This window comes from Leptolyngbya sp. AN02str (assembly GCF_050565595.1).
Taxonomy (GTDB): domain Bacteria; phylum Cyanobacteriota; class Cyanobacteriia; order Elainellales; family Elainellaceae; genus Kaiparowitsia.
This window is the reverse complement of sequence record NZ_JBNXVR010000021.1, coordinates 1-105,778: the sequence shown is the minus strand read 5'-3', so window position 1 is coordinate 105,778 and position 105,778 is coordinate 1. Positions and strand designations below refer to the sequence as shown.

The following is a 105,778-nucleotide window of genomic DNA, read 5'->3' as shown; positions in this document are numbered from 1 at the left end:
CGGTACATCGGCAAGCTCGTGCAAGGTTTTTGAGAGGTTTTACACTTTTTCTTTGCACTTTAGCAGACTTGATCTCGCTTGAAAACTAGGCACTGTAAACCTTTGCTGCTTTTTTCAGCAAACCCTACCTATCTCAATCCGGCGCATTTAAAGCTCTTTGGCTACGAGCACCTTGAAGAGCTGATTGGTAAGAGTTGGACATCACTCTACTTCCCCGAAGAGGTTAGACGATTTGAGCAGGAAGTTTTTCCACACCTGCACACGCATGGATTTTGGCAGGGGGAAGCACAAGCCGTGCGTAAGGATGGTAGTACTTTCGTTGAGGGGTTGTCACTCACACGAACTGAGAAGGGCGAAATTATTTGTGTGTGCCGCAATATTACTGAGCAAAAACATGCGGAAGTTCAACTTCAGCAAATTAATGAGCGCTTAACGTTGACCAATACGGAGCTATATCGAGCAACTCGCCTGAGAGATGAGTTTCTAGCAAATATGAGTCATGAGTTGCGTACTCCTTTGAATGTTATTTTGGGGATGTCTGAGAGCCTACAAGAAAAGGTATATGGAGCAATTAATCAACAGCAAGAAGAAGCAATTAACATGATTGCTCAGAGTGGTAGTCATCTGCTGGAATTAATCAATGACATCCTGGATTTATCGAAAGCTGAAGCCAGCAAACTTGAACTACAGCTTGTTCCTACGCCAATTTCTGAACTGTGCCATTCGAGTCTAGGCTTTGTCACCCATCAGGCACATCAGAAAAATTTGAAACTGGTTGCTCAGATTCCTCCAGGCTTACCCGATATTTTGGTAGACGAACGACGCATCCGCCAGGTATTAATCAACCTGCTAATGAATGCAGTAAAGTTTACGCCCAACAATGGAACGATTCAACTGATTGTGCAACAGAAATATCAAGCTGACCGGCCTTTTCTATGTTTTTCGGTGATTGATACTGGCATTGGGATTGCACCCGATAATCTCAATCGCTTATTCAAACCGTTCTCCCAAATCGACAGTAGCCTCAATCGTCGTTATGCGGGGACTGGTTTGGGTTTAGCACTAGTGCGACGGTTAGTTGAGTTACATCATGGCAAAGTGGATGTTACGAGTACATTAGGGCAGGGAAGCTGTTTCACAATTTATTTACCTTATCAGGGTGATTCCACGGTAGATGTAGCGAAATTGCAATCTGGGGGGCAAGCAACCGCGATCACCCAGTCTATCTTACCTGCAACTAACGCTGTTACAGAGCTGATCACAGATACCAATCCGACCTTGATTGCTCAATTACCGATGGCACCCCTAATTTTGCTGGCTGAAGATAATGAAGCGAATATTGCGACCATCATAAGCTATCTTAATGCTCGCGGTTACCAAACTGTTCTAGCTCGCACTGGCAAGGAAGCCATTGAGATAGCTCAGATGCGATCGCCAGATCTCATTCTGATGGACATTCAAATGCCTGAAATGAATGGGCTGGAGTCAATACAGCAAATTCGTGCGAGTCAGCAGTCAAGTCATATTCCAATCATTGCGTTGACAGCGCTGGCAATGGCGAGCGATCGCGACAAATGCCTGGCAGCAGGAGCAGATGATTACTGCACTAAACCGATTAGACTCAAGCAACTTGTTGCAACAATTCGGAGTTTATTAAGTCGAGAAACCACCTAATAAGCTTGTCAACTAGATAAATAAATATGTTCCCTCTACTCTAACCCACCACAACTTGATGCACTACTGAAAATTCCGACCTGTAACAAGTTTTGATTACTCTGTTGCGTTCTGTCAGTTAACCCGAGATGTGAGCGTTAGAATTATTCTAACTTAATAAAACTTTATAAATACAGACGGGGTTTCTCTCCCCAAATGGGTTTTCTACTATTAGGGAAGTATTTCAACCTCTCATTATGTCAGTGACCTGATCACAATGGAGCAATAGCAATGCGTATAGAGCAGCGTTTTTTATCCTATTGGGTAGCGATCGCTTCAAGCATCATGGCACTGCTCTTGAGTCTTTGGTTAGAACCCATCATTACTCGGACGATTGGCGCGTTCTTTTACATCTCCATTGCGATTACCACCTGGTATGGGGGTAGAAAACCTGGAATGCTTGCCGTTCTGCTTTCTGGCCTCGCTCTCGACTATTATTTTTTCCCATCCCTGCATCAATTTCAAATTGCATATCTTGACGACCTGCCACGACTGTTACTTGTGGCCGTCGTGGGATTCATCATCAACTTATTAACATCTAACTTACAGGAAAGTACACAAGCTGCAACAGAACGGAATCTTCTGCTACAGCAAGAGCAAGCAACCCGGGCCAATGCCGAGCATCTTTTACAAAAATTGGATGCAGAACGTCATCGCTTAGAACAAGTGTTGCAACAAATGCCCGTTGGGGTTGCGATCGCAGAGTCACCCTCTGGCAAACTTTTGTTTCACAATGATGAAGCGATCCGCTTGCTCGGGCATCCCCTACTGAAAACCGAGACGTATCAAAGTTACAGCGAATATGGCGCGGTGCATTCTGATGGACAACTGTATCAGCCAGAAGACTATCCAATGTCGCGATCGCTCCTATCAGGGCAAGTAGTGAAAGCAGAGGAGATGCTTTACCGCAAGGGCGATGGCACAACAACGCTATTTTCTGTCAGCGCAACTCCGATTAGAGATCAAGCAGGGCACATTATTTCAACAGTTGCCACCTTTGAAGATATTCACGATCGCAAACAACTAGAACTTTCTTTGCAGACCTCTGAAGCAAAACTCAGTGAAATTTTGAACAATGCGGGTGCTTCGATTGTTAGCATGCGAATTTTTTCAGATTGCTCTTGGGAATACGACTATTACTCGGCTGGATGTGAGGCAATCTTTGGGTATACAGCAACCGAAATGGTGCAGGATATCTGGTGGTCAAGAATCTTGCCAGAGGATCAAGAAACCGTCATCCTGCCTGGACTAAACGAGATTGTGGCGGGACGATCTACCCGAATGGTATATCGCTTCCAGCACAAAGACGGCTCTTTGCGCTGGATCTCAACCGATTTGTCCACCCATTGGGATCCTCAGCATAACTGCTGGCAAGCTATTGCAGTTGATACAGATATTAGCGATCGCAAACAAGCAGAACTGGCATTACGGGCAAATGAAGAGAACTTACGGCTGCTGCTGCACCATGCTCCGGTCGGGATTGCCATGTTTGACCGGGAGATGCGTTATATCACGATGAGCCAGCGGTGGTTGGATGACTACCATCCTGGTGCAGTGGAGTCGTATATTGGGCGATCACACTACGAAGTCTTGCCAGCTATTCCCGACCACTACAAAGAGATTCATCAACGATGTTTAGCGGGGGCAGTAGAAAGAGGTGAAGGGTATTTTACCGGAACAGATGGGATAGACCAATGGACTCGATGGGAAGTGCGTCCCTGGTATCAATTATCAGGAGAGATTGGTGGCATTGTCATATTTTCTGAATACATCAATGATCGCAAACAAGCAGAACTGGCATTGCAAGAATTACATCAATCACTGGAACGAAGGGTCGCCGAGCAAACAACTGCACTGCGCACCAGTGAGATTCGTACGCGTGCCATGATTGCAGCAATTCCAGATTTGCTCTTTTGGGTGAAACGAGATGGTACTTATCTGGATGTGATGAATAGTCGCAATTTTAACCTGCTGAACTCAGCAAGTCTGATTCCTGGAACCAGCGTTTATGATTCTTTGCCCTATGACTTGGCTCAACAGCGAATTGAGGCAATCCAACGAGCGTTAGCCACAGGTGAAGTGCAGGTTTATGAACAACGTCTGGAGATTGAAGGGGAACCGCAAGATGAAGAGGTGCGAATTGCGGTCTGTGGCGAAGATGAAGTGTTATTGATGGTGCGTGACATTACGGCTCGTAAACGGGCGGAAGAGAATTTGCAAGAAAGCCAGCGCTTTATTCAACAAATTGCCGATGCATCACCTAACCTCCTCTACCTGTATGATGTGCAGCAACAGCGCAACATTTACTCCAACCGAGATACCGGCAGTGTGCTCGGATATACGCCAGAACAACTCCGGCACATGGGTGAAACATTTTTGCAACAGGTCATGCATCCCGATGATCTGGCGCATCTTCCCGCCCACTGGGAACGCCTTAGCCTCTCTCAGGCTAGCGATGTGACCGAGCATGAGTATCGGATGAAACAGGCAAATGGCGAATGGCGCTGGTTCTACAGCCGGGATGTGGTTTTTCACCGAGATAGAGAGGGGCGAGTTCAACAAATTCTTGGGACAGCGCAAGACATCACCAACCTTAAACAGGCCCAACATCTTCTCGCGGAACGCAACCAGCAACTGGCGATCTCAAACCAGGAATTAGCCCGTGCAACTCGGCTAAAAGATGAGTTTTTGGCGAATATGAGCCACGAACTGCGAACTCCCTTAAATGCGATCCTGGGTATGACTGAGGGACTACAAGATGAAGTTTTTGGCACCATCAACGACAGACAACAGCAATCGTTACAAACCATCGAACAGGCTGGCGTACATTTACTAGAACTGATCAACGACGTTCTCGATCTTGCTAAAGTCGAATCTGGACAAATCGAACTAAACTATACATCGACAGACATTAACGTTCTATGTCAAACCAGTCTTGCCTTAATTGAACATCAAGCTCTCAAGAAAGAACTTCAGGTTGAATTGAACGTGACCACGCCGATATCTTCCCTGTCTGTGGATAAGCGACGCATCCGACAAGTTTTGGTCAATTTACTGAACAATGCTGTGAAATTTACTCCTAATCAGGGTCATATCACTTTAGAGGTAAGTGTATTGATCGCTCATGCAGGAGAAGTAGAAAAACCATGGGTACGATTTGCAGTCCTGGATACTGGGATTGGCATTGCCTCTGAAAATATTCCGAAATTGTTTCAACCTTTTATCCAGATTGATGGTTCCCTCAATCGACAATATGAGGGAACGGGTTTGGGTTTAGCTCTGGTAAAACGTATCGTCGAACTGCATGGTGGAAAAGTAGGAGTCAGCAGTGAGGTTGGGATCGGCAGTTGCTTCACCGTTGATCTGCCTTATGAGGGTTCCCCAATCTCTACGCCTGACCGCCAACTTTCGGGCAACGCCAACCTACAAGAAAATCCAACCGACTTAACTCAATCTCCCCTAATTTTATTGGTGGAAGATAACGAAGCTAATATGATGGCGATAGTCGGATACCTGGAAATGAAAGGTAATCGTTTGGTGAGTGCAAGCAATGGACAGGCAGCGATCGCATTAGTGCAATCTGCACATCCAGATCTAATTTTGATGGACATTCAAATGCCAGGAATGGACGGACTAGAAGCGATCCGTCAAATTCGTAGCCTTCCCCATGTCAGCAAAATCCCGATCATTGCTCTGACAGCCTTAGCCATGGAAGGTGATCGCGAGCGTTGTCTCGCAGCAGGAGCGAATGCATACCTGAGTAAGCCCGTCAAACTCAAACAACTGGCAAACCAGATTCACCAACTCTTGCAACCAGCTTCCATCTAAAAGAAAAGCGAATCTGCTACACAGCCGAAGTTAGCATGTCAATCATAAAAATTGCACCATTGGGCTGATTATTCTCTACCATAATCTCACCACCATGTGCCTCGATCGCGAGCTTACAAAATGCTAATCCTAATCCCGTTTGATTCACACCTTGAATGAAAGTGCCAATCTCGTACCGTTCAAAAATGGTTTGACGCATTTCTTCCGTAACGCCAGTTCCTTGATCAGTCACTTTAATCCTGATTTTTTCAGTCGTCAGAGATTCTGTTGATAAGTACACTTGACTGTTTGTTGGGGAGAATTTAATCGCATTGGATAACAGATTATCGATAATTCGTCGAAACAACGCTTGATCAACCGCAACCATGCAATCCAGGTTAGCTAACTGGCTACAGAGCTGTACATTTTTTTGATTCGCGATCGCATCAAAAGCTTCCAAGGCAGATAAACAGAGTGCATTTAAATCAACAGAAACAATATCTAAGATCAGCTTTCCCGCTTCTAACTTTGCCATGAGTAGCAACGTATCAATCATGGCCTGCAATTCCTTCCCAGCCAATGCAATTTGTTTGACTTTGACCGCTTGCCTTTCAGGCGGAAAATTGGGACGTTGCAATAGGTCAGCAGCAAGAGTAATGCTAGCCAGAGGATTTCGTAGGTCATGAACAACCATATTCACCATATCTTCTCGCATCCTCAATACGGCTTGCAAATTGTCATAATGACGTTTGATCCGCAACATAGAGCTCAAACGAGCACGCAGTTCTAACCGATTGACAGGCTTGCTGATAAAGTCATCAGCTCCCGCGGCTAGACAACGTGCCAAGTCTTCAGATGCCGTTAGTGCTGTCACAATAATGATGGGAATGTGTCGCCATTGGGTTGAGGCTTTAAACTTCTGACAAAACTCAATCCCATTCATCACAGGCATCATGACATCCAGAAGAATCACATCTGGTTGAAAAGACTTGAGTAAGTCAAACGCCTGCTGCCCGTTTGAGACATAACTCAGCTGATAGTCTGCTTGATCGAGATAAGCTTCGATCACATCAAAGTTATCTGGTTCATCATCAATGATAAGGATTGTAGCCTGACTATCCATGTAGATCTGGGTTGAAAAAATACGGTAACTATTGCACTGGCGCAATTAACGAGGCTATCTTCAGAGTTCCCAATAGGATCAAATATATAAATTTTTCTTGAAGAAATAAAAAAGAAAGTTTAAAGACATATGTTTCTACAAAAGGAAATTCACTGGTTCTACCTGGGTTTGAGTCTAAGAGGGAAGAGGGCACCACCTGCCGGGGTAACCAGAACTACAAGCGTCGCGATTGTAGTCGTCAGTTTGTGGGGAATCCTCAATGGAAACCGAAACACAAGGACACCTCTGCGTTGGTTGACCGACTGTTGCTCGAACGCATTTCCCGAGCAGGCATTGCCCGAGTGCTCCACTTATCCGAGAGTTGGTTGCAACAGTACGTGAATGCTTGCTATGCCGAGGTACCTCACCAAGCAGAGGTAGGTGATTGCCAAACTAACGTCTCGACGAGTGGTGCAGATGGATGAGTTATGGCCATTTGTGGATGGAAAAAGGCAATAAACAGTGGGTCTGGCTAGCGATTGATAAAATAAGCTGTGAAATTATCGGGTGTCATGTTGGTGATCGTTCTGCTCAATCAGCGCAAGCGTTGTGGGAGTACTTCCGCACCACTACCGACAATATGCACGTATCTACACTGATCATTGGGAAGCCCATTCAGGTGTACTGCCGAGTAAACGGTACTTTGCAGTGGATCAAGATTCGAGTTTAACGAGTCATATTGAGCGATTGAACAACAGGTTGCGTCAGCGTATCTCCCGGTTCGCTCGACGCAGTTTGTCATTTTCAAAGAAACTCGAAAATCACATTGGTGCGATTTGGAATTTCATCCACCACTACAACCAGAAGATTCAGGAGAAGTTGCAACGAGAGCACATGGCTGCCTTTTCTCCACCCTTTACCCATGACACGACCTTTTGTTAGTTACTCATCAGCTTAAATCAGGCTCTGCTTCCCTCCTAGCTTTCCTTTCACCCTCTCCCGTTTTGTTAGTCACGCAATTAGCGGACATGATTCAACAATGGTTGGACGATTCCTAGGAATGATATTAAGCAGTTCATTTCCCTGTAATCATGCTTAAACACTTTTGCTGACTCTACGGAGATGACTAGTTCGAGAAGACGCTGAGCCTAAGGCTGGCAAAAAACCGTATTCCTTGCCTGGATAAAACGGAGTCTATCGCGAATGATAGAGAAGGCATTTGCTTGACCATATTCATGAAATCTAGAGCCATTCAGCAACAGCAAGTTCATATATCAGCTTATCTTCGATGTTTGATGCTGTCTCAAATTCATGTTCTTCTACTCTGTGCTTATGCCAGTCTAGGTTGGGTCTTATGCGCTTATGCTGTGCCGCAAATCATTTGGGTAGGAACAGTCTTTGTCACCTTACATTTGAGTTGGGTTGGTATTGATGCCATCCTTCTAGCATTGATTTGGGTCAATTTTATTTTGACAGTTGGCGCCATCGATCAAGTCTGGATGTGGAAAATGCCAATCGTCTCTTACTTTGTTGTACCTTTAGTACTTCTACTGGTCTGGTTTCTTGCAATTGGTATCGTACTACTGGTCGCGATCACGCACCAATATTTGAAACGAAAGCTAGTTTCTTCCTCTCAAAGAACTGTGTTTTTATTAGGATCTAGCTTCGCTGGTTTAGTTTGCGGGGTGTCTTTCTACCAACTGTTCACTTTACCTCGAATCCAATGAATCGATCTTCTGATCCCCTCGCAGACTTGATTTCTCAGCCCTTTTCTCACCCCTATCTTGCACGAATTGACCCAACCCTTCTAAAAACATTAAACGAGCAGCAACTTGCTATTCTTGATGAAGTGTTGGAAACATTGACTCCAAAACGTGCTCCTAAGCTAGTTGACCTGAGACTAACTGTAGATGTGATCATCTCGCGTTTCTACATCGTTCTGCTAGTTGGCAAAGATCAACGTAAAACCATGCGATCATATCTAGGCACTAATTTCACGCGTACACTTAATATTTTCATTGCAGCACTACTGCTCATAGGGCTCAATTTAAGTATTAGTGCCTTTTTCATCTTGACAGCCTATCTAATTAAATCTGCTTTAGGCATTGATTTATTTGCATTTCACCTTAAGGATATTGTTGCCAAATTCTAGAGCTTCATGCGGCAACGCATATCAATCAGAGCAGCTTTCATGAATTTAGTTTGAGTGGCAATCAAATTGTAAATAGCTTTAATTCTGGTTTATTTTTTAATTCAAAAACCCACCTATAGTAATCCCAGACTAAGCACATCTCAACTATTATTGACAGCTAGGGTTAGCGTTATCGCTTGGGTAAGGTAACACTGCGGCTAATACCTTCAGCATGAAGTTGCCATTATGGCCGCTCGCTTCGACTTCTGCCTCAAACTTTGTTTTCCAGGGACACGATTGAGGGCATTGACAGCAAAGTGGCTTAACAAAGACTAGTTGTGAGGAGCGTGGAGCGAACGCACACGGCAGGCATCTTCACCGAAAGTTACATCTAAAGTTCAATGCAGTCCATTTTCAATCTCCAACTGCTGACGAATATTAGTAGCAATTTGATGCAGCAGGATGGTTCGCTCATTGTGGGCTACTCAACTGAAATTAGCTGTAAGTCCTTCATACGAAAAACCAGGGGTTGAATGATTTTTGGAGCGCTTAGTGCTCTAAAAATCATTCAACTGCGTAGGTTCTGTGCTGTTAAAAAGGCATAGACTCTTCGGTCGGCGGATTTTGGATGTAACTTAGCTGTTCTTGTAAAAGCTGCACCATGTCCATATTGCCAGATCGCTCATAGATAGCGATCGCCCGCTGGTAATCCGCAACCACTGCATCCGTATCCGTTTGGCTCCAGTACATATCCGCCCGATCCAGGTAGGCTGTTGGCTGGTCAGGATCTGCTTCAATGGCTTCTGTATAGGCCGCGATCGCACCAGCACTATCTCCACTGCGCATGGCTTCTTGCCCTTTGGCATAGGCCAGGTCATAGGGAGTCGAGGGGCGCACAGTAATTGTATAGTTGCCGCCCTGCCCCGCAAACGAGCGGGCCGAAGCAGTGTAGGTGCCATTTGCAGGCAAAGAAATCACAATAGTGGAATTGAGGCTGCGACCATAGTCATCATTCGAAGCGACTTCTTGCCCATCGGGACCCAGCAATACCAGCAAGGTGTCAAACTCTTCACTTTGCATGGCAATGGTGACCTGTTGTCCAGCCGTGCCCTCAAAGGTGTAGTCATCGGTCATGGGCTGTAGCGTACCAGATTCTTCAAACAAAATCTGGGCGCGGGCACTGGGGGCGATCGCCAGCAGCGGAACACCCGTCAAAGTCACGATCGCTGCAACAAGCGTACCCAACCGACGCATTGGACGATTTTGGATGATCATAGAAAAACCTTTTAGAACTTAATAAATTTTGGACGTTGATTCGGTTTGGTAGAAGGAATGAGCAGTATTCTTGGCCTGAGAGAATGCCTCGATAGACAACCGAGACATATTCTGTGCTCGGCTGTACCGGCTTTACTCCACAGACTCAGCACTCTAGAAAAATCACCCTAGCATGCACCGTCTTGGCTCTGAAGAAACCACCTGATTCTTTTCCACAACTCGTTTGCAGGAAGTCCTGTAAGCACAGCTTTTCGCATCAGCTTGCCGGGATAGGTGATTGAATCCATATCGATATAGCATCCATTCTGGCTCGCCCACACTCAGGACTACACCCTATTGTTCAGCAGGGGCCATGCCGAAACCTAAGCAATTTCCATGGTCAAGGATCTATCGGTCGCTTCATTAGCTTCACTGCAAGTTTCATACTTTCCTGAAACTCTCAGAAATTAGTTTTTTGGCAGAATTTTGGCTAGGCGTGCTTCCCAAACGGCATCCAACGGTACCCAAATGTTTGCGCCGCCCCAGCCTGTATCTCAATCTGGAACGGCGCATTGAACTTAAATTGTGCCAAATGGGGCGATCGCGCACTTCCTTATTTAACTGGCCCCTTTGCTCTGAGCACTAGACGCGGGCGATCGTCACACGCTCCGACTGATCTTGGTACTTGCCGCGGCGGGTTTCATAGCTAATCTCGCAGGGCTCTCCTTCCAAAAAGAGCAGCTGCACCACACCTTCATTGGCATAGATGCGACAGTCGGTACTAGATGAGTTGGAAAACTCTAGCGTTAAGTGACCACGCCATCCCGCCTCACCAGGCGTAATATTGGCGATGATGCCACAGCGAGCATATGTGCTTTTACCCATGCACACCACCGTAATATTTTCGGGAATTTCTAGCCGCTCTAGCGCCACACCCAAGCCATAACTATTAGCCGGAATGATGAAGTACTTTCCGGTGTCATCTTCGCGCAGCTTGGCCGACTCCAAATTTTCGGGATTAAAGTTTTTGGGATCGACGACGCTGCCAGGAATATGGCGAAAGATACGAAACTCGACGGGGGAAAGGCGGATATCGTAACCGAAGCTGCTGAGCCCATAGGAAATCACAGGGGAGCCATGAACTTGGCGAACTTGCGCTGGCTCGAAAGGTGCAATCATGCCCTGAGCCGCCATGCGAGAGATCCAGGCATCGTTTTTGATCATGTGCAGACCTACGGCTTACGCGAGGTTATAGAAGGTACAGGAGGAAGGATACCCGCCACGGCAACACAGTTCACCGTGAGGTCATGACGGGTAGAGAGGTTGGCATACACAACATATAGCGCACTATGTACCCCAAAATTCGTAATTTGAATACAGATAGCGCAATTTCTTATTTTTTTAATCTTGTGATGCTCGTAATTACTGAGGCTAGCTAGACCGAGTAGCGATCGCCCTCATATCCGCTGCCTTCTCCATTCAGTGCCGTGCGATCGCTGTAGCTCGATGCCTGTAGCTTGAACATTTTTGCATAGAGTCCGCCCTCTGCCATCAGTTGCTCATGGCTACCCACTTCGACGATCGTGCCATGTTCCAACACCACAATGCGATCGGCCATGCGAACCGTAGAAAATCGGTGGCTCACCAAAAACGTCATTTTGCCCTGAGTCAACTGACGAAACCGTTGGAATAAATCGAACTCGGCGATCGCATCCAATGCCGCCGTCGGTTCATCCAAAATCAGGATTTGCGCCGGAGTCATAAACGCTCGCGCCAGCCCAATCTTCTGCCACTGCCCACCAGACAGTTCCGCACTATCCGAAAAGGTTTTGCCCAAAATTGTTTGATAGCCATGCTCCAGCGCATCAATCACCGGATTGGCTCCAGCATCTAGCGCTGCCTGCTGAATGCGAGACAAATTTCCCCGCTGCCGCAAGTCACCAAAGCCAATATTGTCCTGCACGCTCAGGTTATAGCGAGAAAAGTCCTGAAACACCACGCCAATGTTACGTCGCAAATCGCTCAGGTCAAACTCGTACAGCGGCACACCATCTACTGTAATTTCGCCAAACTCCACATCGTAGAACCGGGTGAGCAGCTTCAGCAGCGTTGTTTTGCCTGCACCGTTCGTGCCCACCAGGGCAATACTCTCGCCCGGTTGCACCTTCAGGTTCAGGTGGTGCAGCGTTGGCTCGGTTGCACCTGGGTAGGAAAACGACACGTTGCGCAGTTCTAGCCCACGGCGCATGGGTTGAGGAAAGGTCAATGGCTGGGGTGGGTTCACCACCTGCGGCTTCAGGTTCAAAAACTCAAAGTATTGCGACACGAACAGATTGAACTCGTAAATCAGTGCGATGTCGAACAAAATGCCCTGAATCAAGCCCTGCGACTGCTGAAATGCCCCGGTGTACATGGTGAGGTCGCCCACCGTTACCGCGCCCTGAATGGTGCGCACAATCACCCAGCCATACGCCCCATAAAAGCCCAGGGTAGAAAACAGCCCTACCGCAAACCGCAGCCACGCCTGCTGTGCCGCCATGCCCGCCAGTTCTTGGTTGAACTGGGTGCGAATGCTATGCCATTGATCCAGCAGGTGCTCACCCAAATTGAACAGGCGCACCTCCTTGACAAATTCTTGGGTAGTCATCACTTGCTGAAGATATTCCGCCAGCCGTCCACTCTGGGTTTGGCGGCGCATGAGGCGAAAGCGCACCCCCGAAAAGCGAATACCCACCCATAACGCAGGTAGCGCCGTAAACATCAGCAGCAGCACAATCAACGGATTGAAGCTAAGCAACAAGCCCAACAAGCCAACAAAGGTAACGGTTTGCCGTGTGAGGGAGGTAAGCGTTCCCAGCACCCGCACCGGGTAGGCGCTGCCGCTCTGCTGCGCCCGGTTGAGCGTGTCGTAAAATTCCGGCAGTTCGTAGTGGGCTAAATCCAGGTTGATGGCTTGCTGCAATAGCACTTGGTTGGCATAGAGGGTAAAGCGATCGCTCAACACCTGCGACACGTAATTATTGGCCTGATTGAAGCCTGTGAGCGCCAGAGCCAGCACCAGCGCCGACCCAACGAGCACAACCAACGGTTGCCAATCAGGAACCGTTTGGCCTGCGCTCAGGTTGCTGACCACCACATCGACAATCAGCTTGTTGATGTAGAGTTGCGCCACGGGAATGAGCGCCAGCACCAGCGTGATCACGGTGGACAGCACCAACCATTGGGGTGCGCCTTTCCAAACTAATTGCAATAGCCGTGGCGTATTGGACACCACTTCCCAAAAGCGTGTTCGCGGTTTCGCAGAACTCATGCAGGCTCAAATCTCATGCAGGACAAAGAATGCAGACCATCGGGTCTTTTGTTTTAACGATGAGGAGTGGCTTTTGATACATGGCGCTGGTTGAGCACTCAATGCGCTAAGGGCTACTTGTATGGGTTGAACCAACTGGGTTGAACCAGCTTGGCGATCGCTCTAGATCGTGACGACTTTGGATCTTTGCTGAACGCATATAGCGGATCGCCCACCTCACCATCGGGATCTCTATTCTGCGCAAGAAATCTCAAAGTTGGGGGCGATCGCTGCTGGCAAACGCTACTGCGAATAGCCCAACACGCTCAAAATATCGGCAAAGGTTTCGTTTAAAGCGGCGATCGTTTCGGGTTGGAGCTTACGCCGATGGTCACCGGGAGCAATCTGCCGTCGATGCCGATAAATGTCTTCTTTAGCGACCACAAATTCATCTTTGTGATTGGCATAGAGCTGTTGGTAAAGAGGAGAGTTTGCGATCGCCGATTGGGGCTTAAACCTTTCCGAAAATGGCAGGCGATTGAGCAATTTTTGCATCATCGATTTTTCAGAAGAACCTCCCAAAAATGCAGCGAGAAATTGCTCCAACCAAAGGTGATAGTTCAACACCATATCCTCGTATTTAACCAGAGTCACATTTTTTCGACCCAACAAGTTTGCGATGACATAGTGATAGTTGTCTTTGTAATGGTTGGCTCGACGCAGCGAGAATCGATCGACTCCTTCTTGCTCCCATTGTTTACGCTGTTCATCTCCAGGATTGAAAATATTCGGATCGATTTTGTGGCTAAAGGTATGAGAGAAAAACAGCGACACTAGTACATCTCGTGGATCGCGCAAATGCAAAATGACTGAGAACCGATCCAAATCTTCTGGAATGGATGGACTGCCTTCTCCTGAACGAATTGGCCCAAAACAACAAGGCTGATTGAGCTGAAGTTTTTGTCGAATAAACTCATTCCAAGATGTGCCAACAATGTGTTGATAAATGCTGACATCCTTATCGTTAATTGAGTGGTAGTGAAGATGGCGTGCCTGTGCAATTTCTGATGTGAGTTGATGCACAAACATAGAAGCAGCTTTGTGCGTTGTATAAATCAAAACGGGCTTAAACTCGGCAGCAAGCATACAGGCTTCTGGCACCTTAAATTGGTTAACTGATGTGAGTTCAGGGTTGGGGAATGTTGAGAATGTTGGTTTAGGAATTCGGCGCGATCGCTCTTCTCATGCGTTCCCAAAAGGACTAATTTTCAACGGGGTGCTGACCGTAGTGGGGAATCGCTTCCGCCCAGGTGGGATAGTGTTGATGCTGCCACTCTGCATAGGCAAGCTGCAACATATCCATTGCGGTGCTACCCAAATTGCGCTCGGCCTTGGTCAGGCAAACGGGCTGGTGCCAGTCCACAAGCGTTGCCTGCCACTGAATCGGATGCATTACCGTATCGTCTAGTTGGGGCTGCAATCGGCCATCTTGCATGGCGTAAATGCCAACATGAAGTTGCTCACGCTGGGCAGGCATTTCTACCGCAAGGTGGGGGGCATTGCCGTTGGGGAAGTGCTGCTGATAGGTGCGATGGGCGATCGCCGCTAGAGTCGACACCGCATACAAGGGAATGTCCAACTGTTGGGCCAGCGTGCGCGCTGCCACCACCCCAATCCGCGTTCCAGTAAAGCCACCCGGCCCCTTTGCCACCGCCATAAAGGCCAGATCACTCCAGGCTTGCGGCTGTAGGAACTCGGCCATATAGAGTTGCAGATGGGTAGATAGTTCTTGCCCTAGCTCCCAGGTTTGGCAACGCGATACCTGATCAAAGTTGCTGAGCGCCAAACCCAAATCTGGGCTGCTGGTATGAATGGCCAATGCGTATTGGTTGGGCAGCATCCCCAATGTCTCCTCGTTTATGAACCTAGTTAGTGAAGCTGGCCTGCGCCCAAGTACAGTTCGCCCACCTTGGGATCGTTCAATAGGTCGGGACCACGTCCCTCAAAGCGATCGCGCCCTGCATCCAGCACATAGCCGCGATCGCTCATGGCCAGCGCTCGCCGTGCATTTTGCTCCACCAGCATGATTGACATTCCCATCACATTAATCTGCCGAATGCGCTCAAACACTTCCGATACCAGAATGGGCGACAGCGCCGCCGACGGCTCATCCAAAATCAGGAGCTTGGGTTCTAGCATGAGCGCCCGACCCATAGCCAACTGTTGGCGCTCACCACCCGATAGGGTTCCGGCTTTTTGCTTGCGGCGATCGGCCAGGACGGGAAATGCTTCAAAAATGCGCTGCTTCAACGGCTGCAAGGGCACATTGCGGGTAAACGCCCCCATCTCCAAATTTTCTTCGACGGTAAGGGTGGGAAAAACATTGGCAATTTGCGGCACGTAGCAGAGGCCATGCTGCACAATTTGGTCGGGGCGCAGTCCGGCAATTTCGGTATCCTGAAAGCGAATGCTGCCCTGGTTGGGCGGCAGTAAGCCAAAAATCGTTTTTGCCAGGGTCGATTTGCCCGCACCGTTGGGGCCAATCACCGTCACCAACTCACCCGGATACAGCCGGAAGTTGATGCCCTGAAGGATGTTGAGGTCTTTGATGTAGCCAGCATACACATCTTCAACAATCAGCAGCGGAGATGGCTCGGTCATAGAGAATGCGGTGAATAGGGCAAACAACCCTCAATAGTAGCGCCTAGGCCGCCGTAGCCGCAGTGCGTAGCAATCAGAATGGGGAATGGCAAGTAAACACCAGTTCAAGACGTGAGAGCAATCTACACACGAAACGCGCGGTTGCTCAACCAGGATTGGCACAGAGGAACGCTCACAGGGTATTCTGTGAAGTGTTGTAAAACGGTCAATAAGGGCTTGGGGAACGGTCGTGCTGGATCTTAAATTGATTCGCGAAAATCCAGAGCAGGTGCAGGCTCGGCTAAATTTGCGGGGCGGCGGTTATGATTTGAAACCCGTGCTGGATTTGGATCAGCAGCAGCGCCAAATGGAACAGCAGCGATCGCAACTGCAAGCGCGCAGCAACGAGATTGGCAAGTTGGTGGGTCAGCAGATGAAGTCGGGCGCGAAGCCAGATGATGCCGCCATTGTGGCGCTCAAGGATGAAGGCAATCAGATCAAAGCCCAGTTGAGCGAGTTGGAGCCCCAGGAAAAAGAGCTGAAGGCGCAGATTGAGTCATTTTTGCTGACGGTGCCCAACCTACCCAGCGACACCACCCCCGAAGGCAAAAGCGAAGACGACAACGTCGAGGTGCGGCGCTGGGGCGACGAATACATTCCCACCTATCCCGACATTTTGCCCCACTACGAAATTGGCGAAAAGCTGGGAATTTTGAACTTTGAGCGATCGGCCAAAATTGCGCAAAGCCGCTTTGTCACCCTATTGGGAGCAGGTGCAGCGCTGGAGCGGGCGCTGATCCAGTTCATGCTCGATCGCCACACCCAAGCAGGCTATACCGAAGTGTTGCCGCCGTTCCTCATCAACACGGCTTCGCTTACAGCTTCGGGCCAGTTGCCCAAGTTTGCCGACGAGAGCTTTAAGTGCGATCGCGACGATCTATGGCTGACTCCCACCGCAGAGGTGCCGATCACCAGCCTGTACCGCGACGAAATTTTGACGGCAGAAGAATTACCGATTTACCACTGTGCCTTTACCCCCTGCTTCCGGCGTGAGGCGGGCAGCTATGGCCGCGACACCCGAGGACTGATCCGCCTGCACCAGTTCAACAAGGTGGAAATGTTCAAGTTTGTGCCGCCCGAAACCTCGATGGATGAACTAGAGAGCTTGACTCAACAGGCCGAATCCATCCTACAAGCGCTAAAGCTGCCCTACCGCGTGATTGCGCTATGCACCGGCGACCTGGGCTTTGCCTCGGTCAAAACCTACGACCTGGAGGTGTGGCTGCCCACTCAAGGCAAGTATCGCGAAATTTCGAGTTGCTCCAACTGCACCGACTTCCAGGCAAGACGGGCCAACATCCGCTTTAAGGAAGCTGGCAAAAAGGGCACGCAATACCTGCACACCCTCAACGGATCGGGTCTAGCGATCGGGCGCACGATGGCCGCGATTTTGGAGAATTATCAACAGCCCGACGGGACGGTTCGCATTCCCGAAGTGCTGCAACCCTACCTGGGCCGCGATACGCTCTAACCCAGATCAGCCCAAAGAGTACGGTGAGTTCTACCTTGAGCGTTTCTCAACATCTGGAGCAACGGTCTAGAATAAGGAATCAGTACGCTTCTTCATAAAGGTTTACTATGTCGGTATTGGCGGCGATCGCAGTTTTGGCCTTGTTGATTGTGGTTCATGAGCTGGGGCACTTTATGGCGGCGCGCCTCCAGGGCATTCATGTCAATCGCTTTTCCATTGGCTTTGGCCCAATTTTGTGGAAGTATCAGGGACCTGAAACTGAGTATGCCATTCGCGCCATTCCGCTGGGCGGGTTTGTTGGCTTTCCCGATGATGATCCCGACAGCACCATTCCACCCACCGACCCCAATTTGCTCAAGAATCGTCCCGTACTCGATCGCGCAATCGTGATCAGCGCTGGGGTGATTGCCAATCTGGTATTTGCCTACTTTATCTTTGTCGGCCAGTTCACGACCGTAGGCATTCCCCAAGGCTTTAACTTCGAGCCCGGTGTGGTGATTCCCCAAGTTGTGACAACTGACTCTCCTGCAGCCCAAGCCGGAATTAAGGCGGGCGACATTGTGCTAGGAGTCAACGGGCAAACGCTGGGCAGCGGCGAAGCAGCCGAGAAGGAGTTAATGCAGGCGATCGCCAACAGTCCTGATCAGCCCATTCAGCTCACCATCCAGCGGGAGAACAACACACTCACCATCCCTGTAACCCCTCGGGTCGATGATAACGGTGTGGCTCGCGTTGGCGTCGTGCTAAACCCCAACGGCACCGTGGACTTCCGGCGACCCAATAGCCCCGTCGAAGTCTTCACCATGGCGGCGCGTCAGTTCCAAGATATGTTTATGCGCACAGCCCAAGGCTTCTACACCCTCGTCACCAACTTTGGAGCCGTCGCTGACCAAGTAGCTGGCCCCGTCAAGATTGTGGAACAGGGTGCCAACCTAGCCGCAAACGATTGGGTCAACCTCTTTCCCTTCACCGCCATCATCAGCATCAACCTGGCAATCATCAACATTTTGCCCCTGCCTGCCCTGGATGGCGGACAGTTGGCCTTCCTGCTGGCCGAGGCCGTCCGTGGAAAGCCCCTCCCCTCCCGCCTTCAAGAAAACGTGATGCAAACAGGCTTGGTGCTGCTGTTGGGTCTCGGTATCTTCCTCATCGTTCGCGATACCACCCAGCTCAACGTCTTCCAAAACCTGTTCCAATAAACTCCAAATCTGTAGTATCCAAACCTGAAAGCCGAGCGGCAGCGTCGCTCGGTTTTCCTTCAGCAGCGGTTTTGGCAAAAAGCAGTTTCGGCAAAAAGTTGCAGGCTCCTCCGCTAACTCGTCCTGCGATCGCCCCTCTTTTCCCAAGCCCCTCTTTTCCCAAGCCCCTAAATCCTAGCCCCTATCTCCTCCCCCATTCCCGACTCCCCCACTATGCCTCCTCGTAAGCGGGTTACCAAAAAGCAGCGCGCGCTTGAAATACTGGCGCGGTTAAAGCAGGAATATCCCGACGCCACGTGCTCGTTGGATTATGAAACACCAGTTCAGCTCTTAATTGCCACCATTCTGTCGGCTCAATGCACCGATGAACGGGTGAATCTGGTGACGCCAGAGCTGTTTCGTCGATTTCCCGATGCACCCGCCATGGCCAGCGCCGATTTAGAGGAAATTGAAGCGCTAGTAAAGTCCACGGGCTTCTACCGCAACAAGGCCAAGAATATTCAGGCAGCCTGCCGCAAAATTGTGACAGAGTTTGGCGGTGAGGTGCCACCGCGTATGGACGACTTGCTGACCCTACCTGGAGTAGCCCGTAAAACCGGAAACGTGGTGCTGGCTCATGCCTTTGGCATTAACGCTGGAGTGACGGTGGATACCCACGTGAAACGGCTGAGTGGCCGTTTGGGTTTGACCAAAGAGACCGAACCCGTCAAGATTGAGCGGGACTTGATGAAGTTGTTGCCTCAACCCGATTGGGAAAACTGGTCGATTCGGTTGATTTACCACGGACGGGCGGTGTGCAATGCGCGCAAACCCTTGTGCGATCGCTGCATGCTAGCCGACCTCTGCCCCTCCGCAACCGTCAAACCCAGTATCGAGCCCTTGGACGCTCCTGCAAATACGGTACCGTTAGCAGAAGCAGACCCAACTCGTTAGTGCCGATGAAGATTGTTCAGGCTCAGATTGACCATTTAAGAGCCGTTGCCAGTTTATTCGACCAATATCGGGTGTTTTATGGCGCGGCTTCAAATCTGAATGCGGCTCATGCTTTTCTCCAAGCGCGGTTGCAGCACGGTGATTCCGTCATATTGGTTGCGCAGGATGGCGATCGCCTCGTTGGGTTTACGCAGCTTTACCCCAGCTTTTCCTCCGTTGCCATGCAGCGCATTTGGATCTTGAATGACCTGTTTGTGGAGCCCAGTTCTCGCAATCAGGGCATCGCCAAGCAGCTCCTCCAGGCCGCAGAAGCCTATGCCAAAGACACCCATGCCATTCGCATCGTGCTAGCAACTCAAATCTCAAATGTTTTGGCCCAGTCGCTGTACGAATCGTTGGGTTACCGAAAAGACGAGGCGTTTTATCATTACGTGCTGCCACTCGGATAACCCGTACCTAACCCAACCTCTGGAGTGAGCGACTAGGGCGCAATGGGCGTTTCCCTAGCCGTGGTGGGAATGCGCACAATAAACTCCGTTCCCTTGCCCAGATCCGAGTGGCATTCCAGGGTGCCACCGTGCTTTTGCACCACAATTTGGTAGGTAATCGACATACCCAAGCCCGTCCCCTTGCCCACAGGCTTGGTGGTAAAGAAAGGATCAAACAGGCGATCGCGCGTTTCGGGAGACATGCCAGGGCCATTGTCTTGAATGCGAACTTCGGCAATGCCTTGGGGAGGTATCCCATCGGCTTCATGGTGAATGGCAGTTGCCGACTCATCGGGGAAAAAGGCCGTGCTAATGATGATGATGCGGGGCAACGTGTGAGACTCCACCGCATCCAGCGCGTTCGACAAAATATTCATAAACACTTGGTTGAGCTGCCCAGCGTAGCAATCCACCGGAGGCAGTTCGCCGTATTGCTTCACAATATCGACACTAGCCCCATCGGGAGAAGCCTTAATCCGGTTTTGCAAAATCAGCAGCGTACTGTCGATGCCATCGTGAATATTGACGGGCTTCTTTTCCGCCTCATCCAAACGCGAAAAGTTGCGGAGCGACAGCACAATTTGCCGAATGCGATCCGCCCCAATCTTCATGGACGACATGAGCTTCGGCAGGTCATCGCTAATGAACTCAATGTCGATATCTTGCAGCGCCTCCTCAAGAGGGGGTAAAGGCTTGGGATAGTGCTGCTGGTAGAGCTTTAGCAGGTACAGCAGATCTTTGGTGTAGTTGTTAGCGTGAACCAAGTTGCCATTGATGAAGTTGACAGGATTATTGATTTCGTGGGCGATCCCGGCCACCATTTGCCCCAGGCTCGACATTTTTTCGGTTTGGATCAGCTGAGTTTGAGTTTCTCGTAGATGCTTGAGCGCTTCGCTCAGTTGGGTGGCTTGGGCCTCAGCGGCTACGGCAGCGGCTCGGGTTTTGGCATACAGCTCGGCCTGGTCAATGGCGATCGCCACCTGATCCACCACCGCCCGCAGCAAATCCATTTCGCTCTCAGTCCAGATCCGCTCGGCACTATGGCTGCACACAATCGCCCCCAAACGGCCCGATCGCGTCTCTAGCGGCATCATCAACTGGGCGATCGCACCACGCTGATTCAACGCATCGGGCACATCGGCCTCAGCTTCAGCGATCGCGCCATCGTGAATATTCTCCACACGCAACATGCGCAAATCGAGGATATAGCGGGCTAACACCGAAGCAACACTGGCCGGATACTCACCCAACAAGCTATCCAGCCCTTCGTTATAGGCTTCATGCGTCACCACCAGATTGCTTTCCACATCGTTCGTCCAGCACCAGAGAAAATGGCAGCGATCGATTTGCAGCAGGGAGCGAATCTCGGTCACGGTCGTTTCCAAAATGGCATCCAGGTTCAGCGAATCGCGGATCTGGCTCGCCAATCGAAACAGCAGCGCTTCACGGCGGCTCATCAGTTCCTCGCGGGCCCAGGTGCGATCAATTGCCACCGCAATGCTGTTGGCCAACCAGCCAATGGTGTTGCGGATGGACTGAGGCAACGACTGCCGCCCAAAAATGGCCAGCACGCCAATCAGCCGATCCTCCACAATGAGCGGATAGCCCACAAACGATCGCAGATTTTCTTGATCCACCCACTCCTTCGCTCCGATGCACACATCGTTCGACACATCGACGCTGTGATAGGGCTTTCGAGTTTGAGCAATAAACCCAATGATGGAAATGCCAACCGGAATCAAATTATGAAACTCCTTGGGCGAACTGTGATTTCCGGCGCTGGCTTTCAGTTCGAGCAGGTGGCTTTCAGGATTTAGGGTCCAAATGCGAGCAAAGGGCAATTCCAAATAGCGCACCAACTGGGCAGTACATTGGCTCAAAATGTCGTTGATGGTGCCCCCAGCCGACAAAATCGCGCCCACCTCGGCTCCCAACTCGGCGAGGTGCGATCGCGTCTTGAGCTCTTGTTCTGCAAACTTGCGTTCGGTAATGTCGCTGCGAATCGCCACATACTGTTCTGGCCTACCTTGAGCATCCAGCACAGGCACAATCGTCGTATCAACCCAGTACAAAATGTTATTTTTGGCCCGATTACAAATTTCGCCTCGCCACACATGCCCCGAGGCGATCGTTTGCCACAAGTCCTGAAAAAACTCTTTGGGGTGATAGCCGGAGTTGATGATGCGATGGTCTTGGCCAATCAACTCATCGCGGGTATACCAGGAAATTTCGCAAAATTTATCGTTGGCGTAGGTAATGCGTCCCTCACGATCGGTAATGGCAATAATGGAATGCTGGTTCAGCGCAAAAACCAGCGCATTGGCAATACTCCCCTGTTCGTGGGGCTCTATAGGCTGGTGCCGAATTTGCCTCGAGGCTTCGGGTTGCTCTTCTCCCTGGTTGGTGCCGACTGCATAGATTGTTTGTCGTCCTGGCATTTGAGAAATTTGCCATGCCACCCGATGGTAGGCCCCCTTGCGGCTGCGATATCGATTTTCTACCGTGACGCGATCGCTTCCCGCAATGACCCGTTGCACCTTGGCCAACGTTTTGTCACGATCATCGGGATGCACACAATCGATAAAAGGCTTGGCCATCAGCTCGGCAGCCGTATAGCCCAAAATCTTGCGCCAACCAGGGTTTAGCCGCTTAAAGTAGCCGTCGTAGCCCAAAATGCAGCGCAGCTCGGAGGAGAGGTTAAAAAATAACTTCTTGTCAGCTTCTAGATGATGATGCTTGGAAATGGCCTCGGTGAGCGCACTGGTGCGACGCTGCAATTCCAGGTGAGTAATGATTTGGCGGCTTAGAGCCTGCAACCCCGACAGTTGCTTCGACGTGAGCAAGCGCGGCAACCAGTCCATCACAGCCAGCACCCCCAAGGGCACCCCACCCGGACTCACAATTCGCACCCCAGCATAAAAGCGAATGCGAGGCTCGGTTGCAACCACAGGGTCATCGGCAAATCGCACGTCAGCTCGCGTATCGGGCACCACCAAGCCTTCCGGTTGACTCATGGTGTGGTCAAACAAGGCCAGATCATCCAGCATGTCGGGCTCACCATTCCAGCCCGTGAGCGACTTGAGCCAAAAGCGATGGGCATGACCTGATGTTCCGTGCCCATCGCCCCGATAAAAAACAATGAGAGCAACAGGAACCTGGCAAATTTGTGCTGCCATTCCCGCTAGATCGTCAAACGCCGCCTCTGGCTCTGTATCCAAAATGTGATACTGCCGAAGCACGTCAAACCGTACAGCGTCATCGTCGGGAAAGGTTGCAGACATCGAAACACAAGGGTTTAGTAGAGGCAGTTGAGTCCATCCTCAGAATGCCCAAGGCATGAGGTTAGATCGCAGAGGGAGCAAAGGGAGTACCAGGAAGAGGCAATATCTGGTCTAATCGTTGTTGTTTAGGCGAGAAAAGTACGATAATACAGCCCTTTCAGCGAGTTTTGAAACTCGCACTAGGGGTTTCAGTCAGGACTGAGGCAGTTGACTGATGTTTGGGGCACTGAGCGACCCAAATATCAGTCAATCTCCTGGTTTTTCGGATGACATGCGTCAGTCCTATCTGTATTAAGGCTGGGAACAGGTGAATCGGATTACCCCAGGATTGACCGATGAGTGGCTTGATGCGTGCAGCAAATCACTCAAAATCAATAGCTCAGGAGCAACGGAGTAATGGCCTTAGAGTAACGCGATTTTGAAACTAGCCTTTAGCCATTTGGCGTGGGGCGTAAATTTCTTGCAACATGCCGTGCTCGAGGTCGTCACCCACAACGAGCGATCGCAGCAGGTCAAACTGCCAGCGCACCAAGGGAATTTCGGGATCGGTCACGATGTGATGCAACTTATGAGCCTGATCGATGACCGAGGCAGAGGCTTCCAGGTCTTCGAGAAACCATTCTCCGAGTGGATGTTCCCACGTTTGCAAAAATTGACGAAGAAATTCGCGATCGCCCGCAGGGATGAGCTGTGCAGGTGTCACAGTCCAGTACAGGATGGCATTGGGCGGTTGGGCAGGCTGCTGGAGGGCACTCTCTCGAAAAGTTTCCCACTGATTGGCAACCAGCGGTGCCACCAGATCAAAGGTGTAGCGTTTTTTGGGTTCGAGCGAAACCATGCCAACGGTTGCTCGATTTTGGCGAACGGCCTCTTCGTACAATGCGGAAAAGAAGGGCTGCACCACTTCTCGCGAGACAACCGCACACAGGCGATCGCCCGCCTCAGAATAGTCTTGGGCACCCGTTTGCTCATGCCGATGAAAAAGCAGTTGCGATCGCACCAGAGCTTTTTGGCTACGCTCATCCAGGCAAAACCAGACGGAGCTGCCAAGGTGAGTTTTGAGAATTTGCTGGAGGGCGTCGGGTTCTGGAGGAGGCTCTACCGGGGTCGATACGACGGGTACCGGCGTGATTGGCGGCAGCGGCTCCACATTCAGAGCAGCGAGTTCTGCTGGTGGCGCTGGCATGATCTCTGGTGAACTAGTCTCGTCTGAGCGAGTCTCTGCTGAACTAGTTGCGGCTGAACTAGTTGCGGCTGAACTGGTTTCTGCTGCACTAGGTTCTACTGAGCTGGTCTCTATCGCTTTGTTGACCAACAGATCTGATGGTGGTGAAACCGATACCTCTGCCACGGGCTCGGGCTGGGCTGGAGAATCGTCTGAGCGATCGGCAGGGGGAACCCCAACAGCGGGATCTTCGATAGCAGCAGAAGGGGCGATCGCCAAGTTTTCAGATGGGGATGACACCGCAACCGGAAAAGGCTGGCCCAGCGGCACAGTCTGGGCGATCGCATCTTCTGCCAGCTCACCAGGCGGCTCATGGGGTTGCTGATGGGAAGACTGAGCGGCGGCCTCTACAGGCGCAGACTGCGACACCTGGGCTGTCTGCTGCATGAGGGCTTCGAGCTGTTGGGTCAGTGCCTGGATCTCAGCGTTTTTTTCAGCGATGATTCGATCTTTTTTTTTGAGGAGATCGTCTTTTTCGGCCACCTGTAGGGCATTCAGGGCCGCCTGCATGAGGTCGGCATAGAAGGGATGGGACAACTCTACAAGCTGTACATCGGAAGACTGCCGCAGCAACCGACCCACCCGCTGCTTCGGCTGAATCACGAGTACGCCGCCTTCGGCATTGCGAATGTGCAGTTCGCGCACGCCATCGAGCATCAGAATGGTGCAGTGGTAGCGGCGTTTGCTAAAGGTAAAGGGAACCCCCTCGGGCGGAAATGGAGACGAACGTTCGGCAGACTCTGGCGGCATCAAGCGATCGCCATCCTCCACATCTTCGCGCAATGCCGCCACCACAGGTTCTTCGCCATGGGGCAAGCGCACGCCCACCAGTTCCAACTCAACAGAGCGCACTCCGTTCCACTCGTTAAGCCGCAGCTTGTAGGCAATATCCACCCGGCTCGGCAGAGGACAGTACTCTCCCCAGCGCCAGGCGATCGCCTTCATACTGTCGGAACCATCCTGAGCCTGAGCCACGGTGAGCTTGAGATGGGCACGATTTTGGCCAATGGTTTGCTGCTCCACCACACGGACATTTGGCGTCCAAAAAACGGGATCGCCGTTTTCAATGCCGCAGGGATGCAGACGATCGATTTGGGCGTACAACTCCAGATTCAAATCCTCTAGGTTGGCCTGGGCATCAATCGTTACCAATGGTTTGAGATGCTGCGGTTGCAGGTGCATGTTGGCAAAAATACGCAGGCGCGATCGCATCTCATCCAGGTATTCCGCTTGCAGAGAAAAACCGCCCGCCGCCCGGTGCCCGCCAAACTTTTCCAAAATATCGGCACAGCACTGCAGCCCATCAAACACGTTGAACTCGGGAATGCCCCGCGCCGACCCCCGCACGTGGGTTTGCGCCTCGTCCTCGTAGGTGCCAATGAACACGGGCACGCCGTAGCGCTCCACCAATCGCGATGCCACAATACCGATCACGCCATGGTGCCAGTTGGGTTGCACCACCACCAACACGCGATCGCTCGGCAAATCAAACTGCATCGCTTCGCAATAGGCGATCGCCTCCTGCTCAATCAGCTCGCACATGCGCTGCCGCAGTTGGTTCACCTCTTCGCACTGCATCGCCCGCTCTAGCGCAATGCCGGGATCATCCGTCGTCAGCATGTCAATCACAAGTTGCGGGTTGCCAATGCGCCCAACGGCGTTGATGCGCGGACCCAAACGAAAGCCGATCGCCTCTGGCTTGAGCGTGTTTTGCTCATTGCTCAGCCCCGCCACCTGAATTAATGCCTGCACGCCCGCCAACTTGGACTTGGGCAGCAGCGCCAAACCCCGCCGCACCCAGCGGCGATTCACTCCGGTGAGGGGAGCCAGGTCGGCAATGGTGCCCAGCGTGAACAGCTCCAGCAGCGAGTTGGTTAGCTCGGCATTTTTGTTGAAGCACTGGGCCAGGTACACCGCCAAAATGTAGGCCACACCCACCCCCGCCACCCCGCGAAAGGGGGAATCTTCCCGAATCAGCTTGGGGTTGAGGATGGCGTTGGCCGGAGGCAGCATCGGCGGAATGTCGTGGTGGTCGGTGACGATGACGACCATGCCCAGCTCCCGCGCATAGGCAATGGGTTCGTAGGCGGCGATACCGTTATCCACCGTCAGAATCAGCCGCACTCCCTCGTTGTAGAACTCTTCTACAATGCGGCGGTTAATGCCATAGCCCTCTTGCATACGGCTGGGAATGGCGTAGTCCACCTGGGCATCCAAGGCTCGTAGTGCCCGCAGCAGTAGAGCGGTACTGGTCATGCCATCGGCGTCGTAGTCACCGCAAATGGCAATGCCCCACCCTTGCTCAATCGCCTCCTGCAACTGCTCCAGGGCGATCGCCAAATCAGGAAATTCTTCCAGGGCAGACGGCAGCTCTTGTAATTCTGGGTCTAAAAAAATTGCGGCTTGTTGGGGCGTTTCAATTCCACGATTGAGCAGCACTTGCGCCAACAGGGGATGCAGGCCCACCCGGTCAGCCAAGCGAAAGGCGCGATCGCCCAATGCCGAGGCAATCTGCCAGCGCTGACGCGGCAACCGCTGCGTATTAAATTGCGGAGAAACAGAGGAATCCACCACGAATTCAGCGACTCACGTGCTGTGCAGAACCGTAGATAAATCATAGATGACGGCTTCCATTTTGGACGACGTTTTCGCTGGAGATCGCAGCGTCGTGCGTTGCCACTACCGGGATAAAATACAGGCTGCACGTGCAAGGCTTACCGAACGAGGGCAGGATGGATTATCGCGAGGCTGGGGTGGATGTAGAAGCGGGACGGGCATTTGTGCAGCGGATTCGCGATTCCGTAGAGAGCACGCGCCGTCCGGGAGTGTTGGGCGGCATTGGCGGTTTTGGTGGCCTGTTCCAAATTCCCAGTGGTTACCAGGAGCCGGTGTTGGTATCGGGCACAGATGGCGTGGGCACCAAGCTGAAGCTAGCCCATCAATGCGATCGCCACGACACGGTAGGCATTGACTTGGTGGCCATGTGCGTGAACGATGTGCTCACCTGTGGTGCAGAGCCCTTATTTTTCCTGGATTATTTGGCGACGGGCAAGCTGAATCAGGAGCAACTGGCGCAGGTGGTGGAAGGCATCGCCGAGGGTTGCCGACAGGCGGGCTGTGCGCTGCTGGGTGGCGAAACCGCAGAAATGCCGGGATTCTACCAGCCTGGTGAGTATGACCTGGCGGGCTTTTGCGTCGGTATTGCCGAAAAGAGCCAAATCTTGGACGGATCGCAGGTGCAGGTGGGAGATGTGGCGATCGCCCTGCCCAGCAGCGGCATCCACAGCAACGGTTACAGCCTTGTGCGCAAAATCGTAGAGATCAGCGGCACCGCATTAGACTCAACCCTGCCGGAGTTTGCTGGAAAATCCCTGGGAGAAGTGCTACTCACGCCCACCCAAATTTATGTGAAGGCAATTGTGGCGGCACTCAAGGCCAACTTGCCCATTCACGGTATGGCCCACATTACAGGCGGCGGTCTTCCCGAAAACCTGCCCCGATGCCTCGCCCCTGATCAATCCATTCGCGTGGATGCCAACACCTGGGCCACACCACCCGTCTTTGAGTGGTTAGCCAAAACCGGCAACGTGGAACGGGCCGAAATGTTCAACACCTTCAATATGGGGGTTGGCTTTGTAGTGTTGGTGCCACCAGATCAGGTCAATCCAATCTCCACGTTTTTCCAGCAACAAGAACTGGAAGCCTGGACGATTGGGGAAGTTGTCACGGGCGATCGCAGCTTAATCCTGGATCTGTAATAGGCTACATGCTTTCGCAAACGAACAAAAAGGCTAGGTCGGGCAAGCTCAAACACGCAAACCCCAGACCTAGCCTTTACATAGGACAGCCTGAACCGTTAGAAAACCTGAGTTATGGATAAGCTTTTCTGAGGTTCGCGCGATACGCGAACCTCAGAAAAGACCTTAACCGAAACTGACGTTTAGAAAACTCTACGCGGTTGCTTTTTTCTGACGACGCTTCAAACGACGCGCAAGCACGGCACCCGCCATGAGCGTGCCAGCAACCGTTGTGGGTTCTGGCACACTCTGAACTTCTCCCTTCAGCACGATGCCATCGTTGCCGCACTCCGCAAACAAGCTGGCCAAAAAGGTACCCGTCTTGGGCAACAGTGACTTATCAATAGCAATACCAAAGGTATGCGCGCCTTGAGTACCAAACTGCCCAAAGTTAAGACCATGTTGAGCAGAAAGATCACTACTCGACAACAGCGATACTCCACCCAGTAAAGAACCCTTGGCGATCGTTGTTTGGGCAGCACCTTTTTGATTGAAATAGGTTGTATCGGCTGCGAGGTGGCCATAGGAGGCTGAGCCCTTTAAGTCACTCACAGACTTCGTGTGAGCTTCTACAGATTTATGTCCATCATTTTTGCTCGTGACGCTGGTTGTTGTTACATTGCCGTAAACTCCCACGTCACTGCGAGTTTTGGTGACGGTCCGAGTTTTTGTTTCCATCTTCTTGGTCTTTTTGTTGTAGACCTCGTAGGTTTCAGTTTCGGTGTACTGAACTTTTCGCGTATCGTTTTGATCGTCGAACCGAACCCCGTACAGCGAACCATTTGCAGCACTCAAACTGTTCTGGTTGACAAAGTTGAGGAGCAAATCTCCATAGCTAATCTTGCCATTTTCAACTGACTTGTGATGGGTTTCGCCGCCGAGCGCCAAGTTAGAGTTAATCGCAAAAATTAACCGATTGCTCGTTTCCTTATATGCCATTCCATAAAACTCGTAGGCGCTGCTTGAACCCACAACCCCCTGGTGCTGGTTTCGTGAATTCAAAATGGTGCCAGTTCCATCGTTAAACGAGTCGATCGAATACGTCCAACCGCCGATCTTAGCGGCTTGGGCCTCTCCTGCACCGACCACTAAACAGCCCAAACCCATCAACGCGCTAGCCAATACCTTGAGTCCGCGCTTCTGCATGTACTTGAATCTCCTGAATGACTTTATTAACGCGCAGTGCAGCTATTACGAAGATGCCACTGCACTGCTATATGGAAATTCCCTGACAAAGTAATTTTGGCACTGCATCGATGAAGTCAATAGAGGCGACTCGATTGATAACGTCAAAGAATCCGTAAAAAAAAAGACCCAAACCGCAGGGTAAAACTCCGTATTTTTTTGAGGAGTACGGAGTGGGTTTTATCTATCTTTAAGTGAATACAAGCCTGATGCTGCAAGCAGCTTGGACGTTCTCAAACAAACTTGGCTCTCGTCTTAGTAGATGCCACAACTAAAACTACGTAGCCTGGTCAGTAATTGCACGAACCTAGCTAGAAACTCGCTCAAGCTTCAGCAGTGTCAGGTCTATAGTTTGTAGACTTTCTTCTTAGGAGAAATTGCAGCAGAAGCGGCGGATCGCTTCACTAGAAGAAGCATGTGAAGGTTAAGTAATCCTACGCGATCGCCCTCTAATTCTTGACCGAACTTGGCGGCATTCAACATAACATGGAGCGAAAATCCAGAACCTGAAACGTTTATTTACAGCTACATTGAAAATCCCCATACAGGACAACACAGCGGATATTTAACACGTTCCACAATGGAAAATTTCAACGGACTGCACACAGAAATCTATCAAGAGTTTTTGCAAACGTTGCAGCGGTGAAATCCATCCGAACCGATGCTTTGTGCATTGGAACTGCGATCGCTGCAAACAACCACAAGCTGAACAAAAACTGGAGCCGACTTATCTGCAGGCTCCAGTTGGGGGGTCAAAATATTGAACTATCCTAAAACCGAGAGACAGACCATGGAGACTGCTCTGCTGTAGTGACTAGCTTGCACCAGCTTGGGCTGTCCCGTCAAAAGACGCACTGTCAAACTCGTGTAGGATTTACGCACGTCATCCGAAAAACCAGGGGATTGAATCATAGTTGGAACGCTTGTTGCTCCAACCATCATTCAATTGCATAAGTCCTGTCGTGGTTGGCTGAGCAAACTTGAATGGGTGAAAGCAGGGTAATGGACGGTAATGAACGGCTAAGGTCAGCGATCGCAACAGCAGCTCACCCAACGGGAATCTACCGAACTTAACAAAGCCTATGCGCCAAATTGCTGAGACCTAGCAAGCTTCAGGCAGATGCACCCTTGCATACGACACCGCAACTGAAAACAATTCATTCCATCTTAGAAAGCTCGCACAACAGAATGGAATCGTAATTTTTCGTTTGTGGTAAATATTTATCGCGATCGCATGTAAAGCTCTATACATGTTTTGTTTGGGCGATCAAACTATTTTTCGCGCCTCATATCTAATAAAAATTTGTAACGCTGTTGTCAGCAATTTTTCATTGAAATTGTTAGCTCCTTCCGATCAGCGGGAACACTGCAAATAACGATCAAATTCTAGTGTCAATCAGCCAAAGCTACTAAATTTTTAACGTATCCAACTTCAATCTGCTTTTTTCGCCAATCTAGGCATGGGCAATCAATAAGCTTCGATTTACAAACAACTGGCATCCAGCTTTAACTCCCCAGTACAGGCAAGTCTTCGAGCCTGTTGTTCTCTCGTGCTCAAGCGGTCCCTGCATTCGTTACACCATGCTCATCGCTTACGGTTTACGACTCAACACCCATCATCGATTAGCCAGATAGCATTCATGAATTCATCACCATCCCAATCTAGGGGGCTTCCTCTTCGGTCTGTTCTCACCATTCCGTTTATTGTGCAAGTTGCGGTTGCGGTTGGGTTAACTGGGTGGCTCTCCATTCGCAATGGGCAACGGGCTGTGAATGATGTCGCAAGACAGCTCCGTACCGAAATTACCAACCGAATTGACAGCGAAGTTCGCCACAATTTGCAGACGGCAGATACTGCCAACCGACTGGCGATCGCCGCCCTGTTGCGTGAAGGGGCAGAGCTACAAAACGTGCGATCGCCCGAGACCATTCACTGGGATTTTTTGAAGAATATTGACGAGGTAAGCGGCTTTGGTTTTGCCAACACCATCGGCGACTTTTCCGCCGTGCAGCGACGCAACAAAGGCGACCAATCCATCTACTTCATCGAATATGCCAACGCCTCGACGGAGCAAAAATGGCTCAGCAACGAAGTCAACTTGCAAAAACAAATTGTGAACTCGGCGCTGGGCGACAATCCCGTTGATGGCCGAACTCGTCCCTGGTACACTGCGGCGGTTGAAGCACAGGGAGCCGCCTGGAGTCCGATATACACCTCGGTTAGCCGCTCGGCAGACAAAACCCTGGCCATGAACGTAGCGCGTCCCATTTACGATGGCGATCGCACCCTACAAGCGGTATCGGGGGTGATCTTTAACCTGCGGCAAATTAGCCAATATTTGGATGGGCTGGAGCTGAGCGAAACTGGGCAAATGTTCATTATGGAGCGATCGGGTGCGCTGGTGGGCACCTCGGATGGAGCCGATCCCTTTACCGTTTTGGAAGACAAGGTTGAACGGTTGCAGGCCACCGATAGCGACCATCCCCTCATTCGCGCCGCAGCCTCGCATCTCCAACAGCGCTTTGGCGAGTTAGAGGGCATTACGACAGCTCAGCAGCTTGAGTTTCAACTCGATGGCAAGCGCCAGTTTTTGCAGGTCACGCCGCTCTCGTTTGGTAATGGCATTAACTGGCTGATTGTGGTCGCTGTGCCGGAATCTGACTTTATGGAGCAGATTCATGCCAATACGCGCAATACGGTGCTGCTGTGTCTGACGGCATTGGCGATCGCCAGTTTGGTCAGTGTCCTGTTGGCCCGATGGATTAGCCGTCCCATTATGGACCTGAGTCAGGCATCACGGGCGATCGCCCAGGGACAGCTCGACCAAACCGTGGAAGCCCAAGGCATTCGCGAACTTAAGGTATTGAGCCAAGCCTTCAACCAAATGGCGCATCAGCTCAAAAATGCGTTTCAAGATCTCGAAACCCGTGTTGAGCAGCGCACCACAGAACTGAAGGATGCTAAAGAAGCCGCCGACACCGCCAACAAAGCCAAGAGCGAATTTTTAGCCAATATGAGCCACGAGCTGCGCACGCCGCTCAATGGCATTTTGGGCTATGCCCAAATTTTGCTGCGTGACAAAACGCTCAATCCCCGCCAAAAGGATGGCCTCGATATCATTCACCAGTGTGGCTCCCACTTACTCACCCTGATCAACGATATTTTGGATCTTTCCAAAATTGAAGCTCGCCGATTGGAATTATTCCCTCAAGATTTTTACCTGGATTCGCTGCTGCAAGGCATCGTCGATCTGTGCCGCGTCAAGGCCGAGCAAAAGGATATCAGCTTCAATTATCAAGTGCTCAACAAGCTTCCCGTTGCAGTTCATGCCGATGAAAAGCGCCTGCGCCAAGTGCTGATCAATTTGCTGGGCAACGCCATCAAATTTACCGATCAGGGCAGCGTTACCTTTAGCGTTGGCGTATTGCTAGATAGTCGCGGCAAATCTCCGATAATGCCTGCTGATTTTGCCCAGAAACCCTCATCCAAAGGGCACCCAACCTCTGACACCGACAGCACCAACCACGCCGCGATTTCGCGGGTGCGCTTTCAGGTGCAGGATACTGGCGTTGGGATGAACGCCACGCAAATTGCCAGCATTTTCACCCCCTTTGAGCAGGTAGGCGACAAACAGCGCATGGTGGAAGGCACCGGGCTAGGACTGGCCATCAGCCAAAATATTGCCAATATGATGGGCAGCCACATTCACGTAGAAAGTGTGCCCGGTCAAGGCAGCACGTTTTGGATTGATGTGGACTTGCCTTGTGCTGTGGGCTGGTTAGAACCGAATACCCATACGTCTACTCACAGCATTGTGGGCTATGAGGGCGATCGCCGCTCGGTATTGGTGGTGGATGATCGATGGGAAAACCGCTCGGTGTTGGTGAACCTGCTGCAACCGTTGGGCTTTGACCTGATTGAGGCCAGCAACGGAGAGGAGGGCGTTGATCGGGCGATCGCCCACCAGCCCGACCTCATCGTTACCGACTTGGCGATGCCACTCATGGATGGTTACACCATGGTGCGTCAACTCAGATCCATTCCCCAATTTCAAACCACACCCATCATTGCCTCCTCGGCTAGCGTCTTCAAATTTGATCGGCAGCAAAGCCAGGAGGCAGGCTGTACAGACTTTTTGCCCAAGCCTGTGCAGTCCGAGGAATTGTTTGAACAATTGGAGCAGCATTTGCAACTCATCTGGGTTCACGAAGATGGTGCACCCAAAGCAGCCCCCACCCCACCCAAAGCCAACACAACACAGGAGGACTGGGTTGTACCCCCACCCAAAGAGCTCGCTGCGCTATACACCGCTGTACAAATGGGCGACATTCGACTGGTCGAGCAAGAAAGCCAACGCTTACAGCAGCTTCATGCCGACTACCACCCCTTTGCCAACAAAATCATGCAGCTTGCCCAAGACATGAATGAGCAGGCGATCGTTAAGTTGATTAGACCCTATGTCGAGGCCGAGTCATGAACCCAACTACGCCGCGTACCATTTTGGTTGTGGACGACAATGCCACCAACGTGCGCGTTTTGTACGATGTGCTGAGCGCGGCAGGCTTTCGGGTACTGGTAGCCCAATCGGGCGAAAGCGCCCTCAACAAGCTAAAGGTGATCCTGCCGAATCTCATTCTGCTGGATGTGATGATGCCGGGTATCGACGGATTCGAGACCTGTCGCCGCATCAAGGCCGAACCCAGCACCCAGAATATTCCCGTCATGTTTATGACGGCGTTATCCGATACTGCCGATAAGGTGAAGGGCTTTTCGCTGGGGGCGATCGACTACGTGACCAAGCCGCTGCAACAGGATGAAGTGCTGGCGCGGGTGAATGTGCACATTCGCCTACAAAGCCTGCAGCAAGAGTTGCAGCAGCTCAACCAAACCCTAGAACAGCAGGTTGCCCAACGAACAGCAGAGCTGTCAACGACGCTAGCCCAACTCAAAGAATCGCAGTTGCACTTGGTCCAAAGCGAAAAAATGTCGACCCTGGGGCAAATGGTGGCGGGAGTTGCCCACGAAATTAATAACCCGGTGGTATTCATTTCGGGCAATTTGCAGCCTGCGATCTACTATGTGCAGGACTTATTTGGGCTGATCGAGCTATACCAAAACAGGCTACCCAACCCAGATGAGGAGCTAGCTAACCGAATTGAGACGATTGACCTGGACTATATTCGCGAAGATTTGCCCAAGCTCCTTGCATCTATGAAAGAGGGAGTCAATCGCATTTGCAATATTAGTACCAGCTTACGAGCGTTTTCCCGTACCGACACCGCAACCCAAATTCCCTTCAATATTCACGAAGGGCTAGATAGTACGCTGATGATTTTGGGGCATCGCCTCAAGTCTACGCCCAAGCAGCCAGGTGTGCAGGTGATTAAGGACTATGGCGATTTACCCCTGGTGGAATGCTATCCAGGACAGCTCAACCAAGTCTTTATGAATATTTTGAGTAATGCATTGGATGCGTTGGAAGAACACTATCAACATCAGGTGAACGAACACAGCCAACTCTATCCCGGAACAATTCGGATATGGACGGAGACACTCGATGAAGAATGGGTGCGTGTTCATATTGCAGATAATGGACCGGGTATTGCAAAAGAGGTGCGATCGCACTTGTTTGATCCCTTCTTCACCACCAAACCCGTGGGCAAAGGCACCGGACTCGGCCTCTCCATTAGCTACCAAATCGTCACCGAAAAACACCACGGCAAACTCTACTGCTACTCCGAACCGGGTCAAGGCACTGAATTTGTGGTGGAAATTCCGGTGCGATCGCCAATGGTCTTACCTTCAAAATCTGAAGGTTTAACCGTAAAAGATTAGCCTAAATGTAATTGGTTAGATAGGTGAGATTGCATGAAAAATCGTATGCAGATTCTTGCCCCAAGCTATGCGTTTTCCTTCAGTATTTATTGCTCTCAAATGCTTAGTGTATGAATTTTGTTGAATCAAGTGTGCGTTATGCTTACATATTTCATTCCAGTGCACTTTACCTTCCATAGTCTGTATTGCAAGATTTAAATTTGGTGAGCCAGCCAAATATTGTTGATCATCCCATGCAATTAAATAGCTTATAGGTTCTGCCAACACAGCATAGCTGTTAATCATGCTATGTGAGCAATGTGTTGAGTAATTCTCAAACCGTCTTGCTCTTGTTAGCCCTGCCGCCCCAGCAGCATATTCTCCTGAGGCATTACGATAAGACTTAATAGTCACATCATTATTTCGAGAGAAATAGTTGTAACAGCGTATATCTGAAGGGATAACTTCTTGGTTGAGAATCACATCATGGTCAAAAGCAGCACCAAGGAAGTAGATTCCCCGTATATGTTTAAGAGATTTATCTTGCTGTTCAAGTGCATATCGTATGACTGATGCACCCAAGCTAAATCCAATGAGGTAATAGTTAGTTTGACGTGTCTCCAATTGAGCGATTTCTTCAAGAAGAAGCCTTCCTGCTTCTTTTGCTGCTGCTTGAGACTCTAGGAAATCATGAATTACTGTCTGGAGAACTATGGGACGTGCGTTCCACTGGAACGCGTCCACATCAAATCTTAGTTGCTTCCGTTTAATAAAATCACTCAATTGAGAACTGAACGGAGCCGCTGGCTTATATCCGCCAAAACCATGCACATAAATAATTCTCGAAATCTTTTCCACGACATGCCCCCAAAACTTATAAACAGAACTTGAGTGGTCGGACGAGCCTTAACTCAGGTTTCCCTCATTGAACAAGACACTAAAATCTCTCAATGCCTCAATTAGACCATCCCAACAAAATCAGTACAAAAGAACTAAAAACAGAAAAAATATTTATATTGGAGGAAGAGCATTAGCCATTCCAAACAAGTTTGAGAGGAGGCGATCGCCCCACATCCATATCTAGGGTTCATGACATACAAAATGTGCTGAAAATCCTAGTGATAGTGCTAATCTTAAGCTCAGCCCTGATGGTGGTTTGAGTTATGTCTTTCGTTGGCTTGCATATTCATAGCGATTACAGCCTGCTCGACGGAGCCAGTCAGCTAGACCAACTGGTGGATCGGGCCATTGAGCTAGGCATGCCCGCGATCGCCCTCACCGACCACGGCGTCATGTACGGTGCGATCGAGCTGCTGAAGGTGTGCAAAAAGCGTGGCGACGCTGTCAAGCCCATCATTGGCAACGAAATGTACGTGATCAACGGCGACATCACCAAGCAAGAGCGTCGCCCCAAGTATCACCAGGTGGTGCTGGCCAAGAACAATCAGGGCTACCGCAACCTCGTCAAACTCACCACCATCTCGCACCTTCAGGGTGTGCAGGGCAAGGGCATCTTTTCCCGGCCCTGTATCAATAAAGATTTGCTGGAGCAGTACCACGAGGGGCTCATCGTCACCAGTGCGTGCTTAGGCGGCGAGGTGCCCCAGGCCATTATGCAGGGGCGGCCCGATGTGGCACGTAAGGTGGCGCAATGGTACAAGGATCTGTTTGGTGACGACTACTACCTGGAACTACAAGACCACGGCTCGCCCGAAGACCGCATTGTGAATGTGGAGATCGTGCGGATTGCCCGCGAGCTAGATATCCGCCTGCTCTGCACCAACGACTCTCACTACATTTCCTGCAACGATGTGGAGGCTCACGACGCGCTGCTGTGCATTCAAACCGGGAAGCTCATCAGCGAGGACAAGCGCCTGCGCTACAGCGGCACCGAGTATCTCAAGTCTGTGGACGAGATGCGCCGCCTGTTTCGCGATCACCTGACAGAGGATGTGGTGGAAGAGGCGATCGCCACCACCCTGGAAGTGGCTGAAAAAATTGAGCCCTACACCGTTTTGGGCGAGCCGCGTATTCCCAACTATCCTGTACCCGAAGGCTACACCGCCTCAGACTACCTGGAGCACACCACCCGCGAGGGGTTGGTCAAACGGCTGGGTGTGCCAACCTATGACGAGATTGATGCCACCTACCGCGATCGCCTCGACTATGAGCTGCAAATGATGCACCGCATGGGCTTCGACGGCTACTTTTTGGTGGTGTGGGACTACATCAAGTTTGCGCGCGATCGCGGCATTCCCGTTGGCCCCGGACGAGGATCGGCAGCGGGCTCGTTGGTGGCCTATGCCCTCGGCATCACCAATATCGATCCCGTACATCACGGCTTGCTGTTTGAGCGATTCCTCAACCCTGAACGCAAGTCCATGCCCGATATTGACACGGACTTTTGCATTGAGCGCCGGGGCGAAGTGATCGAATACGTAACCGAAAAGTACGGCACCGATCGCGTCGCCCAAATCATCACCTACAACCGCATGACCTCCAAAGCCGTGCTGAAGGACGTGGCCCGCGTGTTGGATATTCCCTACAACGAATCCGACAAGATGGCCAAAATGATCCCCGTGGTGCGGGGCAAGCCGACCAAGCTCAAGGTCATGATTTCGGAGGAGTCGCCCGCGCCAGAATTTCGAGACAAGTATGAGAGCGATGCACCTATCCCCAATACTGATCCGCCAGTGACCTATCGCCGCTGGATCGACATGGCCATGCGGATCGAAGGCACCAACAAATCCACGGGCGTACATGCGGCGGGTGTGGTGATCTCGGCAGAACCCTTGGACGAAGTGGTGCCCCTGGAACGGAGCAAAGAAGGCGGCACGACAACGCAGTACCCCATGGAAGACATTGAACTGCTGGGCCTGCTGAAGATGGACTTTTTGGGTCTGAAGAACCTGACCATGATCCAAAAAACGGTGGATCTGGTGGAAAAGACCCACGGCATCAAAATCGACCTGGATACGCTGCCGCTGGATGATCCTGCTGCATATCAGCTTTTGGCGCGCGGCGAGTTGGAAGGTATCTTTCAGTTGGAATCGTCGGGAATGCGGCAGATTGTACGCGATCTGAAGCCCTCTGGACTGGAAGATATTTCCTCGGTGCTGGCCCTGTACCGACCGGGACCCCTGGATGCCGGGCTGATCCCAAAATTCATCAACCGGAAGCACGGGCGCGAAGAAATCAAGTACGAGCATGAATTGCTCACCTCCATCCTCAACGAAACCTACGGCATCATGGTCTACCAGGAACAGATCATGAAAATTGCGCAGGATATGGGCGGTTACTCGCTGGGACAGGCCGACCTATTGCGCCGCGCCATGGGTAAAAAGAAGAAAGAGGAGATGGAGAAGCACCAGAGCATCTTCACCGAAGGCGCAGAAAAGAACGGCGTGCAGAAGAAAATTGCCGCTGATCTGTTCGACCAAATGGTGAAGTTTGCGGAGTATTGCCTGAGCTACGACACCAAAATCCTCACGGTGGAATATGGCGCGATCGCCATTGGCTCATTAATCGAACGCCAACTCGCTTGCACTGTATTCAGCGTGGATGCGAATGGGTTTGTGTATACCCAGGCGATCGCCCAGTGGCACCCGCGCGGCCTGCAAGAAGTCTTTGAGTACACGCTAGACGACGGCTCCACTCTCCGCGCCACCAAAGATCACAAATTCATGACCGAAGATGGCGACATGCTCCCCATCGACGAAATTTTTGAGAAGAACCTGGAATTGAAGCGGGTTAAGGTTCCTGCGATGGCAATGAGGTAAGTTACAGCAAGTCAAGGATGATGAGGTCGAGGCAAGTCGGGGACTGTGCACATGGATACGGCAGATGGAATGACATGCCTCGACGAGTTCATAGAGATGGGCTTAACCGCGATTGCGCTCCAGCAAAATCATCATCATCAGGCTGAGGAGGATTTGGGTTTCTTCGCGATCGCTCAGCTGATCCATTTGCTTAATGGTAAAAATGCGTGAGAGAAATGCGGGCATCTTTTCCAAACGCATCAACACATCTTTTTGCTCAGGACGTGTTACCAAATACACCGGATTAAATACATATCCCGTGAACATGCCAACAATGGGAATCTCAGCAAACAGCGAATCAAATACCTTGACCCAGGGATTTTCTTCCTGAATGGTAAACACGACATTATCGCCATCAAAGATGTCATAGCGCGATCGCCACATTGAGCGCCAACCCCGTCGTTTTACGGCACCCAGCGGCATGTCATACGCATCCATAAAATTGTATTTAGCCGAAAAATCAATAATGCGATCTGCCTTGATGGTGTAGCGCAACTGCTGCCGCTGCTCATCGCCAAAAATGTTGATCACTTCCTTGAGTTTGAACAGTTTTTGGCGCACGTAAAACAGCACATTCCCATTCACATCTTTCAACGACAGTTGAGGCGCAAACGACCACAGCTTGAACGTCAGTTCGAGAGGATATTGCATAGACATTCCTAAAGGATAAAAACGAAACAACGGGCGAGAGATCGCTTGCGACAGGCCAGATCTTTGCCTTCATCACTAAAAATCCCAATCTCTGGACGTGAAGTCCAAAGCGTGACAAATCTCAACACATTTGGGGGATATACGGGCGATCGCATGGGGCTACATCCTCCTCCTATGCTCTGTAGCCAGCAAGGTGACGAGACCCCAAATTTTGGTCACTCCAACGCTACATATGCAATATAATTTCAAGACAGTTTCTAGATTTAGCGTTTAGTTCCTCTGAATGAACTTGCTAGACTACTGATACAGCCCTCGCCACCGAATCATGAACCATGGTCAAAATTATTAGCCGTCGGTCTCTTGGGGTTCAGCCCGTTTACGACATTGGTGTAGCGCGAGATCACAACTTTGTGTTGGAGAGTGGCCTAGTCGCTTCAAACTGCTTTAACAAGTCGCACTCCACGGCTTATGGGTATGTGACCTTTCAAACGGCATACCTCAAGGCCAACTATCCCGTGGAATACATGGCGGCGCTGCTAACCGCCAACAGTGGCGATCAGGAAAAGGTGCAAAAGTACCTGAGCACCTGCCTCACCATGGGCATTGAGGTAGAGCCACCGGATATTAACCGCTCGGAGGTGGACTTTACCCCGCTGCAAAAAAGCATTTTGTTTGGGCTGTCGGCGGTGCGAAATGTGGGCACGGGAGCGATCGAAAATATTTTGCAAGCGCGATCGCAGGATGGGCCATTCAAGTCGCTGGGCGATTTGTGCAGTCGAGTCGATCCACGCACCGTAAACCGAAGAGCACTAGAAGCGTTGATCCAATGCGGGGCCATGGATTGCTTGGAGCCAAATCGACGGCAGTTGATGGCGGATCTGGATTTGGTGCTGGACTGGGCGCAATCGCGAGCCAAGGATCGAGCGATTGGTCAGGGTAGCTTGTTTGATATGTTTGCCGAGGCGGGCGGCGGTGACTTGGGCGGGTTTGAAGAAGCACCCAAAGCACCAGCAGTAGACGACTTTCCCAAGCAAGAAAAGCTCAAGCTAGAAAAGGAGCTATTGGGCTTTTATGTGTCGGATCATCCCTTAAAATCGGTGCGGGAGGCAGCGAAAGTCCTGGCCCCCATTAGTTTGAGCGATTTGGGCGATCAACATGAGAATGTGACGCTGAGTGCGGTGGTGATGCTGGCAAACGTCAAACCTGTGATGACCAAAAAGGGCGATCGCATGGCCATTCTTACTATTGAAGACTTGACCGGGCAAACCGAAGCCGTGGTCTTTCCCAGAACCTTTGAGCGCATTGGCCACCTGATCAGTCCTGATGCACGGCTGATGGTGTGGGGCAAGGTCGATAAGCGCGACGATCGCACCCAGCTGATTGTGGAAGATGCGGAACCCATCGACGAGGTGCAGCTTGTGATGGTGGAACTGGAACCCCAAATTGCCAGCGACATTACCTATCAGCATCAACTACGAACCGTGTTGCTAAAGCACCGAGGAGAAGAAGATAAGTGTAAAGTGCCAGTCGTTGCCATCATTAGCAATCAGCAACGGCGAGAAATGGTGCGATTAGGCGCTCAGTTTCGCGTTCAGGATTACCAATCGGTGGTAACCGCGTTAAACGATGCTGGATTTCGTGCGCGATCGACTGCTCTCACGGCAACCTCGTAATGTGACGAGGCACCTGCCACGAATATCGCGATCGCCCTCAACACAGCGATCGCCCTCAAGCAAAAGCCCCAATCCAAACTTTTGGATTGGGGCTTTGTTTAGGTATGCCTAACGTTGACGTTGCAGCTTGCGTGCCTCAGTGAAATTGGCTGAGGGCGATCGCACTAGCTAACCGCAAATGCCGTCAGCACCAAGCCTGCAACCAGCAGCGTAGCAACAGCAGCCTGAAACGCGTATTGGCGAGCTTGCTCTGGCGAGGGAAACACCGAGTAATACATTGCGGGCTCAACAGCATAGTTATTCGACAACCCTTCTTGGTCAACGGTTGCCCCACCCGCAGAAAAAGGACGGAGGAAGTTGTCACCTTCTCGACGCATCCGAGAACGAACTTCGGTCGGAGTCAATTCGCTGCCATTGCTCAAACCAGACTTGAAGGAGTTGCCCCGAGCAGCCCCTAGTTCACGAGCGATAGATACGAAATCAAGATTGGAGTCAGCGGCGTATGTCATGGCGACCTCTGTGAACTTCTGTAAATATAATGTAACACTTTGTTAATAAAATTTGCAAATAAATTTCACCTATGGTAGTGATTATTTTCTCTACACTCCGCAATAAGCTGACTGCGCAACAGTTCCAGCCCCTTGGAAGATTCGCATCCCCCAAAAAAGATGGTTCGTCAACCCGTCAGCACCAAAACGAGCGACCCATCCGCCCTTCCTGCATCACCAATTTAGTCATCCAGAAGTCATAGGACTTACGCACTTCTGTCCGAAAACCCAGGGGGTTGAATGATGTTTGGGGAGCGCTTAACGCCCCAAACATCATTCAATTGCGTCAGTCCTGAGCAACTTGCGGATGAAACAAACGAATAAGGAAATCTGTTCAGGTCGTATCCAATTGACCTTCGTTTTGACCAAGGGCTTTTCTGATGGTGAGTGCCATCCTCGGAAAAGGCCCATCTGAATACGTGTCGCGTACAAACCGGATGCTTCGACTTACTTCGCACCCATATTGCATTGACATACTGCATTGAAAAGATGACCAGTCTTCTGCTACGTCGGCTTCGTTCGGCTAGGCGTTCTTTCACTGGCCTGCAATTTCATCCCAGATGGGCCAATCAATCGTAAAACCTTCTGCATGAATCATTGCGCAGCTTTGCTGCGCAATGATTCATGCAGAAGGTCTCTATCAACGAAACCGAGGTAACAAACCGCTACAACGATGAAACAGGCACCTGTTGAAAGGGAATAGCGATGCGGAACTCGGCACCTTCTCCCGGCGTTGAAAAACACTCCAGCTTGCCGCCGTGCTTTTCAGTCACAATTTGAAAGCTGATCGACATTCCCATCCCGGTTCCTTTCCCCATCGGTTTGGTCGTAAAGAATGGGTCAAAGATATTCTGCTGAATCTCGAATGGAATGCCACTGCCATTGTCAGCGATCGCCACTTCTATCCACTTATTTGGAAGAACTGATGTGCGAATGGTAATGCAGCTAGGATTGGCCTCAATCTCCTCATAGGAGCGCTGAGCATCTCGCTCCTCCAGCGCATCAATCGAGTTCACCAAAATATTCATAAACACCTGATTGAGCTGTCCGGCATAGCATTCCACCAGCGGCAGCGAACCATAGTCCCGCACAATTTCGATGGCGGGTCGGTCGGGTTGGGCCTTGAGGCGGTGCTGTAAAATCAGCAGCGTACTGTCGATACCTTCATGAATATCGACCGCTTTGAATTCCGACTCATCCATGCGCGAAAAGTTGCGCAATGACAGCACAATCTGCCGAATGCGATCGGTGCCTAGCTGCATGGATGCCAGCATTTTGGGAATATCAGTCTGCAAAAACTCTAGATCAATCTCGTCTGCAGCAGCCTGCATTGCTGGAGTGGGCTGTGAATACTGTTGTTGATACAAATGCACAAACTCCAACAAATCCCCAACAGATTCGCGTACGTGGTTGAGGTTGCCGTGAATAAAGTTGACCGGGTTATTAATCTCGTGGGCAACGCCCGCGACTAATTGCCCCAAACTCGACATTTTTTCACTTTGCACAACTTGAGCCTGGGTGCGCTTCAATTCTGCTAGCGCATTTTTGAGATCACTGGTTCGCTCTTCAACCCGGTCTTCCAACACATCTTTACTGTGTTCCAGCTCGGTAACCAACCGATTGAGCTGCTCCACCATATGGTTAAAAGAGGTCGATAACGTATTGAATTCGCGGATGGTGCCAGGTTCCACTACTTGGCTAAGATCGCCAGCGGCCATCGCTTTACTCGCCTGATTAAGACGCAAAATAGGCCCCATAATCCAACGAGAGGTAAACACACCCAGCCCAGAGGCGATCGCCAGTGCAGCCACACAGAGAGCGATCGTGACACGGGTGTTTTCATGAATTTGCGCCATAAACGCCGATTCCGGCACACTCACCACCACCAGCCAGTCCAAACCATAGGCATCGCGCCAGGGTGTCACATTTACAAAGTGCGGTTCTTTCTGGGCTTCAAGCTCAAAGTCCGCCTCATCAGTAATGGCTTGCAAACCCTTGCTTTGAATATGCTTGGCAATGGTTTGAATAAGCACATTGGGGCTATCAACGGCCTGTAATTGCTGAACTTGCTGATCGACAAGTTTAAAGGGCTGCTCGGTACCAGAACTCGCGATCAACGTGCCCTCGCGATTCATAATAAACACTTCCCCAGCCTGGCTGACATTCAAATCTCGCAGAAATTCACTCAGCTTTAGCAGATGAATATCAACAGCGATCATGCCTAAGAGCTGATTCTGCGCATCATAGATAGGGCGGCTGGCCGAAGCCGAAATATAGGGGCCAGTCGGGAAGTTTCCCGTAATAATCTTTGCCCAAATTGGCATCCCCGCCGCAACAGGTTCGGTATACCAGGGTTCATTAAACATGTCATAAAACCACTTCGCTTCAACCTGGGTTCGATTGCCCTCAGCATCGGTGGCGTAGGTGGTTATATTATTGGTCAGGTTGGCAGTCCAGTCATCAATGGTAATTGTTTCGCCATCATACCGAGCCACCCCAACCCCCTCCCCGGTCGTTAGGCCCATGCCAATATAGGTCAGGTCATGAGACTGCATTTGATCCCAAAAGAACTTCTCTACAGTTGCGCGATCGCGCACATCCAGCAGCCCTCTTCGCACAGCAGCTGCATTGATTTGGTTCAATTTCTGAGGAATCGCAAGATAAGACTGAAGATGCTCATTCACCACCTCGCTGGTACGGTCAATGAGATGTCCTGCCAACTCATTGACCGCCCTTTGCCCATTTCTAAAAGACAAGAAACCCACAAGCGCAACGGCTCCAAAAACCTGAAGCACAAAGGGAAAAACAAGAACCATTTGCAGCGGAACGGTTCTGTTTTTTGGGGGTACCTGGGTTTTCATGTCTAGAAAATTCTCTTTAGATCGGATAATCGACATTTCGGATAATCGATATTGAAAACAGAGTTCCCTCCATGCTCATGCAGCTAACAGTTAAAGGACTCCACGACTCAACACCTACAACTGAAAACACATTCTGTACAAATAACGTACTGAGCATAGGACATCGAACCGATGCGCAACAAGACAAGTCATGCTAATCATGCCAGACATGCAACTTATGCCAGACATGAATGACTGGCGATCGGGATCTGTGAACGAAATACCCAATCTTGAGAAAACGAAAGGTGAACGGTCGAGAAAAGGGCTATGCCAACACCAGCACCAACAGTCGTCATTTTTACTGAGGTTGATTACTACCGACCAAAGGCAATTGGAATTGGAATATCTAAAAAGAGAAAGATAAGCAAGCAGCCATCATTAAGCATAAACCCCAAAACTGTGTGCCGCATGTACAGAGGGCGGCACACAGTTTTAGGGTCTGGGTTTAATGGTATCGAGGTACTTAAAACTTGAGCATCCATTGAAGTATCAAATCATCTTCCGATCATTCACTTCAATCCCAGGATGCAACATTGCACAACCATTACATTCAGCAAAAAATCTTATTGTTCAAAGAAGAGTAAAATCATTCATAAATTATCCATAGTGGCATTTTAAGAATAGTTTTGGGTCATGTAGGCGAAGTCCACACCACCCAAATCATCCCCTTGGAAGCCGATAGAACTGTGGAGGTTTGCTGGATGGATTTACTGCAAATATTGGGTGTTTTTCTAGCGAGCGCATTGGGCGCAGGAACGTTTCTAAAGTTTTCAGCAGAGAAAGTTATTGAAACAGGGTTGCAAAAAGCGCTCCACAAAGAAACCCTGCTGACTGAAGCCGACCTAGAATACAGAAGACGACAGATTGAAGAATTTTATGGCCCAATTTATGCCTCTTTGAAGCTCACTTCCAAAATTTATCCAATTTGGCTCTATTCAAACTTAACGGAGGTCAATCAGGATGTGATTCATTTGTTTAAGCAACAGAATGATGAGATCACAACTATTCTTAAAACCAAAGCTCACTTAATTGATGGAGCAGAATATCCACCCGAATTCATCAAATTTATGACCTCAACGACGATTTGGGGAATGTATTGCACACGACCGGATCAGCCATACCTTCCTAACCATGTGAAAGCATTACCAGAAACGGAATGGCCAGTTGACTTTGAAAATCACATCTACCAAAAAACAGAAGAACTCAAAAAAACATTAGATGATTTGCTAATCAAATACCGAGCCAAGTAACACATGTTTTAGCCATACAGCGATTTGAACAGGGCGCAAGCTTGGATGAACACACTTTTGCTCTAGCCATCAACCGTTCACCTCCTGCACAATGACTTTCTCCAAAAGTTCTCCAAAAGCTTGCCTGGAAGTTCTCCAAAAGCTTGTCTGGAAGCCGTCATCGTTGTACACAGATGCTATACAGCAACGATGCTCAAACGAAGATGAAACTCTCCGTCAAACTAACGCTGGTTGAATCCTTGACAATGCCAATACGATCCTTGACACCCGAGGTATTGGTGAAATAGATCTCTGTATCGATCGCACTAGTCCCAATTCCGTCCACAACCTTAAATTGCAGCGTGTAAAGCCCTCCACCGGCGGTCGTCGAACTTGCAACCTGGATCTTATCAACTCCGGCAACCCAGTCTTGAATAATGGCGTGGCCATTACCAGATTCGAAGTAAAACACCCCAGCCGCACTTCCCAACACAAACGTATCGGAAGCCGTGCCACCTGTTAAGTAATCCACTTGCGCTGTAGCGTTGTAGGCAGTATTGGACGTTGTGAAGCCATTCAGCACATCATTGCCGCTACCACCGTTGAGCGTGTCATTTCCCAAACCACCCACCAGCAAATCAGCCCCAGCTTCACCCAACAGCACATCATTGTTGGCTTCGCCTAACAGCGTGTCATTGCCTGACCCTCCATACACGGTGTCGTTTCCGGCATATCCTAAGGCTGAGTCATTTCCCGATCCACCGTAGATGACATCATTACCGTTCCAGCCATCGAGCACGTCATTACCGCTTTCACCTCGCAGCGTATCGTTTCCACCACCACCATTCAGGTAATCCTGGCCAAAGTAACCCCATAGCTGATCATTTCCGGCTCCACCATAGAGGTCATCATTGCCATTCCAGCCATCCAATGTATCGTTGCCACTCAGCCCATACAGAATGTCATCACCATTCATTCCGTTAACAGAGTCGTTGCCATTGGCACCCTTCATGATGTTGGTTAATGCGTTTCCGGTTAGATTTGCTCCTACTTGCTTATTCCCATGCACTTCAATGCGTTCTACATGGTTTGGCAGCGTGTACGTAATATCTCCGTAGGTGATCACGGTATCGTTTCCCTGTCCGGCTAGTTCAAATGCCACATCATTCGGATTACCCACCACAAACGTGTCATTTCCCAATCCGCCGATCATGGTGTCTGCGCCAAAGCCACCGTTCAGGTAGTCATTCCCCTCTCCACCATCCAAATAATCATTGGCATTGTCCGTATCGGTATCGATCAGCAGTGGAACTGCAATTGGCTGTTGAGAAACCAATTGAGGGATAGGGATAGTTCCAGGGGTGTTGTCTGGCCCTTGCTGATCGTTGCCGACCCCGCCATACAGCCTATCGGAACCTGTATTACCAGTTAGGGTGTCGGCTCCCTCTCCACCAACCAGGGTGTCAATTCCAGCACCGCCATACATGTTGTCGTTGCCATTTCCACCAAACAACTTATCGTTACCGCTTCCGCCTGTTATGATGTCATTCCCTCCGCCTGCGTTGGCCGTAATGTTGGTTGCAAAAATGCTCCAATTCCGTATATCTGCAGCATTGGTACATTGCGGATGTAGCGCAGGAACCGGAGTCACGTCTCCGTCTTGATAAAAGATGTCAATGTTTTGTGGAGCCGCTAAGGGTTGCAAAAGGATGTCGTCCGGCAAGGTGAAGATAATTGACTTAGACATGGTTTGTTCCTCTAAATTCCAAATAGGTTCCCGTCGTTGAATGAGAGCAAATGGTCAATACAGCCGCTCGTTGAGGTTGCTGTTCTAAACCAAGCCGAAATGAACGCGCGATCGCCCTTCCAATCGGGTTGAACTGGACAATGGTGCATGGCATGAAAGTGCGGGTGAATTAGGAACAGGAATGATGGGCTTGCTGTTGAGCAAGGGCGGGCGTTGGCAGTTCTGCCAGTAGTACCGTTTCTCCAGCGCGGTTTGTATACCAACCCTGAGCCTCTACCAGAGGCCCATTTGCCGAACCAGACAGAACCGTTGGCTGAGCAAGGCTAGTGTGTGTGCCGGTGGGCTGGGCTTGCAAAATTGGTGCATTGCCCGATGCCAAGCTGCTCCAACGGGTGAGTATGCTGGCGCTGCGCACATCGCTCGGCGCTGCGGGCAAGCCTCCTCGCCCGGTCATGACAAATTCGCTGGCGGTTGGTTGGGATGGGGCGATCGCCCCTCGGTTGCCGCATCCCTGAGCAATTTGCTGAGTGGCATCCGTCACATCGGCAGGCAAATTCACCAGCGCACTTGAATCAAACTCCAAACCGTTGATCGTAATCAGCCCGTTTGTCCCCAAATCTGAGCTAGCCGTAATGTCGCTGCTGTGGGGCAACGCCTGCGAACTGGGCTGAATCCCAAAAATCCCCAACGCCTGAATTGCAATATCGCCGCCATTTCCCACATAGGCATTGGCGGTAATGTCGCTGTCTTCGGATGGCACAGCGACGATAAATGCCGCATCAATGGTGATGCTGCCCCCATTGCCGCCCGTTTGCTCCAAACCTGCCGTTGTTGTAATGTCGCTGTTATGCCGCAGCAACAGGTTTCCCGTTAGATGCAGCACAATATTGCCCCCATCGCCCGCAACCGTACTGGCAAAAAGCCGCCCCCGATTTTGCATCACCAAATTGTGCGCATGAATGGTGAGCTGTCCCTGGGCTCCCGCATCTCCACTGGGATTCACACTACCAATGAAAATGATGCTGTTGTTTTGCACGGTCACTTCATGGGCGTTGATCGAAATGCCGCCGGCACTCCCGCTTCCCTCGGTGCCCGCAACGATCGCCCCTCCGTCGTTGAGTAGTAACGTGTTGGCCACGATATCGATGCTGCCCGCATCGCCAAATGCCCCATATTGAATATTGGCAAATAGCCCACTGCGGTAGGCATTGGGTTCTGCAGTGGATAACGCACTGTCGATTTCAATCGTATTGGCTTGCAGGACGATGCTGCCAGCATGGCCTCGGGCTTGAGTTAGAGTGTTAATTTGGGCACCATTGAGCAAACGAATCTGCCCAGCTTGCATGGTGATGAGCCCACCGCTGCCTGTTGCCGCCGCCTGAGCTTGGGTAAATACGCCTGTGAGGCTACCGTTCCCATTGGCGGAGGTGCCATCCAGCACAATCGAATCGGCGGTGATGGCGATCGCGCCTCCATCTCCACTCGAATCAGTATTGGCAAAAATTTGAGCGCCGTTCTGCACCTGTACTGTGCTGGCATCAATTTGAATATCGCCACTGTTGCCCTCCCCTGTCGTTGTGGTGTTAATTTTTGCCCCACTGTTGAGGTTGAGCGCATTGGCCTGAATGTGGATGCCCGCTCCATTGCTATCGCCACGGGTCGCTGCCAGCAGTTGCGAGCCGTCTGCCAGGTCGATCTGGCTGCCATACAGGTGAATGAAGCCACCATTGCTGCCGCTCGTTGTGGCGATCGCCCCATTCGAGAACTGCATCGACTGCGGTGCCGAATTCGCTCCATACTCAAACGACCAGCCACCAGCCTGAGGTTGCATGGTTACGGTAGAGTTCGCCGCAACCGACCCCAAATAAATGTGTCCGGCTGGGGCCGTCATCGTGCCGCCGTTCATGGTGAGCCCATTGCCAATGAGCGCCAGGGTACTGCCCGGTTGTACACTCAGCCCACCGTGAATGATATCGCCCGTTTCTGGATCAAAGTCGAGGTTAGCCTGCGAGGAATGGGCGATCGCCCCAGCCTGCTGCCCAAACTGCAACCCCATCGGCACACTCACCGTCAGCAACGACGACGACTGTGTTCCATTGGCCCGAAACTGAACCTGATCTGCAAACTCTATTTGGCTAGCAGTTGTCGCCAAAAAAGCCCCACCCACATTCAGCGTTGCATTCGGTCCAAAAACAATTCCATTGGGATTCATCAAAATCAAATCTGCATTGCTGACGGTACCGTTCGGTTGCACCGTTTCCAAGACACCGTAAATATTGGAAAGCGAACCACCAGTCACCCGAGCAATAATGCGCTGCACCTCTGGAGACATCACTTGAAACGAGGCCGTCATACCATTTGGGATCGAAAATTCGGAAAAGCTATGAAATAGATTTTCTCCAGCTTGCGTACCCGCTTGAATGAGGATGGACTGATCGCTCGTGACCACGCTGGAAGGAACAGGTAGCGTCGTATCAGGAACAATCTGCGCGATCGCACATGAATGAAGAAACAATCCACTCCATACACTCATTCCACACAATCTAGCCATGATGTGAAACCACAACAAACGGCTCACGGTCTTGAACTCCTAAACCCGAGCGTGTTCATGAATCATTCACGTATATATATTCAGATCATGGCACTGCCAATTAAATTTGGCATTCCACAAACGGGTACAGTTATTCAAGTCAGGCTCATCGATAGCGATATGAACTACATACACAACACCATCATCACTATCATTCAGACGATGCGGTGTTACACGTTAGAGCTGGTACATCCCACAACCCATTCCAACGATACGAGTCCGAAATATTGAACCTGCCTAAACCCTCAAGACTCCTGCACGCATGGCGTTTTGGGAAGGATGCATCGTTGCACAACGGAGCTGCGCAATAACTTGTGCGAACAATTCATGCAACCGATTTGTGCAGGAGGTCTATTCGCTCCGATGGGAAGTTTGGTGACATCTTCATTCCGATTGCAGAGCCGATGATCGATTGGACAGCCGCATCATCGCTGCATCTACCGCAAGCTGCTGATCTCGTCCGGTAATCCATCGATGATAGGTGCGTGTGTGAATGGCAACCGAGTGGCCCATCATTTTGGCGGCAACGGTGTCGGGAATCCCCAAGTGAATGGTACGCACCGCCCAAGCATGGCGCAAATCGTAGGGCGAAATGGGGAGATTGTAGCGACGAAACTGGGTAGACACCAACTGCCCAATGCGCTGAAGGGTTGTTTCAGTCAGGTCAGTGTTGAGCGGGGGCAAGTTCACGTCGCGAAGTTGAAAGCGCTCTACCCAGTCGGGATAGAAGGGCCACACTTGATGACTGCCCGTTTTGGTAGTTTCCAGAACTTCAATCACGCCCTTGGGGTCGCCAGTTTTGAGGGCGGTATAGTCGCAAAAGAATACTTCGTGGTTACGCAAACCGTAAGTGGCCATGACTCCATACACAAATCGCCAAGCCGGATTGGGGATGCGATCGCAGAAGTTGAGAATCTCGTCATCGGTGGGCAAGTCTCGTTTCTGCGTTTTGGCAGTGCCATAGTCGCCCCAGTAAGTTTTGAGGTCGATGGGTAAATCGAGGTGCAAAAATTGGGCAAATGCGCTCATGGCGGTGCAGCACACCTGGCGACTGCGGGTGTGGGCCGCAGTGTCTTGAACCGTTAGGTAAATGGCTTCGGGCAAGCTGAGGTTTGGGCGATCGCCCGCAATGTGCAGCAGCTTGTTCAGGTAAGGAGCGTAGGCTTTGTCCCAAGTCGTTCGTACCGAACCGGGGTTGCTGCCCCGTTTGGGATGGGCCAGCATGTGCTCCTGAAAGGCCTGTACTTTTTGCGGCAAATCCATTTGAATCAGCCGACCACCGCCGGAGATATCTAGGTAGTCACGCCAATCAAAGGTTTTTTGAATGAGCTTAGCCGCAATCACCTTCACCTCTTGTTCTGCTTGCTTCAGCCCAGCCGCCGTAGCGGGCAGATCGAGCCGTAGCCGCTGCTGATGCGGGCGCAACCGATGGCTACCAGGCCGAGGGGGTAACGTTCCCCGCAAGTTCAACTTGGAGCCCCGCCGCTCAATTTGCAAGCCCATGCGCGCGGCCTTCAGTCGCTGGTTGACTTGCTCAAGCTTGGGATCGAGGGCAGACACATCGGACATGGACATATCACTTACAACATTTGGAGCTTGCCAAGCGATCGCTGAGGTCCAATGCTGATCTCAGCCGCCCAGAACCAAGCTGGTGCTGGAGCATTGTAGGCGCAATGCAACGAGATTGGGGAGCACGTGGGGCTGGGGTATGGCGATCGCCCAAACCATCGCTGCAATGCGATCGCTAAGTCAGGGGTCATAGCTCTATACCGCCTTGGAAAAAAATCTGCCTATCGAAAGATCGCTGAACCCACCCATTATCTTTATAGTACTTACGTTCGAAGCATTAGAGCGCTGGGTTGGCTAGAGCGATCGCAAAGGCAAGATTTTGAGACAGAAAACTTGTGTGGTCATGTCGCTGATCTGCAAGAATAGTTGTTAAAATCAGTAACAAATATTAAGAGATATGGGGAAGCGGTAGCCACTATGGGTCGAGTTGGCGTTTTATTGCTGAATTTGGGTGGACCGGACAAGTTAGAAGATGTCCGTCCGTTTCTCTACAACTTGTTTTCCGATCCAGAGATCATTCGCTTGCCAATTACGTGGCTGCAAAAGCCGTTGGCTTGGTTCATCGCCTCAACCCGAGCTAGTAAATCTCAAGAAAATTACAAGCAGATTGGCGGTGGTTCTCCGCTGCGTCGCATTACCGAAGAGCAAGCCCAAGCCCTACAAGAGAGCCTGCAACAGCGCGGACAGGATGTGCAGATATACATTGGTATGCGCTACTGGTCGCCCTTTACCGAGGAGGCGATCGCTCGCATTAAGCGCGACGGCATTGAAAAGTTGGTAATCTTGCCGCTGTATCCCCAGTTTTCCATTAGCACCAGTGGCTCTAGCTTCCGCTTGCTGCAAAATCTGTGGGAAGAAGATCCTGACCTACAACGCATTGACTACACCCTCATTCCATCCTGGTACGATCGCCCTGGTTATCTCAAAGCCATGGCCGACCTGATTGCTCAACAGTTGGATCAGTTAGCCGAGCCTGACAAGGCACACATCTTTTTCAGTGCTCACGGGGTGCCGGTGAGCTATGTGGAAGAGGCAGGCGATCCCTACCAGCAGGAAATTGAAGCTTGCACCAAGCTCATCATGCAAACTCTTAATCGCCCCAATGAGTACACTCTGGCCTACCAAAGCCGAGTTGGCCCGGTGGAATGGTTGCAGCCCTATACCGAAGATGCGATCGCCGAATTGGCAGAGCGTGGAATTGAAGAATTGGTCGTCGTACCTATCAGCTTTGTTTCAGAACATATCGAAACGTTGCAAGAGATTGATATTGAGTATCGAGAAGTCGCAGAGGAAGCCGGGATTCATCACTTCCAGCGGGTTCCTGCCCTCAATACTCATCCCATCTTTATTGGGGAGCTGGCCGATATGGTTGTGGATGCTCTGAATTCCCCCAATGTCACCCTCGACCAAATCGCTCGTCCTGAGAAGAAGGTAAAGATCTACCCACCAGAGCGTTGGGAATGGGGTCTATCTCCGGCAGCCGAGGTTTGGAATGGTCGCTTGGCAATGCTGGGCTTTATTGCCCTGTTGGTGGAGCTGATTAGCGGTCAGGGGCCGCTGCACTTTGTGGGTCTGCTATAGGCTAGCCCCTAGTTCAACTGCTGATCAGTTGAGCAGGAATCATTGAACATAAATCATTGAACATGGATTACGATGGGCGATCGCTCCCAAGCTTGGCGTTTTAGCTAGGCACAGTGAGCGATCGCCCATTGTCGCGACTGGTGAGCTTGAGCAAAAAGGGAACCGCCCGCTTGCCCCAGGCTTGGGCCTTGGGGTAGGCCGATGCGTCATCCCCAAAGCAAATTTGCAGCATGTCCGTGTTGATGATGCCAGGGTTGAGGGCGATCGCCGCCATTCCGGCAGGTAATTCTTGCGCCATCGCCTGAGACAAGCCTTCGATGGCCCATTTGGAGGCACAGTAGGAGGCCACTTCCGGCGACGTTGATCGGCCCCAGCCAGAGCTAAAGTTCACGATAATTCCCCGCTGCTGGGCCACCATCGCCGGAACCAAGTGCCGAATCACGTTCACTACGCCCTTGATGTTGATATCAATGAGTCGATCGAATTCATCCACTGGGATTTCCCACAGTGGAGCCAGCTCGTTGATGATGGCGGCGTTATTCACCACCAGGTCGGGCGCACCGTAACGCTGCACCAGGCGATCGCACCAGTCCTTAACTTCGGCATCTTTGGCCACATCCACCACTGCAAAGTCGTGCGGTGCCGCGTACTGCTGCTGAAGCTCGGCAATGGCTTGGGGCGATCGCGCACAGCCCAACACGGTGTGTCCTGCCGCAATCATGCCCTCCGTCATCACCCGTCCCAAACCACGGCTCACTCCCGTAATCACAATCGTTTTCGTCATCACCCTCAATCCTAAAACATTTGAAGTTGCACACCCAGCTCCTTGGGATGGGCAATTTGCATTCATACTAAGCGCTGCGGCTAGCTGGGCTTTCCCAGTTGAGAACTAGGCTTGGTGCTGGGCTTGCCATGCTTTCCACAGGTCAGGGCGGCGCTGTTGGGTACGTTCCATTTGCTGCTGTCGTCGCCATTGAGCGATCGCCTCATGGTTGCCAGATCGCAACACATCGGGCACCGCCATATCGCGAAATTGGGCAGGCCGCGTGTAGTGGGGATAGTCCAGCAGCCCGTCCTCAAAGCTGTCATATTTAATCGAATCCTCTTTGGCTACCGTTCCGGGCAAGAGGCGAATGACCCCATTCAGCAACGCCAGCGCCGGGATCTCGCCACAGGTCAGCACAAAGTCTCCCAGAGATACCTCCCGCGTCACCAAGTGCAGCACCCGCTCATCGACCCCTTCGTAATGGCCACAAATCAGCACGAGCTGGTCGTAGTTTTGCGATAGCTCTTGAAACAGCGGCTGATTCATCGGCTGGCCCTGAGGCGTCATCAGCAGCACCTCGCGCCGGGGTAACACAGGCAAAGACTCTACCGCCGCAAAAATGGGCTCTGGCTTCATCACCATGCCAACGCCACCTCCGTAGGGCTCGTCATCCACCTTGCGGTGCTTATCGGTGGTAAAGTCACGCGGATTGGTTAAATGCACCTGAGCGATCGCATTTGCCAGCGCCTTGCCCAATAAGCCAGACTGCAACGGCGACTCAAAAAAATCGGGAAACAGGGTCACGATATCAAACCGCAGACCAAAGCCATCGCGAACCGGATTCATGTTCAAGGAATGGTAACTCAAAAGAGAATGGGTGATGATTCAATCTGTAATTGTGCTTAAATAATTAAGCCTAGACGTTTAAGATTCTTTTATCAGATTTTCTGATTTGCCTTGGCTACGCCATTGGTTCTGAAACCTACGGGGCAAGCTGGTTGGGTAGACTTGCTAGATCGCCACTGTACTAGATTTAGGTTCATACAACCGACTTTTTTATGAACGAGCGTAGCTATAGCATGACAGAGTTGCTAAAGCAGTTCTTGATCCGCCCGTTCAAACCAGACACGATGTTGCAAACAGAACCCACATCCCTGCGTCAAAGGATGCCTCAGACTACCAACACCTCCGTTTTAGTGATTGGCGGAGCAGAAGACAAAGTTCATGGTCGCTTAATTCTCAGTACGTTTTTCTCGCGATCGGGTGGCAGCGACGCCCGCATTGCAATTGTCCCTGCGGCCTCTCGCGAGCCGGCTGTCATTGGCAATCGGTATCAAGAGATCTTCGAGAGCATGGGCGCCAAGACCATCGAGATCGTCAACATTCAAGATCGAGAGCATGGCTACGATTCAGGCTGGCTCTCGTTTATTGAAGACTGCACAGGCGTCTTCTTGACTGGCGGCGATCAGCTCCGGTTGTGCGGGCTGTTGGCCGATACCCCCATTATGGAAAAAATTCGGCTGCGGGCACAGCTGGGCGAAATTACCCTGGCGGGCACCAGCGCAGGCGCAGCGGTGATGGGCCAGCACATGATTGCCGGTGGCGGCAGTGGCGAGTCGCCCAATCGATCGCTGGTGGATTTAACGGCAGGGCTCAACATCATCCCTGAAGTGCTGGTAGACCAACACTTCCATAACCGCAATCGCATGGCACGGCTGATGAGTGCGATCGCCGCCTATCCCGATAAATTGGGCATTGGCATTGATGAAGACACCTGCGCCATGTTCGAGGCCGACGGTACATTTCGGGTCTTGGGCAAAGGGACTGTCACCATCATCGATCCGGGCGAAATTTCCTACACCAATCAGGCCGATGTGGGTACCAGCGATCCCCTCAGCATCCACAACATGCGAATTCATATCCTCAGCCATGGCGATCGCTACGATTTTTACAAGCGGGTCATCTTACCAAGCACCCACTAAATCGCATCCTTTCATTCATCCTGCAACGCTCAATTTATTTACTTAGGCAGTCGTTTACCCATCCCACAGTTTGCTTCAATAGCAAGTGCAACCGTTTGAGGCACTTCGCCAATTCCAGCCTGCATACTGACGTTCTAGGTTCAACCCAGCTCGACCGTGACAGGCATTGATTCGTTCCCTCTCGAAATTCCTGACTTTCAGCCTAGTTTTCATTCACTCAGCCTTTATTCAGTGCCTTAGTTAAGTCGGATCCAGTAAACCGCCAAATCCATATCCCACAGGTTCTACATGGCTTTCATATTCACAAAAGTCGGGATGAGACCAACAAGACTTGGAAGAAATTGTTCACCACGAACGGTTTGTAGGATCTGACAGATCTGAAACTAGACTATTGCGCCACTGTTTCTGCTCCCCAACTGACTGAGTTTGATTCGCTATGAAAATCCTTAAAACCCAGACCCTGCGAGGCCCAAACTATTGGAGCATTCGCTACACCAATCTCATCCTTGTGCGTCTCGATTTGGAAGCGATCGCCAATACCCCTTCTAACGAGATTTCGGGATTCTACGACGGGTTGGTGGAAGTATTGCCCAGCCTTGTAGAGCACTTTTGTTCGCCAGGGTGCCGAGGTGGATTCCTTAGTCGGGTACAGGAAGGCACCATGATGGGCCACATCGTGGAGCACGTTGCGCTAGAGCTGCAAACCTTAGCGGGAATGCCCGTCGGCTTTGGCCGAACCCGCGAAACCTCCACCCCTGGGGTTTATCAAGTCGTCTTTGAATACGTAGACGAGCAGGCCGGACGCTATGCTGCCCGTGCCGCCGTTCGGTTATGCCAAAGCATTGTTGAAACGGGTCACTATTCGCCCGAAGAGTTGGAGCAAGACCTTGCCGATCTGCGCGAATTTGCTCAAGACGCAGCCTTGGGTCCCAGCACCGAAAACATTGTACAGTCAGCGGAAAATCGAGGCATTCCCTGGATGCCGTTGAGCACTCGTGCCTTAATTCAGTTGGGCTACGGCGTATACCAAAAGCGCATTCAGGCCAGCTTGTCTAGCAACACCGGAATTTTGGGTGTGGAGCTGGCCAGCGACAAAGAAGGCACCAAGCGCATGCTGCAAGATGCGGGCATTCCCGTACCGCGCGGCACCGTTATCTACTACTTCGATGAATTAGAGCAGGCCATTGAAGACGTTGGTGGATATCCCATCGTGATTAAGCCGCTGGATGGCAACCACGGTCGCGGCATCACCATCAACATCACCACTTGGGAACTCGCAGAAGAAGCCTACGACGCCGCCAAAGAAGCCTCCAAAACCAAGGCTGTGATTGTAGAACGCTACTACCGTGGACGCGATCACCGCATTTTGGTCGTCAATGGCAAAGTAGTAGCCGTGGCGGAGCGAGTTCCGGCCCATGTGGTTGGGGACGGCACATCGTCCATCCTGGAGCTAATTGAAGCCACCAACAGCGATCCCCGACGGGGTGCCGGACATGACAACGTGCTCACGCAAATTGAGCTGGATCGGGCGGCATTTCAAATCCTGGAGCGCCAAGGCTTAACCTTAGACACCATTCCAGCCGCAGGCCAACGGTGCTACCTCAAGGCCACGGCAAACTTGAGCACAGGCGGCATTGCCATCGATCGCACCGATGAAATTCACCCCGAAAACCTGTGGATTGCCGAGCGCACTGCCAAAACCATTGGCCTGGATATCGCAGGGATCGATGTGGTAACCGAAGACATTTCCCGGCCCCTGCGGGAAGTGGATGGGGTAATTGTTGAGGTGAATGCAGCTCCCGGTCTGCGGATGCACTTTTCGCCTAGCGAAGGCGTACCCCGCAATGTGGGAGAGGCGATCGTAGACATGCTGTTTCCGCCGGGAACCCCCACCCGCATTCCCATTGTGGCGATCACAGGAACCAACGGCAAAACCACCACCAGCCGTCTGATTTCTCACATTTACAAGCAGACGGGCAAAGTCGTGGGCTTTACCACCACCGACGGCATCTACATTGGGGACTACCTGGTGGAACCAGGGGACACCACCGGCCCCCAGAGTGCTCAGGTGATCCTGCAAGATCCCACGGTCGAGGTGGCCGTTTTGGAAACGGCACGGGGTGGCATTTTGCGCTCCGGGGTGGGCTTTAAGGAGTGTGACATCGGCGTTGTACTGAATGTGGCGGCGGATCACCTAGGAATTGGCGATATTGACACCGTGGAAGAACTCGCTCACCTGAAGAGTGTGGTGGCCGAAACCGCCAGCCCCAATGGGTATGCGGTTTTGAATGCAGACGATCCCCTGGTATCGGCTATGACTCAACGGGTGAAGGCGCAAGTGGCCTACTTCTCGATGAGTCCCGATAATGAGATTTTGAAGCGTCATACGCAACAGGGCGGACTCGCAGCGGTGTATGAGAATGGCTATCTCTCTATTTTGAAAGGAGATTGGACGCTGCGCATTGAGCAGGCGGCCAATGTGCCTTTGACGATGGGCGGCAAGGCTCCCTTTATGATTGCCAATGCGCTGGCGGCCTGCTTAGCGACCTTTGCGCAGGGAGTCCGCATTGAAGCTATTCGCATGGCGCTGGCGACGTTCCAGGCATCGGCCAATCAAACGCCGGGACGGATGAACTTGTTCAATTTAGGCTCGTTTCATGCGCTGGTGGACTACGCCCACAATCCCCACAGCTACGAGGCGCTGGGAGGCTTTGTGCAGAATTGGGATGGCGAGCGGGTCGGCGTTGTCGGGGGTCCTGGCGATCGCCGCGACGAGGATTTCATTACCCTGGGTCGCCTTTCAGCCGCCATCTTTGACCGAATTTTGGTGAAAGAGGATGACGACACCCGCGGTCGCCCCCGAGGCGATGCTGCCCGACTGATTGTGGAAGGAATTCGCCAAATTCAGCCCAACATGCGCTACGAGATCATTCTGAACGAGACAGAAGCCATCAATACTGCACTTGATCAAGCTCAAGAGAATGGGCTTGTAGTGATTTTGCCTGAAAGCGTACGGCGCGCTATCCAACTGATTGAGGCACGACGCCCCTTAGATGAGGCGATCGCCCTTCAATCTGTGGAGTTGTCGGAAGCTCCCGCAGAAGCCGTTACCGGAGAGGTTGTGGCCAGCACTATTGAGCCGCCCAGCAGCCCTAGCACAACAAACGGCTCTACCCCAGATAGTTCGGAGCTAGAAAAATACGTGCCCGGTGCCTAAACTGACTCGGGGTACATCATTTGCAGAGATTGGCAAAAATCGTGAATCCAAGCCAAGCGGGGCACTGGTTATAAACCTAGTGCCCCGTTTAATGATGGAATCCAGTTCGCCTGATGCAAATTGAAGACGTGGGATCGCCTTCTTTAGCCTTCCGTATCCGTATCCGACTCCTCTAGCTCATCAGGCTTGTTCATTTCTTCTTTAAAGCCACGCAGCGTTTTTCCAAGCGCTCCGCCTAGCTCTGGAATCTTTTTGGGGCCAAAGATGAGCAACGCCACGACTCCAATGACCGTCACTTCTGGCCAGCCCAAACCAAACAGCATGGAACACTCCTGTTGCAAATCCTTCCCTCAACTATACAACGGGAGTTCGACTGCCAATTTTCACTCAGAAAAAATCTCCCTTCCGTGAAGATGAGCCAGCCACCATCGTCGTATCGGCATTTCAGAAACTTGGCGATCGCTCTATGGCACCGGAAACGGCCCTGCTGCATCCAAAACCCACGCACTGGGATGCTGGGTAAAGCCAATCTTGGGATAGTAGTTGATGGCCTGGGGTGCCGCCAGCAAAATCAAGCTGGCGCGATCGCCCAACCGTTCCTTTGTTTTTTGAACGAGCTGAATGCCAATGCCCTGCCGCTGGTGCGATTGCCGTACCGCCAAGTCCGACAGATAAGCCACATAGACAAAATCCGTGAGCGATCGCGCAATGCCCACCAATTGCGCTCCATCCCATGCAGTCACTACCAAATTGGCATTCTGCACCATGGCCGCCATCACAGAGCGATCGTCAATGGGGCGGCGATCGCCCAGCGTTGAGGCCACATACAGCTCAATCACCGCATCTACATCTAAATCTTTTCCATCGCGAAACTCAATCGCAGCCATGAGTTCACCTCATTTCCCTCATGTCTATCCCCTTAGGCTTCTATCCACTTAGTCTATCGTCGAACCCGTTGCCAGCGACGCTCGTTGGCAACCCATGCTCAACAGAGGTGTCCCAATCCAAGCTGTCCCAATCCCAAGCTGCCCCAATCCACCTATCGAGCACCATCGCACGGTTCCACGATTGATTACAAAATCTGTAACGTCTCATATGCTGTTGAGTGCGGCTTTTAGACTGAAGAAGTAGCCCCAATCAATGTGAGGAGCCCTATGAAAAAGCTTGCTTATACCCTCGTTATCGCCGCAACTGTTGGATTGTTAGCCGCTTGTGATGGAACGCCCACCGCTGGCAACAGCCCCGAACCCACGCCACCCACCGCCACTGCCACCGCCACCCCGACCAGCGAGCCCACCGCTCCATCCGCCACTGGCAACACCGCCCAAGGCAACACGATCGAAATTGGTGACTACGGCTTTGACGATATCGCGCGGCTAGATGCAGCAGGCTGCGGCATGACGCTGTGGCGCGCCGAAGAGTCAACAGCGAGTGCTGGCGATCGCCGCTTTATTTTGCTGAACGGCCTGGATGACGACTCCATGATCATGCGCATTAACGGAGAAGATGTTCGCTTTAACCGCACTGCCGCCAGTGGTGAAGAATTTTATGGTCAACGCACCTCTCAAACATTTGTCAGTCAAAATGGCGGAATCACCGTCACAGCCAATGTAGAACTGGGTGAACGGGGAGAAATTGAATCGGTTGCCATTCGAGAGGGAACCGTCCGCGTTGAGCAAGGCTCAGCCGTGGTGGAGATTCCTGTTGCTGGCGACGCTGGGTGCTAAACCACACTCCCCCTCTCGTTTAATTAGGAATCCGTTATATGCGAAAGCCGTTGCCTCGAAACGTTCAGTCTGTAGCCTGGGTTGCTGTCGCTGTCTTGGGTGGCATGCTCGGCACACCCACCGTTGGTTTAGCCCAGTCAGCCGATGCTGTTATTTTGCAGCAGACAGGTAATCTAAAGCCTCAAGAGAGTACCCATATATTTAACGGCACCGCCAATCAAGCGGTGGCTATTTTTATGGCGGATGCGGCGTTTGACGGTTCGCTGGTGCTGCGTGGCCCTGACGGAGCCGAGGTTGCAAGCAATGAGGACTATGGACGGAGTCCCGATCCCACCATTGTGGTACGGCTCCCTGCTACCGGGGCGTACACCATTGTGGCGCGCACAGCCTTTGGGCGAGAGGGCGGTACCTATACCGTACGAGTTCGCGAGGCCACTGCCTACGACTTTGCCTATGCCGATGGCAGCACCAAATTTCAGCAAGGAGACTATGCTGGGGCGATCGCCTCTTTGCGCGAAGCCATACGCTTAGATCCCGACCAGCCCGCCCCTCACCTCGATTTGGCCGAGGCCATCTACGCCGAGGCCACCCGTCTCCAACCCGATGAATCTCGCGCCATTGTCGAGCATTACTTGCGCGCCGCTGACCTTTACGAGCGCCAAGGCAACATCGAACAAGCCACGAGCCTGCGCGAACAAGCGAGCTATTACGAGCAGCAACCCTAGACGCATTCTCAATTCACCCTCAACCCATCCCGTTAAAAACGCCAGATCTGCCCGATGGGCAGATCTGGCGTTGGTGCTATGAGCATTAACCTGTGATTCTAAGGCCAATTTTTTACTGCAAGAGTCGTCTGGAGGTTGCCCGAGTTATCACAAGACTTTCTGCATGGAATGTTGTGCAGCAGAGCCACACAACATTCCATCGTTCAAAAACCATGCTTCAAGCAGCGATGGGTGTCGGAGGTCTCGTGATCAGCATGTTGAGATGGCAGGGATTAACCGGGCTGCACTTGAGCACCATGGCTACGAGGGTCATCGCCTGCGCTGGATTTTGGCGCAATTGGAGCATCCACTTTGGAAGTTTGACCACTCGCTTTGGCAAAGGGTAGGGCGGCACCAGTGGCGATCGCATCCAAATTTGCTGCCATAACTGGGCGCGGTATTTCACCAATAATGTTGGCGATCGCTTCCCCATCCGCCGTCATAAATACGAAGTGTGGAATGCCATCTACCCGGTAGTTAAGTAGTTCGGGCAACCACTTGCTATTGTCCACATTGAGCATGACAAAGTTGATGCGATCGCCATACTCCTGTTTCAGGGCTAGCATATCGCCTGCCATTGCCTGACAACTGGTACACCAGTTGGCATAAAACTCCATCAGCGTAGGCTTATCGTTTTGCTGAGCCACTTCCAACGGAGTCGCTTCAGTCGCTAACGCTTCCAAGCTGCCGGTTCCCGTTTCTGTATTCAACCCAAAAAAGATAGCCACACTCAGGGCGATCGCCACCATAGCAATCAAAAAATTTCGAATTCGCGTTTCTGCACCGCTGGTTTGCGCTGCTGCGGAAGAAGCGCTCGAACCAACCGTCAAATCAGAAGAATTTTCAGCCATAGATACCAATCGATACCAGCAGAAGTCTTTACAATCTAGGGTAACGAGCGACAGCCCATTTTGGATCGAAATTGCTCAATCGCCAGCGCAACCTGTAAGCCCTACACGGGTTTTCTTACAGCTCAGCTCACTTACGAGAGCGCTCAGTCTACATCGCGGCAAATCCCCAGATCTACACCAGATCTACAATTGAGATCTGGCAGAGATCGCAGTCAGCAGTGCTGCAGCCGGGTTGCTGCACTGCCCTCGTGATTCATGCGTCGTTTTTGGTGCCACTTCTGTGAAAAAACGCGTTACGCTGACCTTCCCAAAACGTTCGGTTCACATGCCAGTCACCTATCGGCTCGCAAAGGATTTCAACGTTGCCGCAAATATTATTCGCGCTCAGGTGGCTCCTAACCAAATTGGGACTTTAGTGGTGGAGCTGTCGGGCGATATTGACCAGCTCGATGCCGCATTGGACTGGTTGCGATCGCTTGATATTGAACTCTCTACCTCAAGCCGCGAAATTTTGATTGACGAAGATGTGTGTGTACACTGTGGCCTATGTACAGGTGTATGCCCGACCGAAGCCCTCACCCTACGTCCTGATACCTTCATGCTCAACTTTACGCGATCGCGCTGTATTGTCTGCGAGCAGTGTATTCCAACCTGTCCGGTTCAAGCCATTTCTACCAACTTGTAACCAGCGTGAACATCTCTGTCAAAGCGGCCCCATTCATTTCACTACTGCTGCTGCTAGGAGCCTATAGCTCTTTTAGCTGGCTGTTATACAACCTCACCGTGCCCAAGCTCGCATGGATTATGGTAGCCATTTTCGCGTTGGGACAAGCCCTCTTGCTCACCACATGGTCACAAGGGTTACGCGGCTTTCTCTGGCGTTGGATCAAGTCGGACTTAGGCTACTTCTCCATCATTCTGCTGCTCACCATATCCATTGTGTTTGCGATGGTGTGGTATAGCGTTTTTGAATACATTTTGCTCGTCCTGGCAACCGAAGCCTTGGCCCGGCTGGATTTGCAAAATGCTGGGTACAATCGCTGGCAGTCGCTTTTTATTTTGACCGTGGTATCAGCACTGGGCTTGGCCGTAGGCTGGACGGCCACATTTATGCTGCCTGCCCCCACCGTCGTTGGCTAATGCAAGGCTTGTTCTAGCACGAATGGCACGCACAGCCATCCATCCCGTTGCGTCAAGCATCCTCACGACGATGCCGTTTCGACCTGATTCAGCAATCGCTCAAAGCGGCGCTGGGCCACGTGCAATGTCGGCTCAACCGGAGTTTGGGCGTCGGGGTTGGCCGCATCAGCCGCGGACCCAACCGGGGCACCCATCGTTTTAACAGTGCCGCGCAATCGGTGCGATAGCAAAATCGCCAATGCTCGATAAAACCGACAGCCAAACCCTTCATCTTGCTGTAGTTTTTCAGAGAGGAGCGATCGCGGAATCGCCAAAACCATAGAATTTTCCAACGTTTGTACGGTTGCAGAAGGCGGTTGTGAATCAATAAACGACATTTCGCCCACAACATCCCCGCTAGACAGGCGAGCAATTTGCCGACCTTCTAGTGCCGAAATCGAAACCACAAGCGTTCCATCTAGCAAAATGTACAGCGTATCGACCGGGCGGCCCTCGTGAATGAGAATCGTACCCGCTGGAACTTCTTCTTTTTTACCGACCTCAACGAGCCAATCCAAATCGGCATCGTTGAGCTCTCCCAGCAAAAACAAAACTTTTTTCATTGCGCCACGTCCCTAGTGTAGAGTCTGCCATTCAGACCAGTTCGCTACGAGATCACTAACGCACCCTGAACACCAAGAGCCTGTGGCCCCTGCTCGTAACCCCAACTATCTTTTATTACCAAATCATTACAACGGTAATCCGCAGGATAAAGGAGTATTTTGTTGAGCTTTACACAATGATAAAGACAAAGCAAGCTGCTCTGCAATTTGGAACCGAAGCCAAAGTCCCCACGATGCTTGGCTTGACTTGGCCTTGGGGATATTGCGACCTCAGGCTGGCCTGTAAACCTATGCATTTCATAACAGAGATAGAACACACGAAAGCGAAGCTATAGATACAATTGTGTGTTGGTACTTTTCGCTGGTTAGGGGTTATCTAAAACGGTGCGGCTCGTGTGACGCTACGTTTTAAGCCACAAGCGAGATCGTTCGTATTCCACAGCGAGTCCCAGCTCTCGGTCGCCCCAGGTTCATTTCAGAACCGCTCGGTACAGTGGTTCTTTGTCTGGCACAATCGTCGCTCTATCGTTACAGCTCCTGTGATACACCAGTAGCAAAGGTTGAACCAGTGCTCATTGGCTGAGCACACCCGCTCTCGCGATTGGTTCTCTCACAACAAGCATCAGCTTTCGCAGGATGGTTGAAACCACAAGTCGCGCCGGTCTGCAACTGATAGCACCATTGAACAGTCTTGTTTCAAGACTCGTAACCAACCCCATCCTGCTGCCGTTCCCTCTTAATCTAGAGTTATGCCCTCGATCGCCAAGTTACCCACGTCATACCAGCCCCAAGATGAGCTGCCGTTGGCTTACCAACCCGATGCGGCTCAGCTTGACAATATCAAAGCGCATTTGGATTTGATATTGCTCGCTCTAGAGGCTCTGGCAGATATTGGTTCGGATGCGATGCTGCGTGCAGCAGAAGAGCTGAAGCTGACGGAGGTGGTGGCAGACCGAGTAGCACTCTGGCGATTGCGGCAGTCGAGTCCCTTACGCAAGGGGCAAGGGCGCAAACGGATGGATATTGAGGAGGCGCGATCGCTTGTGATGATTATTTGCCATTTGGCAAAGCAACAACAGGAGTTAATCCGTCGTGCTGTTACGTTGTTGGAGCAGTTAACAGAACAAAATCGTGCTCCGTATGAAGCCGCTCTACTAGGCGACTACATCGATAACTTTAACAACACTTATCAAGAGCGGATGGAAGAAGATGAGCATTCTTCTCCAGACCAACTCACCTACTTGTCTCTTAAACTGTTGATTGATTTGTTGTTTTATAGTGCGCCCAATGGTTCGCGGCGGCTCTGGTTGGCCTTGCTCGATCGAGCGAAATAATCAAGCTGGCGATCGCCTCTCAGTATTGCTCACAAAATTTGTCTACTCTGCCCCGATTGCTCGTTCTGCCCCGATTGCCTGCTCTGCCCTGATTAATATCAGCCTAGACAGGCTCAAGCAAGCAAATTTTCTATCCCAGTTCCAGTTCATTCGCTGTTGTTTTACTCGTTGTTGACCTAGTTGTTAGCCCATGTCCACTTCCGTTCTGCGTCGATACACTCCACCGACCTGCACCCTCGAAATTGCGGCTGCACGGTCTGCGCTGTCTAGCTGGACGGATCGGACGGTGATGAAAAACCTCCGGTTTAGCCTCAGTTTGGATGACCCCAAATTGCCTGACCATCAGCAGATTGTGGTATCTGGCGATCGCACCCAGCTCGAGGCCCTCAGCGATACGGTGAGAATCTATGTGCAGCAATTGCTAGAACCAGATGCGGCGCGATCGCATCCAGCCTTGCGACAGCTATCGCCCACCAGCACCCTGCTGGCAACCGAGCACCAGCCCACCACACTGCAAGCCCCTCAACCCCAAATGGCCATGGCAGGGCGTACCGCTGTGGCTCCTGCGGCCTCGTTTACAGGCATTCGGCTAGAGCCCGTGGGGCTGTTGTCTCATATTCTGCACTTCGGATCGCTCGCCACTGGCGATGTTCCCGCTTCGGTTCGGCTGAGTGCAACCCAACTATTTGACTTGGCCAATGCGCTCGATGAGTATGCAGCCGAGGCCATGGCGTTGCCTGGGGCAGAGCGCTCTGGCAGCCTCAGCCGCGTTGGTTGGATGCGGGCCGCTGCGGTGCTGGTGCTTGCCTTGGGCGTGACGGGCGGCGTCACCAAGTTTGTGATGGATATTAGCCAATCCCCAACGGCCACAGTTGCAACCAGTGAACAAACCGCGCCCCAATCAGCCCGACTGGAGTCAACTCCTGCAAATGGGGCGATCGCCAACACAACTCCACCTCAAACAGCACAGGCCACCCCTACTCCCAACGGCTTCCCACCCTTGCCACCGCCCGGCACCCGTATTCCCGTCCCCCAACCAGTGCAGCCACCGGCTGGCAACCTGCGACCCATCCCCAGCCAACAACCTGGAGGATTTGCCCAAGCACCACGGCAACCAGTCCCCCAACCCCAAGCCGTCCCAACTCCTCAAAATCAAGTTGCACTGGCCCCAGCAAACAGACCCGCCCCCCTACAGGCAGCCTCACCTTCTCAAGCCCGCCAGCTTGAGCCTTTTACCCAAGGTGACTTAAATCCAGATGCTGCATCTACGAGGCTAGGCACCCCAGAGAACGCTGCCTCTGCGGAAGCGGGTGGCTCTGCCCCAGCAGATGCTAGCATTGCCGCCGCCGAGCCAACGACTACATTTCGGCCTCGCACAAATACCAATCCCCAGCTGGCCGAAGCCGAAAGCTACTTTCAGCAGCGTTGGCAACCCCCCGAAGCCCTTAACCAAACCCTGGAATATCGCGTACTCGTCAATGCCGATGGCACCGTACAGCAAATCGTTCCATTGGGCCAGGTTGCAGGCACTTATATTGACCGTACCGGAATGCCTCTAATCGGCGAAGCTTTCGTGTCGCCAACCCCAACCGGACAAGAGTCTTTAATCCGAGTCGTGCTAGCCCCCAACGGCAGTGTTCAAACCTTTTTAGAACCGCTCAATTAGCGCTCCTGGGTTGTGTTTCACAGTTGTGTATGTGTGGGTAGAAGGGCGGTGGAGCCGCCTTCTACCCACACATACACATATCTAGAACATTACTAAGATCCTACTTTCAAACTCAGTTCGACCGACATACATGCAGCGAAATCGGTAGCGACGAGCTTTGTGACTCAGCGTTAAACCTAATGTCTGTTTCGATTATGGGCATTTTTGCGTGCGTATTGCGCACGCAAAAATGGGCTTTTGTGAGGTTTGCGCGGCGCGCAAACCTCACAAAAGCCCTTAACCAAAACTGACGTTAATCAAGAACAACTCCAGGAAGAACTCAGCCTCCCTTCGGACCGATCATTTTACTGCATCTGCTTCTCTTTCTGGCGCTCTTCAGAAAACGCTTTCAAGCGAGAAACAACGTTGTAAGCATCAGGGCCGGGCTCATCCTGGGAGTTGGCTCCATCTCGCTGACCACCAATGGCTTCCCATGCCTCTAGGCCACCTTCAATCACGGCAACCTTCAGGAAGCCTGCATCCCGTAGCATTTGAGCAGCTCTCGACGCTTCTTCATCGCTGCTACCGTAAACGTAAATATCGCGTTTGGTAGCCAGATTATCTTGCATACTGTCGGGCAAGGTATCGATAGGAGCGCTCATCGCACCCTGAATACAGCGGCTACGGAAAGATGCCAAATCACGCACATCCAAAATGGTGAGGCCAGGTTCACCCCACATTAGCCGAGTTTTGACCTCAACTGCTGAAACTCGGGAGCTTGAAACGGAAGCAGTTGGTGTGGGAACAGGTGCTTTGTTGGCTACGTTTTCCTTAAACCCATCTTTGGCATTTGCCACAGCATTTTCTTCACGCTCGTGGGCAGCTTGGAACTCATCGTGAGCTTGCTGTGCATTGCTTTCAATGGTTTCGGGGTTCATATTTTCTGGATTAATCGGATTGTTATCCATCATGATGTGATGTCTCCTTATGGTCTTTTCTCATGTATCAGTTAAAGTGTAAAGAAAGCATCAACTTTTATTCCTCGCTCTACAGAGATAAACTTAAGAGTTGGCGTCAAGAACGAGTTCTTTTTGTTAAAAGTTGCATCCACAAACGGTTTAGTTATTCTTCAACCAGTTAATATAAAAAGCCTTCATACCTGAGTCATACTTCTATAGTCTGTTGATTAAATCTTTTTTCAACATTTATTAGGCTGATACTTTCGGTTGTGTTTGATAGATGAGGCAGTGGATGTGAACAAGGAACAAGGAACACAGTCTCTTTCCCAAATCCACCATCCATACAGCTGACACAACACCTAATGATTCCGCTGCCTTGAGTTTGGGCTGAGGCAACGATATTGCCTTGAAAAGCAAAAAACTCGTTGCACCAATTTCTTGTGCAACGAGTTGTAGAGAGTGCAAAGAATTAAGGGTAAAACGCTACTTGCTAGCCGCAGCCGCAGAGCGCACCGTTGTTGCCGACACCTCCAGCGGCATGTTCAACACCCACTGCTTGCCTTTGTAAAACAGCAGTTGATACACGTGCAAGCTGCCATATCGGAACGAAGCCTCGAAGGATTGCAAATATAGGTACCACATGCGGTAGAACCGCTCGGTATATTTTGGATCGAGCGCTTGAATGTGATTCCAATTTGCGACAAAGTTGTCGGCCCAGTACTTGAGGGTTTCGGCGTAGTGGGGCTTTAGGTTTTCGCAGTTAGCAACGGGAAGCTTGGCAAGGCGTAGCTCGCGCGACAGTTCGTGTAGCTGCGGCGCACAGCCCCCTGGAAAGATGTATTTATCGACCCAGGCACCATTGCGCTCGTTGCTTTCGGTGACGATGGTGTGCAACACGCCAACACCGTTGGGCTTCAGCAGCTCAGCTGCTTTTTGCATGAAGGTACCAAAGTTATCTTTGCCTACATGCTCAAACATGCCAATGCTGACAAACTTGTCGTACTGGCCGGTGATTTCGCGATAGTCCACAATTTCGATGGAGATGCGATCGCTCAATCCTCGTTGGGCAATGCGCTCTTTGGCCAAAGCCGCCTGCTCCAAACTAAGCGTAATGCCCGTTCCACGAATGCCATAGTTTTCTGCGGCGTACACCAGCATGCCGCCCCAGCCACAGCCAATATCAATCAGCGTTTCGTCTGGTTTTAGCGCGAGCTTTTGACAAATCAGCTCGTACTTTTGCCGCTGCATTGTCTCTAGCGAATCGGTTTCGTGAATGCGGTAACCGCAGGAATAGGTCAGGGTTGGATCCAGAATTTTTTGATAAAAGTCGTTGCCCAAATCGTAGTGATACTGAACGTTTTTGCGACTATTTTGAATCAGCGTTGGCACGGTTAATAGCCGCTGAGTCAAGACTTTGAAAATGAGCTGTGGCGTGACCAGGGATGTTGCCTTGGAATACACCTTGTTGCGATAAAACAGGCCAATTAATTCCACTAAGTTGTTGGAGGCTTCATCCCACCAGCCATCCATGTAGGCTTCGCAAAAGCCCAAGGCGCCAAAGGTCAACACGCGATCGTACGTGTCAGGATTGCGAATGATGAGATGAACCTGCGGCTGCGAATCGGGATTGCCAAAGGTCGATATCTGCCCTTTTGGATTTGTAACCGTAAGATAGCCATCTTCAATGAGGCTAAATAGCCCATTTAAATACCGCTCACCTACTGATAGCTGCCCCATTATGCAAACCCTCCTGTAACCAACTTGCAGATTCTAATATGGCTGCCTGGGAGTGTGGCGCTGGGGTGTGCCGCCTATTGGTAGACCTGGGGAAGAAGAGGTGAGCGATCGCACCTGACGTTACTGCCACACAAGCAACTCCAAGACCTTATGGCTTGGCTTCGGCCCCTTGAACATTTCCTTGATCGGCGGTTCGATCGAGGCCATCCCTGGAAGCATACACATAATGCTGATTCAACGGATAGGGCGAAAAGGGACTTTGCTCGGTGAATACATCAAATCCGTGAGTGTTGAGCAGGGTGCAAATCCGCTCCAAGCGGCCATCAATATCGTGAACTTCCAGCACCACTTGCCGAATCTTGGGCCAATCTTGCTTGCCAATGCCTGCCAATACCGAGTATTCTTCGCCTTCCACATCCACCTTGAGCAGGTCGATGGTCTCAAGGGCCAAATCTTGAATAACAGAGGAGAGCGATCGCAACTCTGCCTTCAGTTTCTCCCCTTCAAACAAAAACTCCACCGTTTGTTGGCCCAGCGCATCGCCCAGCACCTCCAAATGCTCTTGCTTTTCCTGAGGATGAATGGTGGAGTTTCCTGGCAGGTTAGGGTAGTAGGTAAACTCCACTTCAGTTTGATTGTGGGTGCTAATGCCATAGTTCAACGCTGTGACGTTTTTAGCCTGATGCAAATCCAAGTTGAACTCAAGCACCTCAAAAGTCGGCAGCATCGGCTCAAAACTATAAATTGTGCTGTGGGGATAGTTTTGGCTTAAATACACCGCAAATAGACCAATATTTGCCCCCACATCAACGATACAGTCGCCATCCTTCAGCGAAATTCCACGCCGCAAGTAGTGCTTTTCGGTAAACACTTCGGCGTAGATCCACTCGGTTTCTTTGGCCGACAGGCAAAAGCAATCCAATCCATTGGGCAACGTAACGCGCAGCATGACCACCCTCATCGGTCAGAGTCCGTCATTACTCTACCGGACAGTGGTTACGCTAAAACGCGGCTTATTTTTTCTTTTTCTTCGCGTCGGCTTTCTTTTTCTCGTCAGATTTGGAATCCAGCTTGCTCATTTTTTTGGCTGCTTTATCCAATGAGCCTTCGATCTTGGCATTAAAGCCATACACTTCGCGGCTCCCGGCCAAAGCTACTAATGTGACTTCTTTTTCATCGCCAGGTTCGAACCGCACTGCGGTGCCAGCCGGAATATCCAACCGCATGCCCAACGACTGCTCGCGATCGAACTGGAGGGCGCTGTTCACTTCAAAAAAATGGAAATGGGAGCCAACCTGAATCGGGCGATCGCCCGTGTTGGCCACGGTAAGCGTAACCGTAGGACGACCGGCATTGAGTTCAATCTCACCGGCATCAACAATCAGTTCTCCAGGAATCATGAGGGTTCACCTAGATAGAATTCTCAACAGCGAATTAGCGAATGGGATCGTGCACTGTCACCAGTTTGGTGCCATCGGGAAACGTCGCTTCTACCTGCACTTCGTGCACCATCTCTGCAATTCCATCCATCACATCCTCTTTGGACAGTAGCGTGGTGCCATAGGTCATGAGTTCGGCCACAGTCCGCCCCTCACGCGCCCCTTCCAAAATGGCAGCAGAAATGTAGGCCACGGCTTCTGGGTAGTTGAGCTTAAGCCCTTTGGCTTTGCGACGTTCAGCTAAAAGTGCAGCGGTAAAAATGAGCAGCTTGTCTTTTTCTTGCGGAGTCAGTTGCATAGGTGTGGTTGGTGAGTCGGGCGCAACCTGAGGGAGATCAGGGTAAACAAGGGAACGAGATAAAGATAGCAGGCAAATGGGATGAACCCGGCATTGGTGCCCAAAATTGTAGCGGGAACCAGCCCTGCAATATTCCAGGGAATTAACGGAGAGATTACAACTACCGTATTTTCTAGGTCAAGCGCCAGATTGTCGCCATTGGGCTCGGTTTCTTCATACTTCTTCTCAACGATGTGCTGAGTGAGCAGAATGGCGATGGTTTGGGTGCAGCCAAAGGCGGCGGCTGCGGTGCCAATGATGCAGGTGCCCAAGAAGCGATCGCCCTTCGTTTTTGCCCGCTCCACCACGGGTTCGATGCGATGCAGCACCCCAGTCCCAGCAAAGATGCCCACAAATGCTGTAGAGATGACCACCACCAGCGACACCCGCAGCATGGCCAGCAAGCCACCCCCTAGCAAAATCGGGTTCAACGGGGAGGACTCGGGCAACCGAAAGCCCAACGTAAGGAATTGGGCAATCTGAAGCAGCGTGTTGTGTTGATAGAAGTAGGAAAGGGCGATCGCCACAGCCGTACTCACCAGCATGGAGCGCTTCACCTCGATCTGCCGCAGCGACAGCACCAAAACGATCCCCGCAGGCAGCAGAGCCAACGGACTTACTTGAAACTCTGCCGGAATATCCGTGAGCAAGCTCGACTGGGTCAGCGAAACCGGACTCAACCACGACACAACGGTATAGATTGCGATCGTTGCCGCCAGCGGTAGCAGCGAACTCTGCCACATCCGCCGAATGTTGCGATATAGATGCGTCTCTGTGGCGATCGCCACCAACACCGCACTGGATGACATGGGAGAGGCGCGATCGCCCACATAGGCTCCTGCAATAATCGCCCCCGCCACCAGATGGGTCTGCATTCCACCCCCATCTCCCGATGCCATCATCATAAGCGCCACACCAATGGTGCCCACCGTGCCAAACGACGTGCCAATCAGTAGCGACACGCCACTACTCAGCAGAAACGCCACCGGCACAAAGCTGCGCGGATGCACCACCTGCAACCCGTAATACATGATCGCCGGAACCGTTCCCGCCGCCATCCAACTCGCAGTCACCGCCCCTATCAGCAGCAGCACCGAAATCACCGGAAAGGACTTTTTTCCACCCGCGATCGCCATCCTGCCCAACTCCCGCAGCGTAAATCCATGCCGCATCAGCACCAACATGAATAGCGCCATCGACACCAGCAACGGATAGGCCACGAAAACACCCTGAAGCGCACTCCAGAGCAGCAGACCAAAGGACAGGAGAAGGGTGACGAGCATGAGGAAGGGGAAGAGGGAATCGGGAGTAGGAAGTGGGGAAGGGGCTAGGAGTTAGGGGTTCGGGAAGGCTGGAGTCGGCTTCTAATGTGAGGAGGCATGGGAGACAGAGATAACCAGAATTCATCGCAAATCCAAAATCCAAAACCCTCACAGCATTCAGACTTGCCTCACTGTAGAAACCAACCGGGGTTGCCAACAACGCACAGGGTGCATTTATTCCATTCATATAATCGATGGATATAATTCCGGGCATCGGTCATGGTTGAGGCGTAGCGCAGTGGGCATCAGAAAACCGATGGGCCAATTGAGTGATAGCAATCTCAAAATTTCGCAGTTGCGCTCGTTTGTCGCAGTGGCGCAGTCCGGTAACTTTACCGTCGCATCGCTGGATTTGGGTCTATCACAATCCACCGTCAGCCACGCGATCGCCACACTAGAAGAAGAACTGGGTGTGGTACTCATGAGCCGAGGGCGGCATGGCGCAACCCTAACTGCGATCGGTCAAGAGATATTGGTTGACGCTCAACACATTCTGCAACTGCTGGATTCCATGCACCAAAAGGCAAATCGCGATCGCGGCCTCGAAAGTGGTCAAGTGCGGATTGCGGCCGTTCGGAGTGTGGCAACTCATTTGCTTCCCAAAGTCATTGCCCGATTTCGGCAAACCTTTCCCAATATCACCGTCACCATTACCGAGCATCCGGTCTATACCGTGGTCGAACAGGCGCTCAGCGAAGGACAAGCTGACATTGGCTTCACCATTTTGCCCACCACCCACAACCTGGATGTATGGGAAACATTTCGGGATGAATTTGTGGTGCTGCTGCCGCCAGAAAGCCTAACAAACGACGCACCCCTCACTTGGGAACATCTTTCCAACCTGCCGATGATTACCACACCCTCGGCACCGCCCCACCGTCACACTCGCGTTATTACAGAGCATTTGGAGCAATTTGGTCAGCAGCTTAAGGTCGCCTACGAAGTGCAGCAAGATTCTACGGTGATTAGCATGGTGCAGCAGGGCTTGGGCGCAGCCATCATGGCCCGTCTCGCTGCCGAACCCATCCCTCCCGATATCCAAGTGCGCAGTTTGCCAGTCCCGTTAGAACGAGTCATGGCGATCGCCCTTCCTGCCGATATGTTGCTCTCTCGCGCCACCTTTGCCTTCCTCAACGTCCTCAAAGCAGTGTTTCAAGACATGCAGCTCATGGACGTTCCCACCCAGCGATCCCCAGGAGTTGTATCATCGCAACGTTCATAACTCACCCGTTCACATCCCATCATGAAATCTGGATTTTGAATTCTGTGTGATGGAGCAGTCGTGGGAATACTATGCAAACACTGTTTCAAAACTTCCATGCTGCAAGACCCATCCAGCCCAAACGGCCTATTCTCTCCAACACAAACCTTGTTTCAAAAGCAGCCAGAGTGCGATCGCTGCTGCTTTTACACTCGCAATCCGCTGCTTTACTGTGCCGTACATCCCATGGGTAGCGATGGCGTTTGCTCCACTTTTGAAAACGACCCAGCCGTTGATGCAGAAATTCAAACCTATCAGCAAAAACAACAGGAGCAATGGGCAAAGGAAAGCAATTGAACCAAGCTACGTTGTCAGCAACATTCAACACCAGTGAAATTCAACACAACATCACGGGGCCATCGCCTATCACTCCCTAAAAATAAACCCTCTGAAAGTTCTCACTTTCAGGGATTCAGTTTAATAAGCGGGCACGGGGAATCGAACCCCGATCATTAGCTTGGAAGGATAAATACAATCCTTATACATCAATGCTTTTAGCGATCGCGCACAAAAATTACACCCAATTTACACCCAAAATTTCAGCTTTACCATTGCTTAATATTTGAGTTTGAATATCTGACACCGGGTTCCATAGTGATGGAACTCCTGTTTCAAAGCAGGACGATAGGCCAACTTCATTTCTCTGTTGTGGGCTCGACCTCAGATTTGCTTTTCTGTCGTTCTCTTACAGCGGCTTCAAGCAAATAGCCCACGAGATTGCTTAGGCTACGCTTTTCATCTGTAGCCCACTTCTCAAGCTCCTCATAGACCGGATCGGGTAAATAGGCGGCTAGTCGCTTCATTTCCATCATCATGCCTTCACCCATCCATCAAACCACTTTTAGCCGTTGAAGGGTCACTCTAGCCAAGACTAGACCTTATGTGGCCTAATATGACACAAATACATATCAAATAAGTGCTAACATCCAAAATCAAACCCCACCCGCTCGTTTGGAAGGCGTACGGATGGGGCTATCCCACAATGGAGATAAACCTATGATGACAGATGTAAAACGGGCTGATTGTTCGGTTGATCCAGCTTTAGCCAAAGTGCTGGCTGAGGAGATTCCTCAACCGTTGATCGATTTGCGCGATCGCCCCTCACCTGAGATTTTGCGGGTGCTGGCGATCGGCTCTCCTCAGGTAGTGAACAATTTCGTGATGTCTTTATTCCAGCTTGGTTATGCTCGACCAGAGGAATGGTCGAGGCAGTTGCCCACGATTAACCCTGGTGAGGTTATGCGAATCCTAACCAAGCGAATCGTAACTTCTGAGTAAATGGGCGAATAACTGCTTTTGCTGCAAGCCCAGTCTATTGGCTGGGCTTTTTTGCGATCGAGCCTTTGGCTTAGTCCAAAAGCTTGAGCAGTTGAGTTTGGCTGCGCCAAAGTTGAACTCTGCCGTTTCTGTAGACCTTGGCGATGAAGGGAGCTTGGTTGCCTTTCGCAAACTTCTCTAACTGGTTAAGGGATTTGGCAAACAATGCTGCCATCTGCTGACGGGTAAGGTTGCCCGAAACCAATGAGAAAACTTTGACATTGGCACTGGCGATCGCCCTCAACTCCAGTTCGTTTGTCCCGAGTGCTTGATCTTTTGTCAGCACAATCCAGCCGCGATCGCCTACGATAGGAAGCCAATTGACATCGAGCATGTTTTGGGCGAAGTGATCGCCATGATGCTCAACTTTGGCACCCGCCACAATTAACGCACTTGCAACTGACTTACCAAGGCACCAGTCAATAAAAAAGGTAGGGCGATCGGATGCGGTCACGCGGCGCGATTTTGAGCTTCAAACTGAATAGCGGCTCTTACCTGTGCAGGAGTGCAATCGAATTCGTCTGCAACGTCTTCGATTTCATCCCCAGCATCGATAAGGCTAACGATGGATGCTGTCGGAATGCCTGTCCCTGCAATTACAGGCTTACCAAACCGAATGGCTGGATCAAGGAAGATCACCTTCTCCGATTCGGGTACGGACTCAATCAACGGGAAAAAGCGAGTTGCAATTCCCTCTTCATCCCACTCAACGCGAGTCAGCAGATGCTTTAAGGTTTCACGCATGGCAAGCTGACCCGAGCGGGAAACGTTTACCAGCCGATCCATTTGGTCTACAAACAGGTCAACTCCATCGGTTTGAAAACGCTTCATGACGAGTGGGTGAGCGGTATCAAACTGCTGGCTCATGTAGTCCAAAGCTTTGCGAACCTTGTCTAGCTTGACTCCATGAGTTGCTCGAATAATTCGCAGGACGTGAGCCTCTACCAAGTTGGTAAACGAAAGCTGAGGCAAGTTTGGATCGGGACGCTGAATTAACGGTTCTAAAGCTGGCTGATCGTTATTGTCAGCACTAGGGCGGCTCTTCAACCACGATCGCAGCGTTACAACGGGGATGCCCAAATACCGGGCAGCATCCGTAACCGGATACGCCGGAGTATTGTAAATATCCTCATCCCACTTCACCATCAGTTGCTTACGCTTTCCATTCCCGGCAGAACTTTCTCTACATTTTCTCAAATTTCACTTGTATTAATAGTGTCTGTTTAGCTGAATTATATAATTGCACCTATTTGATTAGTGCTAATATACTATCTTTACATGCGAGCCACGTTAAAAAATAGCATCAAACTAGTGTCTAAGGCATACATTATTTATTGCGACGAATCCATTAGCGAAGGACGTTTTTTCTCAAACTTTTATGGAGGAGCATTAGTTCGTTCTGAGGATCTTTTTGAGGTGGAGACGATCCTTAACCAAAGAAAATCTGAACTAAATTTACAGAAGGAATTAAAGTGGTCAAGAGTCAGCTCCCAATATCTTGAAAAATACCAAGATTTTATTAACACGTATTTTGATTTAATTGCTTCGAACAAAATTAAAATCAGAGTGATGTTCACGCAGAATCGATACAAACCAACTGGATTGAGCCGTGAACAAACGCAAAACTCGTATTTTTTGCTATATTACCAATTTTTAAAACATGCTTTTGGGTTGTTATATTCTAATCCCAAGCAGGAACCAGTTACACTTCAAATCAATTTAGATCAGCTACCTGACACAAGGGAGAAATCAGCTACTTTTAAACAATATCTGCTGGGATTGAACAACAACAAGCAGTTTATAGAAGCTAAGATTCGATTAAAGCTTGACCGAATTTCAGAAATTGATTCATCTAAACATACGATTATTCAAGGTCTAGATATTATTTTGGGTGCAATGGCTTTTAGGCTTAATGATATGCACCTGGAAAAACCTGATGGAAGCAAGCGTAGAGGCCAAAGAACAATTGCAAAGGAGAAGCTGTACAAACAGATCAACCAGCGAATCCGTGAGATCTATCCTGGATTTAATATTGGCGTTTCAACAGGAGATCAGAACGATATTCAGAACCGATGGCGGCATCCCTATCGGCACTGGCTGTTCATTCCATCCGAATATGAAATTGATACAAGCAAAACAAAATGAAACCCCATTGTTGCTATGCCGTGGGCCGATCGCCGAAGCGATTGCCTTTAGCGTATCCCAAGTGGAACTTAGGACTTCGCAAACAATAGGGTCTATATAAATTATCACACAACTGTTTTGATGGCACATCAGTGCTATATCAGTTAACTAGGTGCCCATGGGCCAATGATGGATTCGCCACGGGATTCTTTTTCCGCAAGTTCTAGGTTGAGGGCAAGCAACTTTTCCAGAATGTCATCATCGGGGCCAAAGCCATAGGCTTGCATCACCAGTGCATCGAGCTGTTTGTGGAGCTTGTAGAGTTGGCTAGCAGGCTCATGAAAGTAGGCATTGTAGAGTTTGGTAATGCCCCACTGCTTTTGCTCCATTTCCTTGCTGCGATATTCATGAAGGGCGATCGCCCCCGCCCGAATTTTCTCAACCAAACCCTTAGATGGTATTTGAGGAAAAGGAAAGGTTTCAAAACATGAGTTATGGGTGTAAGCAATATCAGCTTTCAGGGTGGATTTTTGAGCATGCAACCACACTCGATGCATAGCAGAATTTAAGATGCCAAATATGTAGAAGTCTTGAGATAGAATAACTAACGTTTTATCTCCAGGTAGCCATTCTGTTGGAAACTTAATGAAAAAAGCCCATTTTGAAACACGTGGAACTGCAAAACAATAATCTAGCTTTCTTAGAGCTTTTCTCATTTCTGGCCGATTTCTTTCATACAGCCACCAACGTTCACTAATCTTCTGATACTTGCTTGTCTGTCTGACTGGCTTAACATAAGCTTCGATATGCCTAAATGGAGCAGAATAACTGCTAGCTTCTTCAATAGACCTCCAATCAAAATCAACAATCCATCTATCAGGAATTCCATGAGGATTAGCAGCCAAGTTCTTTCCCATTGAAAATTTCTTAAGCACCTGGCTGTTGGACTCTTTTTCTAAAATCCATTCCACTGCTTTATTCTCAGAAACAATAAAGTCTTTTCCATAAGGCTTTACTCCTTCGAAGCAAGTATTCTTATTAGCTTCAATTCTGTGAGCGCGAGATACATCGATTGAAGATTGAAGAGATGAATTAATACTTAGAACTTCTTTATTATCCAAATAAGATATTTTGACAGGATGCTTACACCAGTTAACTAAACTGACATGAACATTGGCGTCTCCAGACCACGGCTGACTGGATGTTGCTTCGTAAATCCATCCATTGTGATTGACAATGTATTGCAAGGCAGCACTTCTGCTTTGGCCCTGGCTAATTGTATTTGTTCCAACTAAACCAGCTCTACCATGTTCATGCAATTGATTGTGAGCAAGACGAAACCAGTAGGTGCAAAAATCCACCTGTCCTTTAACCTCTGGAAAAAAATGAGAGATTTTTGTAAGGTACTCTTTGCCAAGCTCTTGACGGATTCGATACCCACCAAGAAATGGCGGATTGCCTATAATCGCATCAGCTTTGGGCCAATCGGTGAATAGTGCATCTTTGCAGACGATATTTTGATCGAGTGTGTCCAGTGGTAGCGCAGGCTCAAACAATCCCAAACGATCGATCGCCACTTTTCGTGCAATCATCAGCGTTACTCGGGCTAGTTCCACCGCAAAAGGATTGTTATCAATCCCAAAAAATTGCAGCGGAGTGACAAAGCTAAGTTGCTGTTGGTCGCGGGGCGATCTACGCCGTTCTGCAATTTTGTCGAGCAAATCTTGCTCAATTTGCTTGAGTTCCTGATAGGCAATGTACAAAAAATTGCCCGATCCACATGCCGGATCTAACACTCGATAGGTTTGCAATTCCAGTTGCAGCGCTTCCAGTTCTGCGATCGTATTTGCCTGTTCAATTCTCTCTTCCCAATAGCGCGAAATCGTTGGGCGAACGATCTTCATAATGTCTGCCTCGGCAGTGTAGTGAATGCCGTGGGCGTGGCGTTGTGCCTCATCAATTGCCGATTCAAAAATATTGCCAAAAATTGCAGGACGTACCTTGCTCCAATCCTCCAGAGAGGCAACTTCTAAAATTTTTAGCTCTTCTCGCGTCAGTTCAATTTCATCAATGGTTGCAAACAGCCCACCATTAAAATAATCCACCCCTTGAAAGCGTCCAGCAGGCGTAATGCCCGGTGTATTCATGTGGCGAAACAGCCCCGTTGATATCACATCAAACGAGCTTTCACCCGCGATACAATCCTGCACACATCGCACAAATAGGCTGTTGGGCAACAGTCCCCGATCTTCGGCAAACATCGCCAACACGCATTGCAGCACAAACCGCTGAGCAATTTGGCTGGCCTCTGCCTTATCCAGTCGTAAGGAGCGCATGAGGCGATCGCACAATGCCGGATACAGGTTTTGCCCCAACCGTCGCGCCGCCTTTTCTGTCACCTCTACCTGATTGTTCTTAAAAACAGGCTTTCGCTCGTTCAGCTCCATAAAGCCAAACACACTGGCGCGATCGGGCAATTGCGCCAACGCCACCATATCGATCGGCGTATCGATCTGGAGGTCAAAGTCATAAATCCAAAACTCATCAAAATTGCACAGCATCACATAGCGAGGCCGATTTGGAACTGCCCGTTGCCAATAGTCAAACGCTTGGGAGTAATGCTTGCTCAGATCGGCTCCCCGCTTCTTCATCTCGATCAGTACACGGGGCTTCCAAACTAAATCTGCAAATCCTGTTTTGCCCTTCTTACTACCCTTCTCAATCCGCTTCTCGTAGGTCGCCCCGGCTTCCATCGCTCCCTCATGCCCAAACGCCCGAAAAAAGCGATCGAGGAATGTTTGGGCTTCACTCTTTTCATCTCCAGTGATGTGGGTTTTGCAGAATTGGACAAACGTTTGGAGGCATTCGGCAGTATTGCTCATCGGCAGTCAGCAAGGGGGGAGTATTCGCTTACTCAGTTTTGGCAGAATTTCTACAAAACCATCAATCGGGGTTAGCGTTTGACGTAATTTGTGCAGAAACGCAACATTTCATCATGGCTTGGAACAGAGCGTAACGAGCTGTAGCCTGGGCATTTTGACGGCTTGTGGTGCTGTTTCATAGCAATTTAGGGAATGCTCAATACGGGCATTTGCCTCAAAACTTGCCACACCTTTCGTCTGAAAGGATGGCAGGGCATTTGCTGATGATGTTTAAGAGCAAGAAGTGAAGCGCTAATGGCTATCGATCCTTATGAGCCAGAATTGGCAAAACGGCAACGGGCATTTCAAATTGCCACGAAACAGCTCAACGAGTTGTTGAATTGCAATCTGAGTCTTGGCAACAATGGGAGCCCAGAATTTGTCGACAGATTTAACAACTCAGTAGAGGCTCTGAGGGATTACGAGCACTACGGTAGAGAGTTGGCTGAGTGGATCGCCCAGAAGCAGTAGGAGAGAGCGATCGCTCAACGGATCAACAGCTAGCCAAACGAACCCATAGAACCCGTAGTTTGCCGTTGCCGCTGTATTTGGTCTAGCCGATCGATTGCATCTTGAAGCGATCGCCAGATATGACGCTCATACCGACTCAGCCGTTCAATATCCTGAGGAATGGCTTTGGATGCGATCGCCGCTGTTTGTGCTGCTTGCGAGAGCCAGCGCACGTCACTCAAGATTGTTTCAACCTCTCCAACCCGCTCAACACAAGTTTTTTGCAGCTCTGGAACCAAGCAACGAAAAACGTAACCTGCTCCTGCAAAGTCCTCACAAGACTGTTTCCAACGGATGAGCTGGCTCCAAGTATGAGTCTGGTTCAAACCCCGTCTTAACTCCTCTGATGGCGGCAAGGCTTCACTTGGAAAGTGCTTAAGAGCCTGAGAGATCAACCGATGCAATGTTTTCAGCAAATCACCCGCAGCTTTGGAACCTAACCATTTTTGGAACCCGCGCTTCGGGATGCCCCATATAACCTGATCTTCAATACCAGAGAGTAGCGTTTTTAAGGCAGCCTGTTCTAACTCCAAAACAGCGATCGGGTTTTCTAGAGTACCTGTGTAGAATTTGTGACGAATGGTTGGGGTTTTTTCCTGGCGTTCCTGCTTCAGCATTGCGGTGTTGGCAATCGCCGCCTCACATCCCCACACTCGATGCAATCGTTGCCATCCCATTGCCACTTGCTGAACCAGCAAATGCTCTATAGGGCTTTGCGGCTGATATTGGTCAATCAGCCCTTGCATCATGCCTTGAAAGGTTCCCAAATCCTCTGTTGCGAGGATAGGCGGCTGAGTTGCCAGTAGCCCATGTTTCGTAGCGTTGCGAGATGCGATCGCTTTTCCTCGCTCTGTAATCGCGCCTCTTGATTTCGCACCATTCAGCCTTGATTGTTCAGCTGAGCAAGCCATATTTTTAACTCCTGGCTATTTTGAATAGTGTTCTAGGTTAGAGAGCGATACCCAAGACGCTTGATTGTCTCCATACCACTTCAAGTAGGCAGATTCCCCTTCAAGCTTCTCGATATTGCCAGTCCAACCCCTAACTCCTTTTTTAGCCACGCGATCGCCCACGTGAAAGGTTGTGGAAGAAGTAACCGTTCCAACCGTTCCAGAAGGCTGAACTGCTTTAGCCATCCGGTCTTCAGGTAGAACACTGCTTGGAACAGATTGCTGAAGCTCAACCGTTCCAGAGCTAGTGTCCCCTGTAATGATTGTGTTTTCTACGTTTGAACTGCTTGGAACGGTTGGAACAGATGATTGCTCTAGATTTTCCTTTGGCTGATGAGTTCTACGTCTCCACACCCGCTGTTTCCGCCCCTTGTGCTGTTTAGGACTGTGGCAGGGCTCCCATTCAAGTTGGGTCAGAACATTAGCAACACGATGCTTACAGACTTGATCCTGCTTGTTCAGGTCAATCTCTAAAGCAGCTTTCAAGATTTCTGACGTAGAGACGCAATCTTTATCTTCTACATACAGAGCGATCGCTTCTCTCCATGAATCCTGTACTTGATACAGCTCGCGAATTTGGCTAGCTGCGGCCTCTTCCAAACTCGTGAGCCACCACTGCTCGCCAGACTTATTATAGCTCGGTAGCAGCTGCCCAGATTTGATCGCGCTCGGCTTCAAGCTGCCTCAAATCAATAGGTTTGAATACAGGTAGCACCCAGAATCGCCGATTGCCTGTTGGGTCTGCCAAAAATTCAAACTGATTGGTTGTCCCGACAATCACCGAGCTTCTACGCAAGGATTCAATAGAACGTCCATAGGGTTTTCGGATCTGGTCTACAGGACAGGAGAGAAATGCTTTGATGTGGCTCAAGTCTCTCCGCTTGAAAACGGATTCAAGTTCTGCCCATTCAATCATCCAGTTTTGGTGCAACACCAGCCTAGAATCCTTATCAGTAATACTGCCAAGGGAATCATCAAACCAAGCTTGACCCGCTAATACTCGAAAGAAACTAGATTTTCCAACACCTTGTTTTCCCTGCAAGATCAAAACGGTATCAACCTTGCATCCAGGTTGATAAGCACGGGCAACCGCTGCAATTAGAAATCGTTGAACAAGAGCTTGATATATGGGCTCATCTGTCCCAAAGTAGCGACTTGCTAAGCCCTCTAAGATAGAAGTGTTTTTACCAAATCTTTGATGGCAGCTTTCCAAGTATTCAACTACGGGGGAGTAGGTTGACTGCTTAGCAACTTTAGCGACCAAATCGGCAATGTCCTCCCTTCCCGATTTAAGAGGCATTTTCCAACTTATAACCAGTTCGACCTTAGCAATCCCCAAATCGAAAGGTTGTCCATCTAGCTCTACAGATTTAGTTAGCAGGTTGTACCGAAGGCGATCGCCTAACCTTGCCTGAATCAGCTCAAATTCTTGAAATAAGCGAGGTTTCTGTCCTTTTTCTGAAAGCTCCTCCTCTAGTTCAGTAGGTTTGGTATTAGATTTGGCAGGTTGAGTGGCTACATAAACAAACTGCTTGCTCCGAGCCTGACCATCTGCTCTAAATCCTTTGGGTACTTTTCCTCCTTTATTACAAAGCAGCCTTCCGGGGCTCCAGTAGCAAGGTTTATCTGTTGCTCCACAAACAATGCAAGGAGTCTCAGTAGAACAGGGAATGGGAGTATGCTGCTCACTTGAGCTTGGTTGCTGTGTCATCTACCCAACCTTCCTTCCTCGCTTCAAAGGTTGATTCGATGGCAGCGTGGCGAGATAAACCTCGATAGCTTTCTGATGAGCCTTGGGATTGTTCTGGTTGGCAATCCAATCTAGAACTAGCTCCCGGTTATAAAGTGTCTTTCGTGTCCCAACCCTGACCCAATGAATCCCCTCGATCCATCTTTCAGTTAGCCTAAACCGCTTGAGACTGGAGGCTGAGAAGCCCGTTTGCCGGATAATTTCCTTTTTGGTGCAATACATTTTGGATTTGCCAAAACTGAAGTGGGACAAATCACCACGGTTAGCTTCAGCAAATAGCCTGCAACGCGACAAACGCAAATTTAGAGATTCACAGGCTACGCCTTAGCCGAAACCGGGCGAAACATTTTGCAGAAATCTCTAAGCTGCTGGCATCGCGCCTGCTGTCTAGAATCACTCAAAGACACTTAGGAACCGATTAGAGCAAGGCTCTACTGAAAATCACTTTCAGCGGTGCGAATCACTCGCGACACTACAGTTCTACTAAAAGCCAACTTGGTTATACATTAAGAGGAAACTACTCCTTAAGTAATCCAGCATTAAGCTAGACGTTCCTGATTGGCTTTAGATGGACACAGTCTAGCTCAAATAAGCCCTCTTGGTCATTGCCAAGAGATTATTTCAGAATCTTTTAAGCTTCAGTTGCGATTGAGGGGCAATTGTTCCCTCAATCCTCAGGTCGTAAACTCATCATCTTGAGGAAGTCGGCATAATGCCGCTGAATCATCTGCACACTGGTATCACACCACTTGGCAATCACAGACTCAGGAACGCGCTTCAAAATCTGGATGGTGATGAATGTATCTCGGCAGGAGTAAGGGGTTAGCCAGCCTTGATTGGTTCAACAATCCGCTTCCAAGCATTGTTGTAGAAATTGTTGTAGTTGATTGGCTTGCTTTTGGGTGATGGGAAAACCAATGCACTCGGCTCAACCTTTTCAGGCTTAATGGATAGGAGCAGCCCTTTCAAGCGATTAGAGCAAGGGAAGATCCGCTTTTTATTGTTCTTCGAGCCTTCTACTCGAATTGGTTTACCACGTCCTGAGGTTGTAATCGATTCTGCAAACCTCACAGATTCACAATCCTCAGCAACATTGCTCCACCTCAAGCCAATCGCCTCTGAAGGTCGGCATCCTGTCAAAAACAGAAACTCCACAAACGGGGCATAGTGGCTGTATCGGATACCTGTATAGCCCCGTCCGTTCCAGTTACCCTGGTGATCCTTGAATGCTTGAATCACCCGCTCCCTTTCCTCTTCGGTAAAGGCATTAGGTTTAGGCCCCACCTGATAGCGGTATTTAGGCATTTCGCCTGCCATTCCCTCATAGGGGTTGCCTTCAATCAGCCCATGCTTCATCGCCCACTTGCAGGCAGCGTTCAGTTGCATCAGCGTCTTTTTCGTTTGGTAAATAGTTGTCAGCTTTTCCAGTTCCGCCTTAACCCGCAACGGTTCCATCAGAGTCACGCCACCCAATTGCTCAAACAATCGAGCAAAGCTCACATAATACAGACGGGTCGTTTCCTTCACACTGGAAGCTTTGTAGCTGGTGTACTGCTCCCATAGCTCCTGAATCGTGGGTGTAACTTTGGGTGTAACCTCTTCAGGAGCCACAACCTTCAAGGCTGATTGTGGCTTGTACTTCTCCAATGTCTGATCAAAATGCCCTGCAAGGATGTCTAGCTCAATTTCCCGAGCTTTCATCTCAGCGAGTTTGCGATTTTGTGGCGTATCCGCAAACCCTAGCGATAGGTAATGACGCTTCCCCGCATACCGAAACCGCAGCTGTAGCCGATCGTGGGAACACAAGATCGAAACCGAACCTTTGGAAACCTTGCCAGTTGGGGTTTTGGAGTACATGGGTGTGAACCGCTTAGTACGTTTGTTGTTACACCCAAATTACACCCGATTTACACCCAAACTGCCCAATCCTGACCCATCTTTATGCCAAATTTTAGAACGATTGCACTATAGTTCAAGCGCTCCCCAAAATGCTAGAAACCCCCGAAAGCGTTAGCTTTCGGGGGTTTCAGTTTATTAAGCGGGCACGGGGAATCGAACCCCGATCATTAGCTTGGAAGGCTAAGGTTTTACCACTAAACTATGCCCGCAAGGCCAATGTTAAAAACGCAGGACATGTTGAAATTCCGCGCTCATTCATGGGCATAAACTAAGGTAGCACATGTTTAGCAGATTTAGCAGAGATTACACTCTGTTTTGCTCGAAAGCAGCAATTCTCAGTATGGGTTTCACAGACAAGTGTTAGTGCCCGACGGATGCGCACCCCTGGCTGTGAGCCCCAGAAATAGTCCGCCACAGATAGGATATTTCCGGGTTGGATTTCAGAATAAATATCGCTGATTCGAAAGCGTCTCCGTATTCTCTCCTGGACCATACGGAACCCCCGGACGCTTTTAGGGGCTATTTCAATGGGTGTATGTAAAGTTTCTCCAAATTTTGCTGGGGCCAATGTGTAATCCAGGCTAATCAAAGGGTCTAGGCCACCGAGTAAAATCCGATACTTTACGGAGGACTGCACCTCACTGACAAGGCTAGGATTTTCCTATCAGGGGAGTTGAGTTATGCCTATTTTCCTGGCTCGACGGGGAAACGGTTTATTTGGTTAGCCCAAGCGAATTCCTGTTGTAAGAATGGCTGGCTTTTAACACGACTACATAAGTACCGCCTGTTCTTGAAACGGCATCGAACGCTCCAATTTCAGGTGGGGCGGGTTTCAACCATAGGTTGTTTTTTTCGGACTAAGTATTACATCCTGCACGGGATTTCCTAGAGGACTCATCGTTATGAATCTGAAACAATTGTTTGCGATCGCCAGTTTGACGGTTGGTAGTGCCTTGGCTTTGGGCACTGCACCCGCACAAGCTGCAGGAATCACATTCTCGTCGTTCAACTTTGGCACCAACTTCACAGGGTCAGATCCGAAGGGCAATATCATGCTGAACTCGGTGACTACGGGCGATCGCACCATCACCAACTTCCACACTGTGAACAGCGTCAACATTATCCAAAACGACCTGTGGACGGGTGGCAACACAGGTGCTGCGAGCGCCGATAGAGGCGATAACGCAACGATTGGTGTCAAGGCTGAGAACCCCACCAATAACAACCTTGCAGCCGCGTTGGGCAACCTCAACCTGACCAGCATCATCGATACAGAAGACGATGGCAGCTTCACCATGGATCTGTTCTTTGACACGGCGATCGACCAATTCCTGTTCTGGGAGCGCGGCATGAACAGCCGACTCAAGGTTCAGGCCATTGGATCGGGCGGTAGCATTTTGGCAGAGTACTTGCTGGATAGCCGCTCTTCCGCCAAGCAAGCGACCAATGCGGGCTTCAACATGAACACGACCGAAGTGGGTGAGCAGTCGGTTGGTGCCCTTGGTCTATGGCTCAATGGTGCAAAAACCAACCAGTTGCGACTCATCAGCCAGTCCAACTACAACGGAGCAGACTTCAAAGTGGTGGGTGCCCAGGCCGTTCCTGAGCCTGCAACCATGGCAGGTACTGCGTTGGCATTGGGAGCACTAGCCACAGCTCGTCGCAAAAAGCGCCAGGCCGATGCCGCCAAAGGTTAGTCGTGTAGTTTTGAACTAGCCAGACACGAGCAACAAACCGGAACCAAGCGTTCCGGTTTGTTTTGCATTGGGCGATCGCCATTCTCTAACTGCCGATATAGACTTAACAGCAGCTATACCGCAGCGCGATCGTACAAATCTGCCACAAATTCCCCATACCCGTTGTACAGCCGAGAGGGTACCTCCTCCCATGCGTAAGGATTGCCACCTGGCCCAACCAACCGCTCGCTGGCCTGTGACCAACGGGGATGGGGCACATCCGGTTCAACATTCGACTCAAACTTGTACTCGTTGGCGCTAATGGTGTTCCAGTAGGTGGCCGGCTGAGCATCCACAAACTCAATTTTGACCACCGACTTCGCCCCCTTAAATCCATACTTCCATGGTACGACCATGCGAATGGGCGCTCCGTGCTGCTTGGGCAACGTGTGGCCATAGGCTCCAATCGCAAAAAAGGCCAAGTCGTTTGCCATCTCGTCTACTCGCAGGCCCTCGGTGTAGGGCCATGGCAAAAATTGAGAGGGTGGGAAAGAAGGGCCAGTTGTAATGTCGCGATCGTAGAATGACGTGAAGCGGACAAACTTGGCGGTGGAAAGCGGTTCTGCCGCTTCTAGCATGAGCCGCATGGGAAATCCCAACCACGGCACCACCATGGCCCACGCCTCTACACAGCGAAATCGATAAATGCGTTCCTCTAAGGGAAACTGCATGAGGTCGTCGAGGTCGTAGGTTTTAGGATTTTTGACCAGGCCCGACACTTCAACCGTCCAGGGATTGGTGGGCAGTGATTGGGCAGCCGGCCAGATGTTTTTAGAACTGCCAAATTCGTAGAAATTATTGTACGTGGCGGCAAATAGCTCGTTGGTGAGAGGTCGGCCTGCATCGGTAAAGTTGGGATTTTGGGGTGCCCTCAGGGGAATTACTCCCTGCAAGGGATCGGTCGTTTGGCGAGTTGAGCGATCGCAACTGGTTAACGGCAGCACCGTACTCGCAATCCCAACTCCAACAACGCCCTTGAGAAACCGACGACGGTTGTAAAATGCAGCTTCATGAGAAACCTTGAACTCGGGCAATTGCCACGGCTTGGGAATGTGAATAAAAACCATACGAGTGCGATCGTGCTACAAGCAACTGTTCTTAATATGCCATTGCCCCTGGTAGAAGGCTAGTTGAACCCATCGATGCTGTTCTAGACCAGGGAAGCACAGCCAACTCATACACCATCGCCAACTCAACAAACATGCATTGAGTTCACTCTGTATCCGTTACGACCCTGCAGAGAGGCTGCGATCGCTAATGAACTCCATAAAAGAGGGTAGAGGCTGATAGCGCTGGGCGATCGGCTTTAGCGATTGACTACGAAGGCTGACCCAAATGCTACAGTTCATGTCTGTGGCCGTTACAACAACCGTCTCGCGAATCGCCATCTTGCAGGCGTAATGGTAAACGCGAGCTCGCAGCTTCAGATCGGCAGAGTGAAGCCGATAGTACAGCTCGCCACGGCAATACATCCCCTCTTGAATACTGTCTTCAAACCAGAACTTGAACGGTGAGATCGAACCTTCGTCGATAACTAGCGGTAACACAGAAGCTGCTCTCGGTGCTGTAGATAGAGGGTAACAGAAGAGATCATAACGGTTGGAGAAAGGGAGACGCAGAACGATCCATCCAACAGCAGTTCTTAAAATTTAGGCAGCAGATAGCGGTACACGATCGCCAAAACCGAAGGACGGGCAAGGGGCAGATATCGATATCGATCAGGTCAAGCACAGTACCATCCCGATGTTTTGAGGTAAGCCTTTATAGGCTCTACGGAATTTGACCCTGAAAGCAGAAGTGAGCTAGCGCCAGTGATCGTTTGGGCTGAACCGTTTTCGCTGAACTGTTTAGGCTAAACCGTTTTCGCTGGATTGCGGTCAAGAAGGGGAGGCTTTGCCCTATGTTGGGAAGCTGTTTTCTGTTGCCCTGTTTAGGTCAGGCTATTTAAGCAGGTTTAATATAATGGTCACTCTGGCTCTAAAATTCCCGGTTTTGAGCAAAAAGTATCGGATTTGAGCGTAGCCCTGGCAACGTGCGATCGCCCACTCTCATAAACCAGCCCTTAGGAAACTTGGACAGGGGCAGAGTGCTGAGTGGGGTGTAGCCGCCACAGTTCCTCAACGGTGACAAACTGATAACCCTGGTCTAGCAACAGAGGAATAAGGCGCTGGGCGATCGCCACCACGTCCTCTCCACCGCAATAGCCATCATGCAACACAATCAAGGAACCATCGCGAGTTTGGCTTAGCACGCGCTCCACCACCACATCAATGCCGGGGCGGACCCAATCTTCGGGCACCACACTCCACATCACCGGGCGATAGCCCCACTGCTGCAGCTGCACCAAATTGTTGGGAGTGAAGAACCCATTGGGCGGGCGAACATCTCGAACGGACTGTTGCACATAGTCCCCAGGCAAGTCACACGCTTGAGCGATCGCCATTTGCGTTCTTTCCAAACTGTCTTTAAGCTGGGGAACCGTTAGCCGAGGAAACGAGCGATGGGTATACCCATGCAGCCCCACCCAATGCCCTGCTTCGTACACCAATCGCGCTACCGCAGGGGAGTAGTCAACACATTGCCCCAACCAAAAGAAACTCGCAGGAACTTGGTAGCGATCGAGCAATTCCAGCAATGGTGGGGTGTGCTTGGGGTGCGGTCCGTCATCAAAGGTGAGGGCGATCGTTTTTTCCCCGCCTTGTCCAGTCCACAAGCACGAAGGAAAAGCTGGCTTCAAAATTTGGTGAATGTAGGGAAAAAACGGTGCAAGTTCCATTCTGTGTGGATGTTGTTGAGATAAAGGGGAAACCAGTTACTCAGCAGGGACAAACTAATAAATGCGATCGCGCAATTTCAGCCAGGTTTTGTACAAACAATTCCTGAGGAAAAACCGCCACTCAACACCTCAAACTTTTGGCTCTCCAGTTTTTACAACCCCATTGCCCAGCCCGATCAAATGACGGCAACAGGATGCATAAATGACCGATTCAGCAGAGCCAACCGGCCTGTCATGCCAAGCTCATGAAGCCCTAAAAACCTAACGCTCAGCACAGCAAGTTTGTCGCGCCCATGCCGATTGTACAAGGGAACTCAACACATCACCACTGAGGGGCTTGACCAGAAAACCGTCCAATCCAGGGTTCTCATCCTGAGGAAGCCAACTCGGTGCATGGCTATCGGTCAATGCAACAATCATCGAAGTTTTCGCCAAGTCACGCAAAGTTGAAATCAACCCGTGAGACCAACTCTGTTGATTACCACCCAAAATGACAAGACACGGTGTCTCTTCTCGCGCCGTTAGCACTATTTGATCAGCAGAATTGGTCACTACCATCGCACAACTCAGCCGCTCAAGGAGCGATCGCAACATCTGTAAATCCTCAGATGATTGCTCTAAAACTAGAACATATCGCTTCGACATTTCATATTAAGCCTGATGCTTGATTGCTTCTGTCTTGTCAATATAGCGATTGGTTTCTGTTCAAAACTTTGCTGAAATATTACCTACTTCGCTTCTAGCAATCGTTTGAGCTATTTCACATCAAAAATTCAATTTCCTTTTTTCTTAGCCTTCCACCAAGCCAACAAAACAGTAGTTATCAATGCTCAATATTACTTAATGCAAAATTCCGAGCCCAAGGCTGTTCGAAAGATTCCGCCTTCGTTTCTGATTCAAACTCATCCACACAGCCTATTAGTTTTTTTTAAGCAAGGGTGATATAGAAACGAAGTGAGTTTTATCTCTTCTGCCATCAAAAATTAATGAAGCTTGCTAACAGTTTTGCTTTCTATCCTAGGCCATCTACCCGCTCACTGAGCCCAACCGAGCAAGTGATGCAGCCCTCGTCTCGTGCACAACCACGTCCCAATGCAGCCAAGCTTAAATACCCATTCTGATTACGGCGAGGAAAGACATGAACGTTTAGAATCAGACGACGCAGTTTCCCCCTGAGAGCCTCCAGTTCGGTATTCCTCATCCACACTGCGGTTGGATGAACAGAGTGTGTGGAATAGCCCTCCGGCACGCCTAGCATTTTGAAACCTGAGGTTTGGATAAGCTGAAGTGCCCATTTTTGCGTGCGCGTTGCGCACGCAAAAATGGGCACTTCTAAGGTTTTTGAAGCATGAACCGTGTTGCGCAGCGGAACCAGGCGATGGTTCAGGCAGGAGGTTGCATGGGAGGCATCTGCTCAGGAAGCCTAGAAACCTCACGCAGACAGCGATACCTGAGACCACCGCGGCAAAAAAACAGCGCACCACTGTCAGTGATGCGCCAGCCGTCAACTTGTTTCGTTTGCACGGAATTGTGCTAAATCGAAGATTCGGGCGTCCAGTTGGCCCAATCTTGCGGCTTGAGGAAGACCTCATATAGCTCTGCCTCAGGAGTGCCGGGCTCAGGCTTGTAGCTGTATTCCCAGCGTACGAGTGGAGGCAGCGACATCAAAATTGACTCGGTGCGGCCATTGGTTTGCAAACCAAAGATGGTTCCCCGATCATAGACGAGGTTGAATTCCACATAGCGCCCACGACGATAGAGCTGAAAATCACGCTCGCGATCGCCATACTCATCATTTTTGTGGCGCTCGGCAATGGGCACATAGGCTGGTAAAAACGCATTGCCGCAGTCTTGCACAAAGGCAAACAGTTCCTCCCACGTGCGACCCTCAACTGGCCCCACATTTTTGCTGTAGGTTGCAGCGGGCGTGTCACTGTGGGAACCTGGGTAAGACACCGGATACAAAATGCCCTGAGTATCTTGATAGTCGAAGAAGATGCCGCCAACGCCGCGAGTTTCTTGACGGTGCTTCAGATAAAAGTACTCATCACACCACAGCTTGAAGGTGTTGTAGTACTCAGGGTGGTGGCGATCGCACGCTTCTTTAATTGTGCGATGGAAATGGGCTGCATCTTCGCGCGTGGGATAGTAGGGCGTGAGGTCAATGCCACCACCAAACCACCACACAGGCCCTGCTTCGAAATAGCGATAGTTGAGGTGAACCGTAGGAATGTGGGGATTGCGGGGATGCAAAACCATGGAGGTTCCCGTAGCGTAGAATCCATGGCCGGCCGCTTCGGGGCGCTGTACCAAAATAGATGGTGGCAAATCTTTGCCCCATACTTCCGAAAAGTTAACGCCGCCCTGCTCAAATACGTCGCCACCCTTCATCACGCGCGAGCGCCCACCGCCGCCTTCTTCGCGAACCCAGCTATCTTCCTGAAAACGACCCGATCCATCGAGTCCTTCCAGACCTTCGCAAATACTATCTTGAAGCTGCTTCAAGAAGGCGCTCACGCGCTCACGCGAGTCGCTTGGAGGCAGAGAGTTTGCAGTTTGGGTGGTTGCTTCAGAGGTTGAAAAATTAGCCATAGATCAACACATTTGTTCACACGTTCACATCAAAAGTTGGATTCCAATTCTGGATTCCCAAAACTGTGCAACCCCTTATCACCGCTTGCATCAGCCGTGGGTTTATGTGCATCCGGATCTAGCCTATCTTGGATTGACGCTCCAACCGCATTCCTTGAACGGAATGTAAACAATTTGCAATGTTAACCATCATGTTTTTTGACGGATTGCATCATTCTGTTGATAGACCGCAGCAAGCGATCCGTTTGAGATAGGTTGTGAAATGGGCTGATGAGCGAAGGACATCATCCGTTCACGCTAGAAGCCCCAAGGTCAAACGCCCCTAGCTTCTCTCGGGATTGATGCAAGCGGACACGACATTTTTAATATGGCCTTCTTGATATGTCTTAATCCGCTACGAGCTTCAACCACTCATGCCAGTTTTATACCGTTCTGCAAGTATGCAGTTCTTGAAGTTGGTTGTGTTTCCCATTTGGGATTTGTGGATGTTTGGTGTACCCGCTCATCGCCCTACGGCAACAAATATCCGTATGTCTAAAACATCACCCTGTCAGTTCACACATCATGCGCGCTAGGACTGTTCACAAATTGCCCTCTACAACACTCAAACCAAGGCCGTTCCTGCTAGAACGAAGGAGAGTTGTTGGCGAGGGCGATCGCTCCACTCAGGGTAGATTACGCCGCTCCGTGAACTCCATTACAATAAAAAGTCGGAGCATAGACGGCATGTACATCCTGGATTATCCTTGCTCCCTAACGGATCGCGCCCTAAATTTCTTGAGCACTCACTTACCGCAGCCAAGGGGTTCCAGTCTTCACTACCGTTGCAGGGCAGGAGCGCTAGGGTGGAGATCCAAGGTTGAGTTCGGTGTGTGCAAGCGTCAAGCACCAAACGGTTGGGTTGGTGTGAGTCAAGGTTGAAGGAGTGATGCCATGATCGGTGACTGGTTCAAACACCCCCAATTCAATTCCCATCGAGCTGAGGCCAAATGGCTTCAGCCGTTGGTGGAAACCTTTTATACCGTGAGCACAGCATCGGTAGATGACCTGTGGCAAACAGTCACAAACCTGGCCGATATGTCCTGGCATCCTCTCATCGCCAGTACCAACGTGCCCAAAGGACTCATTCCCAAACCTGGCTTAATCTACAAAGCATTTACTCGGCTTTTGCCGATTTTTCCGGTGCGTATTTTTGTGGAACGGGTCTTACCCCGTCAGCTTTTAACAGTTCGAATTTTGGCACTGCCCGGTGTGGAAGAACGGGTTACCTACCGGGTTGAGTCAACCCTGTGTGGCACCCAAGTGTCTTATTCGGTTACTTTGCGCGGCTGGCTGTCGCCCTTGGTGTGGTCGCTCACGCGGCGGCATGCGGCCCGAGTGGCCATCGAACTGGCACAAGCTGCAGAAGATGCAGAGCAGCAAACCAGTGTGGCCCATCGCCCAGCCCGGCGTGACAATTGCCGGGATCTATTTGCTGCGATCGCCCTTACGGTAGGGATTGGCACGGTATTAACCTCGACCTCGACGATACAATCTATAGTCCTGTAGGCAAAACCCCACGCTTGGATACCATTGGTGTAAGATCACTAACGGTAAAATTACGTTAAGAATTAAGACAGTTATTTCACTTTCATTTAGGGCTTGGCGCAGTTGCTTCCAACCAGAGCTGTATCCATAAAAAAGCTCCAAAACCAGGGTTGAATCCAGGGGAAGCATGGCTTAAGGCTTGCGCTCCAAGCTTGGAAATTCAGCAATTTGGACTGAAGCAAGCGAGCGACTGTGTAACAAAAAAGAGCAGGCTATCTTAGCGGACGTCAACCACCTGCAAATCACATTGCGTTTACAGGTTTAGGGGCAAGATTATGGCAGCCATTCAAGATCGACGCGCTGAAGGGATGCGAGAACCTCTTAAATAGATAGGGGATGGATAATAGGCGATCGCCAGCCCACCCAACCAGATCCCCCTTTCATTGCATAATATCCACTGTTTTTTCCGCACTCTACATCCACCCTTGGTGGAGAACACTCCGTACCCATGCTAGATTCCCAATCGATTTTGAATGTGTTGCGCCCTGTGCAAGATCCCGAGCTGCAAAAGAGCCTGGTCGATCTCAACATGATTCGCAACGTAACAGTTACTGACGGACATGTGAGCTTTACGCTTGTTCTCACCACTCCTGCCTGCCCATTGCGAGAGTTTATTGTCGAAGATTGCGAAAAAGCTGTGAAAACCCTGCCTGGCGTAGAAAGTGTTGCGGTAGACGTAACAGCCGAAACGCCTCAACAGCGATCGCTTCCCGATCGGCAAGGCATTTCCGGTGTGAAAAATATCATCGCCGTTACAAGCGGCAAGGGCGGCGTAGGCAAGAGCACCGTTGCGGTGAATGTGGCCGTTGCCCTGGCTCAATCTGGAGCCAAAGTTGGCCTCATTGATGCCGACATTTATGGGCCAAATGCCCCCATGATGTTGGGCCTTAGTGCAGCCCAGGTAAAAGTGCAGCAAAGCGGCCAAAGCGAAGTTCTTGAGCCCGCCTTCAACTTTGGTGTACGGCTCGCCTCAATGGGGTTTTTGATTGATCCCGACCAACCTGTGATTTGGCGCGGCCCCATGCTAAATGGCATCATCCGCCAGTTCTTGTACCAGGTGGACTGGGGCGAACTGGACTATCTGATTGTAGACATGCCTCCGGGTACGGGCGACGCTCAGCTTACCCTGGCACAGGCAGTTCCAATGTCGGGTGCGGTGATCGTGACCACCCCTCAAAACGTCGCCTTGATGGATGCTCGGCGGGGCCTTCGCATGTTTCAGCAAATGCAGGTTCCGGTGCTGGGCATTGTCGAAAATATGAGCTACTTCATTCCGCCGGATATGCCCGACAAGCAGTACGACATTTTTGGCTCTGGTGGCGGTCAGCGCACCAGTGAAGAGCTAGGATTGCCGCTGTTGGGCTGCATTCCGCTGGAAATGATGCTGCGGCAGGGGGGCGATCGCGGCATTCCCATTGTGGTGGAGTATCCTGATTCGGCTTCTGCCAAAGCGCTGACCAGCATTGCTCAGCAAATTGCAGCCCGTGTGTCAGTTTTAGCCTTGGCCTAAATGGTTTTCAGTCAACCCTCGGTGTGGAGTGTTTAGACGATGTTGCAGCGATCGCTCACTCGGTTTCGATGGAAAAGCCTTATTCAACCGTGGCAAGAGGTCGATTGGCTCCTCATATTTGGGGCAATCGCACTCACCGTCATTGGGGGATTGGCCATTCGCAGCACCGAGCTAACCCTCAACCTAACCGACTGGCGGCAGCACTGGGTTACCGGGGCGGTTGGCTTGGGGATCACGCTGGCGATCGCGCGATCGCGTTACGAATCCATCCTAAGCTGGCATTGGATCTTGTACGGCATGACCAACTTGGTGTTGCTGTTCGTCATTTTTGCAGGAACCGAGGCGAACGGTGCCCAAAGCTGGCTCACCCTGGGTGGCTTTAACTTACAACCATCGGAATTGGCCAAAGTTAGCGTCATCATTTCGCTGGCGGCTGTCATGCACAACCGCACTGCCAAAACGATTCCCGATGTCATTCGGGCGATCGCCGTTGTCATTCCTCCCTGGCTGCTGATCATGAAGCAGCCCGACTTGGGAACTGGGCTCGTATTTATCGCCATTACCTTGGGGATGCTGTACTGGGGCAACGCCAACCCCGGATGGATCATCCTCATGATTTCGCCGCTGGTCTCTGCGATTTTGTTTGTGGTATACCTACCCGCCTGGTTTGTATGGACCAGCCTGATGATTTACATTGGTTGGCGCACACTGCCTTGGCGATACGCAGGAGCGATCACCGCTGGAGTTGTCAATCTGCTGTCGGGGGGGCTGGGTAACTTTTTGTGGGATGCGCTGGCCCCATACCAAAAGGCCCGCATCTCAATGTTTATCGATCCCGACCAAGATCCCCTCGGGGCCGGATACCACCTCATTCAATCGCGCATTGCCATTGGGGCTGGTGGTTTGTGGGGACAGGGGCTCAACCAGGGCACCCAAACTCAGCTTCGATTCATTCCCGAGCAGCATACCGACTTCATCTTTACAGCCATTGGGGAAGAGCTTGGCTTTATGGGTTGCCTTGCCGTACTGGTGCTGTTTTGGCTCATTTGCTTCCGGCTGCTGATTATCGCTCAGAATGCGAAAGACAACTTTGGCTCTCTGCTGGCGTTTGGCGTTCTGTCAATGATTGTATTTCAGGCCTTGGTGAACATCAGCATGACGATTGGACTGGCTCCAGTGACTGGAATTCCGCTGCCCTGGCTCAGCTATGGACGATCGGCACTGCTCACAAACTTTATTGCGCTGGGGCTGGTTGAGTCTATTTGTAATTTTCGCCATCGTCTCAAGTTTTAATCAATGGGCGATCGCTTGATATGCCGCCACCACAACGGTATAACCAAAGAAAGCAATTCCACCCAATTCGGTTCCACACAAGAGAGTTCAAGCAAGCACTATGATTCTTCCAGGATCGGCAGTTCAAGTCATCAACGAAAACGATACCTACTATAAATTTCAGGGCTTGGTGCAGCGCATCAGCGATGGCAAAGCTGCTGTCTTATTTGAAGGCGGCAATTGGGATAAGCTCGTGACCTTCCGGCTTTCGGAGCTGGAAGCAGTCGATGCCACCGCTGGCCGCAAAAAAGGTAAGTAATTGGCATCACCTGTTAGCTCCACAAGCTTGAGGGTTTTCCTAGTTCATGAACCAAAGGGGGTTTGGGGCAATTGCCCCAAACCCCCTTTGGTGTGGATTCCCAGAACGCATCAGCCGACAGCTAAAAAAATCGTCATTTTCCGATCTCGCCCGTTGCGCATCAGCCAAAACTCGATACACTTTTAGGAACTGGTGCACATGTTCTAGAGTGTTGCGATGCGCCTTCCCCTGAGTGGTGTTCCGTCTCAAAATCGATCGCCCCATCACATTGCCGAGGTGATCGAAACCTCAACTACCGAATTTTTAGCCCAGTGCCTTGAGCCCGAAGACTTGAACTTTGCCACCATGCCGCCGTTTGGTAGCTGGGTCAAGTCTTTTGATGATGAATCGGGGCACCAAATCTATGCGCTGGTGTACCACGTAACCACCAGCCCCATTGACTCGGTGCATCGGGCACGAGCCCTAGGACTATCGTTGCAAGAGCTAAGAGAGCAACAGCCACAAATTTTTGCCATGCTCAAGACCGAATTTCGTGCGGCAATTGTGGGCTTTCAGCCATACATACGGGGCAACCACAGCAGCAATAGCCTAACAGGGCAAATCTATCAGCACTTACCGCCGCGTCCGCCTCAAATTCACCAGGCCGTTCATGTATGTAGCTCCGACGAAGTGCTGCACTTTAGCGAGAATCTTGATTTTTTGCGATCGCTCTTGCAATTGAGTGGTGCCCCCGTCGATGCCCTAACCGCCGCCGCTATGCGCGAAATCTACCAACTTCGCAAGGGCGATCGCCACTGGCTTGTTGAGGCAGGTCGTATGCTCAACCTGATTTTAAAGGATGACTACGATCGGCTCCGCGTCATTCTGAGTCAGGTCTATCTTTAATTTTCCAAGCAATTCTCTGTCTTGCATCGCTTTTGCTTATCTTTAGCCAAACGTTGGAATCCACCTATGGTTTGAAACAGAGTGCGTTGTCGATGATGGCGATCGCATCAATCTGAGAAAACTTAAACAAATGTTTCCCAAGATTTAAGTTTGCTTAAATTGAGAGACAATGAACAAAATAGTAAAATAGAATACAGAAAGAAGCCGAAGAATTATTTTATCTACGTCTTTCTTTCACCATCCCGAAGCGATGCGGCTCTTTCCTTCGCGAAAGTAGACGGCCTCATCCCACCGTGGGACAACAACTTTTTTGGAGGCGTTTATGAGATTAACCTATCGCGGTAACGGTTACGAATACGAGCCTGTAGAGACCAATCTTGCAGAAACCGATGTATTTGGCAAATACCGCGGCCAAGGGTTCCATTTCTCGTATCCTCGCCATATTCCGGTTCCTCAGCCACCCCGTAGCTTGAGCTATCGCGGTGTGCATTACGAAACTACAGAATCGGGAGCCATTCACACGGTTTCTCGCTCCGAGGCTACCTCTCTGAAGATGAATGCTCGTCAGGCAGTTATGCAAGAGGTTGAGCAAATTCATCAGCAAAACATTCAGCGTCGTTTGCAACATCGGTTGGAAGTTGCGCAGCAGCGGGGCGATGAAATGCTCGTTCGCCAGCTACAGCAAGAAATGGGCGATCAGGCTTTTTCAGCCTAGTTCATGAATGTCAGGTCTTGCACAGTTGCGGTATGGGTTGTGATCCAAGTTCTTCATAGGACATTGTTGAAACCCCTGACCCTGCTGAATAAGGTGTGTAAGCCCTGAGTCCCCAAGTTAAAAGTTTGAGTTGCGGAGCGAAGGAGATCCACTCGCGTGGAGCCTGTCTAGACAGTCGATGCGGTGACACAGGAGGCGCAAGGGAGATGCGCCTCTTTTTTTGGGGACAACGCTCCTTACTTTCCCAATTTTTTTAATGGGATTGTTTCACTGTGGGCTTATTCAGAGTTTGTTCAAATGGAACTGATACAGGAAAACGATGCGTTATTTATCAGCCCGCAAAATATCGGTTCCAGCTCTAACGCAACGATAAAGCAACGATTCTGCCTGACGTGCATCACGTGCATCAATAGACCTCCAGACTGCCTGCACGACTGGTTTTTTGAAGCTCGAATCAGACTGGTTCCAAGGTGTAGAGAAAATTAAAGGTTGCCCAGTGATGAACATCCAACGCTGCAAAATCGGGAGAGGATGTCAGTTCAGCCTCAGGGCTCGCTGCCTGAAGATCTTGCAAAATTGCCTGTGCTAGATCCAAATCGCTGCCTGCACTGGTGCTCGGTGTTTGCGGAAGGGCAATTGCCCCAGTTTGAGCAAACGGCGCATGGTTGAAGAACAAGAAGGTTTCTGCGAGTTCGATGGGCTGTGCGGTCAATGGCGCGAGTAATACTTCACCAGGGGCGATCGCCAGTTGAGCGATCGCTTGAGGATTGGGCTGATAGTGCAATGGATGTAGCGAAATGGTAGAGCCAGTGGTACTCAGGTTTACCAGCAGAACATGAACAAGGCGATCGCCAAAATTCTGTACCCGAAAATGGGTTGCCGTCTCTTTGGGTAGGCTAACAATGCGATCCGCCATGGTCATTTGAGAGCCAGCTTTGCGATCTTGGCTCAGCGTTCGGATCGTTTCTTGCTGAGCGAGCAGTTTAGCATTGGCCCCTACCGTTTCTAGTCCAACCCGAATTTGCAGTTTCGAAGTGGATGTATTGCAGGTCAACCGGAGCAATTTCAACGCTTGCAGCGATCGCAGCATCGGTGTTAAGCGAGTCACGGCCGCTTTGACGGCTTCTTCTGTTTTAACGAGGGTTCCCGGTACCGCCCGGCGGGAGGGATAAAACAGGCCAAATCCAGCCCTGTCCGGTATTTTCTCTGCGGGAGGAGGCAGCAGCGGTTCAATGGTTGCGTCTGCCAGCGAGGCCGTTAGGGTTTGGGCCTGAATCCGCGGCTTGCCAAACAAAAAGTCGGCCGATTGCTCACCCACGGAAACCGTTGCCACTTTGACTGCCGAAAAGGCGCTAGTCGCATCAACCCGTTCAATTCGTTCTAACCGGTTGTCTAACGCAACGGTCAAACCAGCGGTTCGGGGTACGAATCGCATTCGCTCCTGAACAGGTTGGCCAATCAGCGTGACTGGATCGAGTTCGATTTCGGTGGGTAAGCTGGCTCGTATGCGCAAGCCATCCTTGGAGCGCACCTGTAAGGGCAAATTGTGTGGAATTAGCGTTAGCCCCGCCGGAGGGGAATAACTCTCCAATGCCAGGGCAGACAAGCCACCCATCCATAGCTGAAGCGAGCCATCGGAATCCACGCCAGTCACGACTCCATCGGCGGCGATCGCATCTGGAGTCGAGGTATAAGCCGACGGTTCTTTTCCCTTTGCGGCGATCGCTAGCATCGGCTGCTGTCGACCGGTCGTTAAATACTGAACTCGCTCAACCAACGACGGAAAGATAACTTGCAGCGACTTTCCAGCCGTTTCTTGCCAGAGGTATTGGGTTAGGGTGTAGGTTAGCAATCCAGCGCTAAAACTACTCCACTGCGCTTCTAGAGCTGGGCGATCGACTCCGGCAGCCCACAGCCACGCACCCGGCAGCACTGTACCCGTGCGCGATCGCCCTTGCGGCAACCGTGCGGCTAACTGATCTTGCATGGCCAGCTCGGCAGGGTGGGGCTTGCCTGAGGGAATATTGGGACGCGATCGCACCCGAAAATTGCCCAACAGGGATGATCCCAAATTTGAACATCCCGCATCGAGCACCAAGGTCACATTGGAGGTGGCGAGCGATCGCACGAGCAGTTGTAGCGTATCTTCTTGAATATCGTTTAGGATGGGCTGCTCATCGTTGGGCATGACCCCATCGATCGGCACGAGCGTCCTTAGATAAGCACCGCCCTCCACCAGTTTGACCCGACTGCCCAACCCACTAAAGTGAAACACAGCCGCATCGCCCAGCCGAGCCTGCTCCACCAAATGCTGCTGAAATCCAGTCTCAATTCCCATGCGGGTGGCTTGCTCCCCAGTCAGCAAGGCAATATCGCTGGGTTGAAAGCCAAACCGATGCACCAACAGCTCACGCTGCATATCCACATCGTTGAGGCTGCCTTTAAGGGCACTATTTTTGGCAACGGTAAAGTCACTCACGGATTCTGGATACTGATTAATGCCCACAAGCAGAGCCAGCTTACGGGATGTCGAGTCGGCTAACGCCGCATGGTACCGATCTGCCAGCGCAAAAAAACTGCCTTGGGAGATGCCTAATGTGGCGATCGCCCAACCCATGCGCTGCAAAAACTGTCGGCGTGTCAGTTCCATGACTCTATTTCATCATTAAACTGTTGCTTCAGGGAATTCCCTTTGGGCAGAGATCTCCGTCTTTAGAGTGAGAGATATTACATCTTTTCTGTGAGGTGGCCCATTGGTTAGTGTATATCGCGGATTTCCCCTAAGCATCTCAGCTTTAGCACCAGCTGTACTAATGGGTGACGTTTTTTTGAAAACCCTTGCTGAATAAAGGTTCTCAAAAAACCCTGGTTCTGCCGAACATTAGGTTCAGTTCAGGGCTTTTCTACGGGCTGCGCGGTGCACACCCTTCAGAAAAGGCTATGCCTACGCCAGATCCCGAACAAACTTGGCGCTGCCATCAGGCTCCACTCCAACCCATCGCCAGCCCAAATGCAAATAAAAGCCATAGGCTCTCAAGCTGGGATCATTGCCCGTCAACAGCCAAATTTGTTGAGCACCCTGAGCCTGAAGCCATTGCTCGGCATGCTGCATCAGCCGACGCCCAGCTCCCAACCCTTCAAACTCTGGCCGCACAAACATTGCAAAAATCATGTGCTCTGTTGCATTCGCCATCGCAAACCCAACCGCATGTGTCCCTTGTTCTGCAATCCAGGCATGACAATCGTTCTGTAACATTTGGGCGATCGCCGTTGGAGTAATGCCAAGGTCAGCCAATTCTTCTCGCGATTGGTGATTTTCAACCACACTGGTACGAATTGCAAATAACGTTTCAATATCGCTTGAATTTGCATCTCGAATCATCATGGCGATCGCCCCCAACCCATTTCATTGAGAAGATGTTTGAAAAGTATCAAATATTCTGCGATCCCCCCCCCAAATTCCAGGAGGCTTCCGACCCTGTTTCTCATTCACAGTCCCCCAGTTTTGGAGGATGTAGGGGGCGGTTCGAGTTGCAACTGGCACTTTTAGAACATCCTCCGATCATTCAACGGCCAAAAGCATAAATGTCTCCTAAAAAGAAATCGGCCCAAGCAGAAGCGCTAAACCTCCAACACCATCTTTTATACCTGCTTAGCAACAAATGGTTCAATCCAATACTTGCTTCAACAACTCTTGTAGCTGAGCCAAATCAATTGCAAAACCAAACCCCTGTTTTTGGCCAACCAAAAAGCCGTATTGCAAACCCTTTAAACTCGCAATGCGATGAAAACATCGGTTAAAGTGGCCATCTTCAAAAAATTCAATAAATCGAGTTCCAGGTGCCATAAATGCAGTGTGAGTAAAGGCAGAACCGTGGGCACCAATCACCACAGCCGATTGCTGAAACATCCGAATCTGTTCTTCCAAAGAATACTGAGACATCACCACCGTCTCAAACCCAAATTTAGCAAGCAGCGTTTCTACTTCTCGCTCGTTGGTAAGATATCGAATTTTGGAATCGGCCCGAGATACATAAATTCGTCGCGACGGAGCAGCAGGAACAGGTGGCACTTTTTGGTTCCACCATTCCACTGCATAGGAAGACACATAGCTAGTTTTCGCTAATCGGCTCAAACCATGCAACTTTTCAAATCGATAGACACCATCTTCCAAAAAAGAAACGCGATCCGAGTATCCCGTAATACGCAGGCTATCTTTTACAAACTTGGAGGATGATTTCGGCACAATCAACTTTAGATGATGCAGCTCTTTGGCCATGTCATACAGCACAAGTCGGGGAAGGATTTCGATCATCCAGTGAAAGAAGTTATGGTTCCACGGCAGGGTCAACAAAACAGCTTCTGGCGCTTCGTGTTTCTTTTGAAAGGGAATCGATTCTAACTGAAGTACATATTTTGGATTAATCAGTAATTCTGTACCAATGAGCAAGTCCGAAAATACCTTTCCTTGCCACAGGTGTAGTCCTGTCGGCAATAAAACATTCACCTCATTCAAAGCAACAATTCCCGCTGTAGAGGTCGTTGTTTCCCCATTTTTGAGCAGCTCTAGGTACGCTTGAGTCCGCAAATTACTGACAAAAAATTTAGGCTCAACTGTCGGTGAATCGACTGCTGGCAGCAGTTTTTGTACAGAGCAGCCCTCCCAATGTTGCGGTTGGACAAAAGCTTGGCGAAGTCGGGCAGCAGAGCCTTGCTCACGCAAAAACAGCGATCGCAAAAATTTGCTGACCACTGCGCCCCCAGACACCTTCGTAGAATGAATGAGTCGCTTGACAAATGGGTGGGAAACCATGGTGCGATCGCCAGCAATGAAGAACGACTAACTCTAAATTTTGCTCCAAATTGCTCTAAATACTGACATCACACTCAAACGAGTTGAAGCGGTAAATTTTGAAAGTCCTAAGTAAAATCCAATCTCAATGTATAAATTAAAACAAGTAATTTAAGATGGCTCGGATATCTCAGTGCTACTGGATTTCGCAGAGATAGTACAGCCACGCATCTACATTAGAACACAGCTCTTTTTCAGTTGCCAATTCTTGTCCGCTGCTCCAGGAATAAATTTTGACATTGCCAAAATAGGGCATCAATTGCGCAAGCTGCCTTTGAGGATAAATGTAGTAGGTATTGAGTCGAAAATTGTGAGATTCATCTTTCACAATGAGATAGTCGCTGCACTGTATGTTGGTTTGGGTTAGCGGCCGATTCATCAGACGCATACATCCCAGCATCATCAAATTTACATAGGTACGAATGGGGTTGAGGCTGAGCTGATTGCGAAGGCGGAAGCTATGCGCGAATCCTTGTAGATTGTGGCTGGAAAAGCAGAAGTATCCCCCTGGCTTTCCAATTCGATGAATCTCTTGAAGGATCTTGAGGCGATCGCCATGAGAGACATAGTCAATCCCATTAAAGCTAAACAGAATCAAGTCAAAGGATTGATCGTCAAATTGACTCATGTCTCGGGCATCGCACACGGCAAATTGCGCGGCAGAGGCCGAGAACCGCTGTCTACAAGCAGCAATCATTTCAGCAGAATAATCGACCCCCGTATAGTCTTTGACGACAGGAGAGAAATGCAGCGTTGTGCGCCCACCTCCCACGCCAATGTCGAGCATCTTCATATCAGCCAGACGATCGCGCAACAGGTTCAAAATTGCAGATTCTGCGGGTTGCAACTGCTGCAACTGGGCATAATGCCACACAATTCCTGGAGACTCATAGGTTTTTTGATTGGTATCCACGTTCATAAAGGCGTAGGCAAATAGATAGGTTCGTTATCCCAGTTACAAGGAGCTGAGGTGGCTTAACAACCAGCCCAGTCACCAGTCACCTCAGTAACCGACGACGAGAAAGCTGATGCAATGAACCTCAAGAGAAGGGATTCTGAAATCATTAATCAGTCAAAAAATATACATAAACGAGATGCGTAGAACATTACAGCCTTCATCACTTCCGCCGTGGGTTAAGCCCGGAAGGACTGGTGAATCCGACATTCCGCAGGTTGCTCTGGGAATTAAAGGGAGTGGGGATAAGCTGAGGGAGACGAGTTAGGATCGCCCCCTTGCAGATCGAGAACTTGGACCACTTGGGACTGATTGCGGGTGTTATTGAT

Annotated in this window: 83 protein-coding genes, 1 tRNA gene and 1 pseudogene; 37 read left to right on the top strand and 48 right to left on the bottom strand. The window is 50.7% G+C overall.

Features of this window, described 5'->3' with window-relative positions; all coding sequences use genetic code 11:
* Positions 1–78 precede the first annotated feature (78 nt).
* Together ACQ4M4_RS16705 and ACQ4M4_RS16700 are read left to right on the top strand one after the other, a co-directional pair.
* Positions 79–1,674: a PAS domain-containing hybrid sensor histidine kinase/response regulator gene (locus ACQ4M4_RS16705; RefSeq protein WP_430685576.1), complete on the top strand. Its 1,596-nt coding sequence runs from the start codon at positions 79–81 to the stop codon at positions 1,672–1,674.
* Positions 1,675–1,944: 270 nt separating this feature from the next.
* The gene (locus tag ACQ4M4_RS16700) at positions 1,945–5,541 is read left to right on the top strand and encodes a PAS domain S-box protein (RefSeq protein WP_430685575.1); all 3,597 of its coding nucleotides are present in this window, start codon (positions 1,945–1,947) and stop codon (positions 5,539–5,541) included.
* Between the two features lie 16 nt (positions 5,542–5,557).
* Here ACQ4M4_RS16700 and ACQ4M4_RS16695 read toward each other — a convergent pair whose 3' ends face one another.
* Complete coding sequence (locus ACQ4M4_RS16695) at positions 5,558–6,643, bottom strand: hybrid sensor histidine kinase/response regulator (protein ID WP_430685574.1); 1,086 nt, start codon at positions 6,641–6,643, stop codon at positions 5,558–5,560.
* A 152-nt stretch (positions 6,644–6,795) separates the two neighbouring features.
* On the opposite strand from ACQ4M4_RS16695, the pseudogene ACQ4M4_RS16690 reads away from it, so the two are divergent.
* From ACQ4M4_RS16690 to ACQ4M4_RS16680, 3 genes and pseudogenes are all read left to right on the top strand, one after another.
* Positions 6,796–7,564: pseudogene (locus tag ACQ4M4_RS16690) on the top strand (IS1 family transposase).
* A gap of 293 nt (positions 7,565–7,857) precedes the next feature.
* Entirely contained in the window at positions 7,858–8,349 is a 492-nt protein-coding gene (locus ACQ4M4_RS16685) for a hypothetical protein (RefSeq protein WP_430685573.1), read from the top strand.
* A complete protein-coding gene (locus ACQ4M4_RS16680; RefSeq protein ID WP_430685572.1) occupies positions 8,346–8,774 on the top strand; it encodes a hypothetical protein in 429 nt (142 codons plus the stop codon). The genes ACQ4M4_RS16685 and ACQ4M4_RS16680 overlap by 4 nt, the downstream gene beginning before the upstream one ends.
* Before the next feature lie 570 nt (positions 8,775–9,344).
* Here the strand turns inward: ACQ4M4_RS16680 and ACQ4M4_RS16675 are convergent.
* The 6 genes from ACQ4M4_RS16675 to ACQ4M4_RS16650 all read right to left on the bottom strand — a co-directional run bounded on the left by ACQ4M4_RS16675 (position 9,345) and on the right by ACQ4M4_RS16650 (position 15,957).
* Complete coding sequence (locus ACQ4M4_RS16675; protein ID WP_430685571.1) at positions 9,345–10,028, bottom strand: pre-peptidase C-terminal domain-containing protein; 684 nt, start codon at positions 10,026–10,028, stop codon at positions 9,345–9,347.
* A gap of 621 nt (positions 10,029–10,649) precedes the next feature.
* On the bottom strand, positions 10,650–11,231 hold the full coding sequence (gene dcd / locus ACQ4M4_RS16670) for a dCTP deaminase (protein ID WP_430685570.1): 582 nt from the start codon (positions 11,229–11,231) through the stop codon (positions 10,650–10,652).
* Positions 11,232–11,442: 211 nt separating this feature from the next.
* Positions 11,443–13,317, bottom strand: coding sequence for an ABC transporter ATP-binding protein (locus ACQ4M4_RS16665; protein ID WP_430685569.1), 1,875 nt, complete (start codon positions 13,315–13,317; stop codon positions 11,443–11,445).
* Between the two features lie 282 nt (positions 13,318–13,599).
* Entirely contained in the window at positions 13,600–14,442 is an 843-nt protein-coding gene (locus ACQ4M4_RS16660) for a sulfotransferase domain-containing protein (protein WP_430685568.1), read from the bottom strand.
* A gap of 115 nt (positions 14,443–14,557) precedes the next feature.
* Positions 14,558–15,196, bottom strand: coding sequence for a tRNA (adenosine(37)-N6)-threonylcarbamoyltransferase complex dimerization subunit type 1 TsaB (gene tsaB, locus ACQ4M4_RS16655; protein ID WP_430685567.1), 639 nt, complete (start codon positions 15,194–15,196; stop codon positions 14,558–14,560).
* Between the two features lie 29 nt (positions 15,197–15,225).
* Positions 15,226–15,957 (bottom strand): ABC transporter ATP-binding protein, encoded by a 732-nt coding sequence (locus ACQ4M4_RS16650; RefSeq protein ID WP_430685566.1) that lies wholly within the window; start codon positions 15,955–15,957, stop codon positions 15,226–15,228.
* Between the two features lie 229 nt (positions 15,958–16,186).
* Here ACQ4M4_RS16650 and serS point away from each other — a divergent pair, with 229 nt between their 5' ends.
* The 4 genes from serS (at position 16,187) to ACQ4M4_RS16630 (ending at position 20,048) form a co-directional block, all read left to right on the top strand.
* The gene (serS, locus tag ACQ4M4_RS16645; protein ID WP_430685565.1) at positions 16,187–17,467 is read left to right on the top strand and encodes a serine--tRNA ligase; all 1,281 of its coding nucleotides are present in this window, start codon (positions 16,187–16,189) and stop codon (positions 17,465–17,467) included.
* Between the two features lie 107 nt (positions 17,468–17,574).
* Positions 17,575–18,666 carry an RIP metalloprotease RseP gene (gene rseP, locus ACQ4M4_RS16640; RefSeq protein ID WP_430685564.1) on the top strand — a complete coding sequence of 364 codons (1,092 nt, stop codon included), beginning with the start codon at positions 17,575–17,577 and terminating at the stop codon, positions 18,664–18,666.
* Between the two features lie 213 nt (positions 18,667–18,879).
* On the top strand, positions 18,880–19,599 hold the full coding sequence (gene nth, locus ACQ4M4_RS16635; RefSeq protein ID WP_430685563.1) for an endonuclease III: 720 nt from the start codon (positions 18,880–18,882) through the stop codon (positions 19,597–19,599).
* A gap of 5 nt (positions 19,600–19,604) precedes the next feature.
* Complete coding sequence (locus tag ACQ4M4_RS16630; RefSeq protein ID WP_430685562.1) at positions 19,605–20,048, top strand: N-acetyltransferase family protein; 444 nt, start codon at positions 19,605–19,607, stop codon at positions 20,046–20,048.
* A gap of 32 nt (positions 20,049–20,080) precedes the next feature.
* On the opposite strand, the gene ACQ4M4_RS16625 is transcribed toward ACQ4M4_RS16630, so the two are convergent.
* The gene (locus ACQ4M4_RS16625) at positions 20,081–23,368 is read right to left on the bottom strand and encodes a GAF domain-containing protein (protein ID WP_430685561.1); all 3,288 of its coding nucleotides are present in this window, start codon (positions 23,366–23,368) and stop codon (positions 20,081–20,083) included.
* Between the two features lie 424 nt (positions 23,369–23,792).
* Positions 23,793–27,167 (bottom strand): single-stranded-DNA-specific exonuclease RecJ, encoded by a 3,375-nt coding sequence (gene recJ, locus ACQ4M4_RS16620; RefSeq protein ID WP_430685560.1) that lies wholly within the window; start codon positions 27,165–27,167, stop codon positions 23,793–23,795.
* Positions 27,168–27,325: 158 nt separating this feature from the next.
* On the opposite strand from recJ, the gene purM reads away from it, so the two are divergent.
* Positions 27,326–28,351 carry a phosphoribosylformylglycinamidine cyclo-ligase gene (gene purM, locus ACQ4M4_RS16615; protein WP_430685559.1) on the top strand — a complete coding sequence of 342 codons (1,026 nt, stop codon included), beginning with the start codon at positions 27,326–27,328 and terminating at the stop codon, positions 28,349–28,351.
* A gap of 192 nt (positions 28,352–28,543) precedes the next feature.
* Here purM and ACQ4M4_RS16610 read toward each other — a convergent pair whose 3' ends face one another.
* A complete protein-coding gene (locus ACQ4M4_RS16610) occupies positions 28,544–29,536 on the bottom strand; it encodes an XDD3 family exosortase-dependent surface protein (protein ID WP_430685558.1) in 993 nt (330 codons plus the stop codon).
* 1,679 nt (positions 29,537–31,215) lie between these two features.
* Here ACQ4M4_RS16610 and ACQ4M4_RS16605 point away from each other — a divergent pair.
* Both ACQ4M4_RS16605 and ACQ4M4_RS16600 read left to right on the top strand, forming a co-directional pair.
* Positions 31,216–34,053 (top strand): ATP-binding protein, encoded by a 2,838-nt coding sequence (locus tag ACQ4M4_RS16605; protein WP_430685557.1) that lies wholly within the window; start codon positions 31,216–31,218, stop codon positions 34,051–34,053.
* Positions 34,050–35,411 carry a hybrid sensor histidine kinase/response regulator gene (locus ACQ4M4_RS16600; protein ID WP_430685556.1) on the top strand — a complete coding sequence of 454 codons (1,362 nt, stop codon included), beginning with the start codon at positions 34,050–34,052 and terminating at the stop codon, positions 35,409–35,411. Before ACQ4M4_RS16605 ends, ACQ4M4_RS16600 begins: the two co-directional genes overlap by 4 nt.
* Before the next feature lie 15 nt (positions 35,412–35,426).
* On the opposite strand, the gene ACQ4M4_RS16595 is transcribed toward ACQ4M4_RS16600, so the two are convergent.
* Positions 35,427–36,248 (bottom strand): DUF726 domain-containing protein, encoded by an 822-nt coding sequence (locus ACQ4M4_RS16595; protein WP_430685555.1) that lies wholly within the window; start codon positions 36,246–36,248, stop codon positions 35,427–35,429.
* A gap of 305 nt (positions 36,249–36,553) precedes the next feature.
* Here ACQ4M4_RS16595 and ACQ4M4_RS16590 point away from each other — a divergent pair, with 305 nt between their 5' ends.
* The gene (locus ACQ4M4_RS16590) at positions 36,554–39,169 is read left to right on the top strand and encodes a DNA polymerase III subunit alpha (protein ID WP_430685554.1); all 2,616 of its coding nucleotides are present in this window, start codon (positions 36,554–36,556) and stop codon (positions 39,167–39,169) included.
* 102 nt (positions 39,170–39,271) lie between these two features.
* Here the strand turns inward: ACQ4M4_RS16590 and ACQ4M4_RS16585 are convergent, their stop codons facing one another.
* Positions 39,272–39,859, bottom strand: a complete 588-nt coding sequence (locus tag ACQ4M4_RS16585) for a hypothetical protein (RefSeq protein WP_430685553.1) — start codon at positions 39,857–39,859, stop codon at positions 39,272–39,274.
* 332 nt (positions 39,860–40,191) lie between these two features.
* On the opposite strand from ACQ4M4_RS16585, the gene ACQ4M4_RS16580 reads away from it, so the two are divergent.
* On the top strand, positions 40,192–41,532 hold the full coding sequence (locus ACQ4M4_RS16580; RefSeq protein WP_430685552.1) for an OB-fold nucleic acid binding domain-containing protein: 1,341 nt from the start codon (positions 40,192–40,194) through the stop codon (positions 41,530–41,532).
* 164 nt (positions 41,533–41,696) lie between these two features.
* On the opposite strand, the gene psb34 is transcribed toward ACQ4M4_RS16580, so the two are convergent.
* Positions 41,697–42,041 carry a photosystem II assembly protein Psb34 gene (gene psb34, locus ACQ4M4_RS16575; protein WP_430685551.1) on the bottom strand — a complete coding sequence of 115 codons (345 nt, stop codon included), beginning with the start codon at positions 42,039–42,041 and terminating at the stop codon, positions 41,697–41,699.
* 704 nt (positions 42,042–42,745) lie between these two features.
* A complete protein-coding gene (locus tag ACQ4M4_RS16570; protein WP_430685550.1) occupies positions 42,746–44,896 on the bottom strand; it encodes a sensor histidine kinase in 2,151 nt (716 codons plus the stop codon).
* A gap of 785 nt (positions 44,897–45,681) precedes the next feature.
* On the opposite strand from ACQ4M4_RS16570, the gene ACQ4M4_RS16565 reads away from it, so the two are divergent.
* Positions 45,682–46,230, top strand: coding sequence for a hypothetical protein (locus ACQ4M4_RS16565; protein WP_430685549.1), 549 nt, complete (start codon positions 45,682–45,684; stop codon positions 46,228–46,230).
* A 193-nt stretch (positions 46,231–46,423) separates the two neighbouring features.
* On the opposite strand, the gene ACQ4M4_RS16560 is transcribed toward ACQ4M4_RS16565, so the two are convergent.
* Both ACQ4M4_RS16560 and ACQ4M4_RS16555 read right to left on the bottom strand, forming a co-directional pair.
* A complete protein-coding gene (locus tag ACQ4M4_RS16560; RefSeq protein WP_430685548.1) occupies positions 46,424–47,956 on the bottom strand; it encodes a calcium-binding protein in 1,533 nt (510 codons plus the stop codon).
* Between the two features lie 169 nt (positions 47,957–48,125).
* The gene (locus tag ACQ4M4_RS16555) at positions 48,126–50,507 is read right to left on the bottom strand and encodes a filamentous hemagglutinin N-terminal domain-containing protein (protein ID WP_430685547.1); all 2,382 of its coding nucleotides are present in this window, start codon (positions 50,505–50,507) and stop codon (positions 48,126–48,128) included.
* Between the two features lie 87 nt (positions 50,508–50,594).
* On the opposite strand from ACQ4M4_RS16555, the gene ACQ4M4_RS16550 reads away from it, so the two are divergent.
* Positions 50,595–50,777, top strand: coding sequence for a hypothetical protein (locus ACQ4M4_RS16550; protein WP_430685546.1), 183 nt, complete (start codon positions 50,595–50,597; stop codon positions 50,775–50,777).
* A gap of 153 nt (positions 50,778–50,930) precedes the next feature.
* On the opposite strand, the gene ACQ4M4_RS16545 is transcribed toward ACQ4M4_RS16550, so the two are convergent.
* Together ACQ4M4_RS16545 and ACQ4M4_RS16540 are read right to left on the bottom strand one after the other, a co-directional pair.
* Positions 50,931–52,115, bottom strand: a complete 1,185-nt coding sequence (locus tag ACQ4M4_RS16545) for a site-specific integrase (protein WP_430685545.1) — start codon at positions 52,113–52,115, stop codon at positions 50,931–50,933.
* An 11-nt stretch (positions 52,116–52,126) separates the two neighbouring features.
* Positions 52,127–52,306 (bottom strand): hypothetical protein, encoded by a 180-nt coding sequence (locus ACQ4M4_RS16540; RefSeq protein ID WP_430685544.1) that lies wholly within the window; start codon positions 52,304–52,306, stop codon positions 52,127–52,129.
* A 226-nt stretch (positions 52,307–52,532) separates the two neighbouring features.
* Between ACQ4M4_RS16540 and hemH the strand changes: the two genes are divergently transcribed.
* Positions 52,533–53,696: a ferrochelatase gene (hemH, locus tag ACQ4M4_RS16535; RefSeq protein WP_430685543.1), complete on the top strand. Its 1,164-nt coding sequence runs from the start codon at positions 52,533–52,535 to the stop codon at positions 53,694–53,696.
* Positions 53,697–53,796: 100 nt separating this feature from the next.
* Here the strand turns inward: hemH and ACQ4M4_RS16530 are convergent, their stop codons facing one another.
* Together ACQ4M4_RS16530 and trmD are read right to left on the bottom strand one after the other, a co-directional pair.
* A complete protein-coding gene (locus ACQ4M4_RS16530; RefSeq protein WP_430685542.1) occupies positions 53,797–54,480 on the bottom strand; it encodes an SDR family oxidoreductase in 684 nt (227 codons plus the stop codon).
* A 105-nt stretch (positions 54,481–54,585) separates the two neighbouring features.
* The gene (gene trmD / locus ACQ4M4_RS16525; protein WP_430685541.1) at positions 54,586–55,308 is read right to left on the bottom strand and encodes a tRNA (guanosine(37)-N1)-methyltransferase TrmD; all 723 of its coding nucleotides are present in this window, start codon (positions 55,306–55,308) and stop codon (positions 54,586–54,588) included.
* A gap of 212 nt (positions 55,309–55,520) precedes the next feature.
* Here trmD and ACQ4M4_RS16520 point away from each other — a divergent pair, with 212 nt between their 5' ends.
* Positions 55,521–56,444, top strand: coding sequence for a cyanophycinase (locus ACQ4M4_RS16520; RefSeq protein ID WP_430685540.1), 924 nt, complete (start codon positions 55,521–55,523; stop codon positions 56,442–56,444).
* 436 nt (positions 56,445–56,880) lie between these two features.
* Positions 56,881–59,661, top strand: a complete 2,781-nt coding sequence (gene cphA, locus ACQ4M4_RS16515) for a cyanophycin synthetase (RefSeq protein WP_430685539.1) — start codon at positions 56,881–56,883, stop codon at positions 59,659–59,661.
* A 143-nt stretch (positions 59,662–59,804) separates the two neighbouring features.
* Here cphA and tatA read toward each other — a convergent pair whose 3' ends face one another.
* Together tatA and ACQ4M4_RS16505 are read right to left on the bottom strand one after the other, a co-directional pair.
* On the bottom strand, positions 59,805–59,984 hold the full coding sequence (gene tatA, locus ACQ4M4_RS16510) for a twin-arginine translocase TatA/TatE family subunit (protein WP_430685538.1): 180 nt from the start codon (positions 59,982–59,984) through the stop codon (positions 59,805–59,807).
* 141 nt (positions 59,985–60,125) lie between these two features.
* Positions 60,126–60,548: a GNAT family N-acetyltransferase gene (locus ACQ4M4_RS16505; protein ID WP_430685537.1), complete on the bottom strand. Its 423-nt coding sequence runs from the start codon at positions 60,546–60,548 to the stop codon at positions 60,126–60,128.
* 267 nt (positions 60,549–60,815) lie between these two features.
* On the opposite strand from ACQ4M4_RS16505, the gene ACQ4M4_RS16500 reads away from it, so the two are divergent.
* A complete protein-coding gene (locus ACQ4M4_RS16500; RefSeq protein ID WP_430685536.1) occupies positions 60,816–61,388 on the top strand; it encodes a hypothetical protein in 573 nt (190 codons plus the stop codon).
* A gap of 38 nt (positions 61,389–61,426) precedes the next feature.
* The gene (locus ACQ4M4_RS16495) at positions 61,427–62,113 is read left to right on the top strand and encodes a tetratricopeptide repeat protein (RefSeq protein WP_430685535.1); all 687 of its coding nucleotides are present in this window, start codon (positions 61,427–61,429) and stop codon (positions 62,111–62,113) included.
* Between the two features lie 272 nt (positions 62,114–62,385).
* Here ACQ4M4_RS16495 and ACQ4M4_RS16490 read toward each other — a convergent pair whose 3' ends face one another.
* The gene (locus tag ACQ4M4_RS16490) at positions 62,386–63,003 is read right to left on the bottom strand and encodes a thioredoxin family protein (protein WP_430685534.1); all 618 of its coding nucleotides are present in this window, start codon (positions 63,001–63,003) and stop codon (positions 62,386–62,388) included.
* A gap of 280 nt (positions 63,004–63,283) precedes the next feature.
* Between ACQ4M4_RS16490 and ACQ4M4_RS16485 the strand changes: the two genes are divergently transcribed.
* Together ACQ4M4_RS16485 and ACQ4M4_RS16480 are read left to right on the top strand one after the other, a co-directional pair.
* Positions 63,284–63,688, top strand: coding sequence for an NIL domain-containing protein (locus ACQ4M4_RS16485; protein WP_430685533.1), 405 nt, complete (start codon positions 63,284–63,286; stop codon positions 63,686–63,688).
* 5 nt (positions 63,689–63,693) lie between these two features.
* Positions 63,694–64,143, top strand: a complete 450-nt coding sequence (locus ACQ4M4_RS16480) for a hypothetical protein (protein ID WP_430685532.1) — start codon at positions 63,694–63,696, stop codon at positions 64,141–64,143.
* A 62-nt stretch (positions 64,144–64,205) separates the two neighbouring features.
* Here ACQ4M4_RS16480 and ACQ4M4_RS16475 read toward each other — a convergent pair whose 3' ends face one another.
* Entirely contained in the window at positions 64,206–64,745 is a 540-nt protein-coding gene (locus ACQ4M4_RS16475) for a cyclic nucleotide-binding domain-containing protein (protein ID WP_430685531.1), read from the bottom strand.
* A gap of 749 nt (positions 64,746–65,494) precedes the next feature.
* Between ACQ4M4_RS16475 and ACQ4M4_RS16470 the strand changes: the two genes are divergently transcribed.
* Together ACQ4M4_RS16470 and ACQ4M4_RS16465 are read left to right on the top strand one after the other, a co-directional pair.
* Positions 65,495–66,079 carry a DUF3038 domain-containing protein gene (locus ACQ4M4_RS16470; RefSeq protein ID WP_430685530.1) on the top strand — a complete coding sequence of 195 codons (585 nt, stop codon included), beginning with the start codon at positions 65,495–65,497 and terminating at the stop codon, positions 66,077–66,079.
* Positions 66,080–66,269: 190 nt separating this feature from the next.
* Complete coding sequence (locus ACQ4M4_RS16465) at positions 66,270–67,745, top strand: DUF4335 domain-containing protein (RefSeq protein WP_430685529.1); 1,476 nt, start codon at positions 66,270–66,272, stop codon at positions 67,743–67,745.
* Between the two features lie 344 nt (positions 67,746–68,089).
* Here the strand turns inward: ACQ4M4_RS16465 and ACQ4M4_RS16460 are convergent, their stop codons facing one another.
* The 6 genes from ACQ4M4_RS16460 to ACQ4M4_RS16435 form a co-directional block, all read right to left on the bottom strand.
* Positions 68,090–68,695, bottom strand: a complete 606-nt coding sequence (locus tag ACQ4M4_RS16460) for a rhodanese-like domain-containing protein (protein ID WP_430685528.1) — start codon at positions 68,693–68,695, stop codon at positions 68,090–68,092.
* Positions 68,696–69,166: 471 nt separating this feature from the next.
* Positions 69,167–70,420 carry a class I SAM-dependent methyltransferase gene (locus tag ACQ4M4_RS16455; RefSeq protein WP_430685527.1) on the bottom strand — a complete coding sequence of 418 codons (1,254 nt, stop codon included), beginning with the start codon at positions 70,418–70,420 and terminating at the stop codon, positions 69,167–69,169.
* A 148-nt stretch (positions 70,421–70,568) separates the two neighbouring features.
* On the bottom strand, positions 70,569–71,369 hold the full coding sequence (locus ACQ4M4_RS16450; RefSeq protein ID WP_430685526.1) for an FkbM family methyltransferase: 801 nt from the start codon (positions 71,367–71,369) through the stop codon (positions 70,569–70,571).
* 64 nt (positions 71,370–71,433) lie between these two features.
* Positions 71,434–71,820, bottom strand: coding sequence for an urease subunit beta (locus ACQ4M4_RS16445; protein WP_430685525.1), 387 nt, complete (start codon positions 71,818–71,820; stop codon positions 71,434–71,436).
* Positions 71,821–71,854: 34 nt separating this feature from the next.
* A complete protein-coding gene (gene ureA / locus ACQ4M4_RS16440) occupies positions 71,855–72,157 on the bottom strand; it encodes an urease subunit gamma (RefSeq protein WP_430685524.1) in 303 nt (100 codons plus the stop codon).
* Positions 72,148–73,479: a Na+/H+ antiporter NhaC family protein gene (locus tag ACQ4M4_RS16435; RefSeq protein ID WP_430685523.1), complete on the bottom strand. Its 1,332-nt coding sequence runs from the start codon at positions 73,477–73,479 to the stop codon at positions 72,148–72,150. Before ACQ4M4_RS16435 ends, ureA begins: the two co-directional genes overlap by 10 nt.
* A gap of 295 nt (positions 73,480–73,774) precedes the next feature.
* Here ACQ4M4_RS16435 and ACQ4M4_RS16430 point away from each other — a divergent pair, with 295 nt between their 5' ends.
* Together ACQ4M4_RS16430 and ACQ4M4_RS16425 are read left to right on the top strand one after the other, a co-directional pair.
* The gene (locus tag ACQ4M4_RS16430) at positions 73,775–74,740 is read left to right on the top strand and encodes a LysR family transcriptional regulator (RefSeq protein ID WP_430685522.1); all 966 of its coding nucleotides are present in this window, start codon (positions 73,775–73,777) and stop codon (positions 74,738–74,740) included.
* Between the two features lie 96 nt (positions 74,741–74,836).
* Positions 74,837–75,076 carry a hypothetical protein gene (locus tag ACQ4M4_RS16425; protein WP_430685521.1) on the top strand — a complete coding sequence of 80 codons (240 nt, stop codon included), beginning with the start codon at positions 74,837–74,839 and terminating at the stop codon, positions 75,074–75,076.
* A gap of 338 nt (positions 75,077–75,414) precedes the next feature.
* Here ACQ4M4_RS16425 and ACQ4M4_RS16420 read toward each other — a convergent pair whose 3' ends face one another.
* Positions 75,415–75,606 (bottom strand): ribbon-helix-helix domain-containing protein, encoded by a 192-nt coding sequence (locus ACQ4M4_RS16420; protein WP_430685520.1) that lies wholly within the window; start codon positions 75,604–75,606, stop codon positions 75,415–75,417.
* Positions 75,607–75,775: 169 nt separating this feature from the next.
* On the opposite strand from ACQ4M4_RS16420, the gene ACQ4M4_RS16415 reads away from it, so the two are divergent.
* Positions 75,776–76,057 carry a hypothetical protein gene (locus ACQ4M4_RS16415; RefSeq protein ID WP_430685519.1) on the top strand — a complete coding sequence of 94 codons (282 nt, stop codon included), beginning with the start codon at positions 75,776–75,778 and terminating at the stop codon, positions 76,055–76,057.
* Positions 76,058–76,127: 70 nt separating this feature from the next.
* On the opposite strand, the gene ACQ4M4_RS16410 is transcribed toward ACQ4M4_RS16415, so the two are convergent.
* Both ACQ4M4_RS16410 and ACQ4M4_RS16405 read right to left on the bottom strand, forming a co-directional pair.
* A complete protein-coding gene (locus ACQ4M4_RS16410; RefSeq protein WP_430685518.1) occupies positions 76,128–76,550 on the bottom strand; it encodes a hypothetical protein in 423 nt (140 codons plus the stop codon).
* Positions 76,547–77,242 (bottom strand): DUF433 domain-containing protein, encoded by a 696-nt coding sequence (locus tag ACQ4M4_RS16405; RefSeq protein ID WP_430685517.1) that lies wholly within the window; start codon positions 77,240–77,242, stop codon positions 76,547–76,549. The genes ACQ4M4_RS16410 and ACQ4M4_RS16405 overlap by 4 nt, the downstream gene beginning before the upstream one ends.
* Before the next feature lie 165 nt (positions 77,243–77,407).
* Here ACQ4M4_RS16405 and ACQ4M4_RS16400 point away from each other — a divergent pair, with 165 nt between their 5' ends.
* A complete protein-coding gene (locus ACQ4M4_RS16400) occupies positions 77,408–78,241 on the top strand; it encodes a DUF3800 domain-containing protein (RefSeq protein WP_430685516.1) in 834 nt (277 codons plus the stop codon).
* 143 nt (positions 78,242–78,384) lie between these two features.
* Here the strand turns inward: ACQ4M4_RS16400 and ACQ4M4_RS16395 are convergent, their stop codons facing one another.
* Entirely contained in the window at positions 78,385–81,102 is a 2,718-nt protein-coding gene (locus ACQ4M4_RS16395; protein ID WP_430685515.1) for a DNA methyltransferase, read from the bottom strand.
* A 294-nt stretch (positions 81,103–81,396) separates the two neighbouring features.
* On the opposite strand from ACQ4M4_RS16395, the gene ACQ4M4_RS16390 reads away from it, so the two are divergent.
* Entirely contained in the window at positions 81,397–81,612 is a 216-nt protein-coding gene (locus ACQ4M4_RS16390; protein ID WP_430685514.1) for a hypothetical protein, read from the top strand.
* 29 nt (positions 81,613–81,641) lie between these two features.
* Here the strand turns inward: ACQ4M4_RS16390 and ACQ4M4_RS16385 are convergent, their stop codons facing one another.
* From ACQ4M4_RS16385 to ACQ4M4_RS16365, 5 genes are all read right to left on the bottom strand, one after another.
* A complete protein-coding gene (locus tag ACQ4M4_RS16385) occupies positions 81,642–82,562 on the bottom strand; it encodes a hypothetical protein (protein ID WP_430685513.1) in 921 nt (306 codons plus the stop codon).
* 15 nt (positions 82,563–82,577) lie between these two features.
* Entirely contained in the window at positions 82,578–83,279 is a 702-nt protein-coding gene (locus ACQ4M4_RS16380) for a hypothetical protein (RefSeq protein WP_430685512.1), read from the bottom strand.
* Positions 83,233–84,312, bottom strand: a complete 1,080-nt coding sequence (locus ACQ4M4_RS16375; protein WP_430685511.1) for a VapE domain-containing protein — start codon at positions 84,310–84,312, stop codon at positions 83,233–83,235. The genes ACQ4M4_RS16380 and ACQ4M4_RS16375 overlap by 47 nt, the downstream gene beginning before the upstream one ends.
* A gap of 861 nt (positions 84,313–85,173) precedes the next feature.
* Positions 85,174–86,208 (bottom strand): Arm DNA-binding domain-containing protein, encoded by a 1,035-nt coding sequence (locus tag ACQ4M4_RS16370; RefSeq protein ID WP_430685510.1) that lies wholly within the window; start codon positions 86,206–86,208, stop codon positions 85,174–85,176.
* A 180-nt stretch (positions 86,209–86,388) separates the two neighbouring features.
* Positions 86,389–86,459 (bottom strand) — tRNA-Gly (locus tag ACQ4M4_RS16365).
* Between the two features lie 693 nt (positions 86,460–87,152).
* Here ACQ4M4_RS16365 and ACQ4M4_RS16360 point away from each other — a divergent pair.
* Positions 87,153–87,947: an exosortase-dependent surface protein XDP2 gene (locus ACQ4M4_RS16360; RefSeq protein ID WP_430685509.1), complete on the top strand. Its 795-nt coding sequence runs from the start codon at positions 87,153–87,155 to the stop codon at positions 87,945–87,947.
* A 113-nt stretch (positions 87,948–88,060) separates the two neighbouring features.
* On the opposite strand, the gene msrP is transcribed toward ACQ4M4_RS16360, so the two are convergent.
* From msrP to hemF, 5 genes are all read right to left on the bottom strand, one after another.
* A complete protein-coding gene (gene msrP / locus ACQ4M4_RS16355; protein WP_430685508.1) occupies positions 88,061–89,053 on the bottom strand; it encodes a protein-methionine-sulfoxide reductase catalytic subunit MsrP in 993 nt (330 codons plus the stop codon).
* Between the two features lie 159 nt (positions 89,054–89,212).
* Positions 89,213–89,533 carry a hypothetical protein gene (locus tag ACQ4M4_RS16350; RefSeq protein WP_430685507.1) on the bottom strand — a complete coding sequence of 107 codons (321 nt, stop codon included), beginning with the start codon at positions 89,531–89,533 and terminating at the stop codon, positions 89,213–89,215.
* 515 nt (positions 89,534–90,048) lie between these two features.
* Entirely contained in the window at positions 90,049–90,762 is a 714-nt protein-coding gene (locus tag ACQ4M4_RS16345) for a polysaccharide deacetylase family protein (RefSeq protein ID WP_430685506.1), read from the bottom strand.
* Positions 90,763–91,023: 261 nt separating this feature from the next.
* Positions 91,024–91,407: a hypothetical protein gene (locus ACQ4M4_RS16340; protein ID WP_430685505.1), complete on the bottom strand. Its 384-nt coding sequence runs from the start codon at positions 91,405–91,407 to the stop codon at positions 91,024–91,026.
* 888 nt (positions 91,408–92,295) lie between these two features.
* A complete protein-coding gene (hemF, locus tag ACQ4M4_RS16335; protein WP_430685504.1) occupies positions 92,296–93,354 on the bottom strand; it encodes an oxygen-dependent coproporphyrinogen oxidase in 1,059 nt (352 codons plus the stop codon).
* Between the two features lie 933 nt (positions 93,355–94,287).
* Here hemF and ACQ4M4_RS16330 point away from each other — a divergent pair.
* From ACQ4M4_RS16330 to pirA, 6 genes are all read left to right on the top strand, one after another.
* On the top strand, positions 94,288–94,902 hold the full coding sequence (locus ACQ4M4_RS16330) for an SRPBCC family protein (RefSeq protein ID WP_430685503.1): 615 nt from the start codon (positions 94,288–94,290) through the stop codon (positions 94,900–94,902).
* Between the two features lie 487 nt (positions 94,903–95,389).
* Positions 95,390–96,451, top strand: coding sequence for an Mrp/NBP35 family ATP-binding protein (locus tag ACQ4M4_RS16325; protein ID WP_430685502.1), 1,062 nt, complete (start codon positions 95,390–95,392; stop codon positions 96,449–96,451).
* Between the two features lie 39 nt (positions 96,452–96,490).
* Positions 96,491–97,744 (top strand): rod shape-determining protein RodA, encoded by a 1,254-nt coding sequence (gene rodA / locus ACQ4M4_RS16320; protein ID WP_430685501.1) that lies wholly within the window; start codon positions 96,491–96,493, stop codon positions 97,742–97,744.
* A 100-nt stretch (positions 97,745–97,844) separates the two neighbouring features.
* Positions 97,845–98,042 (top strand): NAD(P)H dehydrogenase subunit NdhS, encoded by a 198-nt coding sequence (locus ACQ4M4_RS16315; RefSeq protein WP_430685500.1) that lies wholly within the window; start codon positions 97,845–97,847, stop codon positions 98,040–98,042.
* 216 nt (positions 98,043–98,258) lie between these two features.
* Positions 98,259–98,927 carry an HAS-barrel domain-containing protein gene (locus ACQ4M4_RS16310; RefSeq protein ID WP_430685499.1) on the top strand — a complete coding sequence of 223 codons (669 nt, stop codon included), beginning with the start codon at positions 98,259–98,261 and terminating at the stop codon, positions 98,925–98,927.
* Between the two features lie 322 nt (positions 98,928–99,249).
* Positions 99,250–99,642 (top strand): arginine synthesis PII-interacting regulator PirA, encoded by a 393-nt coding sequence (gene pirA, locus ACQ4M4_RS16305; RefSeq protein WP_430685498.1) that lies wholly within the window; start codon positions 99,250–99,252, stop codon positions 99,640–99,642.
* Between the two features lie 454 nt (positions 99,643–100,096).
* Here the strand turns inward: pirA and ACQ4M4_RS16300 are convergent, their stop codons facing one another.
* The 4 genes from ACQ4M4_RS16300 to ACQ4M4_RS16285 all read right to left on the bottom strand — a co-directional run bounded on the left by ACQ4M4_RS16300 (position 100,097) and on the right by ACQ4M4_RS16285 (position 105,413).
* Positions 100,097–102,292 (bottom strand): caspase family protein, encoded by a 2,196-nt coding sequence (locus ACQ4M4_RS16300; protein ID WP_430685497.1) that lies wholly within the window; start codon positions 102,290–102,292, stop codon positions 100,097–100,099.
* A gap of 294 nt (positions 102,293–102,586) precedes the next feature.
* Positions 102,587–103,027 carry an N-acetyltransferase family protein gene (locus ACQ4M4_RS16295; protein WP_430685496.1) on the bottom strand — a complete coding sequence of 147 codons (441 nt, stop codon included), beginning with the start codon at positions 103,025–103,027 and terminating at the stop codon, positions 102,587–102,589.
* A 282-nt stretch (positions 103,028–103,309) separates the two neighbouring features.
* Positions 103,310–104,455 (bottom strand): glycosyltransferase family 61 protein, encoded by a 1,146-nt coding sequence (locus ACQ4M4_RS16290; RefSeq protein WP_430685495.1) that lies wholly within the window; start codon positions 104,453–104,455, stop codon positions 103,310–103,312.
* A gap of 175 nt (positions 104,456–104,630) precedes the next feature.
* On the bottom strand, positions 104,631–105,413 hold the full coding sequence (locus ACQ4M4_RS16285) for a class I SAM-dependent methyltransferase (RefSeq protein ID WP_430685494.1): 783 nt from the start codon (positions 105,411–105,413) through the stop codon (positions 104,631–104,633).
* Positions 105,414–105,778: the final 365 nt, after the last annotated feature.

Excerpts from the sequence above, each read along its gene's own strand:
- ACQ4M4_RS16700 (WP_430685575.1), top strand. The coding sequence starts at position 1,945 with ATGCGTATAGAGCAGCGTTTTTTATCCTATTGGGTAGCGATCGCTTCA.
- ACQ4M4_RS16695 (WP_430685574.1), bottom strand. The coding sequence starts at position 6,643 with ATGGATAGTCAGGCTACAATCCTTATCATTGATGATGAACCAGATAAC.
- ACQ4M4_RS16685 (WP_430685573.1), top strand. The coding sequence starts at position 7,858 with ATGAAATCTAGAGCCATTCAGCAACAGCAAGTTCATATATCAGCTTAT.
- ACQ4M4_RS16680 (WP_430685572.1), top strand. The coding sequence starts at position 8,346 with ATGAATCGATCTTCTGATCCCCTCGCAGACTTGATTTCTCAGCCCTTT.
- ACQ4M4_RS16675 (WP_430685571.1), bottom strand. The coding sequence starts at position 10,028 with ATGATCATCCAAAATCGTCCAATGCGTCGGTTGGGTACGCTTGTTGCA.
- dcd (WP_430685570.1), bottom strand. The coding sequence starts at position 11,231 with ATGATCAAAAACGATGCCTGGATCTCTCGCATGGCGGCTCAGGGCATG.
- ACQ4M4_RS16665 (WP_430685569.1), bottom strand. The coding sequence starts at position 13,317 with ATGAGTTCTGCGAAACCGCGAACACGCTTTTGGGAAGTGGTGTCCAAT.
- ACQ4M4_RS16660 (WP_430685568.1), bottom strand. The coding sequence starts at position 14,442 with ATGCTTGCTGCCGAGTTTAAGCCCGTTTTGATTTATACAACGCACAAA.
- tsaB (WP_430685567.1), bottom strand. The coding sequence starts at position 15,196 with ATGCTGCCCAACCAATACGCATTGGCCATTCATACCAGCAGCCCAGAT.
- ACQ4M4_RS16650 (WP_430685566.1), bottom strand. The coding sequence starts at position 15,957 with ATGACCGAGCCATCTCCGCTGCTGATTGTTGAAGATGTGTATGCTGGC.
- rseP (WP_430685564.1), top strand. The coding sequence starts at position 17,575 with ATGTCGGTATTGGCGGCGATCGCAGTTTTGGCCTTGTTGATTGTGGTT.
- nth (WP_430685563.1), top strand. The coding sequence starts at position 18,880 with ATGCCTCCTCGTAAGCGGGTTACCAAAAAGCAGCGCGCGCTTGAAATA.
- ACQ4M4_RS16630 (WP_430685562.1), top strand. The coding sequence starts at position 19,605 with ATGAAGATTGTTCAGGCTCAGATTGACCATTTAAGAGCCGTTGCCAGT.
- ACQ4M4_RS16625 (WP_430685561.1), bottom strand. The coding sequence starts at position 23,368 with ATGTCTGCAACCTTTCCCGACGATGACGCTGTACGGTTTGACGTGCTT.
- purM (WP_430685559.1), top strand. The coding sequence starts at position 27,326 with ATGGATTATCGCGAGGCTGGGGTGGATGTAGAAGCGGGACGGGCATTT.
- ACQ4M4_RS16610 (WP_430685558.1), bottom strand. The coding sequence starts at position 29,536 with ATGCAGAAGCGCGGACTCAAGGTATTGGCTAGCGCGTTGATGGGTTTG.
- ACQ4M4_RS16605 (WP_430685557.1), top strand. The coding sequence starts at position 31,216 with ATGAATTCATCACCATCCCAATCTAGGGGGCTTCCTCTTCGGTCTGTT.
- ACQ4M4_RS16600 (WP_430685556.1), top strand. The coding sequence starts at position 34,050 with ATGAACCCAACTACGCCGCGTACCATTTTGGTTGTGGACGACAATGCC.
- ACQ4M4_RS16590 (WP_430685554.1), top strand. The coding sequence starts at position 36,554 with ATGTCTTTCGTTGGCTTGCATATTCATAGCGATTACAGCCTGCTCGAC.
- ACQ4M4_RS16585 (WP_430685553.1), bottom strand. The coding sequence starts at position 39,859 with ATGCAATATCCTCTCGAACTGACGTTCAAGCTGTGGTCGTTTGCGCCT.
- ACQ4M4_RS16580 (WP_430685552.1), top strand. The coding sequence starts at position 40,192 with ATGGTCAAAATTATTAGCCGTCGGTCTCTTGGGGTTCAGCCCGTTTAC.
- psb34 (WP_430685551.1), bottom strand. The coding sequence starts at position 42,041 with ATGACATACGCCGCTGACTCCAATCTTGATTTCGTATCTATCGCTCGT.
- ACQ4M4_RS16570 (WP_430685550.1), bottom strand. The coding sequence starts at position 44,896 with ATGGTTCTTGTTTTTCCCTTTGTGCTTCAGGTTTTTGGAGCCGTTGCG.
- ACQ4M4_RS16565 (WP_430685549.1), top strand. The coding sequence starts at position 45,682 with ATGGATTTACTGCAAATATTGGGTGTTTTTCTAGCGAGCGCATTGGGC.
- ACQ4M4_RS16560 (WP_430685548.1), bottom strand. The coding sequence starts at position 47,956 with ATGTCTAAGTCAATTATCTTCACCTTGCCGGACGACATCCTTTTGCAA.
- ACQ4M4_RS16555 (WP_430685547.1), bottom strand. The coding sequence starts at position 50,507 with ATGGCTAGATTGTGTGGAATGAGTGTATGGAGTGGATTGTTTCTTCAT.
- ACQ4M4_RS16550 (WP_430685546.1), top strand. The coding sequence starts at position 50,595 with ATGGCACTGCCAATTAAATTTGGCATTCCACAAACGGGTACAGTTATT.
- ACQ4M4_RS16545 (WP_430685545.1), bottom strand. The coding sequence starts at position 52,115 with ATGTCCGATGTGTCTGCCCTCGATCCCAAGCTTGAGCAAGTCAACCAG.
- ACQ4M4_RS16540 (WP_430685544.1), bottom strand. The coding sequence starts at position 52,306 with ATGACCCCTGACTTAGCGATCGCATTGCAGCGATGGTTTGGGCGATCG.
- hemH (WP_430685543.1), top strand. The coding sequence starts at position 52,533 with ATGGGTCGAGTTGGCGTTTTATTGCTGAATTTGGGTGGACCGGACAAG.
- ACQ4M4_RS16530 (WP_430685542.1), bottom strand. The coding sequence starts at position 54,480 with ATGACGAAAACGATTGTGATTACGGGAGTGAGCCGTGGTTTGGGACGG.
- trmD (WP_430685541.1), bottom strand. The coding sequence starts at position 55,308 with ATGAATCCGGTTCGCGATGGCTTTGGTCTGCGGTTTGATATCGTGACC.
- ACQ4M4_RS16520 (WP_430685540.1), top strand. The coding sequence starts at position 55,521 with ATGAACGAGCGTAGCTATAGCATGACAGAGTTGCTAAAGCAGTTCTTG.
- cphA (WP_430685539.1), top strand. The coding sequence starts at position 56,881 with ATGAAAATCCTTAAAACCCAGACCCTGCGAGGCCCAAACTATTGGAGC.
- tatA (WP_430685538.1), bottom strand. The coding sequence starts at position 59,984 with ATGCTGTTTGGTTTGGGCTGGCCAGAAGTGACGGTCATTGGAGTCGTG.
- ACQ4M4_RS16505 (WP_430685537.1), bottom strand. The coding sequence starts at position 60,548 with ATGGCTGCGATTGAGTTTCGCGATGGAAAAGATTTAGATGTAGATGCG.
- ACQ4M4_RS16500 (WP_430685536.1), top strand. The coding sequence starts at position 60,816 with ATGAAAAAGCTTGCTTATACCCTCGTTATCGCCGCAACTGTTGGATTG.
- ACQ4M4_RS16495 (WP_430685535.1), top strand. The coding sequence starts at position 61,427 with ATGCGAAAGCCGTTGCCTCGAAACGTTCAGTCTGTAGCCTGGGTTGCT.
- ACQ4M4_RS16490 (WP_430685534.1), bottom strand. The coding sequence starts at position 63,003 with ATGGCTGAAAATTCTTCTGATTTGACGGTTGGTTCGAGCGCTTCTTCC.
- ACQ4M4_RS16475 (WP_430685531.1), bottom strand. The coding sequence starts at position 64,745 with ATGAAAAAAGTTTTGTTTTTGCTGGGAGAGCTCAACGATGCCGATTTG.
- ACQ4M4_RS16470 (WP_430685530.1), top strand. The coding sequence starts at position 65,495 with ATGCCCTCGATCGCCAAGTTACCCACGTCATACCAGCCCCAAGATGAG.
- ACQ4M4_RS16465 (WP_430685529.1), top strand. The coding sequence starts at position 66,270 with ATGTCCACTTCCGTTCTGCGTCGATACACTCCACCGACCTGCACCCTC.
- ACQ4M4_RS16460 (WP_430685528.1), bottom strand. The coding sequence starts at position 68,695 with ATGATGGATAACAATCCGATTAATCCAGAAAATATGAACCCCGAAACC.
- ACQ4M4_RS16455 (WP_430685527.1), bottom strand. The coding sequence starts at position 70,420 with ATGGGGCAGCTATCAGTAGGTGAGCGGTATTTAAATGGGCTATTTAGC.
- ACQ4M4_RS16450 (WP_430685526.1), bottom strand. The coding sequence starts at position 71,369 with ATGCTGCGCGTTACGTTGCCCAATGGATTGGATTGCTTTTGCCTGTCG.
- ACQ4M4_RS16445 (WP_430685525.1), bottom strand. The coding sequence starts at position 71,820 with ATGATTCCTGGAGAACTGATTGTTGATGCCGGTGAGATTGAACTCAAT.
- ureA (WP_430685524.1), bottom strand. The coding sequence starts at position 72,157 with ATGCAACTGACTCCGCAAGAAAAAGACAAGCTGCTCATTTTTACCGCT.
- ACQ4M4_RS16435 (WP_430685523.1), bottom strand. The coding sequence starts at position 73,479 with ATGCTCGTCACCCTTCTCCTGTCCTTTGGTCTGCTGCTCTGGAGTGCG.
- ACQ4M4_RS16430 (WP_430685522.1), top strand. The coding sequence starts at position 73,775 with ATGGGCCAATTGAGTGATAGCAATCTCAAAATTTCGCAGTTGCGCTCG.
- ACQ4M4_RS16425 (WP_430685521.1), top strand. The coding sequence starts at position 74,837 with ATGCTGCAAGACCCATCCAGCCCAAACGGCCTATTCTCTCCAACACAA.
- ACQ4M4_RS16420 (WP_430685520.1), bottom strand. The coding sequence starts at position 75,606 with ATGGGTGAAGGCATGATGATGGAAATGAAGCGACTAGCCGCCTATTTA.
- ACQ4M4_RS16415 (WP_430685519.1), top strand. The coding sequence starts at position 75,776 with ATGATGACAGATGTAAAACGGGCTGATTGTTCGGTTGATCCAGCTTTA.
- ACQ4M4_RS16405 (WP_430685517.1), bottom strand. The coding sequence starts at position 77,242 with ATGGTGAAGTGGGATGAGGATATTTACAATACTCCGGCGTATCCGGTT.
- ACQ4M4_RS16395 (WP_430685515.1), bottom strand. The coding sequence starts at position 81,102 with ATGAGCAATACTGCCGAATGCCTCCAAACGTTTGTCCAATTCTGCAAA.
- ACQ4M4_RS16390 (WP_430685514.1), top strand. The coding sequence starts at position 81,397 with ATGGCTATCGATCCTTATGAGCCAGAATTGGCAAAACGGCAACGGGCA.
- ACQ4M4_RS16385 (WP_430685513.1), bottom strand. The coding sequence starts at position 82,562 with ATGGCTTGCTCAGCTGAACAATCAAGGCTGAATGGTGCGAAATCAAGA.
- ACQ4M4_RS16375 (WP_430685511.1), bottom strand. The coding sequence starts at position 84,312 with ATGACACAGCAACCAAGCTCAAGTGAGCAGCATACTCCCATTCCCTGT.
- ACQ4M4_RS16370 (WP_430685510.1), bottom strand. The coding sequence starts at position 86,208 with ATGTACTCCAAAACCCCAACTGGCAAGGTTTCCAAAGGTTCGGTTTCG.
- ACQ4M4_RS16360 (WP_430685509.1), top strand. The coding sequence starts at position 87,153 with ATGAATCTGAAACAATTGTTTGCGATCGCCAGTTTGACGGTTGGTAGT.
- msrP (WP_430685508.1), bottom strand. The coding sequence starts at position 89,053 with ATGGTTTTTATTCACATTCCCAAGCCGTGGCAATTGCCCGAGTTCAAG.
- ACQ4M4_RS16345 (WP_430685506.1), bottom strand. The coding sequence starts at position 90,762 with ATGGAACTTGCACCGTTTTTTCCCTACATTCACCAAATTTTGAAGCCA.
- ACQ4M4_RS16340 (WP_430685505.1), bottom strand. The coding sequence starts at position 91,407 with ATGTCGAAGCGATATGTTCTAGTTTTAGAGCAATCATCTGAGGATTTA.
- hemF (WP_430685504.1), bottom strand. The coding sequence starts at position 93,354 with ATGGCTAATTTTTCAACCTCTGAAGCAACCACCCAAACTGCAAACTCT.
- ACQ4M4_RS16330 (WP_430685503.1), top strand. The coding sequence starts at position 94,288 with ATGATCGGTGACTGGTTCAAACACCCCCAATTCAATTCCCATCGAGCT.
- ACQ4M4_RS16325 (WP_430685502.1), top strand. The coding sequence starts at position 95,390 with ATGCTAGATTCCCAATCGATTTTGAATGTGTTGCGCCCTGTGCAAGAT.
- rodA (WP_430685501.1), top strand. The coding sequence starts at position 96,491 with ATGTTGCAGCGATCGCTCACTCGGTTTCGATGGAAAAGCCTTATTCAA.
- ACQ4M4_RS16315 (WP_430685500.1), top strand. The coding sequence starts at position 97,845 with ATGATTCTTCCAGGATCGGCAGTTCAAGTCATCAACGAAAACGATACC.
- ACQ4M4_RS16310 (WP_430685499.1), top strand. The coding sequence starts at position 98,259 with ATGCGCCTTCCCCTGAGTGGTGTTCCGTCTCAAAATCGATCGCCCCAT.
- pirA (WP_430685498.1), top strand. The coding sequence starts at position 99,250 with ATGAGATTAACCTATCGCGGTAACGGTTACGAATACGAGCCTGTAGAG.
- ACQ4M4_RS16300 (WP_430685497.1), bottom strand. The coding sequence starts at position 102,292 with ATGGAACTGACACGCCGACAGTTTTTGCAGCGCATGGGTTGGGCGATC.
- ACQ4M4_RS16295 (WP_430685496.1), bottom strand. The coding sequence starts at position 103,027 with ATGATGATTCGAGATGCAAATTCAAGCGATATTGAAACGTTATTTGCA.
- ACQ4M4_RS16290 (WP_430685495.1), bottom strand. The coding sequence starts at position 104,455 with ATGGTTTCCCACCCATTTGTCAAGCGACTCATTCATTCTACGAAGGTG.
- ACQ4M4_RS16285 (WP_430685494.1), bottom strand. The coding sequence starts at position 105,413 with ATGAACGTGGATACCAATCAAAAAACCTATGAGTCTCCAGGAATTGTG.